Consider the following 111,276-nt stretch of genomic DNA (forward strand, 5'->3'; position numbering starts at 1 on the left):
GCGGTCCGATGACCAAACTTGCCGTCATCTACTATTCCACCTATGGCACCAACCACCAGATGGCCGAGATCGCCGTTGAGGCAGCCCGCGCTGCCGGCGCCGAGGTGCGCCTGCTGAAGGCGGCCGAAACGGCGCCCGAGGCTGTGGTGAACAGCCAGGATGCATGGAAGGCGCAGGCTGAAAAGACTGCACACATCCCCGTCGCGACGCCCGACGACATGGAATGGGCGGATGCCTATCTCTTTTCCACCCCCACGCGGTTCGGCTCGGCGTCCAGCCAGATGCGCGCCTTCATCGACACGCTGGGCGGGCTGTGGTTCCAGGGCAAGCTGGCCAAACCCGCAAGCGTGATGACCTCGGCGCAGTCCACCCATGGCGGGCAAGAGGCGACATCGCTGGGCCTGTACACCACGCTGATGCACTTTGGCGCGGTTATCGTTCCCCCGGGCTTCACCGATGAATCCATCCAGAAATCGGGCGGCAACCCATACGGCTATTCCCACACGCAGGGAGCGCCGTTCACCGACGACGTGAAGGCCGCGATCGGCCACCAGACGCGCCGCTTGCTGGACGTGACGGCGAAGCTGCTGGCATGACGCCTTGCGGGATGCGGCACCGTCCGCATCCCGCATTCAGCAAGCACTGGACCGTGGCGGCGGCGCTGCATATAACCGCGCCATGACATATTGCCCTCCTCCTCGTCGAATTACCGGCCCGGCGCGCTGACCGCCAGCGGCCCGCCGGGATGACCCTGCACGGCACCTTCCTTCCTGCCATTGACGACATGAGGCCACGCTCCATGAGCGACACGACCCCCGACTACCGCGACACCGTCTTCCTGCCCGAAACCGATTTTCCCATGCGCGGCGGCCTGCCGCAGCGGGAACCGGACTGGCTGGCCCACTGGGAAAAGATCGGCATCTATGACAGGTTGCGCGAAAAGACGGGCCGCAAGCCCTTCACGCTGCATGATGGCCCCCCCTATGCCAACGGGCACCTGCATATTGGCCACGCGCTGAACAAGACGATCAAGGACATGATCGTCCGGTCGCACCAGATGATGGGCTTTGATGCACGCTATGTTCCGGGCTGGGACTGCCACGGCCTGCCCATCGAATGGAAGATCGAGGAGCAGTACCGCGCCAAGGGCCTGAACAAGGATGACGTGGACATCGTCGCCTTCCGGCAGGAATGCCGCGCTTTCGCCAAGGGCTGGGTCGATATCCAGCGCGAGGAGTTCAAGCGCCTTGGCATCACCGGCAACTGGGCTGATCCTTACCTGACGATGGACTTCCATGCCGAGGCGGTGATCGCCGAAGAGTTCATGAAGTTCCTGATGAACGGCACCCTTTATCAGGGGTCCAAACCCGTGATGTGGTCGCCGGTCGAAAAGACCGCGCTGGCCGAGGCGGAGGTGGAGTATCACGACCACACCAGCCACACGATCTGGGTGCGCTTCCCTGTCCTGACGGCCACGAACCTGCCCGAACTGGACGGCTGCATGGACACGCAGCTTCTGCAGGCCTCGGTCGTGATCTGGACCACGACGCCGTGGACCATTCCGCAGAACCGCGCGGTCGCGTTCAACCCCGCCATCGCCTATGGCCTTTATCGCGTGCTTGATGTGGCTGAAAATGCCACGGCCCGTAGGGGGGAACTTCTGGTTCTGGCCGACGCGCTGGCTGAAGGCGTGATGAAGCAGGCAAAGGTCGAAACGTTCGAACGTGTGCGCGACGTGGCCGGCACCGAGTTCGAGGGCGTCATCCTTGCACACCCCTATCGCGGCATCGAAAACGGCGGCGGTGAATGGGACTATGACGTGCCGATGCTGGCGGGCGATCATGTCACGGACGAGGCGGGGACGGGCTTTGTGCACACCGCGCCGTCGCATGGCGATGACGACTATCAGCTGGGCCTGAAGCATGGCCTGAAAATGACCTACAACGTCGAGGCGGACGGGTCCTATCGCGTGGATCTGCCGATCTTCGGCGGCCAGCACATCATCCTGCCCGACGGCAAGGAAGGCCCCGCCAACGTGGCCAACATCAAGGCACTGGCCGGGGCGAAGGCGCTGCTGGCCAAGGGCAAGGTCAAGCACTCCTATCCGCATTCGTGGCGGTCCAAGGCGCCGCTGATCTTCCGCAACACCGCGCAATGGTTCGCGGGGATCGACCGGCCGCTGGATGACGGCATGGGCGAATATGGCGACACGATCCGCAAACGCGCGCTCGCCTCGATCGAGCGGTTGGTGAAGTTCACGCCGGTGTCGGGCCAGAACCGCCTGCGGTCGATGATGGAGGCGCGGCCCGACTGGGTCCTGTCGCGCCAGCGCGCCTGGGGCGTGCCGCTGACCTGCTTCGTGAAGAAGGGTGCCAAGCCCGAGGACGCGGACTTCCTGCTGCGCGACGCCGACGTGAATGCGAAGATCGTCGCTGCGTTCGAGGCCGAGGGCGCGGATGTCTGGTACCGCGACGGCTTCAAGGCCGAGATCCTGGGCGATCGTGCCGACGAGTATGAGCAGATCTTCGACGTTCTGGATGTATGGTTCGATTCCGGATCGACACATGCCTTCGTGCTGCGCGACCGCGCGGACGGAACGGCGGACGGAATTGCCGATGTGTATCTGGAAGGCACCGACCAGCATCGGGGATGGTTCCATTCCTCGATGCTTCAGGCCTGCGGCACCAAGGGGCGCGCCCCTTACCGCAACGTCGTGACCCACGGCTTCACGCTGGACGAAAAGGGCATGAAGATGTCCAAATCGCTTGGCAACACCGTCGTTCCCGCCGAGGTGATCGAGCAATACGGCGCGGACATCCTGCGCCTGTGGGTTGCCCAGGCCGACTAGACCGCCGACCAGCGCATCGGGAAGGAGATCCTGACAGGGACCGCCGACAGCTATCGCCGCCTGCGCAACACGCTGCGCTTCCTGCTTGGCGCGCTGAAGGGCTTCGATACGCCCGAGCGTGTGGAGCAGGCCGACATGCCGGAACTGGAACGCTGGGTTCTGCACCGTCTGGCCGAACTGGATGCCGAGGTGCGCGCAGGTTACGCCGCCTTCGACTTCCAGGGCGTGTTCCAGAAGCTGTTCACCTTCTGCACCACCGACCTGTCGGCGGTGTATTTCGACATCCGCAAGGACGTCCTTTACTGCGATCCGGAAAGCAGCCTGCGCCGCCGCGCCTCGCGAACGGTGCTGGATCTGGTCTTCCACCGCCTTGTGACATGGCTGGCACCGATCCTGCCTTTCACGACGGAAGATGTCTGGCTGTCGCGCTTCCCGGGGGCCTCATCCTCGGTTCACCTGCAGGACATGCCGGACACGCCTGCGGCATGGCTGGATGAAGCGCTGGCCACCAAGTGGCAGGCGATCCGTTCCGCCCGCCGCGTCGTCACCGCCGCGCTGGAGGTGCAGCGCACGGCCAAGGTCATCGGCGCAAGCCTGGAGGCGGCCCCCGCCGTGCATGTTGCCGATGCGGCGCTGCTGGAGGCGCTTCGTTCTGTCGATTTCGCCGAGGTTTGCATCACGTCGGACCTGACGCTGACGGGGGATGCGGCGCCGGAAGGGGCCTTCACGCTGGCCGATGTTGCCGGTGTTGCCGTGGTCTTCCACGAGGCGGAGGGCGAGAAATGCGCCCGCTGCTGGCGCATCCTGCCGGATGTGGGCACCCATGCCCATCCCGAAACCTGCGAGCGTTGCGACGCTGCGCTGGACTGACGCAAAAGAAAAGGCGCCCGGATCGGGCGCCTTTTTACTTCGTCCTGTTACCGTTTCCGTTCGGGAATAATCTGCTGTGCGATCCCTGCCAGCAGCAGATAGACGGATGTCACGATCAGCCCCCAATGCGCCCAGCTTTGCGGATCAAAGGAAACCCACGCCGCCCATCCGGCAAAGGCTGTCCACGCGATCGCGATCGGAAGCGAAACTATGCGCCAGCGGTTCGTGCGCACCGGGTGGATGAACTTCAGGTTTGTGAACATTGCCACCGTCAGCAGAAGCGAGACGATCAGGATCACGGTTTCATCGGGCCGGATGGCGAACAGCACCAGCACGACCATGTTCCAGCATCCCGGAAAGCCCGCGAAGGAATAATCCTTCGTCTTCATCCGCGTGTCGGCGAAATAGATGACCGAGCCATAGACGATCACGATGATCGTCAGCCACCCCTCCCACCCGTTCAGAAGGCCCGACTTGAACAACGCATAGGCGGGAATGAACACATAGGTCAGATAGTCGATGATAAGGTCCATCAGGACCCCGTCATAGGCCGGCCAGTGCTTTTGCACCTGATAGCGCCGGGCCAGCGGCCCGTCGATCCCATCCACCGCAAGCGCCACCACCAGCCAGAGGAACATGAGCGACCACTGTTCCTCCACCGCTGCAAGCATGGACAGCATGGAAAGAACAGCGCCAGTGGCGGTCAGCAGGTGAACGGAGAGGGCTTTGAAACGATGATCCATGGGCGCAATAGTGGTGCCTGACGCGCGCGAAGGCAAGCCGCGCTCAGGCACGGGGATGGGCGCGCGAATAGATGTCCATCAGGCGGGCGGCATCCACACCCGTATAGGTTTGGGTGGTTGACAGCGAGGCGTGGCCCAGCAGCGTCTGGATCGTGCGCAGATCGCCCCCTCTTGCCAGCAGATGCGTGGCGAAGGAATGGCGGAAAGCGTGCGGTGTGGCCGTGGCGGGAAGACCAAGCCGCATACGGGCCTTTTCGACCGCAGATGCGATCGTGCGCGGGTTCAGCCGCCCGCCCTTGACGCCGCGGAACAGCGGCCCCTGCGTCAGATCGAAGGGGCAAAGCCGGACGTAATTTGCAACCGCCTCTTTTGCGACCGGCAGGGTTGGCACCAGCCTCTGCTTGTTTCCCTTGCCGATGATGCGAAGGGTGTCGGGCAGGGGAAGGACGTCGCAATCCAGCCCGATCGCTTCGGATATCCGCAGCCCGCAGCCGTAAAGCAGCGTGACAACGGCTTGATCGCGTGCGGCCACCCATGCCTCGGGGTGGATGGCGACCTCGGTCATCATCTCGCGGGCGGCGTCCTCGGGCAAGGGGCGGGGCAGGGTGCGGCGATAACGGGGGCTGCGGGCCGACAGCACGGCCGTGGCATCGCCCCCCTCGCGTTCCGAAAGCCAGCCGGTGAAGGTTTTCACCGCCGACAGCTTCCGCGCCAGAGAGCGGGAGCCGACGCCGGCCGCACGCTCGAACGCCATCCAGCTGCGCAGATCGACCTGCTGCGCCCCGATCAGCGCCCCCAGCCCATACCCCTCGCCCTTGTGATGCGCAAAGAAATCCAGCCAGCGAACCACATCCGCGCCATAGGCGGTCACGGTGGCGGGGGAGCGCCCTTCGATGCTGGCCAGATGCGACAGCCAGCGTTCAAGGGCATCGCGGGCCGCAGGGGGGATGAGAAGGCTCATGTAAGCCAGCGGCGCATCACCCGCTCGGCCACGCCGGTGAAGAAGGTCAGAAGGTCCGTGCCCTGTGCGGGCTGGAACTGCGCCGCGTCGGTCCCGCCAAGGGCAAGCATGCCCGGCAGGTGGTCCGGACCAAGATCCAGCAGCATCAGCGCTTCGGACCCGATCCAGCGGGTGCGGTCGCCCCAGATGGTTTCGGCGCCTTGCGTGCGGCGCAGGATCACGGGTCCGCCCCGCCCGGCATAAGCGGCGATGAAGCCTGCCGGGACGGTGCAAAGAACATTTTCGAACCGTTCCAGTTCGGGATCGAGGTCATCCTCACCGGTTTCAAGCACAAGGCGCAGGCTGTCCACGCGCAGCGTCTGGCGCACTGGTCCGTCCAGCGCCTCCAGCAGGGCGGGGAAGCTGGGCGGTTCCAGCAGGGCAAGGATCGCCCGGTGGATCTGCGCCGTGCCCGCCACGTTTTCATAGGCGGCGGCAATGACGTTGCGATGCGTATCTTCCAGCGCGCCCAGCTTCGATTCCAGCCGCTCTATCGTGGCGCCGCGCAGGTCGATGACGTTGGATCCGCGCTGCGCATCCCCTGCGCGGATCAGTGCGCGCATGATGTCCTGATCCTCAAGTACCAGTTCAGGTTGCGACAGGATCCTGGCGCGCCAGTCGGTCGGCTTCTCGGTGGCTTGCATCCCGCTCTCGTCCATCTGTTTCGCGGCAGTATATCGGGGCGTGGCGGGCGGGCAACGGGGGCGGGCGCGATATGGACAAGGCGCGGCTTTCATGAAACAGGTCAGCCGTCCGAGCCGGAGAGATTTTCATGACCGTCGTCACCCGCTTCGCCCCTTCGCCCACCGGCTTCATCCACGTGGGAAACCTGCGCACCGCGCTGATGAACTGGATGATCGCACGCAAGGCGGGCGGCACCTTCATCCTGCGGCTGGACGATACCGACCAGGAACGTTCCAAGCAGGAATATGTCGACGCGCTAAAAGAAGACCTTGAATGGCTGGGCCTGACATGGGACCGCGAGGAGCGTCAGTCCGCCCGTCTGGACCGCTATGCCGAAGCCGCGCAGCAACTGCGCGAAGCCGGCAAGTTCTATGAATGCTTCGAATCGCCGACCGAACTGGATCTGAAGCGCAAGAAGCAGCTGAACATGGGAAAGCCGCCGGTCTATGACCGTGCCGCGCTGAAACTTTCGGCCGAGGAAAAGGACCGCCTGCGCGCCGAGCGTGGCGGCTACTGGCGGTTCGAGCTTGATCACGAGCGGATCGAGTGGACGGACGGCATCCTTGGCGACATCTCGATCGATGCGGCGTCGGTATCCGATCCCGTACTGATCCGTCAGGACGGGCAGGTGCTTTATACCTTCGCATCCTCGGTCGATGATATCGACATGGGGGTCAGCTTCATCGTGCGCGGGGCGGATCACGTCACCAACACTGCCACGCAGATCCAGATCATGAAGGCGATGGGCGGCACGCCCCCCAGCTTTGCCCACCATTCGCTGCTGACCGGCCCGCAGGGCGAGGCGCTGTCGAAGCGCCTTGGTGTTCTGTCGCTCCGCGATCTGCGGGCGCAGGGTGTGCAGCCGCTGGCGCTGTTGTCGCTGATGGCGCGTCTGGGCTCCTCCAAACCGGTGGAGCTTGCGCAAAGCCACGAGGAACTGATCGCAGGTTTCGACATCGGCAGCTTCGGTGCCGCGCCGACGAAGTTCGATGCCGCCGACCTGTTCCCGCTGACCAAGCAGTGGGTGCAGGGCCTTCCGTTCGCGAAGGTGGCGGACCGCATCGCCGAACTGGGTGTTCCCGCCGATCTGGCCGAAACCTTCTGGCGCGTGGCCAAGGACAACATCACCGTTCTGGCCGATCTTGCCGCGTGGTGGGAGCTGTTCCGCGATGGCGCGGAGCCGCAGATCGACCCCGAGGACGAGGCGTTCGTGCGCGAGGCGCTGGCCCTGCTGCCCGACGGCCCCTACACCGCAACCACATGGGGTGAATGGACCGCGAAGGTTAAAGAGGCGACGGGACGGAAGGGCAAGGGGCTGTTCATGCCCCTGCGCAAGGCCCTGACAGGGCAGGCGCATGGACCGGACATGGCCGATGTGATGCCGCTTCTGCAGCGGGTTCGCGCGAAGGAATAAGAAAAGGCGCCCGAGGGCGCCTTTTTCATTGCCGTGACAGCAGCGATTGCGGCCGCGCCCGCGCAAGGCTTTGGGTGATCAGCGCTGCAAGGCCGGCCTTTACCAGATCGCCGGGCAGGAAGATGGCCATGCTGGCGGCGATGGTCGGCACTGCCGTCGTTCCGGGTGCATGAAGCCACAGCCCAAAGATCCCGAAGATGTAAAGCAAGCCGACGCAGCCGGCCATGCTGGCCACCAGCGCCACCGGCCCGACCGAGGCGCGCCAGTGCTGCACGATCCAGCCCGTAACGAAGGCGGCCACGGGATAGCCCCAAAGAAAGCCGGCAGAGGGGCCGACAAACGGCGCAAGCCCGCCGCGGCCGCCGGCAAGAATCGGCAGGCCCATAGCGGCCACGGCCAGATAAAGCGCCACGGCCAGCGCCCCGCGGCGCGCACCAAGAACGGTGCCGCACAGCATGACGCCCAGCGACTGGGCCGTGATCGGCACACCAAGCGGCAGGTGGATCTGCGGCACGGTGCTTAGCACCGCGATCAGCGCAGCGAAAAGAGCGATCAGGGCGATGTTGCGTTCCATGTGGTTCCTCACGCGGGGTTCACGCGGTTATGACATGCCGCCACGTGCGCGCAAGGCCTCGGCCACGCGATCGGCATCCTCAAGCGCCCCAAGAAGCACCGGGGGCACAACCCGCCATCCGGGCTTTTTTGCAGAACGGGCGCGCCACGCCTCGCGCAGGGCCATGTGGCGGCCCGACATCACGGGAATGAAGCGGATCATCAGCGCGATTGCCATGGCCAGCGCCTTTGGCGGCAGGAGGGGCGACAGAGGGCGCGCGATGCGGGTGACCAGCGCGATCATCGCATCCAGCCTTGTTGTCATCGTGACCAGGTTCGCGGCGGCCATGGCGGCGGCGATGCGCAGCACCATCACGGCCCCCGCCTCCGGTTCGCGCAGGATCAGGTGCCAGCCGATCAGCACAAGGATCAACGGTAACAGCGGGCGCATGACGCCCAGCCCGTGCCGCACGAAGCGCACCCCGCCTGCGGCATAGGCCAGACCCACCAGCACCAGAAGCGCGGCCAGCGGCACGGGCCGGTCCAGCATCATCGCAATGGCACTGATCACCACCAGCGCGGCCAGCTTCGCCCCTGCGGGAACCGGATGCCAGATCGTGCGGATGGGCGATGTGAGCGCGATCAAGGCTCTGCCCCCAGCCGTTCCATCTCGGACATGAAGGGGGGCAGGACGGCTTCCGGCGTTCCATTCGCCACGATGCGTCCGCCATCCAGCCACAGCACACGGTCGCATCCCGCCACAGAGGCGGGATCATGGGTGATCGTGATCAGGCGCTGCGGCAATGCGTCAAGCCGTCGGCGCAGGCGCAGGCGGGTCGGCAGGTCCAGTGCGGCGAAGGGTTCATCCAGCAGGATCGTCTTGGGCTGCATCAGCAGAACGGCCAGCAGGCACAGAAACTGCTTCTGCCCTTGCGACAGGGTGGAAACCGGGCGATCCGCCCAGTCGGCCCGTCCTTCGGCGGCCAGTGCGGCGCGGGCAGCCTCCAGCGCGTCCTTGCGGCCCATCTGCCGCAGGCCGAAGGCAAGCTCCTCCTCCACGGTGGGGAAGATGATCTGGTGATCGGGGTTCTGGAACAGGATGCCGATGGCCGAAAGCATGGCACGGCGGTCTGACGGATCGGCCCCTTCGATGGTGACGCGCCCCGATGTGGCCGGTTGCAGGCCTGCCAGAAGGCGCAGCAGCGTCGTCTTTCCCGCGCCGTTGCGGCCCAGCAAAGCGATCCGCCGTTCGGTCAGATGCACGTTGATCGGATGCAGGATGACACTGCCTGACAGGGTGACGCCTGCGTCTTGAAGGTGAATGCCGCTCATGCCGCGTGATGGCCTGTTTTCTGCTGCGGATCAAGTTAAGCGCCCATTAACCCTTCTGCGGGAAGGAAGGCCATGGACAAGACAGTGGACATCCTGCGCCTGATCCGCTCGCGCCGTGTGGGGGCGGTCACGTTTCTCCGGCTGCTGGCCGAACATGGCAGCGCCCGCGCCGCGCTTGCCGCGCTGCCGGACATCGCCCGCGCCTCGGGGGTCGACCGATACGAGGTTTGCCCAGAAGGCGTGGCCATCGCCGAGTTGCGCAAGGGGCAGGCAGCGGGCGCGCGGCTGGTCTGCTGGGGCGATGCAGACTATCCGCCGGCGCTTGCGCAGATTGCGGATGCGCCGCCGGTGCTTTGGGCCAAGGGCGATACCGGGCTTCTGGCGCGGCCCATGGTGGCGCTGGTGGGGGCGCGCAACGCGTCCAGCCTTGGGTTGCGGATGGCGCGGAAGCTTGCCTTCGGGCTGGCCGAGGCAGGGCAGGTCGTGGTGTCCGGCCTTGCCCGCGGCATCGACGCCGAGGCGCATGAGGCGGCGCTGGATCGCGGCACGGTGGCCGTGATGGCGGGGGGAATCGACGTCATCTATCCGGCCGAAAATGCCGCCCTGGCCGCGCGAATGGCCGAACAGGGCTGCCTTCTGACCGAACAGCCGCCGGGAACGGAACCGCAGGCGCGGCACTTTCCGCTGCGCAACCGCATCGTGTCCGGCCTTGCCCATTCGGTTGTGGTGGTGGAGGCGGCAGCGCGATCCGGCAGCCTGATAACCGCCCGCGATGCGCTGGATCAGGGGCGCGAGGTGTTTGCCGTGCCGGGCCATCCGTTCGATGCGCGCGCGGCAGGCTGCAACCAGTTGATCCGCGAAGGCGCGACCCTTCTGACACAGGTGAGCGATCTGCTGGATGCCACCGGCCAAAGCGCGATGAACTTCGGCGCGCCCGTTCGCCGCCGTGCCCCGCCCGCGCCCAGACCCGCCCCGCCGCCTTCGGCCGAAGGGCTGGCGCAGCGCATTCTGGACCGGCTTGGCCCGTCCCCCCTGGCCGAGGATCAGCTGATCCGCGATCTGGGTCTGACGCCGGCGCAACTGGCCCCCGAACTGCTTGCGCTGGAGCTTGAGGGCGTGGTCGAACGGCAGGCCGGAGGGATGCTGGTCCGCACGCCTCATTGACAAAGATGAGGGATCGCCCACATCTAGGCCCGCTGTCGAAGGGAATATGCATGGCTGTCGTCGTCGTCGAATCACCTGCCAAGGCCAAGACGATCAACAAGTATCTGGGATCCGATTATACGGTCCTGGCCTCCTATGGCCATGTGCGGGACCTGCCGCCGAAGGATGGTTCGGTCGATACGGATCATGAATTCGCAATGAAATGGGAGGTGGCGGCCGACAGCAAGAAGCATGTCCGTGCCATCGCCGAAGCGCTGAAGACCGACGACACGCTGATCCTTGCCACCGACCCCGATCGCGAGGGGGAGGCGATTTCGTGGCACCTGCAGGAGGCGCTGGCCTCTTCGCTGAAAAAGGGCAAGACGGTTCGCCGCGTGACCTTCAACGCGATCACCAAGGCCGCCGTGCAAGAAGCGATGGCCAACCCCCGCGACATCGACGCCCCGCTGGTGGAGGCCTATCTGGCCCGCCGGGCGCTGGATTACCTTGTCGGTTTCAACCTGTCGCCCGTTTTGTGGCGCAAACTGCCGGGCGCGAAATCCGCCGGCCGCGTCCAGTCCGTCTGCCTGCGCCTGATCGTGGAGCGGGAGATGGAGATCGAGGCCTTCCGCGCCCGCGAATACTGGAGCGTGAAGGCCCAGCTTCAAACGCCGCGCGGTGCGGAGTTCGAGACGCGGCTGACCGTTCTGGGCGGCAAGAAGCTGGACCGCTATGACATCCCGACCGCCGAGGCGGCGGAGCTTGCGGTGCAGGCCGTCACCTCGCGCGATCTGACCGTGCAGTCGGTGGAGGCCAAGCCCGCTTCGCGCAACCCGTCGGCGCCGTTCATGACCTCAACCCTGCAGCAGGAAGCCAGCCGCAAGTTCGGCATGGGGGCCAAGGCCTGCATGTCGGCCGCGCAACGGCTCTATGAGGCGGGGCACATCACCTATATGCGGACCGACGGCATCGACATGGCGCCCGAGGCCGTGATGGCCGCACGCGACGAGATCAAGCGCCGCTTCGGCGAGGATTACGTGCCGCCCTCGCCCCGCATGTACAAGAACAAGGCCAAGAACGCGCAGGAGGCACACGAGTGCATCCGCCCGACCGACATGGCCGCATCCCCCGAAAAGCTTCGGCTGGAGGCGGATCAGCGCAAGCTTTACGACCTGATCTGGAAGCGGACGCTGGCCAGCCAGATGGCCGCGGCCCGGCTGGAACGCACCACGGTCGATGTGGGCAGCGACGACGGGCAGGTGGTGATGCGTGCCACGGGGCAGGTCGTGATGTTCGACGGCTTTCTTGCCATATATGAAGAAGGCCGCGACGATGACGGCGAGGATGACGGCCGTCTGCCCCAGATCATGCAGGGCGAACCCGCGAAGAAGCAGGGCGTGACGCCCGAACAGCATTTCACGCAGCCCCCGCCGCGTTACACCGAAGCCACGCTGGTCAAGCGGATGGAGGAGCTGGGGATCGGGCGTCCGTCCACCTATGCCTCCGTGCTGACGACGATCCAGGACCGCGAATATGTCCGCAAGGACAAGAACCGCCTGTTCCCCGAGGACAAGGGCCGGCTGGTGACGGCGTTCCTGACCAACTATTTCAAGCGCTATGTCGAATACGACTTCACCGCCGATCTGGAAGCCGAACTGGATGACGTGTCTGCCGGCGACCGGAACTACAAGGAGGTTCTGGCGCGGTTCTGGCGGGACTTCTCAGCGGCCATCGCGGAAACCGCCGATCTGCGCATCGGCGAGGTGCTGACGACCATCGACGATTTCCTTGCGCCGCATCTTTATCCGGCCCGCGCCGACGGGTCCGATCCGCGCGTTTGCCCGGTTTGCCATGCGGGGCGCCTGCACCTTAAAACTTCGCGCGGGGGCGGGGCGTTCATCGGCTGCGGCAACTATCCCGAATGCCGTTACACGCGCCCCATCTCGGTCGCGGGGGATGAGGAAGCGACGGGCGAACGTGTGCTGGGCGAAGATCCGGACGGTTTGCCGGTCTGGCTGAAGACGGGCCGGTTCGGGCCCTATGTTCAGCGCGGCGATGCGACGGAGGAGGTGCCGAAGCCCCCTCGCGCCAGCCTGCCGAAGGGCTGGTCGCCGGCCGGTATGGATCTGGAAAAGGCGCTGCGCCTGCTGGACCTGCCGCGCGCCATCGGCCCGCATCCCGATGACGGGGAGCTGATCGAGGCGGGGATCGGCCGCTTCGGCCCTTACGTGAAGCATGGCAGCAAGTATGCCAACCTTCCCGAAGTGGACGAGGTTTTCGAGATCGGCATGAACCGCGCGGTTGAGGTTCTAGCCCAGAAGGTGACGCGCGGGCGCGCCGCACCGGCCGAACCGCTGCGCGTGCTGGGCGATCACCCCGATGGCGGGCAGATCAGCGTGATGGCGGGTCGCTATGGCCCCTATGTGAAGTGGGAAAAGGTGAACGCCACCCTCCCGAAAGAGCTGGAGCCGGAAGCCATCAGCTTGGACGAGGCGATCACTCTGGTGAACGACAAGGCGTCCAAAGGCGGCAAGAAGAAAGCCGCCCCGAAGAAGGCGGCGGCCAAAAAGCCGGCTGCAAAGAAACCGGCCGCGAAAAAGCCTGCCGCCAAGAAGGCACCTGCAAAGAAAGCGGCTGAATAGGGGGCGAAAGCCCCCGCATCAGGCGCGCGGATCCAGCAGCTTTGCCATCACGGTATCCGCGCGGATTACCCCGACCGGCACACCCTGATCGGTCACCTGCAGATCCGGCGCGCCGCCCTTCAGCATCTCCATCACCTTGGTCACGGGCATATCGGCTTCCACTGCGGGGGCGGCCGATGTGCCTGCGGTCATCACGTCGCGCGCCTTCAGAACCGACAGCGGGTTCATGTGCGCCACAAAATCGGCCACGTAATCCGAGGCGGGATTCGCGATGATTTCGCGTGCGGTGCCGCATTGCACGATCCGCCCGCCATCCATCAGCGCGATGCGGTTGCCGATCTTGAACGCTTCGTCCAGATCATGGCTGACGAAGATGATGGTGCGCTTCAGCTTTGCCTGCAGGTCCAGCAGTTCATCCTGAAGCCTGCTGCGGATCAGCGGATCAAGGGCCGAGAAGGGTTCGTCCATCAGCAGGATCGGCGCTTCGGTCACAAGGGCGCGGGCAAGGCCGACACGCTGCTGCATCCCGCCCGAAAGCTCTGCCACCTTGCGGTCGGCCCATTGGGACAGGTTCACCAATTCAAGTTGTGCGTCCACCTTGGCGCGTCGTTCCGATGCGGAAATGCCTGCCAGTTCAAGGCCAAGGCCCACATTCTCGCGCACGGTGCGCCATGGCAGCAGGCCGAAGGCCTGGAACACCATGGCGATGCGCGACAGGCGCAGGCGGCGCATTTCGGCGGATGAGGCGTTGGTGACGGAGACCATCCGCTGCCCGTCATTCACCTTCACATCGCCGCGGATCACCGGGTTCAGCCCGTTCACGCCGCGCAGAAGGGTGGATTTGCCCGAACCGGAGAGGCCCATCAGCACGACGATCTCCCCCTCTTTCACCGTCAGCGAACAATCGTGAACGCCAAGGATCTGGCCGGTTTCCTGCTGCACCCGGTCGCGTGATTCGCCCTTGTCCATCAGCGGCAGCGCGCGGCCCGGCTTGTCGCCGAACACGATGGAAACGTTGTCAAAGATCACGGCGGTCATGTGCGGGTCACCCTCAGCATGCGGTCAAGAAGGATCGCCACGACGACGATGATGATGCCCGATTCGAAACCGAGCGCGGTGTTCACGGTATTCAGCGCCCGCACCACCGGCACGCCCAGCCCGTCCGCCCCGACAAGGGCCGCGATCACCACCATGGACAGCGACAGCATGATGGCCTGCGTCAGGCCCGCCATGATCTGTGGCAGCGCCCATGGCAGTTCGACCTTCCACAGGCGTTGATGGGACGTGGCGCCGAAGCTTTCCGCCGCCTCTGTCAATGCAGGCGGGGCAGAGCGGATGCCAAGTGCCGTCAGCCGGATCGGCGCAGGCAGCACGAAGATCACCGTCGCGATCAGGCCGGGCACCATGCCAAGGCCGAAGAACACGATGGCCGGAATAAGATAAACGAAGGTGGGCAGTGTCTGCATCAGGTCCAGCAGGGGCGTGATCGCCTGCTGAAGGCGCGGGCGGTGGGCGGCCGCGATGCCGATGGGCACGCCAATGATCATCGTCGTGGCGCAGGCAATGACGATCAGCGCCATGCTTTGCATCGTCGGGTCCCAGTAGCCCTGGTTCAGGATGAACAGGAAACAAGCCGCCACCAGAAGGCACGTCCTCCAGTTTCGCTGCAAAACCCAAGTCAGGGCAAGAAACGCTGCGATCACGATCAGCGGGTGCGCCCCCTGCAGGACGTAAAGGACGGCGTCGATCAGCGCCTCCATCACTTGGGCGATACGGTCGAAGACCGGACCGCCATGCGCGTTCAGCCAGTCGAAACCGGTTTTCGCCCATTGTCCTACGGGGATCTTGTTATCGGTAAGCCAGTCGATCATCAGGGTCCCTTGGCTGGTTGAAAGGGGCCGGCGCGAAGGCCGGCCATGATGGTCAAAGGTCCAGCGCTTCTTCCACGACGGTCAGGCCCTCGGCACCGTCCACGGCGGTCACGCCTTCCAGCCACGGTTCGATCACCGCGGGATTGCGGCCGATCCAGTCCAGAACTGCATCTTCGGGCGTCATGCCGTCCTCAAGGATGAGGCCCATCATCTCGTTCTCCATCTGCAGGGTGAAACGTTGCTGCGACAGGAAGCGGGCGACATTGGGGCAATCTTCGGCAAACCCTGCGCGGCTGATGGTGTTCACGATGCCTTCGCCGCCGAAGAATTCCTGCGCGCCTTCAAGATAGGTCAGATCGAAGCTGGCATTCATGGGATGCGGTTCCCAGCCAAGAAAGACCACAGGCTCTTCGCGCGGATAGAAGCGGCCCACTTGCGCCAGCATTCCCTGCTCGGAAGATTGCACGATTTCCCAGCCTTCAAGAATGCCACCCGGTTCCGTCAGGCTGATAAGGTATTCGTTGCCCTCGTTGCCCGGCTCGATCCCATAGATGCGGTGATCCAGCGGTTCGGCGAACTCGGGCAAATCCTCATAGGTCTTCAGGCCCTGTTCGGCCAGATAGGTGGGAACGGCGAGGTTGTACTTGGTGCCTTCAAGGTTGGTGGTAATCGTCTCGATCCGGCCGGTTTCCAGATAGGGGCGGATCGCCGATTCCTGCGACGGCATCCAGTTCCCAAGAAACACGTCCAGATCGCCCTGTTCCAGCGAAGCGAAGGTCACCGGCACGCCCAGAACATTCACCTCAACGTCATAGCCGAGTGCTTCAAGGATCTGGCGCGTTACTTCCGTGGTGGCGGTGATGTCGGTCCAGCCCACGTCGGACATGGAAACGGAGGTGCATTGCGTTTGCGCCATCGCCGGCAGGGCCACCGAAAGGGCAGCGCCTGCCAGAAGGATTGTCAGAACAGGTTTCATTTGGTTTCTCCCCGGAAGTTTTTGTTGATTGACGAGTCAATCAAGCTTGCGATAAAGATGATCGGGCAAGTGAAAGGTCTTTCCCATGCCCCGTGTCGGGATGGAGCCTCTGCGTCGCGCCGCGCTGATACAGGCCACGCTTGAGGAAATCGGCGCGCGCGGCACGCTGGATGTGACAGTGGGGCAGATCGCGAAACGCGCAGGCGTGTCGGCTGCGCTGGCGCATCACTACTTCGGCGGAAAGGAGCAGTTGTTCCTTGCAGCCATGCGCTCGGTCCTCGATGCCTACGGGGCGGAGGTGCGGCAAGCTCTTCGGGCGGCACAAGGGCCTGATCAGCGGCTTTCGGCAATCCTCGAAGCCTCCTTTTCAACGTCCAACTTCCGGCCCGAGATCGTGTCGGTCTGGCTTAACTTCTACGTCATGGCACAGACAGTGCCCGAGGCGAAGCGGCTTCTGACAATATACCAAAAACGCCTGAACGCCAATCTGGTGGCATGCCTGCGGCCGCTTGCGGGTGCGCGGGCCCCGGAAATCGCGGCCGGGGCGGGCGCATTGATCGACGGTGTTTACCTGCGTCATGCGTTGAGCGATGTCATTCCAGACCCCTCTGCAAGCGTCAACATGGTGTTCGGAATGATCCGCGCCGAGATCAAGGATGGGGCAGGGGAGGGGCTTCGGCAACCGCATGCCGCACGTAACATTTCGGTGTGCAATTCTCATGGCATGGGATAGCTTCTGCACGGGCCGGCACTAGTTGACAGTGCCACGGGAAGGAATTGGTCCTGTCCCGATCCATACCAGGAGTGAACCATGTCGATGACCGCCCGTATCACCGTCGCGCTCTGTGTCGCCGCTTTTGCCGCCGCTTGCGCCCCCAAGCGCGAAGAGGTCGTCGTGACCCAGCCCGCCCCCGTCACGACCGAGCCGACCTATACCAGCAAAATGTGATCCCGCGCGGCGGGACCCTGGTCCCGCCCGCTTTTCTTCTGGACGAACATGCAAAAACATCGCGGGTTCCCGAGCCGGCTGACGGGGACCGATTACCAGTTCACCATTCGCCGCGCCTCGAAAGAGGGGCCGACCAAGATCATCCGCCGCGAGCGGTTCCGTGACCGCAAACACATGGACCGTGCCGCCGACGAGGCGTTCATGGCCGCGCTTTGGGCAAATTTCGGCGAAGACCCGTTCGAGCGGGGAAACCTTGATGCCGGCCGCCTGTCATGGCTTTTCGGCCGCGAGGTGGTTCCGGCCGAGGATCCGTTCGACCCGCAAAGCTATGACGCGCTTTTGCGAATCGACAGGGCGAAGGCCGAAGCCGCGTTTCCGGCCGTTTTCGCGCCCGATGCGCCGCCCGTGCCCATGGAGGACGACTGGGACGACTGATTTCGTGGCGCGCTTCCGCCGAAGTGTGCCCGTACACGATATTGCGTCTTTCCCCCGCTGCACGATCGGGTAATCTTGCCGTAGAACAAGATCCCGAGGAGGCCGAGCAATGGTCAAGAACAAGATGATGATGCTGGCAGCTGTGCTGGCTACGGCAGCGGTTGCAGGTTGCACTGATCCCTATGGCAACAGCCAGTACGGCTATGGCACGTCGCCCATGAACAGCGCGACCGTTCGCACGCTGGGCGGTGCAGCAGCAGGCGCAGTCATCGCGGATGCGACCGGCGGCGGCAAGACCAAGGGTGCGCTGATCGGCGCGCTGGCAGGCGGCGGCTCCTGCGCCATTCCGGGTCAGAACTGCAACTGATCTTCGAAAGGCCGCCTTCGGGCGGCCTTTTTCATGCAGCCTCTCGGGCGCTGATTTCGGCCCATGCGCGGTTGATGTGAACCAGACGCTCTTCGGCCAGACGGACGGCTTCGGCGGGCACGCCGCGTGCCATCAGACGGTCCGGGTGGCTGTCGCGAACCGCCTGCTTCCACGCGGCCCTCACCTTGTCCAGCGGCGCATCGCATTCCACGCCCAGCACGTCATACGGATCGCAGAAGCAGCCCGGCACGAAGCGGTTGCGCAGCACGCGAAAACAGCGTTCCCCCACGCCGAAGATGGTCGCCACTTCCTGCAGGAAGGCATCCTCCGCCTCGGAATAGGTGTTGTCGGCGGTGGCGATCTGGAACAGCCCCTCCAGAACGTCGGTCAGAACGTCGCAGTCACCGGCAAACATCTGCGCGATCTTGCGGGCATAGCTGTCGAAGCCGGCAACGTCCTGACGTGCAAGGTTGAACACGCGGGCGGCATTCTCTTCCTCCCCCTCGGGGATGGTGAAGACGCGGCGGAAGGCGGCAACCTCCCCACGGGAGACATGCCCGTCGGCCTTGGCCATCTTGGCTCCAAGGCCGATCACGGCAATGGTGAAGGCGACGGACCGCTCGGGCGGTGTGCGCAAACGACCGAACACCTCGGACAAGGGTTCGCCAGTGGCCAGCGCGGCCAGCGCGGCAGAGATACGGGACCAGATAGACATTTTCCTACTATACCCCAGCCATGCGCCGCTGTCAGAGGATTTTCTGCATCAGCACCAGATCCAGCCACCTGCCCCATTTGAAGCCCGATTGCGGCACAACGGCCACCCGATCATAGCCGAGGGCGGCGTGGAAGGCCAAGCCGGCCGCATTTTCGGCACTGATGCCGGCGATCATGGAATGGGCGCCGCCTGCACGGGCATGATCCTCGATCCCTGCCATCAGGGCGCGCCCGATACCGCGTCCCTTGCCTTCGGGCAGCAGGGCGATCGTGTTCTCCATCGTGAAGCGATATCCGCTGTTGGCGCGAAACTGCCCATAGGTGGCAAATCCAAGAAGGCGGTCCTCCTCCTCGGCCACCAGAAACACGGGCTGTGCGCTGATCGCGGCTTCAACCTCTGCCAACGTCTTCTCGATCTCCGAGAAGTTGGCGGTCGAGGCGGTGATCATCGTGTTCCAGATTGCCCGGACCTGCGGCGCGTCGGTAGGCAAAGCTTGTCGGATCATGTCAGGCCTTTTCAACCTCGTAGGTGGCTTGAAGCGCATTGGACAGCGACTTAAGTCGCGATTGCGCCACCTCGCCGAACAAATCGGCACCGGTTTCTGTCAGGTGCAGGGTCAGCAGGCGCTTCTTCGGCTTCCATGTAAGATAGCCGGCGCTGACAAGGTCATCCATCGCCAACATGGCGCCGAACCGCATCGCCTTGCCCAGCACTTCGGCGTCGCGCAGCTCATCCTCGGTCAGAAGCTGCGAAAGGGCCTGCAACCGCCCGCCCGACCGGCTGTTCTTGTAGCGGTGCAGGAGCGCAAGGCCAAGGAACACGCGGCCCGGATGGTCCAGCCCGCCAAGGTTGGCGCGGGTCGCGTTGTCGAAGCAGACCTCGGCCCGGTAATCGGGATGCGCGCGCCACGTGGTATCGTGCAGAAGGCACGCCGCACGGATCAACCGTTCGCGATAGGGCGAGCATCCGTCGAAGATCGGCCAAAGGAACTGGAACAGCGTCTTGCCGAAACCGGGAATTCGGGCCGATCCGGCTTCTGCTGCGCGGGCCGCCTCGATCAGGGGGTCGCGTTCGCGCAGGCGCTTCGGCATCGCCTCGTACAGCAGGCCTTCGCGGATCCCGTACGAGGAAATGTCGATCTCGGTCGGTTTGAAGATCGAAATCAACTCGCGCAGCACTTCGGAGGCAAGCGGGACAAGATCCATCCGCTCGGCCGAGGTGCCGGTGGCGGCCCGAAGTTCCGCAGGATCGGAGGCCGCGATCCAGTCTAGCGTTTCAAGAACGTCCTTCGGCTGCATCCGGTATTCGTGCAGGACGGTCAGCGGATAGCCGCGCCGTTCCATGTCCAGCCGCGCGATGACCCGCCACGATCCGCCCACAAGGAAGATTCGCTCCTTCTCCGGCTGGATCAGCTTTTTCAGGTCCTTCAGGATCTTCTGGATATGGACCTGCCGCTCTTTCGGCCCGCCGGGCACCTGTTGCAGCCGGAAGGGCCCCAGGGGGGAGGTGCCGCGCACGCCCACCTCGCCATCGCCGATGCGCGCCAGTTCCATCGAGTTGCCGCCGATATCGCAAACGATCCCTCGCGCGTCGGGCCAGCCCAGAAGCACCCCCTGCGAGGAAAGCCGTGCTTCTTCCGCTCCGTCGATGACCCAAAGCTTCAGGCCGGTTTCAGCCTCCACCTGCCGCTGGAAATCGGGGCCGTCCTCGGCCTCGCGCACGGCGGCGGTTGCCACCACCGTCAGGTCGCTGATGCCCATGTTGCGCGCCAGAACCGCGAAACGGCGCAAGGCTGCCAGCGCCCGGTCGCGCCCCTTGGGGTTCAGGCGGTTGGTTTCGGCAAGTCCAAGGCCAAGCCCGCACATGACCTTTTCGTTGAAGAAATAGGCGGGGCTGCGGGCCGCACCGTCGAACACCACCATGCGGACCGAGTTCGACCCCACATCCACCACCCCGACGCGCCGCAGCGCGCGCGCGGCAGGGTCCTGGAACAGCGGGCGTCCGAAGGGGGGCTGGGAGCCGCCGTTCTGTTGGATGTCATCGTTCATCACGGACTCTCCAGATGTGTCGTCAGATATCATTCGCCCTTGCCTTCGAACTTGTACGTCAGGCGCGGCACGTCCTTGTCGCCCGCCGTTCCGCGACCCGAAAGGGAGGGGTTTTCCATGAAGAAGCGGTGACAAGAGAACAGCTTCGCGCCCTCTGCCGCCGTGTGACGGATATAGCGCCCATCCCCTTGCAGCACCCAGCTGTGGGCTTCGTCTGCCATGTTGGCGGCCATGATCTGGTCGGTGATCTGCGCCTTCACGGTGGGATTTAGCGCCTCCACCAGCGTTTCCACGCGGCGGTTGAGGTTGCGCCCCATCCAGTCGGCCGAGGAAAAGAACACGCGGGCCTCCTTCGACGGCAGCCCGTGACCATTGCCGAAGCAGACGATGCGGCTGTGTTCCAGAAAGCGCCCGACGATCGACTTCACGCGGATATTCTCGGACAATCCCTTCACGCCGGGCCGGATGCCGCAGATGCCGCGGATCACAAGGCTGATGTTCACCCCGGCCCGGCTTGCGGCATAAAGCGCGTCAATCACCTCCGGCTCGATCAACGAGTTCATCTTGGCCCAGATGGCGGCAGGACGGCCGTTTCGTGCGTGCTCCGCCTCGGCGGCGATCATGTTGATCAGTCGCTCTTTCAGGCAAAGCGGGGAGATGGCCAGGTTCTCCAGCCCATCGGGCTGAACATAGCCGGACAGATAGTTGAAGACTTTCGTGGCATCACGCCCAAGCGCGGGATCGCATGTAAAGAAGCTCAGGTCGGTATAGATGCGCGCGGTGATCGGATGATAGTTGCCCGTCCCGTAGTGGGTATAGGTGACAAGCTGGTTGCCTTCGCGCCGGACGACGGTGCTGATCTTGGCATGCGTCTTGTAATTCACGAAGCCATAGACGACATGCGCGCCGGCCCGTTCCAGCCGGCGGGACTGGCGGATGTTCGCAGCCTCGTCGAAGCGGGCCTTCAGTTCGACCAGCGCGGTGACGGATTTGCCCGCCTCGGCAGCCTCGCACAGGGCCGCAACGATCGGGCTGTCGGTGGACGTGCGGTACAGCGTCTGCTTGATGGCCAGCACGTCGGGATCGGTGGCGGCCTGCTGCAGGAAGCGCACGACCATGTCGAAGGTTTCATAGGGGTGGTGCAGCAGCATATCCTTATGGCGGATCGCCGCGAACATGTCGCCTTCGTGATCCTGCACGCGTTCGGGCACGCGCGGCGTGAAGGGCGGCCACAGCAGGTCGGGCCGCGAGGACAGCACCAGTTCCTTCAGATCGGACATGCCGATCAGGCCGCGCACCTCCACGATCTCATCGTCGGTGACGCCAAGTTCGTCCTTGATCAGTTCGAACAGTTCGGTCGGGGCACCGGCGCTGATGGTCAGCCGGACAACGTCGCCCCTCCGGCGGCGCTTCAGCGCGGTTTCGAATTCCCGGACCAGATCCTCGGCTTCTTCCTCCACCTCAAGGTCGCTGTCGCGCAGCACGCGGAAGCTGCAATGACCGCGCATGGCATATCCGGGGAACAGCCGGTGCAGATGCAACAGCAGCAGTTCCTCCAGCGGCAGGGCACGATGTTCACCGGCCTTGTTGGCGGGCAGCGGGATGAAGCGCTGCCCCTGCTGGGGGATCGGCAGCAGCGCCTGCAGGCGGCGGCGGTCCGACACACGCTCCAGTTCCAGGCCAAGGCAGAAGCCGGTGTTGGGAATGAAAGGAAAGGGGTGCGCCGGGTCGATCGCCAGTGGCGACAGAACGGGGAACACCGCTGTCAGGAAATGCTTTTCCAGATGCGCAAGATCCCGCTTGGACAGCTTCGAGCGGGTCATCAGCTTGATGCCCTCACCCTCCATCTGGCGGCGCAGACGGTTCCAAACCGTTTGCTGCTTGCGCATCAGCGCGCGGGCATCGGCATTCACCAGCACCAACTGTTCGACAGGGCTGCGCCCGTCTTCCGACAGGCCGGGGTTGGAGCGGCGGGCAAGCGCCCGAAGGCCGGCCACGCGCACCGTGTAGAATTCGTCAAGGTTGTTGTCCGAAATCGACAGGAACCGCAGCCGCTCCAGCAGGGGCACGTTCGGGTTCGCAGCTTCCTCCAGCACCCGCCAGTTGAAGGCAAGCCAGCTGAGTTCGCGGTTGAAGAAGCGGCGCTGGCCGGTGGTGTCAACACGGGGCAATGAAACAGGGGCAGCGAAATCGGAGCGGAGAAAATCGGCGTTTGTCATATGGATGCCTCTAACTCCACCATTTTTGTATGTCTTGTGAAGATTCTGTAACAATAGCTTCGCACAGGGTTCATAAAATTTTCACATACTGATTTCCGAAAGGATATCTGCAGCCATCTGCCGCGTCACCGGCCGCTTTCCCTCCAGCGCCCGCGCATCAAGCGCTGCCACAACAGAACGCGCGGTGCCCAGATCACGATCCATGCGCGATATCAGATAGGCTATAACCGCCGGTTGCACGGTGATCTGCCGGTCCGCGAACAGCTTCACCAGTACCGCCGACAGCAGGATGTCGTCGGGGCGTTCCAGTCGCGCGACGGGGGCGGCCAGCATCCGGCTTTTCGCGTCTGCCAGTTCCAGCCCCCAGTCGCGCGGAGAGGCGGAGGCCGTCAGCAGGAAGGGGCGACGGCGTTCGGCCAGAAGGTTGTGCAGGTGAAACAGCGCAGCCTCGGCTTCTGGGTCGCCCGCCACCTGCTCGGCATCTTCCAGCGCAACGGCATCCTCGCGTGCAAGGGCATCAAGATCGGCGCCGGGAAGCGCGCCGGAATCGACAAGGACGGCATTGGCCTCGGCGGCCCACACATGGGCCAGGTGGGTTTTGCCCGCGCCATGCGGCCCGACAAGGATCGTCTTGCCGCCCGGCCAGCTTTTCCCTGCATCAAGGCTGGCCAGCGCAAGGGCATTTGCGGGCGATACGAACAGGTCCGCGCGCCCAAGGGCGGGCCGGGCCGGAAGATCGAACGCAAGCTGCCGTATCACCCCTGGTTTTCCCTGACAGTGGTATCCTCTGCCCCATGATAAAGGCGGCTCGCCCGATACTGCGCCATGGCAAAACGGGCAAGCACCCCTATCGCGGCCGCAACCGGAACGGCCACCAGCATCCCGACGAAGCCGAACAACGAGCCGAAGGCCGACAGCGCGAAAAGCAGCCAGACGGGGTGCAGCCCGATCGAGTTTCCGACAAGCCGCGGGGTCAGGATGTTGCCTTCCACGAACTGGCCGGACTGGAAGATCGCCCAGACGATGATGATCTGCCACCAGTCGCCCCAATACTGGAACAGCGCCAGCCCGATGGCCAGCCCCCCGCCCACCAGCGCCCCGACATAGGGGATGAAGGTCAGAAAGCCCGCGATCGCCCCGACGATGGCGCCGAAGTTCAGCCCTGCCACCATCAGCGCAACAGCGTAATAGATGCCAAGGATCAGGCAGACGGTCGTCTGCCCGCGCACGAAACCGGCCAGCGCACGGTCGATCTCGCGGGCAAGCTCGCGGATGGTGGGGGCATGTTCCAGGGGCAGCAGGGTGTCGACCTTCGTCACCATCTTGTCCCAGTCCAGCAGCATGTAGAAGGCCACCACCGGCACGACGATCATGAACACCACCGCGCTGACGACGGAAAAGAACGACGTGATGATCGTGTCCGCCATCTGGCCGCCGCGCTGCTGGATCACCTGACCAAGGGAGTCGAGCGCTTGGCGGATCGTGGAGGTTTCATCGCTCAGCTGGGGCAGGCGGTCCGTCAGGAAGGTCTGAAGCTGGGTGAAAATGTCCGGGGCCACGTTGATCAGCTGCGTCAGCTGGTTCACCAGCGTCGGGATGACGGCCAGCACCAGCAGCACGAAGATCATCACCGCCAGAACCGCGATGACGGCGGTTGCCAGCGGCCTGCTCAGCCCCAGCTTTTCAAGACGGTCGGCGATGGGATCAAGAAAGTAGGCGATCGCGCCGCCCACAAGAAAGGGCAGGATCACGTTGCCCATGAACCATAGCACGATCAGGAAGACCAGCGCCGCGATACCCCACCATTTCGCCTGGTCCAGTTGTGTCAGCCGCATCGGGTCCTCATGAGCTTTGGCAAGGAATGGCGCATGGGGCGGCATCACGCAAGTGGCAGCGCGCGGCGCTTGCCCCCGCGGGGCCAAGGCCCTAAACCCTTCGCAACCGTATCTTATGAGGCATTCATGCGCCTGAGCCGCTATTTCCTTCCCGTTCTCAAGGAAAATCCCTCCGAGGCGCAGATCGTCTCGCACCGCTACATGCTGCGCGCGGGGATGATCAAGCAGCAGGCGGCGGGGATCTATTCCTGGTTGCCGCTGGGCTTCAAGGTGCTGAAGCGCATCGAGCAGATCGTGCACGAGGAACAGATCCGCGTGGGCCACGTGCCGCTGCTGATGCCCACGCTTCAGATGGCCGACCTGTGGCGCGAATCCGGCCGGTATGATGATTACGGCCAGGAAATGCTGCGCATCAAGGACCGCCAGGGCCGCGAGATGCTGTATGGCCCGACGAACGAGGAGATGGTGACCGACATCTTCCGCAGCCATGTGAACAGCTACAAGGATCTGCCGCTGACGCTGTACCAGATCCAGTGGAAGTTCCGTGACGAGGTTCGTCCCCGCTTCGGCGTGATGCGTGGGCGCGAATTCCTGATGAAGGACGGCTACAGCTTCGACATCGACCGCGATGCGGCGCTGCATGCATATAACCGCCACATGGTCAGCTATCTGCGCACCTATGAGCGGATGGGGCTGACGGCGATCCCGATGCGCGCGGCCTCTGGCCCGATCGGCGGCGACAACACCCATGAATTCCTTGTTCTTGCCGAAACCGGCGAAAGCGAAGTGTTCTATGACAGCGCCGTCACCGATCTGAAGCTTGGGGCGCGCCATGTGGACGTGGATGATCGTGCCGGCGTGCAGGCGGTTTGCGACGAATTCACCGCCCTTTACGCCCGCACCGACGAAACCCATGACGAGGCGCTGTTCGCCGAAGTTCCCGAAGACCGCCGCCGCGTCGGCCGCGGGATCGAGGTGGGGCAGATCTTCTATTTCGGCACCAAGTATTCGGAATCCATGGGCGCCACGGTGGTGACGGCCGATGGCAGCCGCGTTCCGGTGGAGATGGGCAGCCACGGCATCGGCGTGTCCCGCCTGCTGGGCGCCATCATCGAGGCGAACCACGACGACAAGGGCATCATCTGGCCCGAAGGCGTCACGCCCTTCCACGTGGGCATCGTGAACCTCAAGCAGGGCGACGCCTCCACCGACAGCGCCTGCAACGCACTTTATTCGGCGCTTGTCGGCAAGGGGCTGGAGCCGCTTTATGATGACCGCGATGAACGCGCCGGAGCGAAGTTCGCAACGATGGACCTGATCGGCCTGCCGTGGCGCATCACCGTCGGCCCGCGCGGCCTTTCCGGTGGCAAGGTGGAACTGACCTCGCGCCGCACCGGCGAAAGCGAGGAGCTTTCCATGGAAGTCGTCGTGGAACGGCTGGCCAGCATCTACGCCGGGTTCTGATGCGGCGGGGGGCTGCGGCCCCCCGAACACTCTTCGAATAACGAAAGGCCGGACATGGCGACCAGACCCTTCGCGGGATTCGAGTGGATGATCGCGTGGCGCTACTTGCGCGCGCGGCGGGCCGAAGGCGGCGTATCCGTGATGACATGGATCAGCCTGATCGGCATCACGCTGGCGGTTTTCGCCCTGATCGCCACGCTGTCCGTGCGGGCGGGCTTCCGCGCCGAATTCGTGGACACGATCCTTGGCGCGAATGCACATGTCACCGTCTATTCCGCCGGGCAGGTGACCGACCAGGGCGGCATCATCCGCGGGTTCGAGAATTACGACACGCTGTCGCAGCAGATCGCGCGTGTCGATGGCGTGACCCGTGCCGCACCGCTTGTGAAGGGGCAGGTCATGGCCTCGGCCAACGATGTTTCCGGCCTTGGTGATGTTTACGGCATCCGGCAAGAGGATCTGGAGGCGATCCCCCGTGTCGGCTCTGGCGGGGTCGGTGATGTCGCCTCGTTCGATCAGGGCATTGCTATCGGCAGCCAGATGGCGCGCGACATGGGGCTGGCGGTGGGCGACCGCATCCGCCTGACCAGTGCCAACGGCGTGCGTACCGCCTTCGGCACCAGCCCCCGCGTGAACGGCTACGAGGTTGTCTATATCTTCACGGCAGGCCGCTATGACATCGACAAGACGCGCATCTACATGCCCTTTGCCGAGGCCCAGAGCTTCTTCAACCGCGAAGGCATGGCGGACGAGATCGAGGTGATGGTGACCGATCCCGAAGGCGTGGACCGATTCCTGCCCGACATCGCGCAGGCGGCTGGGCCGGACGGGTTGCTTTGGACATGGCGCGACGGGGCCGGCAGCTTCCTCCGCGCGCTGGATGTGGAGGACAACGTGATGTTCGTCATCCTTTCGGTCCTTGTGCTGATCGCGACGATGAACATCGTTTCGGGCCTGATCATGCTGGTGAAGAACAAGGGGCGCGATATCGGCATCCTGCGCACGATGGGGCTGACCGAAGGGTCGATCCTGCGGGTGTTCTTCATCTGCGGCGCGGGTACGGGCATCGTGGGCACGGCCCTTGGCGTTGGGCTGGGTTGCCTGTTCGCGATCTATATCGACCCGATCTTCAGCTTCGTGAACTATTTCGCGGGTGGCGGGGTCTGGGATCCGGAAATCCGCGGCATCTACCACCTTCCGGCAAAGCTTCAGCTGGCCGACGTGCTTTCGGCGGTGTCGCTGTCACTTGGGCTTTCCTTCATCATCACGATCTTTCCCGCCCGCCGCGCGGCGCGCATGAACCCCGTGGAGGCGCTGCGTTATGAATGAGATGCTGGTGCTGGAAGGGCTGCGCAAAGGGTATAACCACGGCAAGCCGAATGCGATCACGGTGCTGGACGGGGCAGACCTGACGGTGGGGCAGGGCGAGGTGGTCGCCCTTGTCGCGCCCTCGGGCGCGGGGAAATCGACGCTGCTGCATATGGCTGGCCTGCTGGATACGCCGGATGCAGGGCGTGTCGTGATCGGCGGCACCGATTATGCAGGCAAGGGTGATCGCGCCCTGACCGAAGCACGGCGCCGCGAGGTTGGCTTCATCTATCAGTTCCACCACCTGCTGCCCGAATTTACCGCAGCCGAGAACATCATCCTGCCGCAGCTGGCTGCCGGAACCTCGCGCAAGGAGGCGGAGGCGCGGGCCATCACCTTGCTGGAACATGTGGGCATCGGCCATCGCGCAGGTCACCGTCCTGCCGCCATGTCGGGGGGGGAACAGCAGCGGGTCGCCTTTTGCCGGGCGCTGGCCAACCGCCCGCGGCTTCTGCTGGCGGACGAGCCGACGGGAAATCTTGATCCCGGCACCTCGGATCGCGTGTTCGATGCGCTGATGGCGCTGGTGCGGGAAACGGGGCTTTCGGCACTGATCGCCACGCACAACCTTGAACTGGCTGCGCGGATGGATCGCGTGGTGCGGATGGAGGGTGGCCGGCTGGACTAGGTTTCCAGCGGCATCCCGATCTTTTCGGGATCGGCCCAGGTTGCTATCTCGGTGGCGGTCAGGTGTTCCAGCCGGGAAAGGTTACGGTCTTGCAGCCCGTATTCCTCCAGTTTGCGGACGGTGTTGTGCAGGTATTGCGCGCCCGATCCGCCATGGCCGCAAGCATGGGCCAGCCGCCACGCCTGCACCTCCATCGGAAGGGAAACCACCATCGGCCCCTTCGGCCCTGCCCAGAAGGTCAGCGCCCGCTCGATCCCGCGTTCGGTCCGGACAGAGATCCAGCGGACATTCTCCACCAGTTCGCGTGCCACCAGCTCGCGCTTGAGCAGGGCGCGAAGGCTTGCCTCCTCATGCCCCTCGGCGATTTCCATGATCAGGCCAGTGGCAGAGCCGCCGCGTTCAAGCGCCATCATCAGGCCGGGACAATCGGGGCTGCCGCGCCACTGCAGGATCTCCAGGCAGAAGGAGCGGTGCCAGCCATGGGCAACGCCCATGCGGATCGGACCCACCTCGAACCCCGGATTCCAGATCAGAGAGCCATAGGCGAAAACCGGGATTGGCCCTTCATGGCCTTCGGTGATGCGCGCGGCAAGCGCGTCGTAATCGGCATCGGTCAGCGGCGTCCAGTCCGGGTGCGGACCCGGATCGGGAACATGGCGCAGGGTACGTTGAACGGCTTCGGCGGTCAGGGTCAGGCGGGGCATGTGCCTGACATGGCACCGCCCCGCCCCGATTGCCAGATCAGACGTCCAGTTCTTCCACGAATTTCGCGTTTTCCTGAATATACTGGAAGCGCAGCTCGGGCTTTTTGCCCATCAGGCGTTCCACCAGATCGCCTGCCTCGCTGTCCTCGTCGATAGAAACGCGGATAAGTTTGCGGGTTCCGGGGTTCATCGTCGTTTCCTTCAGGTCCTTGGCGTCCATTTCGCCCAGACCCTTGAAGCGCTGCACGTCGATCTTGCCCTTGCCGCCAAGGCCCTTCTTCAGCCACTTGTCCTTTTCCGCATCATCGGCCACGTACATGCGCCGTGCGCCCTGCGTCAGGCGGTAAAGCGGCGGGCAGGCCAGATACAGGTGCCCGCGATCGATCAGCGGGCGCATCTGCGTGAAGAAGAACGTCATCAGCAGGGCGGCGATATGTGCGCCGTCCACGTCGGCATCGGTCATGATGATGATCTTGTCATAGCGCAGGTCATCGACATTGAACTTCGCGCCCATGCCGACGCCCAGCGCCTCGCAGATGTCGCGGATCTCGGCATTGTCGTTCAGCTTGCCCGAGGCTGCGCCCAGCACGTTCAGGATCTTGCCCTTCAGCGGCAGCAGCGCCTGCGTTTCGCGGCTTCGCGCACCCTTGGCCGATCCGCCCGCACTGTCACCTTCCACGATGAACAGTTCGGTTCCCGCGCGGTTCTTGGCGGTGCAGTCGGTCAGCTTGCCCGGAAGGCGCAGCTTCTTCGTGGCCGATTTGCGCTGCGTTTCCTTTTCGGCGCGGCGGCGCATCCGTTCCTCGGCCCGCAGCACAAGGAAATCGAGGATCGCACCCGCGGATTTCTTGTCGGATGCCAGCCAGTTGTCGAAATGGTCGCGGACCGAGGATTCGACGTATTTCGCCGCCTCGTCCGTGGAAAGGCGGTCCTTGGTCTGGCCCACGAAGGACGGCTCGCGGATGAAGATGGAGATCAGGGCGCAGCCGCCCGCCATCAGGTCGTCGCGCGTGATGTCGCCGGCCTTGCGGTTCTTCACCAGCTCGCCATAGGCCTTGATCCCTTTCAGGATCGCGGCCCAGAACCCGGCTTCATGCGTGCCGCCTTCGGGCGTGGGGACCGTGTTGCAATAGGAATGGATGAACCCGTCCCGAGAGGGGGACCAGTTGACCGCCCATTCGATCCGGCCCGGCACGCCGAACTTTTCCTCGAAGCTGACCTGCCCGGCGAAGGGCTGATCGGCATAGGTGGTCGTGCCGGTCAGCGTTTCGTTCAGGAAGTCGGCAAGGCCGTTGGGATACTGGAACGTCGCCTCCAGCGGCGTTTCGCCATCGTTGACGGCGGTTTTCCATCGGATCTCCACCCCCGAGAAGAGGTAGGCTTTCGACCGGACCAGCTTGTAAAGCCGCGAAGGTTTCAGAAGCAGGTGGCCGAAGATCTCCGCATCCGGATGGAAGGTGACGGTGGTGCCGCGCCGGTTGGGGGCGGGGCCGACCTTTGCCACCGGGCCCTGCGGCACGCCACGCGAAAACTCCTGCACGTAAAGCTCCCGGTTGCGGGCAACCTCCACCCGCATCCGGTCCGACAGCGCGTTGACGACGGAAGACCCCACGCCGTTCAGACCGCCCGATGTCGAATACGCCTTGTTGGAGAACTTCCCCCCCGCATGCAGGGTGCAAAGAATTACCTCCAGCGCCGACTTGCCTGGGAACTTGGGATGCGGATCAACCGGAATGCCGCGCCCGTTATCCCGTACGGTGACGGAATGATCGGCATGAAGCTCCACCTCGATGCGGTTGGCGTGGCCCGCCACCGCCTCGTCCATGGCGTTGTCCAGAACCTCGGCCACAAGGTGGTGCAGGGCGCGTTCGTCCGTGCCGCCGATATACATGCCCGGACGCTTGCGCACAGGCTCCAGCCCCTCCAGCACCTCGATGGAGGAAGCGTCATAGGTTTCTGGCGTCTGGGACAGCAGATCGTCGGGCATCGTCATTCCTTTCGGTGGCCCGCCATTAGACCATCACCGCAGGGGGGCGGCAAGGGCACCCCTGCTATGCCGGTTCCGCCTCGCGCGCGGTCATCATGGCCTTGAAGGCGTCCCGGTCCTGGCAGCGCAGAAGCCAGCGTTGCAGCTTCGGAAACTCCGCGATCAGCGCGGGCACGCCCTGGGCATAGCGGATGCATTCGGCCATGTTCAGATCGGCCACGGTGAAACGGTCGCCGACCAGCCATTCGTGCCCGCCCAGATGCCGTTCCAGCACGGCGAAGGGGCGGCGCAGCTTTTCCGCGCAGATGGAAATCTGGGCCTGCCCCTCCGGCGTGTCGGCGCCGCCATTCGCCAGCGTTTGCAGGATCTCCAGTGCGCAGCCTTCCACGGCAGTGGCGGCCGTCAGGCTCCATTGTCCGATCAACGCCTCTTCGGCCGCGTTCTGCGGGCCCAGCATGCCGCCATACTTGCGCGCAAGGTGCTGCGTTATGGCCAGCGATTCCGTCAGAACCAGCCCGTCATCTTCCATTACCGGGATCTGGCCCAGCGGGTTCAGGACCAGAAACTCCTCCGATCGGGTGTTGAAGGGGGCATCCGCCGCACTTGCATCCGGAAGGCGATAGGCCTGAATGACGGGAAGGTGATTGAAGTTCATCCCGATCTCGTCCAGCAGCCACAAGGGCCGCGACGTGCGGGAGCGGTAGACGCCATAGATGGTCAGCATTGGATTCTCCTCGATGCAGGTGCAGCCAAGCACGATAGGGGGGCCATAGAAAGACGGAAGGCCCGGATTTTTACATGTTCACAATCCGGTTTCACCGCAGGCATAAGGCGGATGAAGAAGGAGCCACCCCATGCAGATGACCCGAGCTTCCCATATCCGCGCCACGCTGGTGCTGGGCCTGCCGCTGATCGGCAGCAACATCGCGCAGATGCTGCTGCATGTCACAGATTCGGTCATGATGGGCCGGTACGGGGTGGAAGAGCTTGCGGCCGTGGTGCTTGGCACCTCGTTGTTCTTCGTGACCTTTATCCTTGGATCAGGCTTCGGGCAGGCGGTGATGCCGATGGTTGCATCCGCGCTGGGCCGCGGGGACGAGGCGCAGGTGCGGCGCGACGCGCGCATGGGGCTGTGGCTTTCCATCGCCTATGGCGCGCTGACCTATCCGCTGTTCTGGAACTCTGGCGCGTTGCTGCTGGCGCTGGGCCAGAACCCCGAGGTGGCGAAGCTGGCGCAGGATTTCCTGCGCATCGCGGGGGCGGGGATGATCCCCGCGCTGCTGGTGATGGTGCTGAAAAGCTATCTGGCGGCGCTTGGCCGCACGCGGGTGGTGCTGTGGTCAACGCTGGCGGCGGTGGCGCTGAACATCGCCGTGGGCTGGCCGCTGATCTTCGGGCATTTCGGACTGCCCGAAATGGGTGTGCGCGGTGCAGCCATTTCCAGCCTGTTCGTGCAGGCGCTGAACGTGGGTGTGCTTGGCAGCTATGCCGCGCGCCGGCACGATCTGCGCCGGTACGAGCTTTTTGCACGCTTCTGGCGCCCTGACTGGCCGGCGCTGGTGCAGGTGGCCCGTCTTGGCGCGCCCATCGGCCTGACCGGACTGGCCGAGGCGGGGCTGTTTCAGGCCACGGCCATCATGATGGGCTGGATCGGCACGATGGAACTGGCGGCGCACGGGATCGCGCTGGAGGTGTCGGCCTTGTCCTTCATGATCCATCTGGGGGTTGCCAGCGCGGCAACGATCCGCGTGGCCCGTTTCCACGGGCAGGGCAACATTCCGGCCATGCGCACGGCGGCGCGGGTGGCCATCGGCATCTCGGTCGTGGTGGGGGCCGTGGTGGTGGCGATCTACCTGACGCTGCCGCAAACCATCATCGGACTGTTCCTTTTCGATGGCAAACCCGACACGCCCGCCATCATCGCCTATGGCACCGGCCTTCTGGCGCTGGCGGCGCTGTTCCAGTTCGCCGATGCGATGCAGGCCATCGCGCTGGGCCTGCTGCGCGGGCTGAAGGATACGCGGGTGCCGATGGTGCTGGCCGTCATCAGCTATTGGATCATCGGGTTGCCGGCTGGATATGTGCTGGGCTTTCCGATGGGGCTGGGCGGGCAGGGGCTGTGGCTGGGCCTGGTGGTGGGGCTGGCGGTGGCCGCGGTCCTGCTGATGACGCGCTTTTGGCGGCTGGCACCGGGCCGGCCGGGTGCCACGCCCGTGGCCGCGACCTCCCCCTGATTGTGCGCCGGACGGGCATTGCCTATAAGCGGGATCGACAGCTTGCCTGAAGGACCGCCATGCCCACCGATATGTCCCCCATGGAAAAGGCGAAGTTCGCCGCAGCCAAACGTTCCGTCGATTTCGTGACCGACGGGATGAAGATCGGCCTTGGCACCGGATCGACCGCCGCGTGGATGGTCCGCTGCCTTGCCGAACGTGTTCGCGAGGAGGGACTGAAGCTTACCTGCGTCGCCACTTCCACCCGCACTGCGGAACTGGCGCGCAGCCTTGGGCTGACCGTCGTGACGCTGGATGAAGCCAAGTGGCTGGACCTGACCATCGACGGGGCAGACGAATTCGACAGCAACCTGTCGCTGATCAAGGGCGGCGGCGCGGCGCTTTTGCAGGAAAAGATCGTGGCCACCGCATCCGACCGGATGATCGTGATCGCCGATGCCGCCAAGCGCGTCGCCGCGCTGGGGGCCTTTCCCCTTCCGGTGGAGGTGATCCCCTTCGGCTGGTCCGCCACCGCGCGCCTGATCGAAGAGACGCTGGCAGGGCAGGACGTCCTGGGCCACGAGGTCACGCTGCGCATGGATGGCGACAAGCCGCTGCGCACCGACGAAAACAACTATATCCTCGATCTGCACCTGAAGCGGATCGGCGATCCGGCCCGCCTGTCTCTGGCCCTCAACCGCATTGCCGGCGTGGTGGAAAACGGTTTGTTCATCGACATCTGCGACACCGTCCTTGTCGGCCATGCCGATGGCCGCGTGGAAACCACCGGGGCCAATGGCCAAAGCGGGGAAGCACGGGTCGATATCGCCGCCCCCGCCAACATCTTTTCCGACCTGGAGGGCTGAGCCATGACATTCGATTACGACCTTTTCGTCATTGGCGGCGGTTCCGGCGGCGTGCGCGCGGCACGTGTGGCATCGGGGGATCACGGTGCGAAGGTTGCACTGGCCGAAGAATACCGGATGGGCGGCACCTGCGTGATCCGCGGCTGCGTGCCCAAGAAGCTAATGGTTTTTGCCAGCGAATACGGCGAAATGGCGCAAGATGCGCAGGTCTATGGCTGGGACATGGACGTGAAGGGCTTCGACTGGTCGCGCTTTCACGACGGCCTTGTGAAGGAACTGGACCGTCTGGAAGGCGCCTATCGCAACACGTTGAAGAACGCGGGCGTGGAAACCTTCAACCAGCGCGCCACGGTGGTGGATGCCCATACGGTCGCGCTGGCCGATGGTAGCACCTTCACCGCCAAGCATATCCTGATCGCCGTGGGCGGGCGCCCCTTCGTGCCGGAATTCGAAGGCTCGGACCTTGCCATCACCTCGAACGAGGTCTTCCACATGGAGGACCTGCCGAAAAAGGCGCTGATCGTCGGGGGCGGTTATATCGCCTCGGAATTCGCCTGCATCCTGAACGGCCTTGGCGTGGAAACGCACCAGTATTACCGGGGCAGCCAGATCCTGCGCGGCTTCGATGACGAATGCCGCAACCACATCGCTTCGCACATGCAGGCGCATGGCGTGCAGATCCGCTGCGGCACCGACATCGTGAAGCTGAACAAGCAGGGCGGCCGCATCCTGGCAACCGCCACCGACGGCACGACCGAAGAATTCGACGTCGTGATGTATGCCACGGGCCGCGTGCCCAACACCGATGCGCTTGGGCTGGCCGGTGCCGGCGTGAAGCTGGGCCTGAAGGGGGAGGTTATCGTGGATGATTACAGCCAGACCTCCGTCCCCTCGATCTTCGCCGTGGGCGACGTGACAGACCGGATCGCGCTGACGCCCGTCGCCATCCGCGAAGGTCATGCCTTTGCCGATACGGTGTTTGGCGGCATGAAGCGGACGGCAGATTGGGACCTTGTTCCTTCGGCCGTGTTCACGCAGCCCGAATTCGGCACCGTGGGCCTGTCCGAAGAGGATGCCGCCGCGCAGTGCCCGATCGAGGTTTACACCACCGCCTTCCGGCCGATGCAGACGCTGTTTGCCGGGCGGCAGGACCGTGTGTTCATGAAACTGGTGGTTTCGGCGCAAACGCGCGTTGTTCTGGGCTGTCATATCGTCGCACCCCATGCGGGCGAGATGATCCAGCTGGCGGGCATCGCGGTCAAGATGGGCGCAACAAAAGAGGATTTCGACCGCACCGTGGCCGTTCATCCCTCCATCTCGGAAGAGCTGGTAACGCTGCGCAAGCCTGTCCGGACAGCTTGATTTTCGGGTCAGGATGACCAATTTGGCGGAAACGTGAAGAAGGGAAAGCGGGTTCATGTCGAACGGAGGGCCGTGGGGCGGCGGCGGAGGGGGCGGACAAGATCCGCGCGACGATCGCAATAACGAAAACAAGGGTGGGCGCCGGCCGGAAGGCAACAGCCCCGATGTGGACCAGTTGTTCCGCAAGGGACAGGACCAGCTGCGTGTCATTCTTGGCGGACGCGGCGGGCGCACCGGCGGATCGCCCACGGGCGGGGCAGGCGGCGTGCCGCCGCGCCTGATCGTGCTGGGTATTGCCGTGGTGCTGGCGGTGATGTGGGCCTTTGCCTCCATCTATACCGTTCGTCCCGAACAGCGTTCGGTCCAGCTTTTCCTTGGACAGTTTTCCAAGATTGGCCAGCCGGGCCTGAACTTCGCGCCGTGGCCGCTGATCACAAAAGAGGTTGTGGAGGTAACGGGGGAACGCAGCACCGAGATCGGCGTCGGACAGCTGGGTGACTTCGACACCGGCCTGATGCTGACGCAGGACCAGAACATCGTGGACATCGCGTTCCAGGTGGTCTGGAACGTGTCCGATCCGGCTGCTTTCCTCTTCAACCTTGAAAACCCAGGCGAGACGATCCGCGCCGTGGCCGAAAGCGCCATGCGCGACATCATCGCGCGGTCGAACCTCGCGCCCATCCTCAACCGTGATCGCGGTGCGATTGCGAATGAACTTCTGGGTGCGGTTCAGGGCACGCTCGACAGCTATAACGCCGGCATCAACGTGATCCGGATCAACTTCGACCGCGCTGACCCGCCAAGCGAGGTGATCGACAGCTTCCGCGAAGTGCAGGCCGCGCAGCAGGAACGTGCGCGTCTGGAAAACGAAGCCGAAGCCTATCGCAACCGCGTGACGGCCGGTGCACGGGGTGAAGCCGCCCGCGTGACCGAGGGTGCCGAAGCGTATCGTGCGCAGGCCGTGAACTCCGCGCAGGGTGAGGCGAGCCGCTTCAACTCGGTGTACGATCAGTACATCACCGCGCCGGATGTCACCCGTGAACGGATGTATCTGGAAACCATCGAAGAAGTGCTGGCCGGCGCCCGCAAGACGATCCTTGACGGCGTCACGGGTGAAGGGGGCGTTGTGCCTTACCTGCCGCTTGACCAGTTCGGACGCGGGCAGGCGCAACCGCAAAACCAGCAACAGCAGCAGGGAGGGGCCAACTGATGGCACGTGCGATCTATATCCTTCCGGCGCTTATCCTGTTGGCCGTGGCGGCGCTGTCCTCCATCTATATCGTGGATGAACGTGAAAAGGCGCTGGTTCTGCAGTTCGGCCAGGTGAAGGCCGTCCGCGAGGAGCCGGGCCTCGGCTTCAAGATCCCGGTGATCCAAGAGGTCGTGCGCTATGACGCCCGCATCCTTGGCCTTCAAACGCAACCGTTGGAAGTAACGCCCGCCGATGAACGGCGCGTGATCGTGGATGCCTTCGCCCGCTGGCGCATCATCGATCTGGTGGAATTCCGTGAAAGCGTCGGCAATGGCGGCATCAACACCGCCCAGATCCGGCTGGAGCGGATCATGACGGCCGCCATCCGCGAGGTTCTGGGTAGCGTCAATTCCGACCGCGTTCTGTCGGAAGACCGTATCCCGCTGATGGTGCAGATCCGCGACATCGCACGCCGCCAGTCGGCCAGTCTCGGGATCGAGGTGATCGACGTTCGCCTGACGCGCACGGACCTGCCGCAGCAGAACCTTGCCGCCACCTATGCCCGCATGCGCGCCGAACGTCAGCGCGAAGCGGCGGACGAGATCGCCCGCGGGAACGAGGCGGCGCAGCGCATCCGTGCGGCTGCCGACCGCGAAGTGGTCGAGGTGACCTCGGCCGCCAATGCGCAGGCGGAGGTGATCCGCGGTCAGGCCGAGGCCGAGCGGAACCGCATCCTTGCCGAAGCCTACACGCGGGATGCGGAATTCTTCGCCTTCTCCCGCTCGCTCCAGGCGTATCGCAATGCCCTCACGACCGAGGATACATCGATCGTGCTGACGCCGGATTCGCAGTTCTTCCGGTATCTAGACGGATCGCGTCCCACCGCACCCTGATCGCAGCAAGGCCGCCTTCGGGTGGCCTTCTTCTTGTTACAATCTCTCACACCCTGTTTACGCGGCGCGACGGGTGTTTGCATTGCGCCACAGGCCACCTACCTGCCATGTCAGACAAACCGAAGGGGCATGATGTCCGTTCGCTTGAAGACCAGAAAGGAACACGGGGTGCCGTTCAACGTCATGTCCTCCAATCGCAAGCGCAAGATCCTCCGTTCGGCACTGGCGCTTAGCGTGGCCAGTTCTCTTGCATTCGGTTCGCTTCCGCTGACCGCGGTGCCGGTCGCTGCACAGGACGCGCCGGCAAGCTTCGCCGACCTGGCGCAGGAAATCAGCCCGGCCGTTGTCAACATCACCACCACGACGACCATCGCGGCCAACAGCGGACGCGGCCCGATGTTCCCCCAAGGATCGCCGTTCGAGGAGCTTTTCCGCGACTTCATCGACCCGCGCGGCCAGCAACCGCAACAGCCCCGACGCTCCGAAGCGCTCGGCTCTGGCTTCATCATCTCGGAAGACGGGTATATCGTCACGAACAACCACGTGATCGAGAATGCCGATGACATCCAGATCGAGATGTTCTCGGGCAAGACGCTGAAGGCCGAACTGGTCGGCACCGACCAAAGCACCGACATTGCGCTTCTGAAGGTGCAAAGCGACGAGCCGCTGCCCTTCGTTCCCTTTGGCGACAGCGACCACATGCGTGTGGGCGACTGGGTGCTGGCGATGGGCAACCCGCTGGGGCAGGGGTTCTCGGCCTCGTCCGGGATCGTATCGGCGCGCAACCGGGCCCTTTCGGGCACCTATGATGATTACATCCAGACCGATGCGGCGATCAACCGCGGCAACTCTGGCGGGCCGCTGTTCAACATGGACGGGGAGGTCATCGGTGTGAACACCGCGATCCTGTCGCCCAATGGCGGCTCCATCGGGATCGGCTTCTCCATGGCGTCGAACGTGGTGCAGAAGGTCGTGGACCAGCTGCGCGAATTTGGTGAAACGCGGCGCGGCTGGCTGGGCGTGCAAATCCAGGACGTGACCCCCGACGTGGCCGAGGCGATCGGCCTTGAACAGGCCGAAGGCGCGCTGATCACCGATGTGCCCGAAGGTCCGGCCCGCGAAGCGGGCATGCAGGCGGGCGATATCGTCACGTCCTTCGCCGGGCAAGAGGTGCGCGACACCCGTGATCTGGTGAACCGTGTTGCCGATGCGCCGATCGGCGAATCCGTTCCCGTGACCGTGCTGCGCGATGGCCGCACGCAAACGCTGAACGTGACGCTGGGCCGCCGCGAAGACGCCGAGGCTCGCGCTGGCGGCGGCGGAAGCGCAACGCCCGAACAGCATCGCGAAGGCGAGATGCTGGGCCTGAACGTTGCTCCCCTGAACCCGCAGATGGCGCAGGAACTGGGCCTCAACCCCGGCGCCGAGGGCCTTGCCATCACCGGCGTGGACGAAATGTCCGAAGCGTTCACCAAGGGCGTGCGCGCCGGCGACGTGATCACCGAAGCGAACCAGCAGCCAATCAGGAGCGTTGGCGATCTGGAGACGCAGATCACCGCCGCACGCGACGCAGGTCGCCGGTCGGTCCTGCTGCTGATCCGGCGCGACGGGCAGCCGCGCTTCGTGGCACTGCCGATAGACACGCAGAACTGATGCCGCGGCCGCCCTTCGGGGCGGCCGTTTCCGTTCATCTCCACCGGAACAAGCCCAAGGGCCTGCGCGGCGGGCCAGGTCAGTCGCTCGTCATCACGCCCGAAGATGGCTTGGTATTTGCGGACGGCCTCGCGGGTTGCGGGGCCGTTGCGTCCATCCGCCGCGCCGTCGTAAAGATCGCGGGCGGCAAGGGCACGCTGCAGTTCCGTCACCCGCTCGGTCGTCAGGTCATCCTTGCACAGGATACGGATGCGGGCGGTGTCCGGGCCGTCCCAGCACTGGCCTTCCGGCTCTTCTCCCTTCGGGGTGCCGGTCAGGACGGGGTTCTGCGGGTCGGGCACGTCGGGATAGCTGGCGCAACCGGCAAGTAACAGAAGAAGAAGAACGCGGCGGATCATCTGGGGCCTCCTTTGTGCCTTGTTGTGCCGCAAAGCGGGGGCTGCGGGAAGCCCGCTCTCTGGCATCCGGCGGCTGTATCCCCTATGTCAGGGCGCAGGCATTCACGCACGAGGATCCCATGGCGAAGATCACCTATATCGAACATAACGGCACCGAGCATGTGGTGGATGTGAAGCCCGGCCTGACCGTGATGGAAGGCGCCCGCGACAATGGCGTGCCCGGGATCGAGGCCGATTGCGGCGGCGCGTGCGCCTGTTCGACTTGCCACGTCTACGTCGATGCAGGCTGGGTGGAACGCCTGCCCGCCAAAGACCCGATGGAAGAGGACATGCTGGATTTCGCATGGCAGCCCGACCCCGCAACCTCGCGCTTGACCTGCCAGCTGAAGGTGACGGATGCGATGGACGGGCTGGTCGTGCGGATGCCCGAACGTCAGATCTGACGGCGCTGGCGGTCGATGAAGTCCAGCACGATGGGCCGGATGTTCAGCCGCCAGTGCTTTCCGGCGAAAATGCCGTAATGACCGGCATCAGGTTCCAGGTGCCGTTCCTTAAGCGCGGGGGGCAGGCCCGTCAGCAGATCATGGGCGGCGGCGCATTGTCCGGGCGCGGTGATCCGGTCGCGCTGCCCCTCGATTGTCAGAAGGGGAACGCCGGTGATGCAGGCCATATCCACGGGCGTTCCGGCCAGTGTGAAGGCATTGCGCGCGATCTCGCGGTTCTTGAAGATCCGCTCCACCGTGGAAAGATAGAATTCCGCCGGCAGGTCCATGACGGCAAGGTATTCGTCATAGAAGCGGTTATGGGCGTCGTAATCGGATGCTTCCCCTGCGGCCACGCGGCGGATCTGGTCGGTGAAGGATTCCGCGTGCCGGTCGGGGTTGATGGCCATGAAGCCAGCAAGCTGCATCAGGCCGGGGTAAACCGCGCGGCCCGCGCCCCGATACTTGTGGCTGACCTGCTGGATGGCCCGATCTTCCAGCAGCCCCATGTTCACGCGGTGGCCGAAATCCGTCACCTCGGTCGGACCGGCATCGGGATCGATGGGCCCGCCGATCAGGATCAGTCCGGCAGGCTGGGCATCGGGATCGTCGGCAGCAAGACAGGCGGTGGCGGCAAGCGTCAGCGGAGCCGGCTGGCAGATGGCGATGACATGCGTTTCCGGGCCCAGCAGGCGGATGAAGTCGGTCAGGTAAAGGGTATAAGCCTCGATGTCGAAGCGCCCTTCGGCCAGCGGCACGTCGCGCGCGTTCTTCCAGTCGGCCACGAATACCTCGGCATCGGGCAGCAGGCTGGCCACCGTGGACCGGCACAGCGTGGCGTGATGGCCCGACATGGGCGGAACCAGCAGGACGCGCCGTTTCATGGGCGCGCGGCGGCGGACGTTGAAGTGGATCAGGTTGCAAAAGGCCCGCTCTTTCAGTGTTTCGATATCGACAAGGTGATCCGTGCCGTCATCCATCGCGATGGAGCGGATGCCCCAGTCCGGCTTCACCGCCATCCGGCTGAAGCTGCGTTCGGCAACGGTGCCCCATGCCTGCGCCCATGCCGCCATCGGGTTTTGCGCGGTTCCCGGCATGGGATAGGACGCCATGGCCGACACCGTGGCCCCCATCCAGCGCTGCGTGATGCGCAGGCTTTCCATCAGGTCATACCCTGTCGTATGTTCCATGCCATACCCTCCGGTCCGGCCAATGCCGCGCCGCAGAATAAGCCTGGCGAGGCTGCATGACAACGGATCCCGTTCCCGATCAGCTTACAGGCAATCTTGCCCGCCTGAACCAGCTTTGCGGGCGCATTGCAATGCTGCTTGCCGCCCGCCCGATGCCCGAGCCGTCGCTGATCGCACCGGTGGAGTTGTTTGCCAAGGCCGCTGCTGCATGGACGGGGCAGGGGGCGGTGCAGGATCCCCCTGCCGACCAGTTGCGCGCCATCGCCCTTGCCGCCACGGGGCTGGAGGATGCCGAACGCCAGCGGTTGCTTTGGCTTGCCGATCAGGTGGCCGAGATGCTTTCCCCCGCCAACAGCCTGATGACCAACACCGAAGCGCAGGCCGAGGCGGTGCGCAGCCAGGGGGCCAGCCTTGTGCGCGGGATGGAAAACCTGCTGGCCGATCTTGAAGCTGCGCGCCATCCGCAGATCCCGCTTTCGGCAGGCTACCTACCCGGACGGGATCTGGCGCTGACGCCGGGGCAGGTCGTGCTGCGGACCGAGGTGATGGAGCTGATCCGTTACGCCCCGCAGACGACGCAAGTGCATGCGCGCCCGCTGCTGATCGTGCCACCATGGATCAACCGCTTTTACGTTCTGGATCTGCAACCGCGCAACAGCATGGTCCGGTGGCTGGTGGCGCAGGGGTTCACCGTGTTCATGATCAGCTGGCGCAACCCGCAGGCAGCCCAACGCGATCTGGGGATCGAGGCGCATGTGCAGGCCATCCTTGATGCGGTCGCTGCGGCGCGGCGGGAGACGGGGGCCGATCAGGTGCAGGCGGCGGGGTACTGCATCGGCGGCACTGCGCTGGCGCTGGCGCTTGGCGTGCTCGGCCGCCGGGGAGAGGCGCCCGTCGCCTCGGCCACGTTGATGGCAACGCTGATCGATTTTTCCAACCCCGGCCCCATCGGGATGTACCTGGCCGAGGAAATGGTCGCTGCCGTTCAGCGGCAGGCTGCGGCCGAAGGGGTGTTGGACCGCGCCTTCCTGAACCGCGCCTTTGCCTTCCTCCGCCCGAACGAACTGGTGTGGAGGCCGGCGGTGCGACGCTACCTGATGGGCCGGAACCTGCCGCGCCATGATCTGCTTTACTGGAACGGAGATGGCACCAACCTGTCGCAACGCATGGTGCATGACCTGCTGCGGCGGCTTTATGGGGAAAATGCCTTCGTGAACGGGATAAATGTGCTGGATGAAACGGTGCGCCCGTCCGACCTGCGCCTGCCGGTCTTCGCCGTGGCCTGCGACAAGGATCACATCACCGGCTGGCAGGCCTGCCAGCGGGGGGTGGAAATGACGGCCAGCACCGACCGCACCTTCGTGCTGGCAGAGGCGGGGCATGTGGCCGGCATCGTCAACCCGCCCGCCAGCGGCCGTTACGGCTTCGATCTTGGGGGTGAACGACATGCGGGATCGTGGTGGCCGCTTTGGTCCGGATGGCTGGACGCAAGGGCAGGGGGAATGACGGACGCAGCCGCCTTTGAAGGCGGGCTTGGGCCTGCGCCCGGCCCTTACGTGTGCGACACTTGGCCTTCGGCCGGCGAAGTGATAGATGATGCGGCAAAAGCGCACAGGTCAGCCTGAAGGAGCCAGCCGATGAGCCTCTCATCCGATCCCTCCGGTCCCGAAGAACAGGGGGGCGCAGCTTTCTTTTCGGCATCTGCTCCCCTACTCTCCCCCGAATCGAGGGGGAGAAGGACGCGTATGGCCGATACCGACACGCCGCTGCTGATCAAGCGCTACGCCAGTCGCCGTCTTTATAACACCGAAACGAGCGATTACGTCACGCTGGAGGATCTGGCCCGGTTCATTCAGGCCGGACGCGAGGTGAAGGTTGTCGATCTGAAGTCGGGCGATGACCTGACGCGCCAATACCTGCTGCAAATCATCGCCGAGCATGAGACGAAGGGCGAAAACGTCCTGCCCATCAACGTGCTGACGGACCTGATCCGCAGCTATACCGGCAAGACGGACTCGGTGGTGCCGCAGTTTCTGGCCGCGTCTTTCGCCATGCTGCAAAACAATCAGGCTGCCATGATGGAACATCTGGGCCAGTCAGGCTTCAACCAGGTGCCGGGGTTCGATGCGATGCGCAAGCAGCAGGACGCCTTCATGCGATCCATGCTGCGCGGCTGGTCGCACGCCGAACCCGAAAAGGCGGAGGGTGATCTGGACGACATCCGCCGCCAGCTGGCCGAGCTTCAGGAAAAGCTTTCCCGTCTTTAACGGATGGACTGCAACGCTGCAGCCGCCAGCAGCGCGGCAAGGGACAGGGCGCCAAGCATGCCACTGGCTGTTGCAAGCGCGATCGTCGCACCTGCGGCGGCGATGACGAAGCCAAGCAGCGCGGCGAAGGTGGGCAGGGGCATGACGATCCTCCGGTGCTGTCATACGTGAACGGCTGTTGGTGGGACAGGTTCCGCCACTGGAAAATGTTCTGTTAATGTTCTATGATCGGGCATGGACCCGAAGGATGAAACGCTTCTGCCCGGCCAACGTGTGCGGGCCCGTGGTGCAGGCAGTAACGCTGCCGGCCGCTACGAGGCAACCTCGCGACTGGCCTTCGATGACGGCTGGGACATCCCCGAAGATGACCGGCTGCTGAAAACCGAGCTGCGGCTGGAACGTCCGCGATCGGCCATCACCTACAACCGCTCTCCCGATTTGCCGTTCGACAGGTCGATCAATCCCTATCGCGGGTGCGAACATGGATGCATCTACTGCTTTGCCCGCCCCACGCATGCGTGGCTGAACCTGTCGCCGGGGCTGGATTTCGAAACCAGGCTGATCGCGCGCCCCGGTATCGCCGCCGTGCTGGAGCGGGAGCTTCGCGCCGCACGCTATGATCCGCGCCCCATCGCGCTTGGCACCAATACCGATCCGTATCAGCCGGTGGAGGCCGAACATCGCATCATGCGCGAGGTGCTGGAGGTTCTGGCCGCTTTCAACCATCCTGTGGCCATCGTGACCAAAGGCGCCATGATCGAACGGGATCTGGATATTCTTGCCCCGATGGCGGCAAAGGGGCTGGCACGGGTCGGCATTTCGGTCACGACGCTGGATGCGGGGCTTGCGCGGCGGCTGGAACCGCGGGCCGCATCGCCTGCGCGGCGACTGGGGGTGATCGGGCGGCTTGCGGCGGCCGGGGTGCCGGTGCGGGCAATGGTCTCGCCCGTGATCCCGGGGCTGACCGATCCGGAACTGGAGGCGATACTTGAAGCTGCCCGCGACACGGGGGCCACGGCGGCAAGCTGGATCATGCTGCGGCTGCCGCTGGAAGTGTCGCCCCTGTTCCGCGCATGGCTGGAGGAGCATGTACCGGACCGTGCCGCCAAGATCATGGCGCGGGTGCGAGAGGTGCATGGCGGCAAGGATTATGACCCCGAATGGGGCCGCAGGATGCGCGGGCAGGGGATCTGGTCCGACCTGATCGGCCAGAGGTTCGACAAGGCGGTCCGGCGGCTGGGGCTGACCGTGCCGCAACCGCCCCTGCGCACCGATCTGTTCGCGCCGCCGCCGCGGGCGGGCGATCAGCTTTCGCTGTTCTGATCGGCCAGCTGGGCCTTCGCCTCGATCTCGTACTCGGCCAGCTTTGCGCGGATCTCCGGCTCGCTTGCGTGGCCGCGCAGATCCTCGACCAGCTTGCGGACAACATCCTCGTGCCCGGCCTCCTGAAAGTCGGCACGCACGACCGAAGCGGCGTATTCCTCGGCCTCGGCCCCTGTCATGCCCTGCACATCGGCAGCCCATGCACCAAGCAGGCGGTTGCGCCGCGCTTCGGCGCGGAACTGCTTGTCGGCATCGCGGGCATATTGCGTTTCAAAGGCGCGGGCGCGGTCGTTCAGGTTTGTCATGATCATCCTCCTTTGCCAGTCAAGATGGGCTTGGCAGGGGGGCGAACAAGTGCGTGCCCTTGCGACGCAACGCCGCTTAACGTATATCGCTGGGGATGGAGAGGGGCGGCCTTGCGCCGCCCCCTCCGCGTTTATGAATTTGGGGAAATGATGGCACGGCGCAAGAAGGTCTATGAAGGCAAGGCCAAGATCCTCTTCGAAGGCCCCGAGCCGGGAACCCTGATCCAGTATTTCAAGGACGAAGGTGTCGATGATGGCGAACGCCCCGAAGGGCGCGGCGTTCTGAACAACCGTCTGTCGGAATTCTTCATGTCGGGGCTGAACAGCGTCGGCGTTCCCACGCATTTCATCCGCCGCATCAACATGCGCGAACAGCTTGTCCGCATGGCCGAGATGCTGCCGCTGGAGATCATGGTCCGCAACCACGCCTCCACCGGGCTTTCGGATCGGCTGGGCATTCCCGAAGGCACGCCGCTGCCGCGTCCGATCGTGGAATACTATCTGAACGATGAAAAGCTGGGCAAACCGCTGGTGGCCGAAGAACATGTGGTCGCCTTTGGCTGGGCGAACCAGCAGGATCTGGACGACATCGTGGCGCTGATCCTGCGCGTGAACGATTTCCTTTCGGGCGTCATGCTTGGCGTCGGGGTTCGGCTTGCCGATTTCCGCGTCGAGGTGGGCCGTATCTGGGAAGGCGATTTCATGCGCCTGATCATTGCCGACGAAATCACGCCCGACAACTGCACGCTGTGGGACCTGCGCGGTCAGGATGCCGAGGGCAACCTGCGCGACCCCGGGCCGCTGCCCGACATGCCCACCGAACTTGCACGGCGCTTGGGGGTTCTGCCTTCCAACGTCACGCATACCCTTAAACCGACGCTCATCAACTGAAGGTGCCGCCGATGAAAGCCCGCGTTCACATCATGCTCAAGGACGGTGTTCTGGACCCGCAGGGCGAGGCCGTTCGCCATGCCCTTGGAACGCTTGGTTTTGCCGGCGTCGAAGGCGTGCGTCAGGGCAAGGTGATCGAGCTTGACCTGGCAGCGACCGACAAGGCCGCCGCCGAGGCCGAAGTGCGCCAGATGTGCGAAAAGCTTCTGGCGAACACCGTGATCGAAAAATACACGGTCGAGATCGCCTGATCAGGACACGAAGGGCGGCGGGCGAAATCCCGCCGCTTTTTCGATTCCGCCTTCGGTTGTTGGCCGATCTTTGATACCTCTGGACACCTGTACAGGGGAACTCAGGCCATGAAGACGCATTCGATGCCGGAGGTTCCGGCGCAATCCGATGACATGCAGGGCACGTTCGTGAACTTCGCCCCCGCGCCCGACCTTCAGCGAATATCGCCGCTGGATGCCGAAACCGCGAAGATGCTGGACACGCATCTTCGCGCCATCGACACCGTCCGTATCCGCGTTCTGGGTGATGACCGCAGCGTATGCGAGGCGGTTGAGGCGCATATCCTGTCGCGCGGCATGGGGGTGGAGGTGTCGCTGTCCGAACAGATGATCCCGCCGCCGCGCAATCGGTACGTGTTCCGGTATGACGGCCGAATGGCCATCCTGACCATCGCACCCGACTTGCCCTGATCAGGCCCTGCGTGACAGCGGCGACGGCATCGATCGCCAGTTCAAGCGCGAATGCCGAGTGCAGGATGAAGTTCCACACCTACCAGCCATGGCGGGCGGGCACTTCAACAAGGCCGAAGCTGCGGATTATGAGCGGCCTCAGCCAGCCACTTCAGCGATACTGTCCAAAGCCATGTGAAGCATCAACGGGACGAAAGCCACGGCGATGAAGGGCGTGATCCGCCAACCTGCCAATCGCGCGGCCAGCCACACCGCGGCGCACAGGGCGGCCCAGAACCGGGGCCGGTGGAAGGCGAAGTCAGGGATCTACCGGTCGTTGACAGGATGGGACCCCACCAGGCCAAGGTCCGGCAGGGCCGATGTTACAAGGCCGGTGACCATCAACGCGCGGCGATGCACCTTCCGGCGGGTTGCCGTGTCAGCAGGTATCCCGCGGGAAGGTGGACGATGAACATCGCACCTCAACTTTCAAGGAAGATGCGCACAGTTTCCTCGAATTCCCGCGGGGAGTCTGCGTGAAGCCAGTGGCTGGCCTCCGGCAGTTTCACCATGCGAAAACGGGGGAACAGGTTCCGGATGACGGGGCGATGTTCGGCCTGGACATAGTCCGACCGCCCGCCCGCCACGAACAGCGTCGGGCCATCGAAGGGGCCTGTCGCGCCGGGCCAGCCCAGAACCTTCGGCATCTCGCTTTCCAGCACGTCGAGGTTGAGCTTCCAGCGCGGCGGCTCCGCCTTCAGGTCCAGCGATTGCAGGAAAAAGGCGCGCAGGCCGGCGTCATCCTCCAGCGCGGCCATGCGGCGATCGGCCTCGCCCCGCGTTTTAAGATCCGTCAGATCCAGTGCGCACATGGTGCGGATGTGCTGGCGCTGGTCATGGTCATAGGGGACGGGCGCGATATCGGCCACCACCAGGCGCCGGACCAGATCGGGCTGCGTCAGCGCCAGATGCATCACCGTCTTGCCGCCCATCGAATGGCCCAGCAGGTCGGCCTTGCCGCCATTCGCGCCGATCACCTCGGCGATATCCTCGGCCATCTCGGGGTAACCGTGGACATCCGCGCGGAAGCTGTCGCCGTGGTTGCGCTGATCCACCGCGATCACGTTCCGCCGCTCCGCAAGGTTGCGCGCGATGGAGTTGAAGTTGCGCCCAAGCCCGAACAGGCCATGCACGATAACAAGGGGCAGGGCGTCCGAAGGCACTCGGGCCGGATGAAAGATGGTGTTCAGCATCATGAAAAAGGGGGCCGAAGCCCCCAATCCCTTACAGGTTCGGATAAAGCGGGAAGCGGGCGCACAGGGCCTGCACCTCGGCGGCGACCTTCGTCTCCACCTCGGCATTGGCTTCGCTGCCATTCGCGGCAAGGCCGTCCACGACTTCCACGATCCAGTCGGCGATCTGGCGGAACTCCGCCTCGCCGAAGCCGCGGGTGGTGCCTGCGGGCGCACCCAGACGAATGCCCGAGGTCACGAACGGCTTTTCCGGATCGAACGGCACGCCGTTCTTGTTGCAGGTGATGTGGGCACGGCCAAGGGCTTCCTCGGCGGCTTTGCCCGTCACCTTCTTGGGACGCAGGTCGGCAAGGCACAGGTGGTTGTCGGTGCCGCCCGAAACGATGTCGATGCCGCCCTTCATCAGCTGGTCGGCCATGGCGGCGGCATTTGCCTTCACCTGCGCCGCATATTGCTTGAACTCGGGGCGCAGCGCTTCACCGAAGGCGACAGCCTTGGCGGCGATGACATGCATCAGCGGGCCGCCCTGAAGGCCGGGGAACACGGCAGAGTTGATCTTCTTGGCGATTGCCTCGTCGTTCGACAGGATCATGCCGCCGCGCGGGCCGCGCAGGGATTTATGCGTGGTGGTGGTGACAACATGCGCATGCGGCACGGGCGAAGGGTGCACGCCACCCGCCACAAGCCCGGCGATATGGGCCATGTCCACCATCAGATAGGCGCCGACCTCGTCCGCGATCTTGCGGAATTCGGCCCAGTCCCACACGCGGCTGTAGGCGGTGCCACCGGCAACGATCAGCTTCGGCTTGTGCTCGCGGGCCTTGGCGCGGATGTCGTCCATGTCCAGCAGCTGGTCCTGCTGGCGCACGCCATAGCTGACCACGTTGAACCACTTGCCCGACATGTTCACGGGCGATCCGTGCGTCAGGTGACCGCCCGAGTTCAGGTCGAGGCCCATGAACGTGTCGCCCGGCTGCAGCAGCGCAAGGAACACGGCCTGGTTCATCTGGCTGCCGGAGTTCGGCTGCACGTTGGCGAAGTTCGCGCCGAACAGTTGCTTCGCACGCTCGATCGCAAGCGTTTCGGTCACGTCAACGTGCTGGCAACCGCCGTAATAGCGTTTGCCGGGATAGCCTTCGGCGTACTTGTTCGTCAGCACCGAACCCTGCGCTTCCAGCACGGCCAGCGAAACGATGTTTTCCGAAGCGATCAGTTCAATCTCGTCGCGCTGGCGGCCAAGTTCGTTCGTGATCGTGCCGAAAAGATCGGGATCGCTGTCGGCAAGCGATTTGGTGAAATAGCCGGCGTCGATATGCGGGGCGGTCATGGGTGCTCTCCTGCGCTTCCGTTGGCGGGTGTTTATCGCAGGTGGGCCGGCGCCGGAAGGCCCATCGCCATTCCGGTGCTTGAGTTTTCTGAATGCAGGACGCAAGACTGGTTTATGATCCCGCAGCCCCGAATGTATTTCACCGCCAGCACAAGCCCTGCCGCCACCGGGGCCCTGGATGAACTGACGCGCCGCTACGGCCAAACGCCGCTGGAGGAGGCCGACGTCATCGTCGCCCTTGGCGGCGATGGTTTCATGCTGGAAACGCTGCACAAGCTGAAGGGGCGGAACCTGCCGGTTTATGGCATGAATCGCGGCACGGTCGGCTTTCTGATGAACGTCTTTTCCCCCGAGGATCTGCCCCGGCGGCTGGCCGAGGCCGAGGAGGAGATCATCAACCCCTTGTCGATGCGGGCCCGAACCGTCAGCGGCGACATCCGCGAAGAGCTTGCCATCAACGAGGTCAGCTTCCTGCGGCAGGGTGCGCAGGCGGCGCGGTTGCGGATTTTCGTTGATGGAAAACTGCGGCTGGAAGAACTCGTTTGCGACGGCGCGATCATCGCAACGCCGGCGGGGTCGACGGCCTACAACTATTCCGCGCACGGGCCGATCCTGCCGATCGGGTCGGACGTGCTGGCGCTGACGGCTGTTGCGCCGTTCCGCCCGCGCCGGTGGCGGGGGGCCTTGCTGCCCAAGACCGCCGTCGTGCGGTTCGATGTGCTGGATCCGGCCAAGCGACCCGTGATGGCCGATGCCGATGGCCGGTCCGTGCGCGATGTGGTGTCGGTGGAGGTGCTCTCCCAGCCCGCGATCTGTCACCGGATCCTGTTCGATCCGGGCCACGGGCTGGAAGAGCGGCTGATCCGCGAACAGTTCGTCTGATCAGCCGTATTGCGACACGGCGGTGCCAGCGATGGCCGCCATGTTCAGAAGGCCGCGTGCCGTCACGGCGGGGGTGACGATATGGGCGCGGTTGCCCATGCCCATCAGTAAGGGCCCCACCTCCAGCGCGTTCGCCTTCATCTTCAGAATATTGCGCACGCCGGATGCGGTGTCGGAATTGGCAAAGACCAGAACGTTCGCGGCACCTTCGAACCGGCTGGCGGGGAACAGCCTTGCGCGCGATGCCTGATCCAGCGCCGTGTCGATATGCATCTCGCCCTCGTAGGCGAAATCGACCCCTTTCGCGTCCAGGATCGCCAGTGCATCGCGCATGCGGCGGCCCGAGACGTTGTCGAGGTTGCCGAACTGCGAGGATGAACACAGCGCCACCTTCGGTTCGATCCCGAAGCGGCGCACATGGCGCGCCGCGCCCATCACCGTTTCGGTAATCTGTTCGGCCGTCGGCTCGGAATGGATGTGGGTGTCGCCGATGAACAGCGGCCCGTCTTCCAGGATCATCAGGCTCAGCGCGCCGACGGGGTGAAGGCCGTCATGGGCAAGGATCTGCTCGATGATGGAAAGGTGCGTCAGGTATTGGCCGAATGTGCCGCAGATCAGGCTGTCCGCCTCGCCGCGGTGCACCATGGTTGCGGCAATGGCAGTGGTGTTGGTGCGCATGACCGAACGGGCAACATCCGGCGTCACGCCGCGCCGCGCCATCAGGTTGGCATAGGTTTCCCAATACAGGCGATACCGCGCATCGCTTTCGGGGTTCACGATCTCGAAGTCCACCTCGGGACGGATGTTCAGGCCCGCGCGTTCGGCACGCATCGCCACGACTTCGGGACGGCCGATCAGGATCGGCTTGTCGGTCGTTTCCTCCAGCATGGCATTGGCTGCGCGGAGCACGCGTTCATCTTCACCCTCGGCGAAGACGATGCGGCGCGAATGCTGGGCCGAGGCTTCGAAGACCGGACGCATGATCATCGACGACCGGATCATCGAACTGTCGAGCCCGCGCTTGTAGGCGTCCAGATCCTCGATCGGGCGCGTCGCGACGCCGCTTTCCATTGCGGCACGGGCCACGGCGGTTGCCACCACGCCCATCAGGCGCGGATCGAACGGTTTCGGGATCAGGTAGTTCGCCCCGAAGGTCAGCTGCTCACCCGCATAGGCGGCGGCTGCCTCGGCGCTGGTGGTGGCGCGGGCAAGGGCGGCGATACCCTCGATGCAGGCGATCTTCATCTCGTCGTTGATCGTGGTTGCGCCCACGTCCAGCGCACCGCGGAAGATGAAGGGGAAGCACAGGACGTTGTTCACCTGGTTCGGGAAATCCGACCGCCCCGTCGCGATCAGCGCCCCGGGGGACGCTTCGCGCGCAACTTCGGGCAAAATCTCGGGCGTGGGGTTGGCCAGCGCGAAGATGATGGGCCGTTCGGCCATCTTCGCGACCATCTCGGCCGTCAGCACGCCGGGGCCGGACAGGCCAAGGAACAGGTCTGCACCGTCGATCACGTCATCCAGAGTGCGCTTGTCGGTCTTTTGGGCGTATTCGGCCTTTTGCGGCGTCATCTCCTCGGTCCGGCCTTCATGGACCAGGCCGGCAATGTCGCAAAGCCAGACGTTTTCGCGCTTCACACCCAGCTTCAGCAGCATGTTCAGGCAGGCGATGCCCGCCGCCCCGCCGCCGGTGGAAACAACCTTGATATCCTCGAACCGCTTGCCGGACACGTGCAGCGCATTGGTGGCTGCCGCACCCACCACGATGGCAGTGCCGTGCTGGTCGTCATGGAAGACGGGGATGTTCATCCGCTCGCGGCACAGCTTTTCCACGATGAAGCAATCGGGCGCCTTGATGTCTTCAAGGTTGATCGCGCCGAACGTCGGCTCCATCGCGCAAACGATATCGGCCAGCTTGTGCGGATCCGGTTCGTTCAGCTCGATATCGAAGCAGTCGATATTGGCGAATTTCTTGAACAGGACGGCCTTGCCTTCCATTACCGGTTTCGACGCCAGCGCTCCGATATTGCCAAGGCCCAGCACCGCAGTGCCGTTGGACACCACCGCCACAAGGTTCCCGCGCGAGGTGTAGCGGCTTGCATCCTGGGGATTCGCCTTGATCTCCATGCAGGCTTCGGCGACGCCGGGGGAATAGGCCAGCGACAGGTCGCGGCCATTGGCCAGCGGCTTGGTGGCCCGCACCTCAAGCTTTCCCGGTCGCGGGAATTCGTGATAGTTCAGCGCTGGGTGGCGGGTCTTGTCCTGCCGCTGGTCTTCCATGGCATCCTCCGAAAACTGGTTTAATGTTAAACCATTTCTGCGCTTTCACAAGCCGCGCTTGCATCCCGGCGGCCCTGCGCCCAAACTTGTGCAAAGCTACGGAGCATGCAATGATCAATCCCGACCCGGCCCTTCTGCAGGCCGCCAGCGAGGTGCGGCTGAAGGCCTATGCACCTTATTCGAAGTTTCCGGTGGGCGCGGCGATCCGCACCTTGTCGGGCAAGATCTTCGTTGGCTGCAACGTCGAGAATGTTGCCTATCCCGAAGGTACCTGCGCCGAGGCGGGCGCCATCGCGGCCATGATCGCCGGGGGCGAGGTGCAGATCGCCGAAATCCTCGTGATTGCCGACAGCCCCGAACCCATCCCGCCCTGCGGCGGTTGCCGCCAGAAGATCGCGGAATTTGCCGGGCAGGGCGTACCTGTCACCCTGTGCACCACGGACGGCAAGGCGCGTGACCTGACGGTGGCCGACCTGCTTCCCGGTGCGTTCGACAGCCATCATATGGATCGCGCGAAGTGAGCAGGGGGCGCGTTTTCCTGACGGTGCTGGACCGTGCCGGCTGCGGCGGTGCCCCCGACGCAGCCGCATTCGGGGATGAAGGCGCGAACACGCTGGCCCATATTGCGCAGCGCCGTCCGCTTCACATGCCGGTGCTTGACGGCCTTGGGCTTGGTGCCGCCATCAGGCTGGCCAGCGGTGATGACGCGCCGGGCCTTGGGGCGAAGCCCACCGGCCTTTGGGGCGCCGCGACAGAGGTTTCCCGCGGCAAGGACACCCCCTCCGGCCATTGGGAGCTTTCGGGCGTGCCGGTGCCGTGGGACTGGGGCTATTTCCGTCCTTTTACCCCCTTCGATGAAGATGTGGTTGCCGAAGTCTCACGCCTTGCCGGCACGGATGGAATTCTTGACGGCGGCCATTCCGGCGGCATCGCCATCATCGGCAAGCTGGGGGAAGAGCATCTGCGCACGGGCCGTCCCATCTGCTATACCTCTGTCGACAGCGTTTTCCAGATCGCCGCGCATGAAGAGGTGTTCGGCCTTGGCCGCCTTCTGGACCTGTGCGAGGCGCTGGCCCCCATGCTGCACGCCCGGCGCGTGGGCCGGGTGATCGCGCGTCCCTTCACGGGCATGCCGGGCGCATTCAGACGCACGGGCAACCGGCGTGATTATGCCATTGCCCCGCCGGGTGCGACGATTCTGGATCGCGCGCAGGCGACCGGTCATGTCACCCATGCGGTGGGCAAGATCGGCGATATCTTCTCTCATCGCGGGATCGACCATCTGCACGAGGGAACGGATGCCGAACTGGCCGAACATCTGGTGCGGCTGGGGGACGAGGCCGAGGATGGTGCACTGGTTTTTTCCAACTTCGTGGAGTTCGACAGCCTGTATGGCCACCCTCGCGATGTGGATGGGTATGCCCGCCATCTGGAATGGTTCGACACGGTCGCGGGCCGCCTGATCGACCGCCTGCGCCCCGATGATATCGCCATCTTCACCGCCGATCATGGCAACGATCCCACATGGCGCGGCAGTGACCACACGCGCGAACGTGTGCCGGTGCTGGTGGCTGGGCGGCAGGGGCAGCTTGGCCTGATCCCCTTCACCGGCGTTGCCGATCTGGTGGCCGGCCATCTGGGGCTGGCATGAGGGTCGATCTGACGCTGGACCTGATTGGCGCAGCCCCGCCGCGCCTTATCGCCGATATGGCGCGGGAAAAGGACATGGACCTGTCGGGCCTGTTCCGCGATGGCGGCTATGACCTGAAGCACGGGTTTCTGGCGGCCTATGATGCGGTTTCGGGCGTGGTGGTGACGCCGCGCGATCTGGCACGTCTGGCGGATGCGGTGCTGCAGGACGGATATTCCGAACTGCGCCTGACGCCGCGCGCGGGCTGGGCCGACATGGTCGCAGGCGTGGCCGAAGGCGCGGCGGGGCGGCCCCATACCGTTATCGCCCGCCTGCCGCGCCATCTGGGGGCCGAGGCGCTGCGCCCAATGGCCGAATGGGCCGCCGAACAGGGCAGCCCGCTGGCGCTGACCGGCACCTTCGGCACGGAAAAGGATTTTGCGTGGTGCCTTGATTGCGCGGTGGAAGCGGGGTTGCCGCTGATCCTTGACGGCACCGACATCTCGCGCGGTCCTCTCCGCATCCGCTGTGCCACCTTGGGCGATGCCGAGGCGGAACGTTTCGCCGAAGCGGGAACCGGGGTGGAGCTGACAGATTGGAAGCAGGCGGGGCGGCTGTACGATCGCGGCGTTCCGCTGGTGCTGGGGCGGGGCTTTGCCGCCTTTGCGCCGCTTGATCTTTCCGAACGGCTTCATGAAGCCTTCGACTGGGATGAAGGTGTTTTCCGCGATCTGGAGCGTAAGGCCCTTGCCGTCGCCGCCTGCGATGATACGACCCGCGCCCGACTGATGGAGATGATCGATGCCTGAACACCTGACCGTCGTGACGCACCCGCTGGTGCAGCACAAGCTGACGCTGATGCGCAAGAAGGACACCTCGACGGCCAGCTTCCGGCGCCTGCTGCGCGAGGTGAGCCTGCTGCTGGGATACGAGGTGACACGCAACCTCGACATGACGACCACGCGGATCGAAACCCCCGTGATGGCGATGGACGCCCCGATCCTGGACGGCAAGAAACTGGCGCTGGTGTCGATCCTGCGGGCGGGCAACGGGCTGCTGGACGGGCTGCTGGAACTGGTGCCGGCGGCGCGCGTGGGCTTTATCGGCCTTTACCGCGATCCCGAAACGCTGAAGCCTGTGCAATATTACGCCAAGGTGCCCGAAATGCTGGAGGACCGGCTGACCATCGCCGTCGATCCGATGCTGGCCACGGGCAACTCCTCGGTCGCGGCGATCGATCTGCTGAAGGAAAAGGGCGCGAAGAACCTGCGCTTCCTGTGCCTGCTCGCCTCGCCCGAGGGGGTGGAGGTGATGCGGAAGGCCCATCCCGACGTGCCGATCATCACGGCATCGCTGGATGAACGGCTGGACGATCACGGCTATATCGTGCCGGGCCTTGGCGATGCAGGCGACCGCATGTTCGGCACGAAGTAGCCTTCAGCGGCAGATGCCGGACAGGCTGACCCATTCGTTATCGTCCATGATCGGACGGGGGGCACCTTCGGGATAGGGATCGTCGGCCATCAGGGCGGCGGTCCTTTCCGTTTGGGGCAGCGTGCGCAGCCATGGCGTCAGCGGCACCTGGGCCTTGGTGAAGCGGGTCAGCAGTTCCTCGGCCGGAACCTCGGGCGGGCGATCTTCCGCCAGCGCCTTGCCATAGCCGTTCATCGCGCCATCGGGCAGGCGGCCCGTGGTCAGCAGCCGCAGCGTTGCCCAAAGGCCGGCATGCTGCAGCAGCGGGCGCAGCGGATCGTCCAGCTGGCTGCGCATTCCTTCGGCCAGTGCAGCACCGGCCACGGCGTCGGGGCTGTCGTGGTTTTCCACCAGCGAGGCCGGGATCAGGATCTGCCGGTTGGGCAGGTGGACGGGATGATCCAACCCTTCGCGCACGACGATGATCTTCCACGATGCGGCCCCGAAAACGCGAGTGGCCAGCGTTTCGGTGGCAGCGCGGCCAAGCGGTGCGGCGCAGGGCGCCCCTGTCACGCGGACCATGTCGGCCAGTGCCATTTCGCCCAGCCGTGCCCGCGTGGCGGCGGGCGCCACGTCGATGGTATGCGAGATGATGGCCCCCGGCACGAAGAAGGCCCCCAGAACGACCAGCCCCAGCACGCCCCCCAGCATCCAGTTGCGCAGGCGCCCCGGATGGGGGCGGGCAGCCTCGATCGCGCCGCGAACGGTGGAAAGGGCCGCGATCATGTCCGCCTCTTCGATCTCCACAACCTCGCCGTCCTGATCATCGCCGGGGGCATAGATGGCCGGCACCTGATCGTTCAGCCGCTGCACCGCGGGCAGGGACCAATGGGCAAGGGGTTGTTCGCTGCGCGGATCAGCGATGATCAGCGATGCTTCGCGAAAAAAGACGATGACCTCGCGGCGGGGGGCTTCCGCCGTTTCGCGCCAAAGGCCGGGGCATTCCAGACGGGCATACTGGCGCAGGGCGGTCATGCGTCGTGAATTCATGGGCGGACCCTAGTGGTCATGCGTCTCTCCCACAGCCTCGCGCCAGTGCCGGCGACAAAGCGAGACATAGGTTTCGTTCCCGCCGATCTGCACCTGCGCACCTTCGCGCAGGGCCAGCCCGTCGGGGCCGCGGCGGACGACCATCGTCGCCTTGCGGCCGCAATGGCAAATGGTGCGGATTTCGCGCAAGTCATCGGCAAGGGCCAGCAAATTGGCCGATCCGGGGAAAAGCTGCCCCCGGAAATCGACCCGCAGGCCATAGCACATCACGGGAATGCCCAGATCGTCGGCGACCCGCGCAAGCTGCCAGACCTGTTCGCGGGTCAGGAACTGCGCCTCGTCCAGAAAGATGCAGGCGGGCGGGGCCACGGCCTGACAAGCCTGCACGCGGGCAAAAAGATCGCAATCGGGGGTAAAGGTTTCGGCATCCGCGCCGATGCCGATGCGGCTGGCGATGCGGCCCATGCCTGCGCGGTCATCCAGCGCGGCCGTCAGGGTCATGACCTGCATCCCACGTTCGCGGTAGTTGTGCGCCGCCTGCAAAAGCAGCGTCGATTTTCCCGCGTTCATCGTGGAGTAATGGAAGTAAAGCTTCGCCATGCGCCATTCCATAGCGCAGGGCGAAGCCTTGGGAAAGTGGCCCTTAGCGGGCGGCGCGGCGCGGCGCCGTTGTTCCGCCCGGTTTGCCCTGCGGGCGCGGCGAACGGGCCTTGACGGCGGGCTTGCCGGGGGCTGCACCGCGCGGCTTGCCCTGTGGGCGACCGCGGCCCTGGCTCGGCTTGGGCGCAGCGGCAACGGCATCGGCGGCCCACGGGGCACCACCGACCACCGGGATGGCCTTTTTCAGCAGCTTCTCGATGTCGCGGAATTCGCCCATCTCGGCGGGGGCGCAGAAGGCGATCGCACGGCCTTCGGTGCCGGCGCGCGCCGTCCGCCCGATGCGGTGGACATAGTTTTCGGCAACGTTCGGCAGGTCATAGTTATAGACATGCTTCACGCCCGGAATGTCGATCCCGCGTGCGGCCACATCCGTGGCGACCAGGATTTCCACCGTGCCTTCGCGGAATTCCTGAAGCGTGCGCTCGCGTTGGTTCTGGCTTTTGTTGCCGTGGATTGAACCGGCTTGGAAGCCCCAGCTGACCAGCAGCTTCATCAGCTTTTCCGAACCGTGCTTGGTGCGGCCGAACACGATGCACCGCTCGCCCGGATGTTCCTTGAGATAGCTTTCCAGCAGCTTGGCCTTGTCACCCTGCGGGGTGAAGTGGACGGCCTGCGTCACCTTGTCGGCCGGCTTGCCGGGGGGCGAAACCTGCACCTTCACGGGGTTGCGAAGATACGTGCCCGCCAGTTCCTCGATATCCTTGGGCATGGTGGCCGAGAACAGCATCGTCTGGCGCTTCAGCGGGATATACTTGGCAATCTTCCGCAGGCTGTGGATGAAGCCCATGTCCAGCATGTGGTCGGCTTCGTCCAGCACCAGATAGCCGCATTTTTCAAGGCTGACAGCGCCGCGTTCCAGCAGGTCGATCAGGCGGCCGGGCGTTGCGACCAGCACATCGGTGCCGCGCGCCAAACGTTCCGATTGCTTGTGGATCGATGCGCCGCCCACGACAGTGGTCACCTTGGTGGGCGTGCCCTTCGTGAAGGTCAGCAGGTTCTCGGAAATCTGGCTGACCAACTCGCGGGTGGGCGCAAGGATCAGTGCGCGGACGTGGCGCGGCCCTGCGGGATGGTGAATTTCCAGCAGGCGGTGCAGCAGCGGCAGGCCGAAGGCCGCCGTTTTGCCGGTGCCGGTCTGGGCAAGGCCCATCAGGTCCGCACCTTTCATGATGTGCGGGATGGCCTGTTCCTGGATCGGGGTCGGCGTGGTCAGGTTGGTATTGGAAAGGGCATTCAGCAGCTTTTCGCTGAGGCCGAGATCGGCAAAAGTCGTCATGGGACAGTCCCTGATGTTGCGGTGGTATGCGGCAGGATTGCCGCGGGACCCCTGCGTGATCGTGGGAACCGGATGACCGTGCCTTTGTCGGCTGCTCACGCGGCAGCGGCGGTCGGTTGATGTGCAGATGGACGTGGGCGGGCGCGAAGTCAACCCTCTGGCCACGCGCGGCGCTTTGCGATATGTGGCCCGCATCCCTGTTTCTCGGAGCCTGCGCCATGAAAGCTGCCGTCATCACCTATCCGGGGTCCAACTGTGACCGCGATCTGGCCGTCGCCTTCCGCGATGCGGGGGCCGAGGTCGTGACGGTCTGGCACAAGGAAACCGAACTGCCTGCCGGCGTGGACGTTGTCGGCGTTCCGGGCGGCTTTTCCTTCGGCGATTACCTGCGCTGCGGCGCAATCGCGGCCCGCTCGCCCATTACCGGCGCGCTGGCGCGCCATGTGGAGCGTGGCGGCTATGCCATCGGCATCTGCAACGGCTTTCAAGTCCTGACCGAAACGGGCCTGCTGCCCGGTGCGCTGATGCGCAATGCGGGTCTGAAATACATCTGCAAGCAGGTGCATCTGAAGGTGGAAACCGCCGACAGCGCGTTCACGCAAGGGTATGCCAAGGGCAGCGCCATCACGGTGCCGATCGCGCATCACGACGGCAACTATACCGCCGATCCCGAAACGCTGAAAGCGCTGGCGGCCGAAGACCGGATCGCCTTCACCTATCTGGACAACCCTAACGGCGCGATGAACGACATCGCGGGCATCCTTTCGGCGAACCGCCGGGTGCTGGGCATGATGCCGCACCCCGAACGCGCAATGGACCCGCTGCTGGGTAGCGGCGACGGCCGGGCGATGTTCGACGCGCTTGTGGGCAGAATGGCGCTTGCCTGAAACGCGCCCGCTTGAGGGTGGGGGCAGGCAGGAATATCCTGCCACCATGGCTCGGCGTGATCACAGGGATGAGGATGGCGATGCCCGCACGGGAATCTCGTGGCGGGTTCGTCTTGTCATCACGATCCTTACATTGATCGCGATCGGTGCGGTTCTGGTCACCAACCGCTGGATGACGGAACGTGCGACCGAAACCACGCGCAACCGCGCCGAAGTGCGGATGGCGCTTTATTCGGGCAATCTGCTGAACGAATTGCAGCGCACCTCGGTCGTGCCGCTGCTGCTGGCGCGGGATTCGGCGCTGATCAACGCGCTGTCCTCTACCGAGTTCACGGCCACGTCGCAGCGTCTGATCTCGTTCCAGACGGAAATCGGGGCGGCGTCCATTTCGCTTCTTGACCGGACGGGGCGGGTCGTGGGGGCCACGAACCGCAACCTGCTGGGCGCATCCTTCCGCAACGAGGCCTATTTCGTCGATGCGATGCGGACGAAGGACACCGTTTTTTCCGCTACGCGGCGCACGGAAGGGGCGTTCGATTTCACCTATTCGCGGGCCGTGGTGCAGGACAACCAGGTGATCGGCGTGGTCGCCGTGGCGGTCGACCTGATGAAATACGAAAGGGCCTGGGCCGGATTGCAGGATGCGGTTCTGGTGACAGACAGCGAAGGTGTCGTGATCCTCGCGACAGAGCCGCGCTGGCGCGGGTTGAAGCTGACAGACGCGCTGGCGGTGCAGGACGCGCCTTCGGCGATCCGGCGCGCCTTCCAGTTGACGGCAGACTGGGCGCAGGAACCGCCCGACGCCTACTTGAAGGGCGAGGCGGTGCTGCGTGCCGATGCGCGGGTGCCGTTCCGTGGCTGGCGGCTGATCACCTTCACGGCCTATGACGCGGTGCGCGAAAGGGTGAATGCCATTCTTGCGCTGGAGATCATGGGCTTTGCCATCCTCCTTGCCGCGACGTTCTACATGCTGTCGCGCCGGGCATGGTCGCAAAGCATGTCGTTCCAGCGCGAATCTGCCGAGCTGCGCCTGTTGAACCAGCGCCTTCAGCGCGAGATCGCGGAGCGGGAAAAGGCCCAGAAGGATCTTGCCGTGGCCGAGGCGACGCTGGCGCAATCGTCCAAGCTGGCGGCGCTGGGCGAGATGTCGGCTGCGGTCAGCCACGAGCTGAACCAGCCGCTGGCAGCGATGAAAACCTATCTGGCAGGTGCGCGCCTTCTTTTGCAGCGCAAGCGGGCCGAGGAAGCGATGTCCTCGTTCCAGCGGATCGATGATCTGATCGAGCGGATGGGCGCAATCACCCGCCAGCTGAAATCCTATGCCCGCAAGGGCGGAGAGGCGTTCGAGCCTGTGGACGTGCGCCATTGCGTGTCCGGCGCGCTGTCGATGATGGAACCGCAACTGAAGGTGCGTGTGGTGCGGATCAACCGGCAGGTTCCGCGCGCGCCCGTCATGGTCATGGCCGACCGGCTGCGGTTGGAGCAGGTGATCATCAACCTGTTGCGCAATGCGCTGGATGCGACAAAGGATGTGGGCCAGCCGCAGATCGACATCACCTTGCAAGTGGGTGCCACCGTCAGCCTGACGGTGCGCGACAACGGCCCCGGTATCGCAGATCCGGCCAATCTGTTCGAACCGTTCTATACCACCAAGAAGCCGGGCGAGGGCGTCGGCCTCGGGCTCGCGATCTCCTCGGGGATCGTGCGCGATCTGGGGGGGCGGCTGACGGCGAAGAATGCCGAAGGGGGCGGGGCTGTTTTCGAGGTCCAGCTGCCCTTAATTGAAAAGAAGACAGAAGCAGCAGAGTGAGGTTAGAATGGCCCGCACGATGAAGGTCGCTATCGTCGATGACGAAGCGGACATGCGGCAGTCGGTCAGCCAGTGGCTGGCGCTGTCGGGGTTCGATACGGAAGCCTATGCCTCCGCGGAAGAAGCGCTGAAGGCCATCGGGCCGGATTATCCCGGCGTGGTCGTCAGCGATATTCGCATGCCCGGCATGGACGGGATGGCGATGCTGAAGCGGTTCATGAGCCTTGATTCCGCCCTGCCGGTCATCATGATCACCGGCCATGGCGATGTGCCCATGGCGGTGGAGGCGATGCGGCTGGGGGCCTATGACTTTCTTGAAAAGCCGTTCAACCCGGACCGGATGACCGAATTGGCCAAGAAGGCCACGCAGGCGCGGCGCATGACGCTGGACAACCGTGCCCTGCGACGCGAGCTTTCGGACGGCAGCGTGATCATGAAGAAGCTGATCGGCGCCTCCCCCGCGATGGAACGTTTGCGCGAGGATATTCTGGATCTGGGGCAGGCTGACAGCCACGTGCTGATCGATGGTGAAACCGGCACCGGCAAGACGCTGGTGGCCCATGCGCTTCATGCCGTGGGGCCGCGCGCGGGCAAGAAGTTCGTGACCATTTCCTGCGCCGCATGGACCGAGGACCAGCTTCAGGCCCGCCTGTTCGGCCCCGTGGAGGAAGGCGGCCTGCCGCTGGTGGACGAGGCCCGCGGCGGCACGCTTTGCCTTGAGGACGTGGAGGCGCTGAGCCATCCGCTGCAGTCGCGCCTGCTGACGCTGATCAACGAACAGGATATCCCGCCGGAAACGCGCATCATCGCGATCTGCAACCAGCATTCGCCTGACAAGACGCTGGAGGATGTGCTGCGGCCGGACCTGTTCTATCGACTTGGAGCGATGACTATCGTGTTGCCGCCGCTGCGCACGCGCGGCGAAGACATCCTGACGCTGTTCACGCGCATGTCCGAACAGTTCGCCGAGGAGTATGGCTGCGATGCCCCGCAGGTGACCGCGCAGGAAGCGGCGCAGCTTTTGCAGGCCCCCTGGCCGGGCAATGTGCGCCAGCTGGTGAATATTGCAGAACGGGCGGTGCTTCAGAACCGTCGTGGGTCCGGGTCCATCGCGTCGCTGCTGATGGCGGATAACGAAGCCTCTGGCCCGGCGCTGACCACGGAAGGAAAGCCGCTGAAGGATTACGTCGAGGCGTTCGAACGGATGCTGATCGACAACACGATGCGCCGGCACAGGGGGTCCATCGTCGCGGTGATGGAAGAGCTTTGCCTGCCCCGCCGCACCCTGAACGAGAAGATGGCGAAGTACAGCTTGCAGCGCGCCGATTATGTCTGAAACCACGGCGCGTGATCCCGCGCCGTGAAAGGCCGCTCGATGCTGCGTATCGTGTTGCTTTGCCGTGTCGCTGCCGTCTGCGCGTATCAGCCGCAGCAAAAGGGGCGCCATGCCACCGGCGCCCTGACTGGCAGCCCCGCGGAGGAGGTTCCGAGCGGCGGCATCCGTGATGGTGCGTAAGTCGGTGGGGTGCAGTGAAATCCGCCTGTGGAAAAGACCCATTGTCTTTTGCGCCGCGCTGACCTTATTGTCGCATGACGTGGGTCTGTCCGCCATGCGGCAGCCACGTGACCGAGTTTTGCCACCTGCCATGGACCAAAGGGGAAGCCCTTCAGGCCGTGACGGACGGCGCAAGCGGCCTTCACCGGGCCGGACCATTCACCCACCGAAGCTTCGGCGGGTCGATCAACAGGGCGCGCGATGCGTCCGGGACAGAACCGCGATGGACGCAGGAGTGACGACAAAGGATGAGAGGTGCCCCCGCGGCGCCCCGTCCGTTTGTCCTCCGCGCATTCTCGCCCCTACAAGCCGCCACTTGCAGATCCGCCCCCATTCCCGCTTGCGCGGGCAGGGCCTCTGTCTGGGCGCTATGGATAACAATGGCCAAGAAAATGCTTATCGATGCCACCCACCCGGAGGAGACCCGGGTCGTGGTGGTGGACGGAAACAAGGTCGAGGATTTCGACTTTGAAACCGTCAACAGACGCCAGATCTCTGGCAACATCTATCTTGCAAAGGTAACGCGGGTCGAACCGTCGCTTCAGGCGGCCTTTGTCGATTACGGCGGGAACCGCCACGGCTTCCTCGCCTTTGCCGAGATTCACCCCGATTATTACCAGATCCCCGTCGCCGACCGCGAGGCGCTGCTGGCCGAGGAGCGGGCCTTTGCCCGTGACGACGAGGAAGAAAAGAAGCAGGCCGAGGCCGAGGAAACCGCTTCCGACGACGAGGATTCGGACGAGATCGAATCCGTCGCCGAAGAGGATGTGAGCGACGAAATCCGTGCGCCCCGCAAGCCGCGTGCGCGCCGCTACAAAATCCAGGAAGTGATCAAGGTCCGGCAGATCATGCTGGTGCAGGTTGTCAAGGAAGAACGTGGCAACAAGGGTGCCGCGCTGACGACCTATCTGTCGCTGGCGGGCCGGTACTGCGTGCTGATGCCGAACACGGCGCGGGGCGGCGGGATTTCCCGCAAGATCACGCAGGCCGCCGACCGCAAGAAGCTGAAGGAAATCGCGGCAGAGCTGGAGGTGCCGGAGGGCGCCGGCCTGATCATCCGCACGGCGGGTGCTAAGCGCACGAAGCCGGAAATCCGTCGCGACTATGAATACCTGATGCGCCTTTGGGAACAGATCCGCGAGCTGACGCTGAAATCCGTCGCGCCGGCCCAGATCTATGAAGAAGGCGATCTGATCAAACGCACGATCCGCGACCTGTTCAACCGCGAGATCGAGGAAGTTCTGGTGGAGGGCGAGGGTGGCTATCGCACCGCCAAGGACTTCATGCGGATGATCATGCCCGATCACGCACGGCAGGTGAAACGCTATTCCGATCCGATGCCGCTGTTCGCGCGCTATCAGGTGGAAAGCTATCTGGGCGGCATGTTCAACCCGGTCGTTCAGCTGAAGTCGGGCGGCTATATCGTCATCGGCGTGACCGAGGCGCTGGTTGCGATCGACGTCAACTCCGGCCGGGCCACCAAGGAAGGCTCGATCGAGGAAACGGCGCTCAAGACCAACCTCGAAGCCGCCGAAGAGGTGGCGCGCCAGCTTCGCCTGCGCGATCTGGCCGGCCTGATCGTGATCGACTTCATCGACATGGACGAGCGGAAGAACAACATCGCCGTCGAAAAGCGGATGAAGGAAAAGCTGAAGACCGACCGTGCGCGCATCCAGATGGGCCGCATTTCGGGCTTTGGCCTGATGGAGATGAGCCGCCAGCGCCTGCATCCGGGCATGCTGGAATCCACCACGCAGCCTTGTGCGCATTGCCACGGCACGGGCCTGATCCGGTCCGATGACAGCCTTGCCCTGCAGGTTCTGCGCCAGCTGGAGGAAGAGGGCACGCGCAAGCGGTCCAAGGAAGTGTTGCTGAAGGCGCCGGTCGCCGTCATCAACTTCCTGCTGAACAACAAGCGTGAGCATATTGCGCTGATCGAAACGCGTTACGGCATGGCCGTGCGGATCGAGGCGGACCCGCATCTGGTTTCGCCCGACTATTCGATCGAGAAGTTCAACACCGCAACGCGCATCGTGCCTGCAAGCCAGGTCGTGACGGGCGATGCCTCGCTGATGGGCGATCTGGTGGAGGAAGAGGAAGACCTCGACCTGCCGGTGCCGGTCGAGGAGGAAGAAGCGCAGGTGGAGGCGCAGCCGGAAGCGGTTGAAGAAGAGGGTGAAGGTCCTTCGCGCAAGAAGCGCCGCCGCCGTCGCCGCCGGAAGGGCAACGGCGCCGAAACCGCGATGAGCGATGTGGCCTCGGACGAGGATACGGCTGGCGGTGAAAGCATCGCCGAAGAGGTTGCGGCAGCGCCGGTCGAACCGGAGCCTGCACCCGCGCCGGCACCTGTTGCGGAAGAGCCCGCAGCCGAAGCCGCGCCGGTAGAGGCTGCTGCCGAGGAAGCACCCGCTGCCGAAGCGCCCCGCCGCCGGACGCGCACGCGCAAGAAGGCAGAGCAGGAGGCGGTTGCGGAAGCCGTGGCCGAAGAAGCTGCCCCCGCGCCCAAACGCACGCGGAGCCGCAAAAAGGCCGAAGAGCCTGCGGTTGCGGCAGAGGAAGCGCCCAAGCCGCGCACCCGTTCCCGCAAGAAGGCGGAGCCGGTTGCCGAGGAGGCCGCCGAGGCCCCTACGCCCAAGCGCACGCGGAGCCGCAAGAAAGCCGAGGCTGTGCCAGCCGAAGCGCCCGCACCCGTGGCTGCGCCCGCGCCCGCCCCGGAATCCGCCGAAGAGGCGCCCAAGCGGCGCCGCGGCTGGTGGGCCGTCAACACCTGATACTGAAAGGGCGCCTTCGGGCGCCCTTTTCGCACGATGAAGTGACGGGCGGCGTCTCGTGAAGAAGGGCCTGTCATGGTACGGACAGGAAAAGGAGGCGCCATGTTCGGGTTTGATGTTATGGATGCCGGGCTGGTCTCGGCGATGATGATCGCACTGGTTGCGGGCGTCCTGAGCTTTCTGAGCCCCTGCGTTCTGCCGATCGTTCCACCCTATCTGGCCTATATGGGCGGCATCAGCATGTCCGACATCAACGGACAGCGCCGCCGCCGCATCCTGCTGCCGGCGCTGTTCTTCGTGCTGGGTCTTTCCACCGTGTTCGTGTTTCTTGGAATGGCGGCTTCGGCGCTTGGATCGCTGCTGCTGCAATACCAGGGGCTGATGACAAAGGCCGCCGGCTTGGTCGTGATCGTCTTCGGCCTGCACTTTCTTGGCCTGTTCCGCATTCCCATCCTTGACCGCGAGGCGCGGGTGGATGCAGGGGATCGCGGCGGTTCGGCGCTTGGTGCCTATGTGCTGGGGCTGGCCTTCGCCTTTGGCTGGACGCCCTGCATCGGCCCGCAGCTGGGCGCGATCCTGTCACTGGCCGCAAGCGAGGCGAACGTGACGCGCGGCACCGCGCTTCTGGGCGTTTATGCGCTGGGTCTCGGGCTGCCCTTCCTGCTGGCGGCCCTGTTCATCAACCGCGCCGTCGGCGTGATGAACCGCCTGAAGCCGTGGATGGGCGTGATCGAAAAGGCGATGGGCGTGCTGCTGATCATTGTGGGCGTTGCGCTTGTGACGGGCATGTTCACGGCGTTTTCGTTCTTCCTGCTGGAAAACGTGCCGGTCCTTGGGCGCTTGGGTTAACGCGCCTGATACCAGCGCAGCACGTAAACGCGGATGGCCGAGGCGAGGTTCGACTCCCCCCGCGTTTCGTCGATCTCGGCGGCAAGCTGGTTGAAGGCCTTGCCTTCATTTTGCGCGATGCTGCGGAAAGCCTGCCAGAACTCCCGCTCCAGCGTGACGGATGTGCGGTGGCCGTGCAGGGTCAGCGAATGCTTCTCAGGTCCGTTCATTCAGCATCGTCGCGTTCATGTCCGTCAAGGGTGCGGCGGGCCTTTTCGGCCTCTGCCTGCTGACGGTGACGTTCGGCCTTGGTCAGGCCGAACTTCGCTGCATTGGCGTCGCCCTGTGCGCGCTTTGCATCACGCTCGCGCGTTTTGCGAACGGCGCGCAGGTTGACGATCTGTGCCATCAGCCTTTCGGGCCGATCATGTCTTCGGGCCGCACGACGCGGTCGAACGTTTCACCATCGACAAGGCCGAGGTTGATCGCCTCCTCGCGCAGGGTGGTGCCGTTCTTGTGCGCAGTCTTGGCCACCTTGGTCGCGTTGTCATAGCCGATGGACGGCGCCAGCGCCGTGACCAGCATCAGCGATTCCTTCATCAGCTTGTCGATCCGCGCGGTGTTGGCCTGCGTGCCCACGACCATGTTGTCGGTGAACGATCCCGCCGCATCGCCCAGCAGCTGCATGGATTGCAGCACGTTGTAGGACATCATGGGGTTGTAGACGTTCAGCTCGAAGTGGCCCTGCGACCCAGCAAAGCCCACGGCCGCGTCGTTGCCCATGACATGGGCGCAAACCATGGTCAGGGCCTCGGCCTGCGTCGGGTTCACCTTGCCCGGCATGATCGACGATCCCGGCTCGTTCTCCGGCAGGATCAACTCACCCAGGCCCGAACGGGGGCCGGAGCCCAGAAGCCGCAGGTCGTTTGCGATCTTGAACAGCGAGGCAGCCACCGTCTTCAGCGCGCCCGAGAACATGACCATCGCATCATGCGCGGCCAATGCCTCGAACTTGTTGGGCGCGGTGACAAAGGGCAGCCCGGTGATGGACGCAATTTCCGCAGCAACGCGGGTGTCCCAGCCCACGCGGGTGTTCAGGCCGGTGCCGACGGCGGTGCCGCCCTGCGCCAGTTCATAGATGTCGGGCAGGCAGGCCTTCACCCGCTCGATCCCCTTTTCGACCTGCTTGGCATAGCCGCCGAATTCCTGGCCCAGCGTCAGGGGCGTGGCATCCTGCGTGTGGGTGCGGCCGATCTTGATGATGTCCTTGAATTCCGCGGACTTCTGGACCAGCGCCTTGTGCAGCTTTTCAAGGCCGGGGATCAGCGTGTCGCGTGCCATCATGCCGATGGCGACGTGCATCGCGGTGGGGAAGGTATCGTTGGAAGACTGGCCCATGTTGCAGTGATCGTTCGGGTGGACGGGCTTCTTGGAGCCTTTCTCGCCGCCCAGCATCTCGATCGCGCGGTTGGAGATGACCTCGTTCGCGTTCATGTTGGACTGGGTGCCCGAACCGGTCTGCCAGACGACCAGCGGGAAGTTGTCGTCGAACTTGCCCTCGATCACCTCGGTCGCGGCGGCGGCGATGGCGTCCGCCAGCTGGGCATCCATGTCGCCCTGCGCCTTGTTCACCAGCGCACAGGCCTTCTTGATGACGCCAAGCGCGCGAATGATCGCGACGGGCTGTTTTTCCCAGCCGATCGGGAAGTTCTGGATGGAGCGCTGCGTTTGCGCGCCCCAGTACTTGTCGGCGGGAACTTCAAGCGGGCCGAAGCTGTCGGTCTCGGTGCGGGTCGCGGTCATGGCCATCCTCCTGATCTTGCGCCCCCGTGATAGGACGAGCGGGCGGTCAGATCAATCGGCATGCCTTTGCATACGGCGATATTGCCAGATGCGGGCTGGCGGCAGGTTGGCCCAGATCTTGGGGCCGCGTTCGCAGCGCAAAAGAAGTTCCGCCGCGACGCCTTCGGCGATGGGCGCCCGCGAAGAATAGGTGAACTGCGTGAAGGATGCGCCCGGTGCCAGCATCCGAAAGGCACTGCCGATGATGTTCATCTGCACCGTTTCCGTCATCGAAAGCAGGGGCAGGCCCGAAATGACGGCCCCGATGCCTGCTTCGACCGTGCCCGAGGCGGTTGCCGCGCTGGCGCAGTGAACGGTGATGCCGGGGAAGCGTCGGCGCAGCAGGTCGCAGAAATCCGGGTTCGTTTCGAACACCGTAAGATCCTGCGGGCGGATGCCGCGATCAAGGATTGCGCGGGTCAGCTTGCCCGTGCCCGCCCCGAATTCCACCACCCGCCCCGACAGCGGCGAAAGATGCGCCACCATCGCCCGCGCCAGATCGTCCGAGGAGGGGGCAAGGGCCACCACCTCGTGCGGGCGAAGGATCAGCTGTTTCATGAAAAGACCGATATCCGACATCGCGCGCGCTCCGCTTTTGCGAAGCAGGCTATGCCGGATGCGTAACGGATCTGCGACTATTTGCGGAACTGGTCCAGGCTGACGATCTCGGCATCGCCGCGGGGCGGTTCGGGCTGCGTTTCCTCTTCCTCGTCATCCTCCTCGTCGTCGTCGTCCTGGTCCTGCGTTTCAAAGCGCAGGCCGAATTCGACCGAGGGATCGACAAAGGTGCGGATGGCGTCAAAGGGAATGGCCAGCGGCTCGGGCTGGTTGCCGAAGTTCAGGGTGATCGTGAAACCTTCATCCGTCACGACCAGGTTGTCGAACCAGTGCTGGATCACCACCGTCATCTCTTCGGGGTAACGGGCGCGAAGCCAGTCCGCCATCTCCACCTCGGGGTGGTTGGTGTCGAAGGTGATGAAGAAATGATGCGCGCCCGGCAATCCGTCACGCGCGACATCCTCCAGCACGTTCTGGATAAGTGTGCGCATCGCGCGATGCATCAGGGTGCCGTAGTCGATCGTGGTGGCCATGCGCTCCTCCGGGGTGTTGGAAGCAGCATAAACGGTTGGCCAGCGAAGGGAAGGGGAGGTGCAGGATTCTGTTGCCAGGCTCCTGCGGGCCCCGCCTTACGCGGCTAAGCGCAAGGACTTAGGTTTCGATAACCTTTACTGCTTACGCAGCAACGGCCATCGGAGCACGGTTGTCGTTGGCAACTGTACAATTCGGACCGATAACGGTGGTACCTCACCGAGCGAAAGCTGGCCCCTTTAGACGTTCGTCGATCCTGTTTCGGCCCCCTCCGCCCCCAACGAGGGAGTCTATGGTGGAGCCGCCGGGTACCGCCCCCGGGTCCGATCCGCTTATTACGGGTGCGTTTATCGCCATAGTCCGGGCAAGCCCGAACAGCCCCTATATAGGCCCCTGTGTGCCGCGCGGCAAGGGGCGGAACCTGCCCCGTTCCAACGGCTTGCTCCGCCAAGGGAGTGGCCGATGGCCAAGTCACGAGCCATGGCAAGAACGGCAGCGGCTGGTGAACATGGCCCGCCCGAACTGGGCGACTGGCGGGAAACCGGTAACGGCAAAGGCGGCGGCGACACGCGCGGAGAGGGTGAAAGCACCGGCCACCAGTCTGGCCGCCACATCATCGCAATCAAGGGCAAGAAGAAAACGGGGATGACCGATGACAACTGGGCGCACATGGCCCGGGTGGGCGGCCATATCAAACGCCACGGGGGCGCAGGGCGGGCCCCAGAAGGACAAGGAACAGAGCGACGGGCGCTTTTCCCTGATGAACTGGGGCCACGATCCGGTGACTTGATCAGAAGCCTGCCTTGATCTCCTCGAAAGTCTGGACCATGCGGTCGCGCATCTGGCTGTCCAGCGGGGTTTGCGCCAGCATGGGGGCATCCACCGGATCCAGATAGGCGGCCTTCAGATCCTCTTCCGACACCTCGGCCATGCCGGCATCGTTGGTGTGGGCATAGCCGATATTGTCCACCAGAACCTGCGCGGATTCCGGTGCCAGCCACGCGTTCATGAAGTCATAGGCCTTGTCTTCGTTGCCCGGCCCGTCCTTGAAGTTGACATAGCCGCAGAAGAACGAGGATGCGCCTTCCTCCGCCTGACGGTTGAAGGCGATGGGGAAGCCGTCTTCCTGCATCAGCGCCACGCCATCGTTCCACGACCACGCAACCTGCACCTGACCGCCTGCCATCAGCTGCGTCAGCTCGGCAGGGTCGGCCCAATAGGCGACGACGTTCGGATGCACGTCGCGCAGCCATTGCGCGGCGGCTTCGAACTGTTCGTCGGTCGCCTGCGTCCAATCGGTGACGCCCGTTGCGATATAGGCCAGCGCCCAGATGTCATCGGTGTTGTCGGGCAAAGAGATGCGGCCCGCATATTTCGGATTGGCAAAGACCTGCACGCTTTGCACGTCTTCTTCCGGCACCGTGTCGGGATTGTAGGCAATGGCGGTATAGGCGTAATCGGTCGGGATGAACCACACACCCGCGTCATCAGCGAAGATGGAGGAGTCCTTGAACCGCTGGTCGATCTGGTCATAGGCCGGGATGCGGCTGACATCCCACGGCTCGATCAGGCCGGCATCGCGATACCGCGAGACCATCTGCGAACAAGGATGGCCGATATCGGCTCGAAAGCCGGAGGCGACCTTCTGGAAGGCTTCGTCATCATCGCCGAACAGCGAATAGGTCGGCGCATCGCCATGCTGGTCAAGGTAACCCTGCACCAGTTCGGGGATATCGAAACCCGCCCAGTCCAGCGCGATCAGGTCGCGATCGGCGGCAAGGGCGGGCAGGGCAAGCGCAGTGGCCGAGGCGGCGCCAAGAAGCGTCTTGAGCGGGGTCATGCGGGATCCTCCGGAAAGGGCGTGGGTATGGGCGGATGTTACAGGTCGGTGCCTTGCGGCGGCAAGGCCGGATTGGGCGACGGCAAGGCATTTGCACAAACCTTCCGCAGCCTTGGCACGCCCGCGGCTTCCACTATCTGTTCGGCAACATTGGATGGGGGCAGGATGACATCGTTTCGCGCATTGGTGATGGAAAGGGACGGCCCGACCGCCCTTCGCGAACTTGACGAGGCGCTGCTGCCCAAAGGCGATGTGACCGTCGATCTGGAATGGTCCGACCTGAACTACAAGGACGGGCTGATCCTGAACCGGCAGGGCGGGATGGTGCGGGATTTCCCGCATGTGCCGGGGATCGACTTTTCCGGCACCGTTGCCGCGTCGGACGATCCGCGTTTCGCACCGGGGGACCGGGTGGTCCTGACCGGCTGGCGCGTCGGGGAACTGCATTGGGGCGGCTATGCCACCCGCGCCCGCGTGAAGGGCGACTGGCTGGTGCCGCTGCCGGATCATCTGTCCACCCGCGATGCGATGGCGCTTGGCACGGCGGGCTTTACCGCGATGATGGCCGTGATGGCGCTGGAGGATCACGGAATCGCCGAGGGGGAGGTTCTGGTGACCGGTGCCTCGGGCGGTGTGGGATCCGTGGCGGTGGCGCTGCTGGCGGCGCTGGGCCGTCCGGTGGTGGCGGTCAGCGGACGCGAGGGCGCGGCCGCCTACCTGACGGATCTGGGCGCTGCACGCATCCTGCCCCGCGCCGAATTCGCCGAACCCGCCGCCAAACCGCTGGAGCCCGAGGCATGGGCCGGCTGCATCGACAATGTGGGCGGAACAACGCTTGCGCGGGTGCTGGGGCAGATGCGGTATCGCGCCTCGGTCGCGGCCGTGGGGCTGGCGGGCGGGACGGAGCTTTCCGTCAGCGTGGTGCCCTTCCTTCTGCGGGGGGTGAACCTGCTGGGCATCGATTCCGTGATGTGCCCCGCAGACCTGCGCCGGCGGGTGTGGAACCGGATCGCGGCCGACATGCCGATGGACAAGGTTCGCGGCACTGTCACCGAGGTGACGCTTGCCGATCTTCCCCGTCTTGGGGCGGAAATCTTGAAAGGCGGTGTGCGCGGGCGGACCGTGGTGAATCTGCGCGCATGACCGACGCGCTTATTCTCCGGTTCCGCGGCGATCTTCGCCTTGCGGACAATCCCATACCGGCGGCGGCCCATGAAGCGTGCTGCCCGCTGACTCCCATGTTCATCCTTGATCCCGAAACCGAGGCGACCGGCGCAGCCCCCCTCGCCGCTTTCTGAACGGGCCGGACGGGCATGTGACGGCGAGCGATGACATGCGCCTGCGCGAGACCTCAGGCCTCACGCCTCGCGCTATTTCCGGATCTTCAATCCTGCCACGCAGACGAAAAGTTCGACCGTGCAGGCCGCTATCGCACAAGGTGGCTGGCCAACGGGCCGGATGCGGACGCCCCGCGCCCCGCACCGCTGAACGGCCTGAACGACGGGTGGGAGCGGACGCTGGCTGCGCTTCAAGCCTGTCGTAAGGATCAAATCCTACGGTTAAGCCTTGCGATCATGGGAAAAACACGCTCACATCATCCGCAAGGATGGGAGAGACGCATGACGGTTCTGACATCGACAAGCGGGCAGAAGGATCTGCCCAACTATTTTGCGCCGGTATTCGAGGTGGCGCGAAAGCTGGATCACGGGCGGCTTGACGTCGTCCTTCCCGACGGGCGGGTTTTCCGGGCCGAGGGTGCAAAGCCCGGTCCCGCCGCGCGGATAGAGATCCACGACCCAGGGGTGTTCGCACGCCTGATCCGCGAAGGCGATCTGGGCTTTTGCGATGCATATCTGGAAGGGCAATGGTCCACCCCCGACATCCAGGCCTTCCTTGACGTGCTGCATACCGAGAACGAGCATATCTATGACGGGTTTCCCGGTCAGGCGCTGATCCGCACCTTCGAGAAGATACGTCACTGGCTGCGGTCCAACACCCGGATGCAGGCCCGCAAGAACATCGAATACCACTATGATCTGGGCAACGACTTTTATCGTCTGTGGCTGGACGACACGATGACCTATTCCTCGGCCCTGTTCATCACGGGGCAGGAGAGCACCGAACAGGCGCAGCGCCAGAAATATGCCGCGCTGGTGGACAGGATGAACGTGCAGCCCGGAGAGCGCGTGCTTGAAATAGGCTGCGGCTGGGGCGGGTTCGCCGAATACGCCGCAAAGGAGCGGGGGCTGCATGTGACGGGGCTGACCATCTCCCCCTCGCAATACGAATTCGCGGCACGGCGCATCGCGGATGCGGGCCTGTCGGACCGCGTAACGCTGAAGCTTCAGGATTACCGCGACGAGGTCGGGCGCTATGACGGCATCGCTTCGATCGAGATGTTCGAGGCGGTGGGCGAGAAGTACTGGCCGATATATTTCGGCAAGGTGCACGACGCGCTGAAGCCGGGCCGCAGCGCCGCGCTTCAGATCATCACCGTGGCCGACAAGCGGTTCGAAGCCTATCGCAACGGCGTGGACTTCATCCAGAAATATATCTTTCCCGGCGGCATGCTGCCTTCGCCTTCGGCCCTGCGCGCCGAGGTTGACCGCGCGGGGCTGCGTTTCGATGCATCGCACGAATTCGGCCAAAGCTATTCGTTAACGCTGCGCCGCTGGTACGAAACCTTCAACCAGAAATGGGACCAGATACAGACCATGGGCTTTGACGAACGCTTCCGCCGCATGTGGACCTTCTATCTTGCCGCCTGCGCCAGTTCGTTCCAGTGCGGCAACTGCGATGTCACGCAAGTTACCGTGACGCGCCCGGCATGAGCGGCCTTCCCGAAAGCCTGAGTGCGATCATCGGCAACGACCCCGAGCGGATTGCCTTCTTTCAGGAAGCCACGGGCGGAAAGGTGGCCGATGATGCCGCGGGGCGCATCCTGACGCGCGATGTGATGGCCCTGATGGGCCAGCGCCCCGCCGCAGCGATCCGCGCCCGCCTGACCCAGATGCAGATGTCGGCCGGAAGCCGCGCCCGCGCCCAGGGCTCTGCCGCGCCCACGAACCTGCGTCACCATGCCGAGCCGGGCGATGTGGAGGAGGTGCGCCGCGTCCAGCCCTATGCCAATTATTTCGCGGTGGAGGAGTACGATATCCGCTATCGCCGGTTCGACGGCACGATGAGCGATGTCGTCAATCGCGGCGTCTTCATCTCGGGCGATGCGGTGACGGTGCTGCCTTATGATCCGGTGCGTGACCGCGTGCTGCTGGTGGAACAATGGCGCGCCGGCCCGTGGGGACGCGACGATCCGCAGCCGTGGCTGCTGGAGCCGATCGCAGGCCGCATCGATCCGGACGAGCCGCCGGAAACCACCGCCCGACGCGAGGCGGTGGAGGAGGCGGGGCTGGGGATCGGGGTGCTGCATCTGGCAAACGCCTTCTATCCCTCGCCCGGCGGCAAGGCGGAATTCGTCTTCGCCTATGTCGGGATCTGCGATCTGCCCGACGATGCGGCGGGCGTCTTCGGAGAGGAAGGCGAGGCCGAGGATATCCGCGGACACCTCATCCCGTTTTCCCGCCTGATGGAGATGGTGGCGGCGGGGGAGATTCAAAGCGCCCCGCTGCTGATCACCGCCTATTGGTTGGCGCGGGAACGGGATCGGCTGCTCGCCTGAAGAAAAGGGGCCGCCAGATTGGCGGCCCCTTTCGGTTCAGGAGGGGATGCGGGCTTCGGTGCCCAGCACGTCCACGATATCGGCGAAGTCCTGGCTTTCGGTTCGCGTTTCGCCAAGGCGGCGGACGGAAACGGTGCGCCGCTCCACCTCTTGCATGCCCACGGCAAGGATCACCGGCACCTTGCCGACCGAATGTTCGCGAACCTTGTAGTTGATCTTTTCGTTCCGCAGGTCGGTTTCGGCGCGCACGCCTGCAGCCTTCAGCGCCTCGGCCACCTCGCGCGCATAGTCATCGGCATCCGACACGATGGAGGCGACGACCACCTGCCGCGGGGCCAGCCAGAAGGGCAGCTTGCCGGAATAGTTTTCCAGCAGTATGCCAAGGAACCGCTCGAACGATCCGAGCACGGCGCGGTGCAGCATGACCGGCATGTGCTTGGCCCCATCCTCGCCGATATATTCGGCACCAAGGCGGTCGGGCAGGTTAAAGTCGCATTGCAGCGTGCCGCACTGCCATTCGCGCCCGATGGCGTCCGTCAGCTTGAAGTCCAGCTTCGGGCCATAGAAGGCACCGTCGCCGGGATTCACCTCATAGCTGTAACCGGCCTTTTCGATGGCGCTGGCAAGGGCGGCCTCGGACTTGTCCCAGATCGCGTCGGAGCCGACACGCACATCGGGACGGGTGGACAGCTTGATGTCGAACTTCTGGAAGCCCAGATCGCGATACACCGTCGACAGCAGTTCAAGGAACGCTGCCGTTTCGGATTCGATCTGGTCCTCGGTGCAGAAGATATGCGCGTCGTCCTGCACGAAGCCGCGCACCCGCATCAGCCCGTGCATGGAGCCGCTGCTTTCATAGCGGTGGCACGACCCGAACTCTGCCAAGCGCAGCGGCAGGTCGCGATAGGACTTCATGCCGTGGTTATAGACCTGGACGTGGCAGGGGCAGTTCATCGGCTTCAGCGCGTTGATGCGCTTTTCCTTGGCGCCTTCCTCGTCCACCTCCACGATGAACATGTTCTCGCGGTAGGCTTCCCAATGGCCGGACTTTTCCCACAGCACGCGGTCCACGACCTGCGGGGTCTTGATCTCTTGATACCCCGCCTTGCGCAGACGCCCGCGCATGTAATCTTCCAGCGTGCGATAAACCTGCCAGCCGTTCGGATGCCAGAACACCATGCCCGGCGCTTCTTCCTGGATGTGGAACAGGTCCATCTCGCGGCCCAGCTTGCGGTGGTCGCGCTTGGCGGCTTCTTCCAGCATGGTCAGGTGGGCCTTCAGATCCTCGCGGTTCTTGAAGGCCACGCCATAGATGCGCTGCAGCATGGGGCGCGTCGCATCGCCCAGCCAATACGCGCCCGCAACGGTGGTCAACTTGAAGGCATCCGCCGGAAGCTGCCCGGTGTTTTGCAGGTGCGGGCCGCGGCACAGGTCCATCCAGTCGCCGTGCCAGTACATGCGGATCGGCTCGTCGCCCGGAATGCGGTCCAGCAGTTCGACCTTGAACGGCTCGCCTGCCGCTTCGTAATGGGCGCGCACGCGTTCGCGGTCCCAAACCTCGGTGCGGACGGGTTCGCGGGCGTTGATGATGTGCTTCATCTTGGCTTCGATCGCGCCCAGATCCTCGGGGGTGAACGGTTCGGTCCGGTCGAAGTCATAGAACCAGCCCTGATCGCGCACAGGGCCGATGGTCACCTTCACGTCCGGCCACAGTTCCTGCACGGCGCGGGCCATGACATGGGCGAAATCGTGGCGGATCAGCTCCAGCGCCTGGGCGTTGTCCTGCATCGTGTGGATGGCAATGGTCGCATCCGCATCGATCGGCCATTGCAGGTCGTGATGGGCGCCGTTCACGGTGGCCGAGATCGCCTTCTTGCCAAGGCTGGTGGAAATGGCCGTCGCCACTTCGCCCGGCGTCACGCCGGGCGCGAATTCGCGCTTGTTGCCATCAGGGAAGGTGAGGGTGACTTGGGCCATGTCGGCTCTCCTCGTCGGTCTGGCGCCCACGGAACGCCCGGTTGCGGGTTGATGGGCAGGTTGTCGCGGGCAGGGGCTGGAAAGTCAACTGCGCCCCGCGATACCTTGCGCCAAAACCGGAGGCACCATGACCCAGTATCTGACCACGCCCCAAGGGCGCCGCATCGCGTATGACTTGACATCTGGGGAGGGCCCCGCGGTTGTGTTCCTGGGCGGCTTCCGGTCGGACATGGAGGGGACGAAGGCCGTTGACCTGAAGGCCTGGGCGCAGGCGCAGGGCCGGACCTTCCTGCGCTTCGACTATTCGGGCCACGGCGTGTCGGAGGGGCGATTCGAGGATGGGGCCATCGGCGACTGGTTCGAGGATGCCCGTGCCGCCCTGTCGCTGGTGTCGGGCCGCGTCGTGCTGGTGGGATCGTCCATGGGCGGCTGGATCGCGCTGCAACTGGCCCGTGCCCTGCCTGAACGCGTGGCGGGTCTGGTCGGCATCGCCGCCGCGCCCGATTTCACCGAGGATCTGATGTGGGCGGCCTTCACGGACGATCAGCGCGCGCAGGTTATGGCAGGGGCGTTTCCCTTGCCGTCGCAATATGGCGAGCCGACGCCGATCACCCGCCGCCTGATCGAGGATGGGCGCAACCGGCTTGTCCTGCGCGATCCGCTGCCCTTGCCGTTCCCCGTCCGGCTGTTGCAAGGCACGGCGGATGCCGAGGTGCCGGTTTCGGTCGCGATGCGGCTGCTGGATCATGCGGATGCGTCCGACATTCGCTTGACGCTGGTGAAGGGGGCGGATCATCGCTTTTCGTCGCCGGAATGCCTTGCGCTGATCCGTCAGATGGTGGCCGATGTGGCCGGATGAACCTGCCGGAAAAGGGGCCGGAAACGGGAAGGAGATCGTTCGGTTTGCCGACCGGACCGATCTGGCGCTGGTTTACCTGCACGGCTTTTCCGCGACCAAGTGGGAAATCGATCCCGTCCACCGCCGCGTCGCGCAGGCGATGGGCGCGAACCTGTTCCTGACGCGGCTTGCGGGCCACGGGCTGGATGGCGAGGCGCTGGCGAATGCCACCGCCGACGCGTGGCTGGCCGATCTGGACGAGGCGCTGGCCGTGGGCCGCAGCCTTGGCCGGCGGGTGGTGCTGGTCGGCACCTCCACCGGCGGGTTGCTGGCGGCGATGGCGGCGGCGCGGGGCGAGGATCTGGCAGGGGTTGTCCTGATGTCCCCCAACTTCGCACTGAACCGGCGGGTGGCTTGGGTGATGCGCCTGCCGGGCATCCGTGGTTGGGGGCCGCGCGTTCTGGGCCGGATGCGCCAGATCGAACCTGTGGGTGCGGCGCATGCCGATCACTGGACGCTGACCTATCCGACGCGGGCGCTGTGGCCGCTGGTGGACCTGATGCGCCAGCCGGTGGATGTGCGGCGGGCGCGATGCCCCGCGCTGTTCCTGTGGTCGGATTCGGACCGCGTGGTGGACCCCGCAGCGATCCGCCGCGCGGCGGCGGGTTGGGGCGGGCCGGTCACGCGGCACCGGATGGTTCTGACGGGGCGGGACGATCCGATGCGGCACATCCTGGCTGGTGACGTTCTTTCGCCGATGCAGACCGATGGGGCGGTGAAGGCGATCACGGACTGGCTGCGGACGCTTTGATCAGCCATGCATCGCCAGCAACTCTTTCAGGCTGTCGAGGGTGTCGATTTCCTCCGCCGGTTTGTCGCGGCGCCAGCGGACCATGCGGGGAAAGCGCAGCGCGATGCCGGATTTGTGGCGGGTGGAGGCCTGTATCCCCTCGAACGCGATCTCGAAAACCAGTTCGGGCGGGACGCGCCGGACAGGGCCGAACTTTTCCAGCGTGTGGCGGCGGACCCAGCGGGTGATCTCGTTAAATTCGGCATCCGTCAGGCCGGAATAGGCCTTGGTAAAGGGAACAAGGGCGTCGCCGTCGCGCACCGCAAAGGTGAAGTCGGTGAACAGGTTCGCCCGCCGCCCGCTGCCCGACTGCGCATAAAGCATCACGCACTCCACGGTGAAGGGGTCCAGCTTCCACTTCCACCAATCCCCCCGCTTGCGCCCGATGTGATAGGAGGAGGACAGGCGCTTCAGCATCAGCCCCTCGGCCTGTTCCTCGCGCGCCTTGGCGCGGATCGCGGCCAGACCCGCCCAGTCGGAAAAGGCGATGGTGGGGGAAGTCCCGATCGGCGCGGCGGCGGGCAGGGCGGCCAGCATCGCCTCCAGCCGTGCGCGGCGATCGGACAGGGGGAGGGCGCGCAGATCCTGCCCGTCCTGTTCCAGCAGGTCATAGGCCAGAAGATGCGCGGGGGCATCCTTCAGCAGTGCCTTCGTGACGTTCAGCCGCCCGATCCGCTTTTGCAGGCTGGCAAAGGGCAGGGGGCGGGCATCGCCCCAGGCCAGCACCTCGCCGTCGATCACGGTGCCTTCGGGCAGGAAATCGGCCAGGGTCGCAAATTCGGGAAAGCGGTCGGTGATCAGCTCCTCTCCGCGCGACCAAAGGGCGAAGGCACCGGCGCGGCGGATGATCTGGCCGCGGATGCCGTCCCATTTCCATTCGGCCTGCCAGTCGGCCACGCTGCCCAGCGCTTCCGGATCATCCAGCGGAGAGGCAAGCGCAAAGGGATAGGGCCGCGCCCCCGCCGCAGCCGGATCGTTGGACCGGATCAGGCTGTCCCATGATGTGTTGCGCGGCTGCCAGTCGCCCATCAGGCGATGGGCCAGCTCCGTCTCCTCCACCCCCGTCGCCTGTGACAGGGCGCGCACCATCAGGCCCTGCGACACACCCATGCGAAAGCCGCCGGTGATCAGCTTGTTGTAAAGAAACCGCTCGCCGGTATCGAGCCTGTCCCACGCATCAAGGATCGCGGCGCGCCGGATGTCGGCGGGCTGGCCGGTCAGCGCGATCAGGTCTGTGATCCATGCAGCCAGCGGGCGATCCTCGCGCCGCGCGGCGGGCGGCAGGACAAGAGAGATCGTTTCGGCCAGATCACCCACGACGGGATAGGCTTCCTCGAACAGCCACAGCGGTATGCCCGCGACTTCGGCCGCCCATGTCCGCAACTCGGTGGAATTCACCGCCCGTTTCGGGCGGCGGCCGGACAAAAGGGCGATGGTCCAGACGCGATCCTCCTCCGCAGCGTCGCGGAAGTAATCGGCAAGGGCGGCAACCTTGGCAGTCGTTCTGGTCGTGCGGTCCAGCGCGTCGAACAGGGCAAAGAAGCGGATCATTCCAGAAGCTCCACATCCGGTTCGTCCGCCTCGTCGCCCTCGTACTGCGTTTCAACTATGCCGGCGTCATAGCCCTGTTCGGCCAGCCAGCGGCGGAACACCTGGGTATAGCCGTGGGTGACGAAGACCTTCTCCGCCCCCGTGGCGCGAATGGCGTCGTTCAGGCCCTGCCAGTCGGCATGATCGGACATGACAAACCCCTGCGCCAGCCCGCGCCGCCGCCGCACGCCCCGCAGCGCCATCCAGCCCGAAGCAAAGGCCTGCGATGCCCCCTTGAACCGCGCGGCCCAAGCCGAGTTCAGCGCCGAAGGGGGCGCGATGACCAGCGCCCCGGGATGGGTGGACGCGCCGACATCCGGCCCCGCCCAGTGGGTCTCGGGCAGGCGGATGCCCTGGCCGCGCAGCACGCGGTTCGTCGCCTCCACCGCGCCATGTGTCAGGATCGGGCCGATGGAGGCGTCTACATTCGCCAGAAGGCGCTGGGCCTTCCCCAGCGAATAGGCGCCGAGGATCGACGTTCTCCCCTCGGCCGCATTTGCGGCCCACCACGCGTTCACATCGGCCATTACCTCGGCCTGCGGGCGCCAGTTGAACACGGGCAGGCCGAAGGTGCATTCGCTGATGAAGGCGTGGCAGCGCACAGGTTCGAACGGCTCGCACAGCCCGTCGGCCTCCGTCTTGTAATCGCCGGACACGACCCAGACCTCGCCCCCCACCTCCACCCGGATCTGGGCCGATCCCGGAAGATGACCTGCAGGGTGGAAGGACACGGTGGCATCGTTGATGCGACGCGCTTCGCCGAACCGGATGGTGTCGCCGCGGATCGCGCCAAGGCGGTGGCGCATCACGGGCATCGCCACATCGGTGGCCAGATACTGCCCGTGCCCACCGCGGGCGTGATCGGAATGGCCATGGGTGATCAGCGCCCGATCCACCGGACGCCACGGATCGATGAAGAAGTTTCCCGCGGGGCAGAAGATGCCGCGATCGGTGAAGGTCAGGACCGGCTCCATCCACAGGAAATAGACGCTGGGGCCAACGGGTCCAGTGCGTGAAATCTTCCGCGCGGCCCGTTCGACTTCGGCCCGCCCTGCGCCAGATCATAAAGGATACGGAAAAAGGGGCCGACCCGCGTGACCACGTGTTTCAACGAGATGTTCGACGACGGTGCCGTCCGCGCCCCCTATGCGCGGCTGGAGGACTGGACACGGAGCCTGCCCGCTGGCCTGCGCCACATGAAGCAGGCCGAGGCAGAGGCGCTGTTCCGCCGCATCGGCATCACGTTCGCCGTGTATGGTGAGGGCGGCGATCCCGACCGGCTGATCCCGTTCGACATGTTTCCCCGCGTGTTCACGGCAAATGAATGGGCGCGGCTGGACCGTGGCATCCGCCAGCGGGCGCGGGCCCTGAACGCGTTTCTGGTGGATGTCTATGGGCGGGGAGAGATCATCCGCGCCGGCAAGATCCCGGCCCATCTGGTCTATCGCAACGCAGCCTTTGAAAAGGCGGTGGTGGGCATCGTGCCGCCGAAGGGGGTTTATTCGCATATCGTGGGGATCGACATTGTCCGCACCGGCCGGGACGAGTTCTTCGTGCTGGAGGATAACTGCCGAACCCCTTCGGGCGTCAGCTACATGCTGGAAAACCGCGAGATCATGATGCGGATGTTCCCCGACCTGTTCCGCGAGAACCGGATCGAGCCTGTGGACAGCTATCCCGCGCTGCTGCGCCGCACGCTTGCCTCGGTCGCGCCGCTGAAATGCGAGGGGGAGCCGACGGTCGTGCTGCTGACACCGGGGCACTTCAACTCTGCCTATTACGAACACAGTTTTCTGGCCGACATGATGGGCGTGGAACTGGTGGAAGGGCAGGACCTGTTCGTGGAGGGGGAGTTCGTCTGGATGCGGACAACGGAAGGCCCCCGCCGCGTGGACGTGATCTATCGCCGGATCGACGATGCCTTCATCGACCCGCTGTGTTTCCGGCCCGACAGCATGCTGGGCATCGCCGGCCTGATGGATGTGTACCGTTCGGGCGGGGTGAACATCTGTTCCTGTCCCGGTGCGGGCGTGGCCGATGACAAGGCCGTTTATACCTTTGTGCCCGAGATGATCCGCTTCTATCTGGGCGAGGAGCCGATCCTGAACAACGTGCCCACATGGCAATGCGCCCTGCAAGATGACCTGAAATACGTTCTGGCCCATCTCGGCGATCTGGTGGTGAAGGAAGTCCACGGTTCGGGCGGATACGGGATGCTGGTGGGGCCGAAATCCACCGCCGACCAGATCGAGCGGTTCCGGGCGCGGATCGAGGAGAATCCTGCCAAGTATATCGCGCAGCCGACGCTGGCGCTTTCGGCCACCCCCACCTTCGTGGAAGATGGCATCGCACCACGCCATGTGGATCTGCGCCCCTATTGCCTTGTGGGCGACCGGATCGAACTGGTGCCGGGCGGGCTGACACGGGTCGCCCTGACGGAAGGTTCGCTTGTCGTAAACTCCTCGCAGGGGGGCGGGGTCAAGGACACATGGGTATTGGCGGAGTGATGCGATGCTGAGCCGGACCGCCGACACGCTGTTCTGGACCGCCCGCTATCTTGAGCGGGCCGAGAACATGGCCCGCCTTCTGGAAGTGGGGGCGCGGATTTCGCTGCTGCCCTCCGTTCACGGCTATCGCAGCGAATGGGACAGCCTGCTTCAGGCCTCGGGCACCGCTGAAGGTTTTGCCCGCAAATACGGGGAGCCGGTGGCGCGGAACATCGAAAGCTTCCTGTTCTTTGATCGCGACAACCCCTCTTCGGTCGTGTCCTGCCTGACGCAGGCGAGGGAGAATGCGCGCATTGTCCGCGCCGCCCTGACGACGCAGGTCTGGGACGTGCTGAACACCGCCTTTCAGGAAATGAAGCAGCTGGAACGAACCCCGCGGTCGGAACTGGAGCTGACGCAGCTGACCGAATGGGTGACGCGAACGGCGGCCTTGGTGCGCGGGTCCATCGGGGCGACGCTGCTGCGCAATGACGGGTATGATTTCCTGAACCTCGGATATGCGATGGAACGGGCCGATGCGACGGCGCGGCTGATCGACGTGAAGTATTACGTGCTGCTGCCACGGGTGGAATTCGTCGGCTCGGGCCTTGATAACTACCAGTGGATGACGCTGCTGCGGGCGCTGTCGCTGCACCGCGCGTTCCACTGGAGTTATGCCGGGGACATCACGGCGCGCAAGATCGTCGATTTCCTGATCCTGAACCCCGAAAATCCGCGCGCCTTGCGGGCCAGCGTGGAGGCGATCAACACCGCGCTGGGCAGGCTGGCCAGCCGGTATGGCCGCCAGATGGATGCGCAGGTCCGTGCGGAGGCGATGCTGGCGCCGCTGTCGGAAACATCGGTCGAGGGGATCTTCGAGGAAGGCATGCACGAGTTCCTGACCGGCTTCATCACCGAGATCGCGGCGCTGTCCCACCAGGTCTGGGAAGATTACCTGACGGGGGATGTGCGATGATCCTGACGGTCGAACACGTGACCCGCTATGCCTATGACGCGCCAGTGCGGGGGCTGGTGCAAAGCCATCGGCTGACACCTTCGGACAGCGAGGGGCAGCGGGTGCTGGACTGGGATGTAAGCGTTTCGGACGGAATTCGCGGTGGCCGTTTCCGTGACGGGGCGGGGGATGTGGTGGAAAGCTGGTCGGTGACCGGCCCCGTTCTTGCGGTGGAGGTGCGCGTGACGGGGCGGGTGGAAACCAGCGATTGTGCGGGCGTTCTGCGCGGCCACCGGGAAACAATCCCCACGGCCTGCTATCTGCGCGACACGCCGCTGACATGGGCGGACAGCGCCTTGCGCAATCTTGCCGCCCAGGCGCAGGGGATGGAGCCGCTTCAGGCTGCGCATCATCTTTCCGGCGTGGTGTCGAAAGCAATCGCGTGGACGCCGGGTGCCACGCAAAGCCAGACCACCGCGGCAGAGGCGCTGGAGCGTCGGCAGGGCGTTTGCCAGGATCATGCCCACGCACTGATCGCTGCCGCACGCGATGCGGGCATTCCTGCGCGATATGTTTCGGGCTATCTGCTGGCCGGGGGGGTGCAGGATGCGGCCCATGCATGGGCGGAACTGCATGTTCCGGGGCTGGGCTGGATCGGGTTCGATGCCGCGAACGGGTGCTGCCCGGATGCGCGGTATATCCGCCTTGCCTCCGGCCTTGATGCGCAGGATGCCGCACCCATCCGCGGATCGGCGCGCGGCGGCGGTGGGGAGGTTCTGGACGTCACGGTTGCGGTAAGCCAGTCGCAGCAGTAGGGTCCGGGCCCGAAAGGGATCCGAAACCATGACCTATTGCGTTGGCCTGCTGTTGAACGAAGGCATCGTCCTTCTGTCGGATACTCGCACGAATGCGGGGCTGGATAACATCGCGACCTATCGCAAGATGTTCGTGTTCGAGGAACCGGGCGAACGTGTCATCACCATCATGACCGCCGGATCGCTTTCGGTCACGCAGACCACCATCGCGCGCCTGCGCGAACGAATGGCGGGGCCGGACGCAGACAGCGAAAACTGCATCATGAAGGCGCCGACCATGCTGAAGGTGGCCGAAATTATCGGCAACATGCTTGCTACGGTCCGCGCGGATATCGACGACAAGCTGGCATCGATGCGCCAGTCTGCCTCGGCCAGCATGATCGTGGCGGGGCAGCGGCGCGGCGGCGGGCTGCGGATGTTCCTGATCTATCCCGAAGGCAACTTCATCGAGGCAACCGAGGATACGCCATTCCTGCAGATAGGCGAGCACAAGTACGGCAAGCCGATCCTTGACCGCGTGGTGCATTCGGGCACCTCGCTTGCGGATGCCAAGAAGGCGGTGCTGCTGTCGATGGATTCCACGCTGCGGTCCAACCTTTCGGTGGGGATGCCGCTGGACATGGCGGTGATCGAAAAGAATACCTGCCGCATCACCGAGGAGCAGCGCATCGAAGCCGGCGATCCCGCCTTCCGCCGGATGTCCGAGGCATGGTCGAACGCGCTGCGTGAGGCGTTCGTCAAGATCGACGTCTGAACAGCGCCACCGCCGCGTCAAGAAAGGCCTCTCGGATTTCGGCCTTTTCCATCAGGATCTCATGCTCTGCCCCGTCGAACACGGTCAGGGCGGCGCCGGGCCACCGGGCCATGCGCTGCCGGATCGGGGCGGGATCGATGACGCGTTCATGCGATCCCACGGCGGCAAAGGCGGGAAGGGCCGGCGCGGGCAGGCGGGCCAGCAACCGCATCTCCATCAGGGCGGCGTTCAGCCAGCCAAGGCTTGGCCCGCCCAGCATACGGTCGGGCAGGGCCAGTGCTTCGGCCTTCATGCGGGCAAAGCTTGCCGGATCAGAGGTGAGGGTGTTCCCCTCGAACGCGGCCTCCAGCACATAGGGGGTGGCGCTGATGCCGGGCACAAGGTGATGCGCACGGTTCAAAAGGCCCGACCCACCGGCCACCAGCTGCGCCACGGGCCGCATGAGGCCGCCCATCGGCAGCCCCCACATCGGCGCGCTGAAGGCGGCGGCCTGAACCGGTGCGCCGTTCATCAGCCAGCGTAGCCCGATGCAGGCCCCCATCGAATGGGCGATCAGGAACACGCGCCCGCTTAACAAGGGCTGTACCGCCGCAAGATCCAGCTGGTATTCCCCGAAGCCCCCGACATGCCCGATCATGGGATCGGGAAGTTGCCGTTCCGAACCGCCCTGTCCGCGCCAGTCGAAAGTGACGGTGGCAAAGCCGCGCGCGGCCAGCGCATCAAGAACGCCCTCGTACTTCTCGATGTATTCCGTCCGCCCCTGAAGCAGCAGCACGGTGTCGGGCCCGCCCTCGCGGCGCAGGGCGCGGATGCGCTTGCCGTCGGGGGCAGTCATCACCCTCACGCCAGTGCCGCCCCCAGCTTCATTGCGGCCGGCATGGACCCGTCGACCTTCAGTCGCCCGCTCATGAAGGCGCTGGCGGGTTTCAGGCGGCCTTCCAGCAGGGCGCGGAAATCCTCCACGCTGGCGGTCAGGGTCACATCGGCGGGGCCGTCGCCTTCCCGCACACCATTGGAATCGGCAATGATCGTGCCCTCGCCGGTCATGACGAACTTCGCCGTTCCTTCATAACCTTTCAGCCGGGCGCCCAGACGGTCCACCGCCTTGTCGATCACTTCTCCCATGGGTCGCTCCTTTCGTGGCGGCGGGTTCTGGTAATTCCCGCATCTGACGTTACCTTGGCAATATGAAAACGACTGCTTCGATTTTCCACATCCTTGCTGCGGCGGTGCTGCTGACGGTGCCCGCGGCGGCGGCGGATCTGGATGCGCTTTACGACCGGCTGCAGGATGCACCGGCCGAAGACGCGCCGCAGATCGAGGCGGAGATATTCGGCGAATGGCAACGCTCTGGCTCCTCGGCGATGGACCTGCTGCTGCAGCGGGGGCACAAGGCGCTGGCAGCGGGCGATACGGATGCCGCGATCAGCCATTTCAGCGCGCTGATCGACCATGCGCCCGATTTTGCCGAAGGATACAATTCGCGCGCGGCCGCGTTCTTTCAGAAGGGCATGTTCGGCCCGGCAATCGATGATCTGGCCCATGTGCTGACCCTTGATCCGCGCCACTTCACCGCAATCGCCGGCCTTGCCACGATGCTGGAGGAGATGGACCGCCCGAAGGACGCGATCCGTGCATACGAAGCGGCGCTGGCCATCCATCCGCACCTTGCCGGGGTGCCGGAGGAGGTTCGGCGGCTGCGGACCGAGCTGACAGGGCAGGAGATCTGAACCCAATGCGCCAGGGCGGGCGGGTTACGGCGGTTCTGGGACCGACAAATACCGGCAAGACACATTACGCGATCCAGCGCATGCTGGCCCACCGGACAGGCGTTATCGGCCTGCCGCTGCGCCTGCTTGCGCGCGAGGTTTATGACCGCATCGTGGCACAGCGCGGCCCTTCGGTGGTGGCGCTTGTCACCGGCGAGGAGCGTATCGTTCCCGACCGGACCCAGTATTGGGTCTGCACCGTGGAGGCGATGCCGCTGGAAATCGGTGCCGACTTCATCGCCATCGACGAGATCCAGCTGTGCGGCGATCCCACGCGCGGGCATGTCTTCACCGACAGGCTGCTGCGGGCGCGGGGCTTGCAGGAAACGCTGTTCCTTGGCTCGGAGGTCATGCGCGGGGCCATTGCCGCGCTGGTGCCCGGGGTGGAATTCATGCGGAGGGAGCGTTTCTCCACGCTCACCTATACCGGATCGAAGAAGATCAGCCGGATGCCGCCGCGCAGCGCGATTGTCGGATTCTCGGTCGAGAATGTCTATGCGATTGCAGAGCTGATCCGCCGCACCAAGGGCGGCTGCGCGGTGGTGATGGGGGCGCTGTCGCCGCGCACACGCAACGCGCAGGTCGATCTTTATCAGAACGGCGACGTGGATTACCTGGTGGCGACGGATGCCATCGGGATGGGCCTGAATCTTGATGTGCGGCACGTCGCCTTTTCTTCGACCGAAAAGTTCGACGGCCGCCGGATGCGCCCGCTGTTTCCGCACGAACTGGCGCAGATCGCGGGGCGGGCGGGCCGCCATACCGAACCCGGCACCTTTGGTGTGACGGGCGAAGCCTCTCCGCTTGTGCCCGAGGTGGTGGCGGCCATCGAGGAAAGCCGCTTTGCCCCCATTCGCAAGCTGCAATGGCGAAACGAGGCGATGGAATTCGGCACGCTGGACCGGCTGATTGCCAGCCTCGAGGCACCGACGCAGAATGACTGGCTGAGCCGCACGCGCGAATCCAGCGACCTGCACGCCCTGAAGGCACTGGCCGCATTGCCCGAGGTGCGCGACCGCGTCCGTTCGCCGCAGGCCGTGCGCCTTTTGTGGGACGTGTGCTGCATCCCGGATTTCCGCGGGCGGTCGGGGGGCGAACATACCAGCCTTCTGACGCGCATTTTCGAATTTTTGCAGGCCGGCAGGGTTCCTACGGACTGGCTGGCCGGCGTTATCCAACGGATTGACCGGACGAATGGCGATATTGATACGATTTCGCGCAGATTGGCCTATATTCGGACATGGACATTCATTGCGCAACGCAAGGGATGGGTGGAAGATGAAAGCCATTGGCGGGAGGAAACTCGCGCTGTAGAAGATCGGCTGTCGGATGCGCTTCACGCGCAGTTGACCCAACGATTTGTCGACCGGCGCACATCTGTGCTGATGCGGCGGTTGAAACAGAAGGAGACCCTCGTGGCCGAGGTGAACGACAAGGGTGAAGTGACGGTTGAGGGCGAGTTCGTCGGCCGTCTGGAGGGCTTCCGCTTCCGGCAGGACGACGCAAGCTCCCCCGATGAAGCGAAGACGTTGCGGCAGGCGGCTTTTCAGGCGCTGCGGCCCGAGTTCCATTTGCGTGCGGACCGCTTCTATAACGCGCCCGACACCGAGATGGACTTCACCGAGCAGGGTGGCCTCATGTGGGGCGATCAGGCGGTGGGCAAGCTGGTTGCCGGCGGGGATCCGCTGAAGCCGCAGGTGGAAGCATTCGTCGATGACGAGGCTGGCCATGACGTCGCCGAAAAGGTGAAGCGCCGCTTGCAGCATTTCATCGATCGCAAGGTTGCCGCCCAGTTCGAGCCGCTGCTGAACATGAGCCGTGACGAGACGATGACCGGCCTTGCGCGCGGTTTCGCCTATCGGCTCGTGGAAGGCATGGGCGTTCTGCCGCGCGACGGCATCGCCGAAGAGGTGAAGGCGCTGGATCAGGACGCGCGTTCCGTGCTGCGCAAGCATGGCGTGCGCTTTGGCCAGTTCACCGTGTTCCTGCCGCTGCTGCTGAAGCCCGCGCCCACGCGCCTGCGTCTGGTTCTGTGGTCGCTGGCGAACGGGCTGGAGGAGTTTCCGGAAAGCCCGCCCCCGGGGCTGGTCACGATTCCCAATGTCGAGGGCGTGCCGCGCGAACATTACCTGCTGGCAGGCTATCGCCCCGCAGGCACCCGCGCGATCCGCATCGACATGCTGGAGCGTTTGGCCGATCTGCTGCGCGCGCAGGATAGCCGCGCCGGTTTCGAGGCGACGCCCGACATGCTGTCGATCACCGGCATGACGCTGGAACAGTTCGCGGATCTGATGGGCGGCCTTGGTTACAAGGCCGAAAAGGCCGAGCGTGCCAAGCAACGCCCTGCGCCGGAAGCCGAAGCCACGCAGAACCCGATCCCGGAAGGCGAGGCGCCCGCCGAAGCTGTTCCCGAGATGGAGGCTTTCTATACCTTCACCTGGGCACCGCGCCGCCGCGAGCAGCCGCGCCGCGAGGGCAACCGTCCGCCGCGCAAGGAAGGAGAACGTCCGCCCCGCAAAGAAGGCGGCGAGCGCAAGGGCAAGCCGCGCCAGAATGGTGACAAGGGTGACCGCAAGGACAAGCCCCGCCAGTTCGAGGCGCGTCCCGAACGTCCGGCCAAGGTGGATCCGGACAATCCCTTCGCGGTTCTGGCCGCTTTGAAAAAAAGCTGACGTGGCTGCGCGTCCGACCATGCGCCTGGACAAGTGGCTTGTCCAGGCGCGCTTCTTCAAGGCCCGCTCTGTCGCGCTTGCCGAGGTGGAGGCGGGTCATGTTCGCGTGAACGGTGAAAAGACACGCAAACCCTCCGCCTCGGTGGGGGAGGGGGACACGCTGACCTTTCCGCAAGGCGGGCGTATCCGGGTGATCCGTGTGCTGGACCTGCCCATTCGGCGCGGCCCTGCAACCGAGGCGCAAATGCTTTATGACGATCTTGCGAATGACGTCCCGGGCCCTGCTGCTTCAGGGGAATGATGTTCCGTCTGCTTGGCTGGCATGAAAGCGGTGATCTTTCCTGATCGCGGCCCGCTTGCTCTTTGCCTTTGTGGGGAATAGGTAACGGTCACGACCGCAACGCCCGGATCATTGCCATGACCTATGTCGTTACCGACAACTGCATCGCCTGCAAATACACCGATTGCGTGGAAGTCTGTCCGGTGGACTGCTTCTATGAAGGGGTGAACACGCTGGTGATCCATCCGGATGAATGCATCGACTGCGGTGTATGCGAACCCGAATGCCCCGCCGACGCGATCCGTCCGGACACCGAGCCGGACATGGAGCAGTGGGTGGAGTTCAACCGCAAATATTCCGAGCAGTGGCCCGTCATCACCCAGAAGCGCGATCCCCTGCCCGAAGCGGCTGAACGCGATGGAGAAACCGGCAAGCTGGAAAAATACTTCGTCGCGGAACCCGGCGAAGGTAACTGACGTTTCCACCGCTCACGCAGCTGCGTGTTGGAATCGGGCCGATTCTGTGCTATATACTTATCGTATAGAGTGCGGGATCGTCCTAGGCGTGGCAATCCCGCAAATGGCGCGGAAACCTGTTCCCAACGACAGATCCAAGCACATCCCCCGGAATCCGTTCCGGGTGGGTATTCTGTCGTCTATGGGATGAATCACGAGGACTCGAATGACGAAGACCAAGAAGCCCGAATTCCGTCCTGACGATTTCGTCGTCTATCCCGCCCATGGCGTGGGCAAGATCATGTCGATCGAGGAGCAGGAGATCGCGGGCCTCAAGCTCGAACTCTTCGTGATTTCGTTCGAGAAAGACAAGATGACCCTGCGCGTTCCGACGCACAAGGCCACGGAAATCGGCATGCGGTCGCTGTCCGCCCCTGACGTGGTGGAACGGGCACTGGACACGCTGAAGGGCAAGGCGCGGGTGAAGCGGGCCATGTGGTCGCGCCGTGCGCAGGAATACGAACAGAAGATCAACTCCGGCGATCTGATGTCCATCGCGGAAGTGGTGCGTGACCTGCATCGTTCGGACGATCAGCGCGAGCAGTCTTATTCGGAGCGTCAGCTTTACGAATCGGCGCTGGAGCGTTTGACGCGCGAAGTGGCTGCCGTGTCGGGAACCGACGAGGCGGGCGCGCAAAAGAAAGTGGATGACGTTCTGCTTTCCCGCGCTGCCTGAGGCCAAGCGCATGAAGCTTGAAGCCGCGGCCTCTGCCGCGGTTTTTTCATGTCAGCTGGGCATTTCGATCGCGTAAAGCGTGTTGCCCTTGCGATAGTGGATGGCGTTGCGCGTGATGGCGGCGATCACGCCGCCTTCGATCCGGTCCCCCACCTTCAGCCTGCTGACGCGGCCGTTCTTCTGGCGAACAAGCGCCGATCGGTTGGATTCGCTTCCGCTGATGCTGATGACATTGGTTCGACCAAGGGGCAGCTTGCCGTTCTGGGTTGCCTGCTGCGCAACCGAGGCGCTGGTGGGGATGCGGGGGGCGGTGGCAATTGGCTCCGGTTCGTCATCGGCTTCCGGTGCAGCCACGCGGGGCGCAGGCTGGGGCACCGGTTGCGGCGCGGGTTGGACTGCGGCAACAGGGGGCGCGATCGGCGGCGCTGGTGGCGGCTCCAGCGCGGCAACGATGGCCGCGTTCACCGATTGCTGCGAAACGCCCGAAGGTCTGTCCTCGGGCCGCTGAGAGATGTCCACGGCAAGTCCCGTGCCGGTGCCCATGGCGATGGCTGCGTTGGCGGCACTTTCTGCCCGCCGCTGCGGGCGGGGGCTGACACGAAGCCCCCCCTCGGCACTTGCCACCTGGGCAGGTGCCGCAGCCACAATTGTCGTGCCTGGGCGGGTGCGGGGCCGACTCCCCGTCAGCGCCACGATAGATGCAGAGGTGGCCTCGGGCACCGCGGCAGCCGATCGGGGGCGCAGGCGGGGCGGAAGCGAGGATGTCAGATCTGCCTGCGCCAGCATCTGCGGTGCGGCAGGGCGCGTGTCCTGTTGGATGATTGGCCGCTCGATCAGCGTTGTGGGCAGATCAAAGGCCGCTGCGGGGGCAGGTGCCGCGATCACCACCTGTTCGGGGCGGGTCGCGGCCTGGGCCATCGGGAAGATGCTGATCGACGGCCTGCCCGCCGAGGCGCTGTCGTTATTTCCGCCCGTGAAAAGCGAGGAAGCGATTGCCACAAGTGCAAGCGCCCCCAGCAGAAGCAGCGTCAGAAGCAGCCCGAGCATCCGTGGACGCGGGCGTGACATTGCCGCCCCTCGTCCTGCCGTCGATCTTGCGCGGTTCTGCGTCACGCGTAGCGGCGGTGGAACCATGTCGGGCTTCGTCCCGCTGCGCTGCGCGAAATCCACGAAGGGTGCTTCGGCTGTCGGGGCGCCAAGCGGCGGCGTTCGTCCGGCCGGTACCGGACCCGCCCGCAGGAAGTTCGGCGGCGCGCGATCGGCCCGAAGGGAGGTGTCGCGGCGGGTAAAGGAAGGATGATCGAAAACCGGCGGCTCTGGCACCCGGGGGATCGGGCGCGGCTGGGTGGCGGCAGGTTGCACCACGAAAGCTGCGGCGGATTCTGCCCCCGGCAGGCGGGACGGATCTTCTTCCGGCTCATCCTCCACCAGCTCCTCCTCGCCGGCGGGCGGGAATTCCGCGAACTCGGCGTCATCCTCGGGCAGGGCAGTATCGTCCTCATCGTCGGCAGCCGGAATGATCGGTGCGATCATTTCCGGTTCAACGGTGTCTGCCTCGGCAAGGGGCTCGTCTTCCAGAGGCAGGGGGTCCGGCTCGTCTTCCGGCGGTGCGGCGGGAAGTTCCTGAGCGGGCTCTTCCTCGGGCTCATGGGCGGCGATGTCATCGTCGGGAAGGAAGGCATAGACCTCCTCCTCCTCGGCGATGTCCATATCGACCGGCACTTCCGCAAGGTCTTCCGCCTGCGGTTCAGCCTCGAAAACAGGTTCTGGCTGCGGTTCGGCCTCGAACGCAGGTTCGGGGTCTTCCGGTTCGGGCAGGGCCTCAATATCGGCAGGGTCCGGAACGGCCGCCAGTGTGGGAGGGCGCAGCAGCATGTCGTCCCGCTCCACCTCTTGGCCACCAAGGAACCGTGCGGCAACCATCGTCAGGCCGAAGAACGGCTCTTCGGGCAGGCGACCCTCGGGGGCGATGGCCGTGAAGGCAACGGGATTGAACCCGAAATCGGTGGCGAAGCCTTCTGCTTCATGCAGCGTTTCGCGGGCAACGACGGCAAGATGGGCCCGCCCTGCCTCGACAGTCCAGTCGAAGCGAAGCTCGCTCACCTCATAGGGGGTAAGGCCGTCAAGTGCGGCATGAACCTGCGCTGTGGCGTCCTGATCGGTCAGCAGCGGGATGCTGGTGTAAAGGATCTGCGAGGCAGGAATCGCCAGCTTGGTGGCAATGCCTTCGGGAGCCAGCGCCTCGGCCTGTTCGCGCAGGTCTGCCATCTGCTCTGCCAGATCGGATGCATCCGGCGCCACTTCTCCAAGCGGTGCCCAGCCCTCCTCGGTTCGGTGCAGCAGGGTGACGGTTTCGTCGCTGAAGGCGAGGGTAAATCCGGGGAGCATCTGTCGCGATCTGACACTGTCGAAAGAGGGGGCGGGAGGCAACCTCCCATCCTGCGCGATGTTAAAGCAGCTTTCCGCCAAGGGAAAGGAAAACGCATGGGAACGGCAATTTCACGCTATATGCTGGCCGCACAAGACTGTCTTGAGGAGTGGACGGAATGAACGTGCTTAAGGCGCTGGTCGCGAGCGGAATGATGGCGTTGCCCTTGGCGGCCCATGCGGCCCCCCATATCATCGTGACCGGGCAGGCGCAGGCGGTTGCGGCGCCCGACATGGCGACGGTGACGCTGGGCGTGACAACCGAAGGCGAAACGGCGCAGGCCGCGATGCAGGCGAATGCCACCGAATTGCAGCGCGTGATGGAACGGCTGAAAGCTGCCGGCATGGCCGAGGCCGATATCCAGACAACCGGCCTGCAGCTTAATCCGCAATGGGTTCAGGGGGAGGGCGAAGCGCGCCGCATCGACGGCTATGTCGCCGAGAACATGATCACGCTGCGGGTGCGCCAGCTTGACGGGCTGGGGGAGATTCTTGATGCCGCCGTGGCCGACGGGGCCAACACGCTGAACGGAATCTCGTTCGATCTGGCCGATCCTGCGCCGCTGCTGGAAGAAGCCCGCCGCCGCGCGGTTGAGGATGCGATGCAGCGTGCCCGCCAGCTGACCGAGGCTGCCGATGTCCGTCTGGGCCGGATTGAGCGGATCAGCGAAGGTGGCGACATGTCCCAGCCCTTGCCGCCCATGTTCCGGATGGAAGCAGCCGCCTCCACGCCGATCGCTGGCGGCGAGGTGACACGCGATGCGCAGGTCACGATCGAGTTCGAGATCGACGAACGCGACTAGCGCGTCCAAAGTCCCTCGCGCTTGATGCGGTTGCGGATGGCCTGTTCCTTGCGGGGCAGGTCATTCCGGTCGAACATCGCCCTTATCTGATCGCCCGCCCCTTCATACAGCATCTTGCGCGCGGGGCCGTATTTCTGAAGCACGTCGCGCACCGCCGACTGGCTGGCAACCTTCTTCATCATTTCCACCGCCAGATCTCTTTCGCGCGCGAACATCAGCGGCATCACGCGCCAGTGGCAGGTGACGTCACCGTCAAGGCCCGCAAGTTCCGGCCCCGGACGCCCGCCCCCGAAAGAGGCGATGACAAGCGGAAGCACCGCCTGATCCAGCCACGGCTCCATCGTCTGGCATTCGATAACTTCCGGCGGTTTGCGCCAGATCCGGGTTGCCCAGTCCAGATACCGCTGGCCAAAGGCGCGCGGGCTGGCATGGAAGAACCAGCCCGCGTTGAAATAAAGGTATTTCTGCCAGTAATTGTCCGGCTCGTCCGGATCCAGCGTCGGTTCGAAGGGCACATCGAACAGGCGGTAAAGCTCTTGCCACGTCTGGCCGACGGTTGGACCGTAGAGCTCTTCCTGCGGCCAGGTGTTCTCGCGCTTCATCGAGGCAGAGGGGCGGTCGAAATCAAACGTCACCTCGGCAAAGCTGCCGGTGATGATCGTGTCGGTGTCCAGAAACAGGAACGGCTCTTCGGGCAGGGTGCAAAGCGCCTCGATCTTGTTGCCGTTGGGATAGCTGGCGCCGAAGACTTCCGAATCGAATGAAACGATCTCGGCATCCAGATCGCGCAGCAATTCGCGGGTCTTGTTGCTTATGCGTGGATTGGCCTCGCCCCAAAGCCGGCCGGGGCGGGGTTCGGCAATGAACAGGGTGCCGGGGAAATCGGGATCGGCCAGCCGCAGCGACGCCGCGAGGATGATCGCTTCGTATTCCAGCCGCCCTGACTGTGCGATGGCGAGGATGTTGAATTTCTGCCGTGCCATGACTGTCCCGCGTTATCTTCATCAACCCTTATAGAGGGTTGAGTGATTCGGGAAAGTCAGGAAGGATGGTGGGCGACCCTGGAATCGAACCAGGCATGAGTCGCCTCGGCGGAGTTACAGTCCGCTGCCGCACCTTGCAGCACGTCGCCCACTGAGGGGCGGAATTAAAGAAGACTGCGGGGGGCGTCAACCGGAAAGTTCCGCTTGCACCACGACAAAGTGCAGGCGATTGTCGCCGCCTTCAAGAAAGGATGCCTGATGAGCAAGAAACCGGTCTGGGTGATCGAGAAAGAGCGTGCCAAACGCGCCTCGGCGGCGGAGACCGTTTGGCTGTTCGGTATTCACGCCGTTCGCGACGCACTTCTGAACCCGCAGCGCCAGAAACTGCGCCTTGTGCTGACAAAGAACGCCGCCGACCGTTTGGCCGACGCCATTCCCGCAGGCGGGCTGGAGCCGGAGATCGTCGAGCCGCGCAAGTTCGACGTGCCGATCGATCCCGAATCGGTGCACCAGGGTGCCGCGCTGGAGGTGAAGCCGCTGGTCTGGGGCAGCCTTGACGATGTTTGTGCCGGCGGGGAGGGCGCGCCGCTGGTCGTTCTGCTGGATCGTGTGACCGATCCGCACAACGTGGGCGCTGTTCTTCGTTCGGCCGAGGTGTTCGGCGCACGGGCCGTGATCGCGCCGCACCGTCATTCGGCCCCCGAAACGGGTGCCTTGGCTAAAACCGCTTCAGGCGCGCTGGAACGTCAGCCGTATCTGCGCGTTCCGAACCTTGCCGATGCGATGGAATCGCTGCGGGGCATGGGCTTCACCCTGATCGGGCTGGAGGGCGAGGCCGAGGAAACGCTGGGCGAAGCACTGGCGGCTGTCGGTTCGCGGCCCGTGGCGCTGGTTCTGGGTGCCGAAGGGCCGGGCTTGCGCGAAAAAACGCGTGAGACTTGCGATCGACTTGCCCGCATTCCCTTCGCGGCCGGTTTCGGGTCGCTGAACGTGTCGAACGCGGCTGCAGTGTCGCTTTATGCGGCAGTGACGCGAGGGTGATTTGGCATTATGTGGCCGAAGTGCAACATATTTCGTGCAACGGGTGATGCTTGGTTGACACTGTCAAAAAAATTTACCGGATACCTTCACAGAATCGCGACGAGCCTTTCAATCCTGGGTGGAAGGCATATGTTTGTTCAAGGACGGGGCCGGAACCCCCGTTTCCTGACTTCACTGTCCCTCGTTCCGTAACTGCGCCCGGTCTCCGTGATCGGGCGTTTTTTTTCGCCCGTCGCATGCCATATGGGGCATAAGGAGGTGGCCATGACCCAACCCGATGATACCACGATCCGCACCATTCTGGAAACCGTCCGCACCGTTGCAGTGGTTGGCTGGTCGCCCAATCCGGCGCGGCCCAGCCACAACGTCGCGGCGTTCCTGAAGCAGCGCGGCTACCGCGTCATTCCAGTCAACCCGGGCCATGCCGGAACCGAGGCCCTGGGCGAGGTGGTCGTGCCCGATCTGGCATCGCTGCCGGTGCAGGTGGACATGGTCGATATCTTCCGCAAATCGGAAGATGTGCCGCCGGTGGTCGAACAGGCGGTAAAGCTGGACGGCCTGAAGGTCATCTGGATGCAGCTTGGCATCGCCAATGCGCAGGCGCGGGCGCTGGCGGAAGATCACGGCCTTCAGGTGGTCGAGAATCGCTGCCCCGCCATCGAGATCCCGCGCCTTATCGGCTAGCCTTTTCGGCGATGCCCGAGGTGCCCTCGCGCCGTTCGAGTTCGGCAAGAACATCGTCAAGCGTCACATCGCGTGCCGCCAGCATCACCAGCAGGTGATACAGCACATCGGCTGCTTCCGCCGTCAGGCGGTCGCGGTCGCCCTTCACCGCCTCAATAATGGCTTCGACGGATTCCTCGCCGAACTTCTCGGCGCATTTTTCAGGCCCCTTTGCCAACAGCTTGGCCGTCCACGAGGTGTCGGGATCTGCACCCTTGCGGGCGGCAATGGTGTCGGCCAGACGGTGAAGCGCGGTCATTGCAGCCTCATGGGGATACCGGCAGCGGCCATGTGGGCTTTCGCTTCGCCGATGGTGTGGGTGCCGAAGTGGAAGATGGAGGCGGCAAGGACCGCCGACGCGCCCCCCTCCGTCACGCCTTCAACCAGATGGTCCAGCGTTCCCACGCCGCCCGAAGCGATGACGGGGATCGAAACCGCGTCCGAGATCGCGCGGGTCAGCGGGATGTTGAACCCCGAACGTGTTCCGTCGCGATCCATCGAGGTCAGCAGGATCTCTCCCGCGCCCTTTGCCGCGACGGTGCGGGCGAATTCGACGGCGTCGATGCCCGTCGGCTTGCGCCCGCCATGGGTGAAAATCTCCCAGCGGCCCGGCTCCACCGTCTTTGCGTCGATGGCGACAACGATGCACTGGCTGCCGAACCGGTCGGCTGCGCGGGCGACGACATCGGGATCGGCCACGGCGGCAGAGTTGAAACTGACCTTGTCGGCCCCGGCCAGCAGAAGGTGGCGGACATCGTCCGGCGTCCGCACGCCGCCGCCCACCGTCAGCGGCATGAAACAATGTTCGGCAGTGCGGGTCACAAGATCGAACATCGTGCCGCGGTTTTCATGCGTGGCGTGGATGTCCAGGAAGCACAGCTCGTCCGCGCCGGCGGCGTCATAGGCACGGGCGGCTTCCACCGGATCGCCGGCATCGATCAGATCAACGAAGTTCACGCCCTTGACCACGCGGCCATCGGCAACATCAAGGCAGGGGATGATGCGGGTTTTCAGCATGGTCGGGCCTTATCGCGAGGAAAGGGCGCGAAGCGCATCGGCCAGATCGATCGCGCCATCGTAAAGCGCACGGCCCGAAATGGCCCCCGCGATGACGCCGGTATCGCGCAGGGCGATCAGATCGGACATGCGCGACACCCCGCCCGAGGCGATGACGGGGATGGACACGGCGCGGGCCAGCGCCTCGGTCGCTTCGATGTTGGGGCCGCCCATCGCGCCGTCGCGGTCGATGTCGGTATAGATGATGGCGGCAACGCCCGCATCCTCGAACGACTTCGCAAGATCGGTGACCATGACATCCGTTTCCTCGGCCCAGCCTTTCGTGGCGACCCGGCCCTTACGGGCATCGATGCCCACGGCAACCTTGCCGGGGAATGCGCGCGCGGCTTCGCGCACCAGATCGGGGTTCTCCACCGCCACTGTTCCAAGGATCACGCGCGAAAGGCCTTTTTGCAGCCACATCTCGATCGTGGCCATGTCGCGGATGCCGCCGCCCATCTGGCAGGGAACGTTCACGCGCGACAGGATCGCCTCCACCGCCGCGCCGTTGACGGGCTGGCCTGCAAATGCGCCGTTCAAATCGACCAGGTGCAGCCATTCGCAGCCCGCCTGAACGAAGCTTGCCGCCTGCGCTGCGGGATCGTCACCGAAGACCGTCGCGGCCTCCATCTCTCCACGCAGCAGGCGGACGCATTGGCCGTCTTTCAAGTCGATGGCGGGGTAAAGGATCATGGCGCGGCTCCGGCACGGGTTTCATCCGGTCCTAGCGCGAGATGCCGCAGGGCGCAAACCTTGCCGCGCATCTTGCCCGCCTTAACTGCCGCTGATGCGACTTCTTGCCCTGATCCTGATGACCGGCCCCGCCTTCGCCGCTGACCCGATCGAAGGGGTCTGGCGCACGCAGGCCAATGATGCCGGCGGTGCCGCGCTGGTGGAAATGGCCCCCTGCCGGGCCGGCTTCTGCGGCACCGTCATTGGTGATGTGGATGCCGCGGGCCAGCGGGTGCCTTCGGGGATGCAGGGCAGCACCATCATCCGCGAGGTGACGGGCCGCGACGGCCTTTACACCGGCGGGCGGGTGCTGAACCCCGAAACGGGGCGCAGCTATGCCGCGCGCCTGGTTCTTGATGGCGACACGCTGGATGTCGGCGGTTGCCTTGTGGGCATCTGCCGATCCGGCGGTATTTGGCGGCGGGTGGATTAGGGCCGCCAGCCAAGGAAGTTGCGGATCAGGCGCATGCCGGTGGCCTGCGACTTTTCCGGATGGAACTGGGTGCCGACCATGTTGTCGCGCCCGATGATGGCAGTGATTTCTGCGCCATAGTTCACATAGGCCAGCCGCTGCGCCGGATCGGCCACCCTGAAATGGAACGAGTGTACGAAATAGGCGTGATCCCCTGTCGCAATGCCATCCAGCACGGGGTGCGGGTGATCCACCACCAGATCATTCCAGCCCATATGCGGCACCTTCAGCGCCGGATCCGACGGTTCGATCTTCACGACTTCGCCCCCGATCCAGTCGAAGCCGCGCATGTCTTCATATTCGCGGCCCCATGTCGTCATCATCTGCATGCCCACGCAGATGCCAAGGAAGGGGCGGCCCTTGTTGGTGACCGCATCCTCGATCGCTTCGAACAGGCCACCATAGGCGCCAAGGGCGCGGCGGCATGCAGGAAACGCGCCATCGCCCGGCAGTACGATCCGGTCGGCGCGGGCCACATCCTCGGGCTTGTCGGTCACCAGAACAGTGCCGCCAACTTCGGCAGCCATCTTCTGGAAGGCTTTTTCGGCGGAATGCAGGTTGCCGCTGTCGTAATCGACCAGAACCGTCAGCATCACAGCGATCCTTTCGTGGAGGGAATCGCATCGGCGCGGCGCTGATCAGGTTCCACCGCTTCGCGCAGGGCGCGGGCAACGGCCTTGAAGGCGGCTTCGGCGATGTGGTGGCTGTTCAGCCCGTGAATCAGGTCCACATGCAGGGTGATTCCCGCATGGGTAGACAGCGCCTGAAAAAACTCCCTCACCAGTTCAGTGTCGAAGCGGCCGATGGCAGAGGTGGGAAAGGGAACGTTCCACACCAGATAGGGGCGGCCCGAAAGATCCAGGGCGCAGCGGACCAGCGCGTCATCCATCGCAAGGTGGAAACTGCCATAGCGGCGGATGCCCCGCTTGTCGCCAAGCGCTTTCGTCAGCGCCTGCCCGATGGCGATGCCGCAATCCTCGACGGTGTGGTGGTCGTCAATGTGGGTGTCGCCGTTCGCGCGCAGCGTCAGGTCGATCAGGGAATGGCGCGAAAGCTGGTCCAGCATGTGGTCGAAAAAGCCCACGCCGGTCTGCACATCATAAACGCCGGTTCCGTCCAAGTTGACGGTCAGCGTGATGTCGGTTTCGGCGGTTTTGCGGGTGATCTCGGCTTGGCGCATCGCGGTGTCCCTTGTTGTCCTGCGCCTTATAGGTGGCGCTGCAAGGTCCTGCAATGTCTGGTGATCTGGAGCGGGCGAGGCGATTCGAACGCCCGACCCTAACCTTGGCAAGGTTATGCTCTACCCCTGAGCTACGCCCGCGCTTCAGATCATCGGTCCAATTGGAGCGGGCGAGGCGATTCGAACGCCCGACCCTAACCTTGGCAAGGTTATGCTCTACCCCTGAGCTACGCCCGCACCGTTTGGACTGGCGGGGATTTAGGCCACGGCGCGAACGGACGCAAGCGGAAAATTCGCGATGCGCAGAAAAAAAAGGCGGCGCCGAAGCACCGCCTTTCGAACTGCTGGCTGGCTGCGCGGGTGCGCGGCTGGCTGGCGTTCTTATTCAGCCGCGATCTGCGAGGCGAAGTGACCGCACCAGTCATTCGCGGTCACGACCGGCCAGAAGCCGCGTGCTTCGGCCGAGGGTTGCGTGACGGGCGGGTTGAAGCGGCACAGGCCGGCATCGCGGGCAAGCGTGGTGCCGTTGGCGGCGTGATCTTCGTAAAATGCGCAGGCGGCGCAGTTGCTGTGAGTGGTCATATCCAGATCTCCTTCAAAACATTTCGTCGGAAGCATTTCCGGCCTTCCTTGGAATAGTTCTAGATCTCGACCCCCCTGTCGTCAAGAAAATAACCGTGAAAAAACATAAGGTTGAGTGATTGTGTCGGGTAATAAGCATCAAGAAAAACAGTCGGATTTCCGCCTGCCGTCATAACCAAAACGGTTGGTTTTCATGATCAGGTCGCAACCTGTCGCGATCCTTCGGAAACTTCCGGAACATTGGGGGAACTCTTTTCATCGGCGGGGAAGGGGGGTATGATCCGCTCATGACCGGACCCGATGATTTTGACGCTTTCGAAGCTGCCGTTCCGCTGAGCCGCCGGGCTATGGCGGCCCGTCCTGCCCCTTATCTGGATGATTTGAACCCCGCGCAGCGCGAGGCGGTGGAATCACTCGACGGGCCGGTCCTGATGCTGGCCGGTGCCGGCACGGGCAAGACGAAAGCGCTCACCTCGCGGATTGTGCACCTGCTGAACACGCAGCGCGCCCGCCCGAACGAGATTCTGGCCGTGACCTTCACCAACAAGGCCGCGCGTGAGATGAAAGAGCGGGTCAGCCGCATGCTTGGCGGGATGGAGGGGATGCCATGGATGGGCACCTTCCATTCGATCAGTGTGAAGATCCTGCGGCGCCATTCGGAACTGGTGGGGCTGAAATCCAACTTCACCATTCTGGACACGGACGACCAGATCCGCCTGCTGAAGCAGTTGATCGTTGCCGCCAACATCGATGAAAAACGCTGGCCCGCGCGGATGATGGCGGGAATCATCGATGGCTGGAAGAACCGCGCATGGACGCCGCGCCGCGTGCCCGCCGCCGAGGCTGGGGCCTTCAACCATCGCGGGACCGAAATTTACGAACAATACCAGGACCGCCTGAAATCCCTGAACGCAGTGGATTTCGGTGACCTGCTGCTGCACGTCCTGACGATATTCCAGGATTATCCCGATGTGCTGGCGCAGTATCAGCGCTGGCTGCCTTATATCATGGTGGACGAATATCAGGACACCAACAGCGCCCAGTATCTGTGGCTGCGGCTTCTGGCGCAGGCGCACCGGAACATCTGCTGCGTGGGCGATGATGACCAGTCCATCTATGGCTGGCGCGGGGCCGAGGTGGGCAACATCCTGCGATTCGAAAAGGACTTCCCCGGCGCGAAGGTGATCCGGCTGGAGCAGAACTACCGCTCCACGGAACATATCCTTGCGGCAGCTTCGGGCGTGATCGCCGCCAATGCCGGGCGGCTGGGAAAGACGCTTTGGACCAACGCCTCGGGCGGGGAAAAGGTGCGCCTGATCGGCCACTGGGATGGCGAGGAGGAGGCCCGCTGGATCGGCGAGGAGGTTGAGGCCCTGCAACGGGGCACGCGTGGCCGCGACCGGCTTGGTCTTGACTCCATGGCGATTCTTGTCCGCGCCTCGCACCAGATGCGCGCGTTCGAAGATCGCTTCCTGACAATCGGCCTGCCTTACCGCGTCATCGGCGGCCCCCGCTTCTATGAACGGTTGGAGATTCGCGACGCCATGGCCTATTTCCGGCTGGTCGTGTCGCCCGATGATGATCTTGCGTTCGAGAGGGTGGTGAACACGCCCAAGCGGGGCCTTGGCGACAAGGCGCAACAGTCGATCCAGCGCGCGGCCCGGGAGGCGGGCGTTTCCCTGCTGGAGGGTGCACGCGCATTGCTGGCGCAGGGCGGCATCGGCGGCAAGGGCGCAGGCCAGTTGCGCCTGTTCGTGGAGGGCGTGGATCGCTGGCACGCCACCATCCAGCGCGACCACAACCATATCGAGCTGGCCGAGACGATTCTGGACGAATCCGGCTATACCGCGATGTGGCAGAACGACAAGGCGCCCGAGGCACCCGGCCGTCTGGAAAACCTGAAGGAATTGATCAAGGCGCTGGAGCAGTTCGAGAATCTTCAGGGCTTCCTTGAACATGTTGCACTGATCATGGACAACGAGCAGGCAGAGTCCGAGCAGAAGGTATCGATCATGACCCTTCACGCGGCAAAGGGTCTCGAATTCCCCGCTGTTTTCCTGCCGGGTTGGGAAGATGGCCTGTTCCCCTCGCAGCGCGCAATGGACGAATCGGGGCTGAAGGGCCTCGAGGAAGAACGTCGGCTGGCCTATGTCGGCATCACGCGGGCCGAAGAAATCTGCACCATTTCGTTCGCGGCGAACCGGCGCGTTTACGGCCAGTGGCAATCGGCGCTGCCGTCCCGGTTCATCGACGAACTTCCGCCCGAACATGTGGAGGTTCTGACCCCGCCCGGCCTTTATGGCGGCGGGTTCGGTGCGGCAGCCACCCCGATGGACCAGCGGGTGGCAAGTGCCGACGTTTATAACTCTCCCGGGTGGAAGCGGATGCAGGACCGTGCGGCAAGCCGTCCCGTCGGCCAACCGCGTGAGGCAAAGGGAATCGTCATCGATGCGCAGGCGGTTGCCCGCTTCACGCAGGGCGATCGCGTGTTCAGCCAGAAGTTCGGCTATGGCACGGTTCAGGGCGTGGAGGGTGACAAGCTGGATGTTGCCTTCGACAAGGCTGGCGCAAAAAAGATCGTCGCCAGCTTCGTGGTGGCAGCAAATCAGGCCGACGACGTTCCGTTCTGACGGAAGCGTTCGTCGCGCCGCGCGGCCGGCTTCAAACAGCTTTGAAAAAACAAAAACGGCGGCGCCCAGGGAGGAGGAGGGGCACCGCCGTTTCTGTTACGCGCACCCAGGGAGGAGGAGGGGTGCGGTTCCGATAGAACGCCACCTTGGGAGGAGGAGTGGCAGCGTTCCGACCTGCGGCCACCGGGGAGGAGATGGCGACCGTAGAAGGTAGGCGGCACCCAGGGAGGAGGAGGGGTGCCGCCGGATCCACAGTGGCCAGGGAGGAGGAGGGCCACCGTAGGAAACTTGTGCGGCGACCTCAGGGAGGAGGAGGAGGTCGCCGCGGACACGACCGGCCCAGGGAGGAGGAGGGGCCGAACGTACTCTGTGTGGAGCATGAGGCTCCGTAAAAGGCGCGGGACATCGGGAGGAGGTGATGTCGCCGCTGTCACCGGGCCCAGGGAGGAGGGAGAGCCCGGTAAGAAAACTCAGTTGCCGTAGGCGGCCTTGTAAGCCACGGCGCGGATCGACGAGCGGTCCAGACCCAGATCGCCAAGGTCGCGGCTGGACAGTGCGTTCAGCTCTGCCACCGTTTGGCGATAGATCGCACGGCGCTGCATGCTGGCCTTCAGGGCCGAGAACACGTTGCCGAAGCGAAAGCCTTCGTTCGTGATATGCGTAACTGCTTGTGCCATCGGGACACCTCGATCAGGTTTGCGTTGCGCGTTCGGCGTTGCCGCGTCCTGCGCTGTTGAGTGCAATTTGCGTGTTTTGCTGCAAGTGCACAATCCCGACTCGTGGCAATGCCGCCATGCAGCATCCGCATGGCTTGCCCGGTCATCTGCCCGTGTCGTGCCATGGCTGCACAAACCTTGTGCCGTTTGCGAACGGGCCTTGTGCTTGGCGATGTTCTGCCCAACTTGACCCCGACATCAATAAGGAGCGCGCCATGGCCATCACCCGCGAAACCATCCTTGCCGCACTGGACCGGGTTGCGGTTCCCGGCGGCACCCTTGTTTCGCGCGACCTGATCCGGGCGCTGACGGTGGAAGGCGGCAATGTCCGGTTCGTGATCGAGGCGCCCTCGGCCGAGCAGGCCCGCATGATGGAGCCGCTGCGCGCCCACACGCAGGCGTTGCTCGAGGCGCTGCCGGGTGTGACCGGCGTGTCGGTGGTGTTGACGGCGCATGAAGGAAAGGCGCCGTCGCTGAAGCTGGGCCGCCACCCCACGCCCGACCAGGGGCCGCAGGCGGTTCCGGGCGTGGCGCGCATCATCGCGATCGGGTCGGGCAAGGGCGGGGTGGGTAAATCCACTGTCTCGTCCAATCTTGCCGTGGCGCTTGCACGGAAGGGGCGGCGGGTCGGGCTGCTGGATGCCGACATCTATGGCCCGTCGCAGCCGCGGATGATGGGCGTTTCGAAGCGTCCTGCGTCGCCTGATGGAAAGACGATCATCCCCCTTCAGGCGCATGGCGTGACCATGATGTCGATGGGCCTGATGGTGAAGGAGGAGGAAGCCATCGTCTGGCGCGGCCCCATGCTTATGGGTGCCCTGCAGCAGATGCTGGGTCAGGTTGCGTGGGGGGAGCTTGACGTTTTGCTGGTGGACCTGCCCCCGGGCACGGGTGACGTGGCGATGACGTTGTGCCAGCGCACGCAACTGGCGGGCGCGATCGTGGTGTCCACTCCGCAGGACGTGGCGCTGCTGGATGCACGCAAGGCGCTGGACATGTTCAAGCGCCTTGGCACGCCCGTCCTTGGCCTGATCGAGAATATGAGCGTCTTTATCTGCCCCAACTGCAACCATCCCTCGCACATCTTCGGCCGTGGTGGTGTTGCGGCCGAGGCTTCGAGGCTGAGTGTGCCATTCCTGGGGGAACTGCCGTTGGATCTTTCGGTCCGGCTGGCCGGCGATGCGGGCACGCCTGCCGCGGCGGGCGAAGGCGCGGTCGCTGATGCCTATGCGCGGCTGGCTGCCCAGCTCGTGGCAGATGGCGTGGCCTGACCGCAGATAGCCGGGATCATCTGGGAAAGATCGCCCCCCGCACAGGAATCGCCAGCCCGCTTGCCCCTGCGGCAAGCGGGCTTTGCCATACCTGAACGGATGTTCCCGGCCCTGCAGGCGCTGCGGCGAGATTTTGCTGGGATGCTGTGGGATCGCTGCATCACACCAGATATAGAAGAGGGAACGGTGACGTTAACTATATACGCTAAACGTTAGCCGTAAGTCGTTCCGCTAAGCCGGAAACTGGCCGTTTCCAGTTGAAAAGTTCCTGTGTGGAAGCCGATTTTTCCCTTTACGTCCCACCTAATCCCATGCCATCCCTATGGCACCAAGACGAGGGTGGAAGTTCAACAGGGGCGGCAAAAAGACCCCGACGGCACAAACCTTTCAGGTTTCATACAGGCACCGCTTTCGTCTCCATAAAAGATCCGGCGCGCGGCCGAGCAGTCATCCCCCAGGTGGGCGCGCGCAGCTGGACACCCAGCGATGGGACAGACCGGCGGATCGGGCAGTGGCAGCCGCTCGATCCGCCGTTTTCCGTTCCGGGGATCCCCCTCGGAAACAGAGGCAGGATACGGGCGTGGCTGAGGCGTTCAGAGGCGAGTTCAACCAAAAGGTTGACGCGAAGGCGCGGGTCCTGATCCCTGTTGCCTTTCGTCGTGTGCTTCATGACGGCGATCCGCTGGCCCGCGAAACAAACCGCCCGCGCATCGTGATGGTTTATGGCGATCCGCGTCGCGAATTTGTCGAATGCTATTCGATCGAGGAGATGGCGGACCTTGAAGGCAAGATCCTGCAGCTTCCCGCAGGTTCGCCCCAGCGCCGGATCCTCGAACGCAACTACATCACCCTGTCGGTCACGGTGGAGGTGGACGAGGACGGTCGCATCGTCCTGCCGCCCAAGGTCCGCGACAAGCTGGGCCTGACCGCCGACAACATCAAAGCCACGGTCGAAGCCATCTTCGCCGGTACGCTCAACACCTTCCAGATCTGGACACGCGACGCCTTCGATGCCGAGCTTGCCCGTCGCGAGGAGGAGGAGCTGGCACTTCTGGAGGGCGGCGCGGACATGCTGACCCTTTTGCAGGGATAAGTCATGGACGCTCCGCATATTCCCGTTCTGCTGACGCCGCTTCTGGCGGCTGTTGCACCGGTTTCCGGCCTTTGGCTGGATGGCACCTTCGGCGCGGGCGGCTATACCCGCGGCCTGCTGGATGCGGGGGCAGATCATGTCGTCGGCATCGACCGCGACCCGCTGGCGCTGGAAATGGCGGCAAAGGCCGATTGGGGTGGCAAGGTCACGCTGGTGGCCGGCACCTTTTCGGATCTGGACGCGCATGGCCCGCTGGACGGGGTGGTGCTGGATCTGGGCGTTTCGTCCATGCAGCTTGATCTGGCCGAACGCGGCTTTTCCTTCATGAAGGACGGCCCGCTTGACATGCGGATGAGCCAGGACGGCCCCTCCGCCGCCGATCTGGTCAACACCGCCCCCGAGGCGACGCTGGCCGACATCATCTATCATTACGGCGAGGAGCGGGCTTCGCGCCGCATCGCCTCGGCCATCGTGCGGGCGCGGACGGCAGGACCGATCACCACCACGCTGCAACTGGCCGAGATCGTGGCAAAGTGTCTGCCGCGCCCCAAGCCCGGCCAAAGCCATCCCGCGACCCGCAGCTTTCAGGCCCTGCGCATCGCGGTAAACACCGAATTCGAACAGCTTGTCGCGGGGTTGGAAGCGGCGGAGCGTGCGCTGAAGCCCGGTGGCAAGCTGGCGGTAGTCACCTTCCATTCGCTTGAGGATCGCGTGGTGAAGCGCTTTTTCCAGAACCGCGCGGGGCAGGGGGGGCAGGGCAACCGTTATGCCCCGGCCGCGCATGTCGAGGCGCCCCGCTTCAAGCTGCTGACGCGCCGCGCCGTCGGCCCCGACGATGCCGAGCTTGCGGTGAACCCGCGGTCCCGTTCCGCCAAGCTGCGCGCGGGAGAGCGGACGGACGCCCTCGCCGGGCGCACCGATCCGGCGGATCTGGGCGTGCCGATGCTGCCGAAGAAGGGGGGGCGCTGATGCGTCCGGTGCTTTACGTTGCCAGTTTCCTGGGCGTGATGCTTCTGGCCTTCTGGGCCTACCGCGAGAATTATACGACGCAGACGATGCTGAAGGATGTATCGGCCCTGAACCGGGAAATCGCGCAGATGCGGTCCACCCTTGCCATGCAGCGCGCCGAATGGGCCTATCTGAACCGGCCCGAACGCCTGCAGCAGCTGGTGAACGCCAACTTCGACCGGTTGCAGCTTCTTCCCATGACCGCCGACCAGTTCGGCAGTCCCGAACAGGTCACCTATCCGCCCGAGCCGCTTTTCGGGCTGACCATTGATCCCAACGCTGCGCAGGATGAGCTGATCCCATGATCCGTGTACCCCTCCGCCCTCTGGCCCGTATCCTGACCGCCCGGCAGGCTGGCGATAATCCCGACATGATCGAGCGGGAGAACCGCCGCCTGCGCCACGAGGAGATGCGCGATCGCGGCCGAATGCGGGCGGAAGGGCGGCTGCTGTTCATGGGCATCGCCTTCTTCAGGCTCTTCACGATCATCGGCGTGCGGCTGGGGATTCTCGCCTCTACCGAGCCGGCGGAGCCGCGCCTTGCCCTGCCGGGGTCCGAGATTTCGGCCAATCGTGCCGACATCACCGATCGCGAGGGGCGGGTGTTGGCGACGAACCTGCAGACCTATGCGCTTTATGCCCATCCGCAGGACATGATCGATCCGCACCACGTTGCGACCGAACTGGCCGAGCTGTTCCCCGAGTTGGACGCCGCGGCGCTGGAACGCCGGTTCACCGACGGGCGCAAGTTCATGTGGATCCGCAAGAAGCTCTCGCCCGAACAGATGCAGGCGGTGCACGATATCGGCGATCCGGGGCTGCTGTTCGGTCCCCGCCAGATGCGGCTTTACCCGAACGGGCACCTTGCCTCGCATATCCTTGGAGGTGCGACATTCGGGGCCGAGGGCGTCGCTTCGGCCGAGGTGATCGGCATGGCCGGGATCGAGAAGTTCGAGGATGACCGCCTGCGCGATCCCGCTCGTCCCGAGCCGCTGGCCCTGTCCATCGACATGACGCTGCAACAGGCCGTGACGGATGTTCTGGGCGCCGGCATGAAGATGATGAATGCCAAGGGCGCGGCGGCCGTCCTGATGGATGTGCACACGGGCGAGGTTCTCAGCCTCGTTTCGCTTCCCGATTTCGATCCCAACAACCGCCCCGCGCCGATCCTGACCGGCGATCCGGGCGACAGCCCGCTGTTCAACCGCGCGGTTCAGGGGGTTTACGAGCTTGGATCGACGTTCAAGATCTTCACGGCGGCCAATGCCATCCAGCTGGGCCTCGTGACGCCCGACACCATCATCGACGGCACCGCGCCGCTGATCTGGGGCAAGTACCGGATCAACGAGTTCCAGGGCCACAATTACGGCATCCAGACCGTGTCCGAGGTGATCGAGCGTTCCTCCAACGTCGGTACGGCCCGCATCGCGCTTGAGATCGGGGGGGAGCGTCAGAAGGCCTTCATGCGCTCGCTCGGCCTGTTCGACCCTTCACCGGTGGAATTGGTGGAAGCGCCGGGCGCCCGCCCGATCGTGCCGCCGCGCTGGCCCGATATCGTGACGATCACGACCTCCTATGGTCACGGCATCGCCGCAAGCCCGATGAACCTTGCCGCGGCCTATGCGGCCATCGCGAACGGCGGAACGCGCGTGTCGCCCACGCTGCTGCGCCGCGAGGGGCCGGTGCAGGGCGAACGGGTGATGTCCGAAGGAACGGCGCGCGATGCGGTGAACATGCTGCGCAGGGTGGTGACCAACGGGTCGGCCAGCTTTGCGCGCATCCCCGGATATCCCGTGGGCGGCAAGACGGGCACCGCCGACAAGCCGAACCCGCAGGGCGGCTATTACAAGGATCGGGTCGTGACCAGCTTCGCGTCGCTCTTCCCGACGAACGATCCGAAATACGTGCTGGTGGTGACGCTGGACGAGCCATCGGACAATACGCTGTCCAAGCCCCGCCGCGCCGCCGGCTGGACCGCCGTTCCCGTTGCGGCGGAAGTTATCCGCCGGGTGGTCCCGCTGATGGGGCTGCGCCCGGTTGAAGCGGAAGACGTTTCGGGCGATCAGCTTGCCGCAGACATCGAATGACGGGGGTGGAATGTCACGCCGCACCAAATCGCTGGCCGATCTCGGCCTGACGGCCCGCGCGGGGCGCGAGGCACGGATCACCGGCCTTGCCGTTGACAGTCGCGACGTCCGGGACGGGTTCCTGTTCGCAGCCATGCCCGGCACCCGCAGCCACGGCGCGGATTTCGCCCCCAGGGCGCTGGAACAGGGGGCGGCAGCCATTCTGACCGATGCCGAGGGTGCGGCACGCCTGCCTGCCACGGATGCCGCGGTGATCGTCGCCGAAGATCCGCGCCAGTCCCTTGCCGGTGCCGCCGCGCTGTGGTTCGGCAGCCAGCCTTCGACGATGGTCGCGGTGACGGGAACGAACGGCAAGACCTCGGTCACGAACTTTGCCCGGCAGATCTGGATGCTGCTCGGCCGCGCCGCGATCAACATCGGCACCACCGGGGTGGAGGGCGCGTGGACCGCGCCGTCGCCCCACACCACGCCCGAACCCATCACCCTGCACCGCCTGCTGGCAGAGGCGGCCTCTGCCGGCGTGACCCATGCCGCGATGGAGGCATCGTCCCACGGGCTTGATCAGCGACGGCTGGACGGGGTGCATCTGAAGGCGGCGGGCTTCACGAACTTCACGCAGGACCATCTGGATTATCACCAGACCTTTGATGCCTATTTCGCGGCAAAGGCTGGGCTCTTTACCCGCCTGCTGCCGCCCGAGGGTGTTGCCGTCGTGAACATTGACGATCCTCGCGGCAAGGATATGGCCCGTCTGGCAGCCGAACGCGGCATCGCGACGATGTGCGTCGGTGCATCCGACCGTGCGGACCTGCGCATTCTTGCCCAGCGCTTCGACGCCACCGGTCAGGACCTGCGGCTTGATTGGAAAGGCGCGGCGCATCAGGTGCGGCTGAACCTGATCGGCGGCTTTCAGGCGCAGAACGTGACACTTGCGGCAGGTCTCGTCATCGCCGCCGGTGCCCCCGCGCGTGAGGTGTTCGAGATTCTGCCGGATCTGGCCGGCGTACGCGGGCGGATGCAACTTGCGGCCACCCGCCGCAACGGTGCCGCCGTTTACGTCGACTATGCCCATACGCCCGACGCCATCGCCACGGCGCTGAAGGCGCTGCGCCCGCACGTGATGGGCCGCATCGTGGTGGTGTTCGGCGCGGGCGGGGACCGTGACCGTGGCAAGCGCCCGCTGATGGGCGCCGCCGCTGCCGAACATGCCGACATCCTGTTCATCACGGACGACAACCCGCGCAGCGAGGATCCCGCCTCCATCCGCGCGCAAATCCTTGCCGCCTGTCCCGACGCGACCGAGGTCGGCGACCGCGCCGAGGCGATCCTTCGGGGCGTGGATGCGCTGGGGGCGGGCGATGCGCTGCTGATCGCCGGCAAGGGGCATGAATCCGGCCAGGTCGTCGGAACCGACATCTTCCCCTTTGACGATGCCGAACAGGCCTCGGTTGCGGTTGCCGCGCTGGACGGGCTGATATGATTCCGAATTTTCCCACAAGGGGGCGGGGCGTAATGTCCCCGCTGCAAAAGCTATGACCGATACACCGCTCTGGACCTCGGACGAGGCCGCTGCCGCTACGGGCGGACGCACCGGAACATGGACCGCGACAGGCGTGTCCATCGACACCCGCACACTGAAGCCGGGCGATCTTTTTGTTGCGCTGACGGATGTGCGCGACGGTCATGATTTCGTGGCCGAGGCGCTTCGCAAGGGCGCG

General features: G+C 64.5%; 111 protein-coding genes, 3 tRNA genes, 1 other RNA gene and 1 pseudogene (1 of these 116 cut by a window edge). 64 read left to right on the plus strand and 52 right to left on the minus strand.

What is annotated here, in order from left to right; genetic code table 11:
- Window positions 1–8: 8 nt before the first annotated feature.
- The 3 genes from wrbA (at window position 9) to JX25_RS15315 (ending at window position 3,718) form a co-directional block, all read left to right on the plus strand.
- On the plus strand, window positions 9–596 hold the full coding sequence (gene wrbA / locus JX25_RS02095; RefSeq protein ID WP_128253466.1) for an NAD(P)H:quinone oxidoreductase: 588 nt from the start codon (window positions 9–11) through the stop codon (window positions 594–596).
- Between the two features lie 203 nt (window positions 597–799).
- Window positions 800–2,848, plus strand: a complete 2,049-nt coding sequence (gene ileS / locus JX25_RS02100; protein ID WP_421779970.1) for an isoleucine--tRNA ligase — start codon at window positions 800–802, stop codon at window positions 2,846–2,848.
- Window positions 2,849–2,983: 135 nt separating this feature from the next.
- On the plus strand, window positions 2,984–3,718 hold the full coding sequence (locus JX25_RS15315) for a class I tRNA ligase family protein (protein WP_421779972.1): 735 nt from the start codon (window positions 2,984–2,986) through the stop codon (window positions 3,716–3,718).
- Between the two features lie 47 nt (window positions 3,719–3,765).
- On the opposite strand, the gene JX25_RS02105 is transcribed toward JX25_RS15315, so the two are convergent.
- The 3 genes from JX25_RS02105 to JX25_RS02115 are packed head-to-tail and all read right to left on the minus strand — an operon-like array spanning window position 3,766 to window position 6,105.
- Window positions 3,766–4,461: a CDP-alcohol phosphatidyltransferase family protein gene (locus tag JX25_RS02105; protein ID WP_128253467.1), complete on the minus strand. Its 696-nt coding sequence runs from the start codon at window positions 4,459–4,461 to the stop codon at window positions 3,766–3,768.
- Between the two features lie 43 nt (window positions 4,462–4,504).
- Window positions 4,505–5,422: a tyrosine recombinase XerC gene (locus JX25_RS02110; RefSeq protein WP_128253468.1), complete on the minus strand. Its 918-nt coding sequence runs from the start codon at window positions 5,420–5,422 to the stop codon at window positions 4,505–4,507.
- Window positions 5,419–6,105 carry a DUF484 family protein gene (locus tag JX25_RS02115; protein ID WP_128253469.1) on the minus strand — a complete coding sequence of 229 codons (687 nt, stop codon included), beginning with the start codon at window positions 6,103–6,105 and terminating at the stop codon, window positions 5,419–5,421. The genes JX25_RS02110 and JX25_RS02115 overlap by 4 nt, the downstream gene beginning before the upstream one ends.
- 128 nt (window positions 6,106–6,233) lie before the next feature.
- Here JX25_RS02115 and gltX point away from each other — a divergent pair, with 128 nt between their 5' ends.
- Window positions 6,234–7,559, plus strand: a complete 1,326-nt coding sequence (gene gltX / locus JX25_RS02120) for a glutamate--tRNA ligase (RefSeq protein WP_128253470.1) — start codon at window positions 6,234–6,236, stop codon at window positions 7,557–7,559.
- 25 nt (window positions 7,560–7,584) lie between these two features.
- Here gltX and JX25_RS02125 read toward each other — a convergent pair whose 3' ends face one another.
- Genes JX25_RS02125 through JX25_RS02135 form a run of 3 tightly spaced genes read right to left on the minus strand, consistent with a single transcriptional unit; the run spans window position 7,585 to window position 9,443 of the window.
- The gene (locus tag JX25_RS02125; RefSeq protein WP_128253471.1) at window positions 7,585–8,133 is read right to left on the minus strand and encodes a biotin transporter BioY; all 549 of its coding nucleotides are present in this window, start codon (window positions 8,131–8,133) and stop codon (window positions 7,585–7,587) included.
- 27 nt (window positions 8,134–8,160) lie between these two features.
- Window positions 8,161–8,757 (minus strand): CbiQ family ECF transporter T component, encoded by a 597-nt coding sequence (locus JX25_RS02130; protein WP_128253472.1) that lies wholly within the window; start codon window positions 8,755–8,757, stop codon window positions 8,161–8,163.
- Window positions 8,754–9,443 (minus strand): energy-coupling factor ABC transporter ATP-binding protein, encoded by a 690-nt coding sequence (locus JX25_RS02135; RefSeq protein WP_128253473.1) that lies wholly within the window; start codon window positions 9,441–9,443, stop codon window positions 8,754–8,756. The genes JX25_RS02130 and JX25_RS02135 overlap by 4 nt, the downstream gene beginning before the upstream one ends.
- Window positions 9,444–9,515: 72 nt before the next feature.
- Here JX25_RS02135 and dprA point away from each other — a divergent pair, with 72 nt between their 5' ends.
- Window positions 9,516–10,607 (plus strand): DNA-processing protein DprA, encoded by a 1,092-nt coding sequence (gene dprA / locus JX25_RS02140; protein ID WP_128253474.1) that lies wholly within the window; start codon window positions 9,516–9,518, stop codon window positions 10,605–10,607.
- Window positions 10,608–10,657: 50 nt separating this feature from the next.
- Complete coding sequence (topA, locus tag JX25_RS02145; RefSeq protein ID WP_128253475.1) at window positions 10,658–13,228, plus strand: type I DNA topoisomerase; 2,571 nt, start codon at window positions 10,658–10,660, stop codon at window positions 13,226–13,228.
- A gap of 18 nt (window positions 13,229–13,246) precedes the next feature.
- On the opposite strand, the gene choV is transcribed toward topA, so the two are convergent.
- From choV to choX, 3 genes are read right to left on the minus strand one after another with little or no spacing between them, the layout of a single operon-like run.
- Window positions 13,247–14,266: a choline ABC transporter ATP-binding protein gene (gene choV, locus JX25_RS02150; protein WP_128253476.1), complete on the minus strand. Its 1,020-nt coding sequence runs from the start codon at window positions 14,264–14,266 to the stop codon at window positions 13,247–13,249.
- Window positions 14,263–15,099: a choline ABC transporter permease subunit gene (gene choW, locus JX25_RS02155; RefSeq protein ID WP_128253477.1), complete on the minus strand. Its 837-nt coding sequence runs from the start codon at window positions 15,097–15,099 to the stop codon at window positions 14,263–14,265. The genes choV and choW overlap by 4 nt, the downstream gene beginning before the upstream one ends.
- Window positions 15,100–15,151: 52 nt before the next feature.
- A complete protein-coding gene (gene choX, locus JX25_RS02160) occupies window positions 15,152–16,075 on the minus strand; it encodes a choline ABC transporter substrate-binding protein (RefSeq protein WP_128253478.1) in 924 nt (307 codons plus the stop codon).
- 85 nt (window positions 16,076–16,160) lie between these two features.
- Here choX and betI point away from each other — a divergent pair, with 85 nt between their 5' ends.
- The 4 genes from betI (at window position 16,161) to JX25_RS02175 (ending at window position 17,826) form a co-directional block, all read left to right on the plus strand.
- On the plus strand, window positions 16,161–16,808 hold the full coding sequence (gene betI, locus JX25_RS02165) for a transcriptional regulator BetI (RefSeq protein WP_128253479.1): 648 nt from the start codon (window positions 16,161–16,163) through the stop codon (window positions 16,806–16,808).
- A 78-nt stretch (window positions 16,809–16,886) separates the two neighbouring features.
- The gene (locus JX25_RS14720) at window positions 16,887–17,024 is read left to right on the plus strand and encodes a hypothetical protein (RefSeq protein WP_164876033.1); all 138 of its coding nucleotides are present in this window, start codon (window positions 16,887–16,889) and stop codon (window positions 17,022–17,024) included.
- Window positions 17,025–17,072: 48 nt separating this feature from the next.
- On the plus strand, window positions 17,073–17,459 hold the full coding sequence (locus JX25_RS02170; RefSeq protein ID WP_128253480.1) for a hypothetical protein: 387 nt from the start codon (window positions 17,073–17,075) through the stop codon (window positions 17,457–17,459).
- 109 nt (window positions 17,460–17,568) lie between these two features.
- Window positions 17,569–17,826, plus strand: a complete 258-nt coding sequence (locus tag JX25_RS02175) for a hypothetical protein (protein WP_128253481.1) — start codon at window positions 17,569–17,571, stop codon at window positions 17,824–17,826.
- Between the two features lie 31 nt (window positions 17,827–17,857).
- Here JX25_RS02175 and JX25_RS02180 read toward each other — a convergent pair whose 3' ends face one another.
- From JX25_RS02180 to JX25_RS02205, 6 genes are all read right to left on the minus strand, one after another.
- The gene (locus tag JX25_RS02180; protein ID WP_128253482.1) at window positions 17,858–18,541 is read right to left on the minus strand and encodes a TerB family tellurite resistance protein; all 684 of its coding nucleotides are present in this window, start codon (window positions 18,539–18,541) and stop codon (window positions 17,858–17,860) included.
- Window positions 18,542–18,572: 31 nt separating this feature from the next.
- On the minus strand, window positions 18,573–19,046 hold the full coding sequence (locus JX25_RS02185; protein WP_128253483.1) for a GNAT family N-acetyltransferase: 474 nt from the start codon (window positions 19,044–19,046) through the stop codon (window positions 18,573–18,575).
- 1 nt (window position 19,047) lies between these two features.
- Entirely contained in the window at window positions 19,048–20,589 is a 1,542-nt protein-coding gene (locus JX25_RS02190) for a Ppx/GppA family phosphatase (protein WP_128253484.1), read from the minus strand.
- 29 nt (window positions 20,590–20,618) lie between these two features.
- Window positions 20,619–22,808 (minus strand): RNA degradosome polyphosphate kinase, encoded by a 2,190-nt coding sequence (locus JX25_RS02195; protein WP_128253485.1) that lies wholly within the window; start codon window positions 22,806–22,808, stop codon window positions 20,619–20,621.
- A gap of 81 nt (window positions 22,809–22,889) precedes the next feature.
- Window positions 22,890–23,567 (minus strand): P-loop NTPase family protein, encoded by a 678-nt coding sequence (locus JX25_RS02200; RefSeq protein ID WP_128253486.1) that lies wholly within the window; start codon window positions 23,565–23,567, stop codon window positions 22,890–22,892.
- Entirely contained in the window at window positions 23,564–24,643 is a 1,080-nt protein-coding gene (locus tag JX25_RS02205; RefSeq protein WP_128253487.1) for an AI-2E family transporter, read from the minus strand. The genes JX25_RS02200 and JX25_RS02205 overlap by 4 nt, the downstream gene beginning before the upstream one ends.
- A 126-nt stretch (window positions 24,644–24,769) precedes the next feature.
- Here JX25_RS02205 and proS point away from each other — a divergent pair, with 126 nt between their 5' ends.
- The 3 genes from proS to JX25_RS02220 are packed head-to-tail and all read left to right on the plus strand — an operon-like array spanning window position 24,770 to window position 28,103.
- Window positions 24,770–26,107, plus strand: a complete 1,338-nt coding sequence (gene proS / locus JX25_RS02210; RefSeq protein WP_128253488.1) for a proline--tRNA ligase — start codon at window positions 24,770–24,772, stop codon at window positions 26,105–26,107.
- A 54-nt stretch (window positions 26,108–26,161) separates the two neighbouring features.
- A complete protein-coding gene (locus JX25_RS02215) occupies window positions 26,162–27,436 on the plus strand; it encodes an ABC transporter permease (protein ID WP_128253489.1) in 1,275 nt (424 codons plus the stop codon).
- Entirely contained in the window at window positions 27,429–28,103 is a 675-nt protein-coding gene (locus JX25_RS02220; RefSeq protein WP_128253490.1) for an ABC transporter ATP-binding protein, read from the plus strand. The genes JX25_RS02215 and JX25_RS02220 overlap by 8 nt, the downstream gene beginning before the upstream one ends.
- Here the strand turns inward: JX25_RS02220 and JX25_RS02225 are convergent.
- The 3 genes from JX25_RS02225 to JX25_RS02235 form a co-directional block, all read right to left on the minus strand.
- Window positions 28,100–28,807 carry a gamma-glutamylcyclotransferase gene (locus JX25_RS02225; RefSeq protein WP_128253491.1) on the minus strand — a complete coding sequence of 236 codons (708 nt, stop codon included), beginning with the start codon at window positions 28,805–28,807 and terminating at the stop codon, window positions 28,100–28,102. The genes JX25_RS02220 and JX25_RS02225 overlap by 4 nt on opposite strands.
- Before the next feature lie 37 nt (window positions 28,808–28,844).
- Window positions 28,845–30,794, minus strand: coding sequence for a DNA topoisomerase IV subunit B (gene parE / locus JX25_RS02230; protein WP_128253492.1), 1,950 nt, complete (start codon window positions 30,792–30,794; stop codon window positions 28,845–28,847).
- A 64-nt stretch (window positions 30,795–30,858) separates the two neighbouring features.
- Window positions 30,859–31,518, minus strand: coding sequence for a glutathione S-transferase family protein (locus JX25_RS02235; RefSeq protein ID WP_128253493.1), 660 nt, complete (start codon window positions 31,516–31,518; stop codon window positions 30,859–30,861).
- Window positions 31,519–31,654: 136 nt separating this feature from the next.
- Here JX25_RS02235 and JX25_RS02240 point away from each other — a divergent pair, with 136 nt between their 5' ends.
- From JX25_RS02240 to JX25_RS02265, 6 genes are all read left to right on the plus strand, one after another.
- Window positions 31,655–33,028, plus strand: coding sequence for an MATE family efflux transporter (locus JX25_RS02240; RefSeq protein WP_128255145.1), 1,374 nt, complete (start codon window positions 31,655–31,657; stop codon window positions 33,026–33,028).
- 59 nt (window positions 33,029–33,087) lie between these two features.
- Window positions 33,088–33,873: a ribose-5-phosphate isomerase RpiA gene (gene rpiA, locus JX25_RS02245; protein WP_128253494.1), complete on the plus strand. Its 786-nt coding sequence runs from the start codon at window positions 33,088–33,090 to the stop codon at window positions 33,871–33,873.
- A 3-nt stretch (window positions 33,874–33,876) separates the two neighbouring features.
- Entirely contained in the window at window positions 33,877–35,235 is a 1,359-nt protein-coding gene (gene gorA, locus JX25_RS02250; protein WP_128253495.1) for a glutathione-disulfide reductase, read from the plus strand.
- A 55-nt stretch (window positions 35,236–35,290) separates the two neighbouring features.
- Entirely contained in the window at window positions 35,291–36,445 is a 1,155-nt protein-coding gene (gene hflK / locus JX25_RS02255) for an FtsH protease activity modulator HflK (RefSeq protein WP_128253496.1), read from the plus strand.
- Window positions 36,445–37,320 carry a protease modulator HflC gene (gene hflC / locus JX25_RS02260; protein ID WP_128253497.1) on the plus strand — a complete coding sequence of 292 codons (876 nt, stop codon included), beginning with the start codon at window positions 36,445–36,447 and terminating at the stop codon, window positions 37,318–37,320. The genes hflK and hflC overlap by 1 nt, the downstream gene beginning before the upstream one ends.
- Before the next feature lie 183 nt (window positions 37,321–37,503).
- A complete protein-coding gene (locus tag JX25_RS02265; RefSeq protein WP_128255146.1) occupies window positions 37,504–38,973 on the plus strand; it encodes a DegQ family serine endoprotease in 1,470 nt (489 codons plus the stop codon).
- Between the two features lie 155 nt (window positions 38,974–39,128).
- Here JX25_RS02265 and JX25_RS15320 read toward each other — a convergent pair.
- Window positions 39,129–39,437 (minus strand): annotated as a pseudogene (locus tag JX25_RS15320) (hypothetical protein); the annotation flags it as partial.
- Window positions 39,438–39,490: 53 nt separating this feature from the next.
- On the opposite strand from JX25_RS15320, the gene JX25_RS02275 reads away from it, so the two are divergent.
- Complete coding sequence (locus JX25_RS02275; protein ID WP_128253498.1) at window positions 39,491–39,814, plus strand: 2Fe-2S iron-sulfur cluster-binding protein; 324 nt, start codon at window positions 39,491–39,493, stop codon at window positions 39,812–39,814.
- Here JX25_RS02275 and phaZ read toward each other — a convergent pair.
- A complete protein-coding gene (phaZ, locus tag JX25_RS02280; RefSeq protein WP_128253499.1) occupies window positions 39,805–41,043 on the minus strand; it encodes a polyhydroxyalkanoate depolymerase in 1,239 nt (412 codons plus the stop codon). The genes JX25_RS02275 and phaZ overlap by 10 nt on opposite strands.
- Before the next feature lie 56 nt (window positions 41,044–41,099).
- Between phaZ and JX25_RS02285 the strand changes: the two genes are divergently transcribed.
- Window positions 41,100–42,668 carry a PHA/PHB synthase family protein gene (locus JX25_RS02285; RefSeq protein ID WP_128253500.1) on the plus strand — a complete coding sequence of 523 codons (1,569 nt, stop codon included), beginning with the start codon at window positions 41,100–41,102 and terminating at the stop codon, window positions 42,666–42,668.
- Window positions 42,669–42,788: 120 nt separating this feature from the next.
- Window positions 42,789–43,310 carry a polyhydroxyalkanoate synthesis repressor PhaR gene (gene phaR, locus JX25_RS02290; RefSeq protein WP_128253501.1) on the plus strand — a complete coding sequence of 174 codons (522 nt, stop codon included), beginning with the start codon at window positions 42,789–42,791 and terminating at the stop codon, window positions 43,308–43,310.
- Here phaR and JX25_RS14725 read toward each other — a convergent pair.
- On the minus strand, window positions 43,307–43,453 hold the full coding sequence (locus tag JX25_RS14725) for a hypothetical protein (RefSeq protein WP_164876035.1): 147 nt from the start codon (window positions 43,451–43,453) through the stop codon (window positions 43,307–43,309). The two genes, phaR and JX25_RS14725, sit on opposite strands and share 4 nt — an antisense overlap.
- A 91-nt stretch (window positions 43,454–43,544) precedes the next feature.
- Here JX25_RS14725 and JX25_RS02295 point away from each other — a divergent pair, with 91 nt between their 5' ends.
- Window positions 43,545–44,633 carry a PA0069 family radical SAM protein gene (locus JX25_RS02295; RefSeq protein WP_128253502.1) on the plus strand — a complete coding sequence of 363 codons (1,089 nt, stop codon included), beginning with the start codon at window positions 43,545–43,547 and terminating at the stop codon, window positions 44,631–44,633.
- On the opposite strand, the gene JX25_RS02300 is transcribed toward JX25_RS02295, so the two are convergent.
- The gene (locus JX25_RS02300) at window positions 44,615–44,938 is read right to left on the minus strand and encodes a DUF1476 domain-containing protein (RefSeq protein WP_128253503.1); all 324 of its coding nucleotides are present in this window, start codon (window positions 44,936–44,938) and stop codon (window positions 44,615–44,617) included. The two genes, JX25_RS02295 and JX25_RS02300, sit on opposite strands and share 19 nt — an antisense overlap.
- A 150-nt stretch (window positions 44,939–45,088) precedes the next feature.
- Here JX25_RS02300 and JX25_RS02305 point away from each other — a divergent pair, with 150 nt between their 5' ends.
- The 3 genes from JX25_RS02305 (at window position 45,089) to JX25_RS02315 (ending at window position 46,530) form a co-directional block, all read left to right on the plus strand.
- A complete protein-coding gene (locus JX25_RS02305; protein WP_128255147.1) occupies window positions 45,089–45,829 on the plus strand; it encodes a phosphoribosylaminoimidazolesuccinocarboxamide synthase in 741 nt (246 codons plus the stop codon).
- A gap of 11 nt (window positions 45,830–45,840) precedes the next feature.
- Window positions 45,841–46,080 (plus strand): phosphoribosylformylglycinamidine synthase subunit PurS, encoded by a 240-nt coding sequence (gene purS, locus JX25_RS02310; RefSeq protein ID WP_128253504.1) that lies wholly within the window; start codon window positions 45,841–45,843, stop codon window positions 46,078–46,080.
- A 108-nt stretch (window positions 46,081–46,188) separates the two neighbouring features.
- A complete protein-coding gene (locus JX25_RS02315; RefSeq protein WP_128253505.1) occupies window positions 46,189–46,530 on the plus strand; it encodes a hypothetical protein in 342 nt (113 codons plus the stop codon).
- 461 nt (window positions 46,531–46,991) lie between these two features.
- Here JX25_RS02315 and JX25_RS02320 read toward each other — a convergent pair whose 3' ends face one another.
- A complete protein-coding gene (locus JX25_RS02320; RefSeq protein ID WP_128255148.1) occupies window positions 46,992–47,762 on the minus strand; it encodes an alpha/beta fold hydrolase in 771 nt (256 codons plus the stop codon).
- A gap of 31 nt (window positions 47,763–47,793) precedes the next feature.
- Window positions 47,794–49,089: a serine hydroxymethyltransferase gene (gene glyA / locus JX25_RS02325; RefSeq protein WP_128253506.1), complete on the minus strand. Its 1,296-nt coding sequence runs from the start codon at window positions 49,087–49,089 to the stop codon at window positions 47,794–47,796.
- Window positions 49,090–49,203: 114 nt separating this feature from the next.
- Between glyA and JX25_RS02330 the strand changes: the two genes are divergently transcribed.
- The gene (locus JX25_RS02330) at window positions 49,204–49,971 is read left to right on the plus strand and encodes an NAD kinase (RefSeq protein ID WP_128253507.1); all 768 of its coding nucleotides are present in this window, start codon (window positions 49,204–49,206) and stop codon (window positions 49,969–49,971) included.
- Here JX25_RS02330 and JX25_RS02335 read toward each other — a convergent pair whose 3' ends face one another.
- Window positions 49,972–52,251: an NADP-dependent malic enzyme gene (locus JX25_RS02335; protein ID WP_128253508.1), complete on the minus strand. Its 2,280-nt coding sequence runs from the start codon at window positions 52,249–52,251 to the stop codon at window positions 49,972–49,974. It lies immediately after the preceding gene.
- A gap of 110 nt (window positions 52,252–52,361) precedes the next feature.
- On the opposite strand from JX25_RS02335, the gene JX25_RS02340 reads away from it, so the two are divergent.
- From JX25_RS02340 to upp, 4 genes are read left to right on the plus strand one after another with little or no spacing between them, the layout of a single operon-like run.
- On the plus strand, window positions 52,362–52,772 hold the full coding sequence (locus JX25_RS02340; protein ID WP_128253509.1) for a cytidine deaminase: 411 nt from the start codon (window positions 52,362–52,364) through the stop codon (window positions 52,770–52,772).
- Window positions 52,769–53,902, plus strand: coding sequence for a phosphopentomutase (locus JX25_RS02345; protein WP_128253510.1), 1,134 nt, complete (start codon window positions 52,769–52,771; stop codon window positions 53,900–53,902). Before JX25_RS02340 ends, JX25_RS02345 begins: the two co-directional genes overlap by 4 nt.
- On the plus strand, window positions 53,899–54,690 hold the full coding sequence (locus JX25_RS02350) for an amidohydrolase family protein (protein WP_128253511.1): 792 nt from the start codon (window positions 53,899–53,901) through the stop codon (window positions 54,688–54,690). The genes JX25_RS02345 and JX25_RS02350 overlap by 4 nt, the downstream gene beginning before the upstream one ends.
- On the plus strand, window positions 54,683–55,315 hold the full coding sequence (upp, locus tag JX25_RS02355; protein ID WP_128253512.1) for a uracil phosphoribosyltransferase: 633 nt from the start codon (window positions 54,683–54,685) through the stop codon (window positions 55,313–55,315). The genes JX25_RS02350 and upp overlap by 8 nt, the downstream gene beginning before the upstream one ends.
- 3 nt (window positions 55,316–55,318) lie before the next feature.
- Here the strand turns inward: upp and JX25_RS02360 are convergent, their stop codons facing one another.
- From JX25_RS02360 to JX25_RS02370, 3 genes are read right to left on the minus strand one after another with little or no spacing between them, the layout of a single operon-like run.
- Window positions 55,319–56,344, minus strand: coding sequence for a hypothetical protein (locus tag JX25_RS02360; protein ID WP_241557831.1), 1,026 nt, complete (start codon window positions 56,342–56,344; stop codon window positions 55,319–55,321).
- A 9-nt stretch (window positions 56,345–56,353) separates the two neighbouring features.
- On the minus strand, window positions 56,354–56,944 hold the full coding sequence (locus JX25_RS02365) for a thymidine kinase (RefSeq protein WP_128253513.1): 591 nt from the start codon (window positions 56,942–56,944) through the stop codon (window positions 56,354–56,356).
- 43 nt (window positions 56,945–56,987) lie between these two features.
- Window positions 56,988–58,280, minus strand: coding sequence for a DEAD/DEAH box helicase (locus JX25_RS02370; RefSeq protein WP_128253514.1), 1,293 nt, complete (start codon window positions 58,278–58,280; stop codon window positions 56,988–56,990).
- Window positions 58,281–58,498: 218 nt separating this feature from the next.
- Between JX25_RS02370 and purQ the strand changes: the two genes are divergently transcribed.
- From purQ to JX25_RS02395, 5 genes are all read left to right on the plus strand, one after another.
- Window positions 58,499–59,167 (plus strand): phosphoribosylformylglycinamidine synthase subunit PurQ, encoded by a 669-nt coding sequence (gene purQ, locus JX25_RS02375; RefSeq protein ID WP_128253515.1) that lies wholly within the window; start codon window positions 58,499–58,501, stop codon window positions 59,165–59,167.
- 46 nt (window positions 59,168–59,213) lie between these two features.
- Window positions 59,214–60,977 carry a sensor histidine kinase gene (locus JX25_RS02380; protein WP_128253516.1) on the plus strand — a complete coding sequence of 588 codons (1,764 nt, stop codon included), beginning with the start codon at window positions 59,214–59,216 and terminating at the stop codon, window positions 60,975–60,977.
- A 7-nt stretch (window positions 60,978–60,984) separates the two neighbouring features.
- Complete coding sequence (locus tag JX25_RS02385; RefSeq protein ID WP_128253517.1) at window positions 60,985–62,313, plus strand: sigma-54-dependent transcriptional regulator; 1,329 nt, start codon at window positions 60,985–60,987, stop codon at window positions 62,311–62,313.
- A 599-nt stretch (window positions 62,314–62,912) separates the two neighbouring features.
- Window positions 62,913–65,303 (plus strand): Rne/Rng family ribonuclease, encoded by a 2,391-nt coding sequence (locus JX25_RS02390; protein WP_128253518.1) that lies wholly within the window; start codon window positions 62,913–62,915, stop codon window positions 65,301–65,303.
- A gap of 102 nt (window positions 65,304–65,405) precedes the next feature.
- Window positions 65,406–66,152, plus strand: coding sequence for a cytochrome c biogenesis CcdA family protein (locus tag JX25_RS02395; RefSeq protein WP_128253519.1), 747 nt, complete (start codon window positions 65,406–65,408; stop codon window positions 66,150–66,152).
- Here JX25_RS02395 and JX25_RS02400 read toward each other — a convergent pair.
- The 6 genes from JX25_RS02400 to ssrA all read right to left on the minus strand — a co-directional run bounded on the left by JX25_RS02400 (window position 66,149) and on the right by ssrA (window position 69,477).
- Window positions 66,149–66,361 (minus strand): ribbon-helix-helix domain-containing protein, encoded by a 213-nt coding sequence (locus JX25_RS02400; protein WP_128253520.1) that lies wholly within the window; start codon window positions 66,359–66,361, stop codon window positions 66,149–66,151. The two genes, JX25_RS02395 and JX25_RS02400, sit on opposite strands and share 4 nt — an antisense overlap.
- Window positions 66,358–66,540: a DUF4169 family protein gene (locus JX25_RS02405; protein WP_128253521.1), complete on the minus strand. Its 183-nt coding sequence runs from the start codon at window positions 66,538–66,540 to the stop codon at window positions 66,358–66,360. Before JX25_RS02405 ends, JX25_RS02400 begins: the two co-directional genes overlap by 4 nt.
- Window positions 66,540–67,934: a class II fumarate hydratase gene (gene fumC / locus JX25_RS02410; protein WP_128253522.1), complete on the minus strand. Its 1,395-nt coding sequence runs from the start codon at window positions 67,932–67,934 to the stop codon at window positions 66,540–66,542. The genes JX25_RS02405 and fumC overlap by 1 nt, the downstream gene beginning before the upstream one ends.
- Window positions 67,935–67,985: 51 nt before the next feature.
- Complete coding sequence (locus JX25_RS02415; protein ID WP_128253523.1) at window positions 67,986–68,531, minus strand: class I SAM-dependent methyltransferase; 546 nt, start codon at window positions 68,529–68,531, stop codon at window positions 67,986–67,988.
- A gap of 77 nt (window positions 68,532–68,608) precedes the next feature.
- Window positions 68,609–69,064: an SspB family protein gene (locus JX25_RS02420; protein WP_128253524.1), complete on the minus strand. Its 456-nt coding sequence runs from the start codon at window positions 69,062–69,064 to the stop codon at window positions 68,609–68,611.
- A 57-nt stretch (window positions 69,065–69,121) separates the two neighbouring features.
- Window positions 69,122–69,477, minus strand: a transfer-messenger RNA (tmRNA) gene (ssrA, locus tag JX25_RS02425).
- A 47-nt stretch (window positions 69,478–69,524) separates the two neighbouring features.
- Here ssrA and JX25_RS02430 point away from each other — a divergent pair.
- Window positions 69,525–69,869: a DUF3140 domain-containing protein gene (locus JX25_RS02430; protein WP_338323017.1), complete on the plus strand. Its 345-nt coding sequence runs from the start codon at window positions 69,525–69,527 to the stop codon at window positions 69,867–69,869.
- On the opposite strand, the gene JX25_RS02435 is transcribed toward JX25_RS02430, so the two are convergent.
- Window positions 69,853–70,902: an ABC transporter substrate-binding protein gene (locus JX25_RS02435; protein ID WP_128253525.1), complete on the minus strand. Its 1,050-nt coding sequence runs from the start codon at window positions 70,900–70,902 to the stop codon at window positions 69,853–69,855. The two genes, JX25_RS02430 and JX25_RS02435, sit on opposite strands and share 17 nt — an antisense overlap.
- 165 nt (window positions 70,903–71,067) lie before the next feature.
- Between JX25_RS02435 and JX25_RS02440 the strand changes: the two genes are divergently transcribed.
- The 4 genes from JX25_RS02440 (at window position 71,068) to JX25_RS02455 (ending at window position 74,578) form a co-directional block, all read left to right on the plus strand.
- Entirely contained in the window at window positions 71,068–72,045 is a 978-nt protein-coding gene (locus JX25_RS02440; RefSeq protein ID WP_128253526.1) for an MDR family oxidoreductase, read from the plus strand.
- A complete protein-coding gene (locus tag JX25_RS02445; protein WP_277750065.1) occupies window positions 72,042–72,200 on the plus strand; it encodes a deoxyribodipyrimidine photo-lyase in 159 nt (52 codons plus the stop codon). The genes JX25_RS02440 and JX25_RS02445 overlap by 4 nt, the downstream gene beginning before the upstream one ends.
- Window positions 72,201–72,521: 321 nt before the next feature.
- Window positions 72,522–73,733, plus strand: coding sequence for an SAM-dependent methyltransferase (locus tag JX25_RS02450; RefSeq protein ID WP_128253527.1), 1,212 nt, complete (start codon window positions 72,522–72,524; stop codon window positions 73,731–73,733).
- On the plus strand, window positions 73,730–74,578 hold the full coding sequence (locus tag JX25_RS02455; protein ID WP_128253528.1) for an NUDIX domain-containing protein: 849 nt from the start codon (window positions 73,730–73,732) through the stop codon (window positions 74,576–74,578). The genes JX25_RS02450 and JX25_RS02455 overlap by 4 nt, the downstream gene beginning before the upstream one ends.
- 36 nt (window positions 74,579–74,614) lie before the next feature.
- On the opposite strand, the gene thrS is transcribed toward JX25_RS02455, so the two are convergent.
- A complete protein-coding gene (gene thrS / locus JX25_RS02460; protein ID WP_128253529.1) occupies window positions 74,615–76,555 on the minus strand; it encodes a threonine--tRNA ligase in 1,941 nt (646 codons plus the stop codon).
- Between the two features lie 127 nt (window positions 76,556–76,682).
- Between thrS and JX25_RS02465 the strand changes: the two genes are divergently transcribed.
- Together JX25_RS02465 and JX25_RS02470 are read left to right on the plus strand one after the other, a co-directional pair.
- A complete protein-coding gene (locus tag JX25_RS02465) occupies window positions 76,683–77,414 on the plus strand; it encodes an alpha/beta hydrolase (protein WP_128253530.1) in 732 nt (243 codons plus the stop codon).
- A complete protein-coding gene (locus JX25_RS02470) occupies window positions 77,401–78,204 on the plus strand; it encodes an alpha/beta hydrolase (RefSeq protein WP_128253531.1) in 804 nt (267 codons plus the stop codon). Before JX25_RS02465 ends, JX25_RS02470 begins: the two co-directional genes overlap by 14 nt.
- On the opposite strand, the gene JX25_RS02475 is transcribed toward JX25_RS02470, so the two are convergent.
- Window positions 78,205–79,794, minus strand: coding sequence for an ATP-dependent DNA ligase (locus tag JX25_RS02475; RefSeq protein ID WP_128253532.1), 1,590 nt, complete (start codon window positions 79,792–79,794; stop codon window positions 78,205–78,207).
- Window positions 79,791–80,807, minus strand: a complete 1,017-nt coding sequence (locus JX25_RS02480) for a ligase-associated DNA damage response exonuclease (RefSeq protein ID WP_421780000.1) — start codon at window positions 80,805–80,807, stop codon at window positions 79,791–79,793. The genes JX25_RS02475 and JX25_RS02480 overlap by 4 nt, the downstream gene beginning before the upstream one ends.
- 141 nt (window positions 80,808–80,948) lie before the next feature.
- Between JX25_RS02480 and JX25_RS02485 the strand changes: the two genes are divergently transcribed.
- Genes JX25_RS02485 through JX25_RS02500 form a run of 4 tightly spaced genes read left to right on the plus strand, consistent with a single transcriptional unit; the run spans window position 80,949 to window position 84,843 of the window.
- Window positions 80,949–82,340, plus strand: coding sequence for a circularly permuted type 2 ATP-grasp protein (locus tag JX25_RS02485; RefSeq protein ID WP_164876126.1), 1,392 nt, complete (start codon window positions 80,949–80,951; stop codon window positions 82,338–82,340).
- Window positions 82,341–82,344: 4 nt separating this feature from the next.
- Window positions 82,345–83,295, plus strand: coding sequence for an alpha-E domain-containing protein (locus tag JX25_RS02490; protein WP_128253535.1), 951 nt, complete (start codon window positions 82,345–82,347; stop codon window positions 83,293–83,295).
- Window positions 83,292–84,089: a transglutaminase family protein gene (locus tag JX25_RS02495; protein WP_128253536.1), complete on the plus strand. Its 798-nt coding sequence runs from the start codon at window positions 83,292–83,294 to the stop codon at window positions 84,087–84,089. Before JX25_RS02490 ends, JX25_RS02495 begins: the two co-directional genes overlap by 4 nt.
- A gap of 28 nt (window positions 84,090–84,117) precedes the next feature.
- Entirely contained in the window at window positions 84,118–84,843 is a 726-nt protein-coding gene (locus JX25_RS02500; protein ID WP_128253537.1) for a proteasome-type protease, read from the plus strand.
- Here the strand turns inward: JX25_RS02500 and JX25_RS02505 are convergent.
- Both JX25_RS02505 and JX25_RS02510 read right to left on the minus strand, forming a co-directional pair.
- Window positions 84,827–85,678, minus strand: a complete 852-nt coding sequence (locus JX25_RS02505; protein ID WP_128253538.1) for an alpha/beta fold hydrolase — start codon at window positions 85,676–85,678, stop codon at window positions 84,827–84,829. The two genes, JX25_RS02500 and JX25_RS02505, sit on opposite strands and share 17 nt — an antisense overlap.
- A gap of 5 nt (window positions 85,679–85,683) precedes the next feature.
- Window positions 85,684–85,968 carry an SCP2 sterol-binding domain-containing protein gene (locus JX25_RS02510; RefSeq protein WP_128253539.1) on the minus strand — a complete coding sequence of 95 codons (285 nt, stop codon included), beginning with the start codon at window positions 85,966–85,968 and terminating at the stop codon, window positions 85,684–85,686.
- A gap of 62 nt (window positions 85,969–86,030) precedes the next feature.
- Here JX25_RS02510 and JX25_RS02515 point away from each other — a divergent pair, with 62 nt between their 5' ends.
- From JX25_RS02515 to JX25_RS02535, 5 genes are all read left to right on the plus strand, one after another.
- Window positions 86,031–86,573 carry a tetratricopeptide repeat protein gene (locus JX25_RS02515; protein WP_241557832.1) on the plus strand — a complete coding sequence of 181 codons (543 nt, stop codon included), beginning with the start codon at window positions 86,031–86,033 and terminating at the stop codon, window positions 86,571–86,573.
- A gap of 5 nt (window positions 86,574–86,578) precedes the next feature.
- Window positions 86,579–89,284, plus strand: coding sequence for a helicase-related protein (locus tag JX25_RS02520; protein ID WP_128253540.1), 2,706 nt, complete (start codon window positions 86,579–86,581; stop codon window positions 89,282–89,284).
- Between the two features lies 1 nt (window position 89,285).
- On the plus strand, window positions 89,286–89,585 hold the full coding sequence (locus JX25_RS02525) for an RNA-binding S4 domain-containing protein (RefSeq protein WP_241557833.1): 300 nt from the start codon (window positions 89,286–89,288) through the stop codon (window positions 89,583–89,585).
- 116 nt (window positions 89,586–89,701) lie between these two features.
- Window positions 89,702–90,040, plus strand: coding sequence for a ferredoxin FdxA (fdxA, locus tag JX25_RS02530; RefSeq protein ID WP_128253541.1), 339 nt, complete (start codon window positions 89,702–89,704; stop codon window positions 90,038–90,040).
- Window positions 90,041–90,245: 205 nt separating this feature from the next.
- Window positions 90,246–90,755: a CarD family transcriptional regulator gene (locus tag JX25_RS02535; protein WP_128253542.1), complete on the plus strand. Its 510-nt coding sequence runs from the start codon at window positions 90,246–90,248 to the stop codon at window positions 90,753–90,755.
- Window positions 90,756–90,806: 51 nt separating this feature from the next.
- On the opposite strand, the gene JX25_RS02540 is transcribed toward JX25_RS02535, so the two are convergent.
- Window positions 90,807–93,143, minus strand: coding sequence for a hypothetical protein (locus JX25_RS02540; protein WP_128253543.1), 2,337 nt, complete (start codon window positions 93,141–93,143; stop codon window positions 90,807–90,809).
- A 158-nt stretch (window positions 93,144–93,301) separates the two neighbouring features.
- Here JX25_RS02540 and JX25_RS02545 point away from each other — a divergent pair, with 158 nt between their 5' ends.
- Window positions 93,302–93,985: an SIMPL domain-containing protein gene (locus tag JX25_RS02545; RefSeq protein ID WP_128253544.1), complete on the plus strand. Its 684-nt coding sequence runs from the start codon at window positions 93,302–93,304 to the stop codon at window positions 93,983–93,985.
- Here the strand turns inward: JX25_RS02545 and JX25_RS02550 are convergent.
- Together JX25_RS02550 and JX25_RS02555 are read right to left on the minus strand one after the other, a co-directional pair.
- A complete protein-coding gene (locus JX25_RS02550; protein ID WP_128253545.1) occupies window positions 93,982–94,968 on the minus strand; it encodes a hypothetical protein in 987 nt (328 codons plus the stop codon). The two genes, JX25_RS02545 and JX25_RS02550, sit on opposite strands and share 4 nt — an antisense overlap.
- Before the next feature lie 66 nt (window positions 94,969–95,034).
- Window positions 95,035–95,118, minus strand: a tRNA-Tyr gene (locus JX25_RS02555).
- Window positions 95,119–95,226: 108 nt separating this feature from the next.
- Between JX25_RS02555 and rlmB the strand changes: the two genes are divergently transcribed.
- Both rlmB and JX25_RS02565 read left to right on the plus strand, forming a co-directional pair.
- Window positions 95,227–96,009, plus strand: a complete 783-nt coding sequence (rlmB, locus tag JX25_RS02560) for a 23S rRNA (guanosine(2251)-2'-O)-methyltransferase RlmB (protein WP_128253546.1) — start codon at window positions 95,227–95,229, stop codon at window positions 96,007–96,009.
- Between the two features lie 264 nt (window positions 96,010–96,273).
- Entirely contained in the window at window positions 96,274–96,693 is a 420-nt protein-coding gene (locus JX25_RS02565) for a CoA-binding protein (RefSeq protein ID WP_128253547.1), read from the plus strand.
- Here the strand turns inward: JX25_RS02565 and JX25_RS02570 are convergent.
- Genes JX25_RS02570 through hisA form a run of 3 tightly spaced genes read right to left on the minus strand, consistent with a single transcriptional unit; the run spans window position 96,683 to window position 98,481 of the window.
- Window positions 96,683–96,991 carry a phosphoribosyl-ATP diphosphatase gene (locus tag JX25_RS02570; protein WP_128253548.1) on the minus strand — a complete coding sequence of 103 codons (309 nt, stop codon included), beginning with the start codon at window positions 96,989–96,991 and terminating at the stop codon, window positions 96,683–96,685. The genes JX25_RS02565 and JX25_RS02570 overlap by 11 nt on opposite strands.
- Complete coding sequence (gene hisF, locus JX25_RS02575; RefSeq protein ID WP_128253549.1) at window positions 96,988–97,749, minus strand: imidazole glycerol phosphate synthase subunit HisF; 762 nt, start codon at window positions 97,747–97,749, stop codon at window positions 96,988–96,990. The genes JX25_RS02570 and hisF overlap by 4 nt, the downstream gene beginning before the upstream one ends.
- Window positions 97,750–97,758: 9 nt before the next feature.
- Window positions 97,759–98,481, minus strand: a complete 723-nt coding sequence (hisA, locus tag JX25_RS02580) for a 1-(5-phosphoribosyl)-5-[(5-phosphoribosylamino)methylideneamino]imidazole-4-carboxamide isomerase (RefSeq protein ID WP_128253550.1) — start codon at window positions 98,479–98,481, stop codon at window positions 97,759–97,761.
- Between the two features lie 94 nt (window positions 98,482–98,575).
- On the opposite strand from hisA, the gene JX25_RS02585 reads away from it, so the two are divergent.
- Window positions 98,576–98,953, plus strand: coding sequence for a DUF2147 domain-containing protein (locus tag JX25_RS02585; protein WP_128253551.1), 378 nt, complete (start codon window positions 98,576–98,578; stop codon window positions 98,951–98,953).
- Here JX25_RS02585 and hisH read toward each other — a convergent pair.
- From hisH to JX25_RS02610, 5 genes are all read right to left on the minus strand, one after another.
- A complete protein-coding gene (gene hisH, locus JX25_RS02590; protein ID WP_128253552.1) occupies window positions 98,950–99,585 on the minus strand; it encodes an imidazole glycerol phosphate synthase subunit HisH in 636 nt (211 codons plus the stop codon). The genes JX25_RS02585 and hisH overlap by 4 nt on opposite strands.
- The gene (gene hisB, locus JX25_RS02595) at window positions 99,585–100,172 is read right to left on the minus strand and encodes an imidazoleglycerol-phosphate dehydratase HisB (RefSeq protein ID WP_128253553.1); all 588 of its coding nucleotides are present in this window, start codon (window positions 100,170–100,172) and stop codon (window positions 99,585–99,587) included. Before hisB ends, hisH begins: the two co-directional genes overlap by 1 nt.
- Before the next feature lie 66 nt (window positions 100,173–100,238).
- Window positions 100,239–100,313, minus strand: a tRNA-Gly gene (locus JX25_RS02600).
- 21 nt (window positions 100,314–100,334) lie between these two features.
- Window positions 100,335–100,409: transfer RNA gene (locus tag JX25_RS02605), tRNA-Gly, on the minus strand.
- Between the two features lie 144 nt (window positions 100,410–100,553).
- On the minus strand, window positions 100,554–100,754 hold the full coding sequence (locus JX25_RS02610) for a hypothetical protein (RefSeq protein WP_128253554.1): 201 nt from the start codon (window positions 100,752–100,754) through the stop codon (window positions 100,554–100,556).
- 287 nt (window positions 100,755–101,041) lie between these two features.
- Between JX25_RS02610 and JX25_RS02615 the strand changes: the two genes are divergently transcribed.
- A complete protein-coding gene (locus JX25_RS02615; RefSeq protein WP_128253555.1) occupies window positions 101,042–103,384 on the plus strand; it encodes an ATP-dependent helicase in 2,343 nt (780 codons plus the stop codon).
- A gap of 470 nt (window positions 103,385–103,854) precedes the next feature.
- Here the strand turns inward: JX25_RS02615 and JX25_RS02620 are convergent, their stop codons facing one another.
- Window positions 103,855–104,061: a DUF1127 domain-containing protein gene (locus JX25_RS02620; protein ID WP_128253556.1), complete on the minus strand. Its 207-nt coding sequence runs from the start codon at window positions 104,059–104,061 to the stop codon at window positions 103,855–103,857.
- Window positions 104,062–104,315: 254 nt separating this feature from the next.
- On the opposite strand from JX25_RS02620, the gene JX25_RS02625 reads away from it, so the two are divergent.
- The 7 genes from JX25_RS02625 to JX25_RS02655 all read left to right on the plus strand — a co-directional run.
- Window positions 104,316–105,371: an Mrp/NBP35 family ATP-binding protein gene (locus JX25_RS02625; protein ID WP_128253557.1), complete on the plus strand. Its 1,056-nt coding sequence runs from the start codon at window positions 104,316–104,318 to the stop codon at window positions 105,369–105,371.
- Between the two features lie 580 nt (window positions 105,372–105,951).
- Entirely contained in the window at window positions 105,952–106,464 is a 513-nt protein-coding gene (mraZ, locus tag JX25_RS02630; RefSeq protein ID WP_128253558.1) for a division/cell wall cluster transcriptional repressor MraZ, read from the plus strand.
- Window positions 106,465–106,467: 3 nt separating this feature from the next.
- The gene (gene rsmH / locus JX25_RS02635) at window positions 106,468–107,433 is read left to right on the plus strand and encodes a 16S rRNA (cytosine(1402)-N(4))-methyltransferase RsmH (RefSeq protein WP_128253559.1); all 966 of its coding nucleotides are present in this window, start codon (window positions 106,468–106,470) and stop codon (window positions 107,431–107,433) included.
- Window positions 107,433–107,777: a cell division protein FtsL gene (gene ftsL / locus JX25_RS02640; protein WP_128253560.1), complete on the plus strand. Its 345-nt coding sequence runs from the start codon at window positions 107,433–107,435 to the stop codon at window positions 107,775–107,777. Before rsmH ends, ftsL begins: the two co-directional genes overlap by 1 nt.
- On the plus strand, window positions 107,774–109,558 hold the full coding sequence (locus JX25_RS02645) for a peptidoglycan D,D-transpeptidase FtsI family protein (protein WP_128253561.1): 1,785 nt from the start codon (window positions 107,774–107,776) through the stop codon (window positions 109,556–109,558). The genes ftsL and JX25_RS02645 overlap by 4 nt, the downstream gene beginning before the upstream one ends.
- Window positions 109,559–109,568: 10 nt before the next feature.
- Window positions 109,569–111,038 (plus strand): UDP-N-acetylmuramoyl-L-alanyl-D-glutamate--2,6-diaminopimelate ligase, encoded by a 1,470-nt coding sequence (locus JX25_RS02650; RefSeq protein ID WP_128253562.1) that lies wholly within the window; start codon window positions 109,569–109,571, stop codon window positions 111,036–111,038.
- 52 nt (window positions 111,039–111,090) lie between these two features.
- Window positions 111,091–111,276, plus strand: the start of a protein-coding gene (locus JX25_RS02655) for a UDP-N-acetylmuramoyl-tripeptide--D-alanyl-D-alanine ligase (protein ID WP_128253563.1). Its footprint extends 1,248 nt past the window's final position; 186 of the gene's 1,434 nt are visible here — the first part of the coding sequence; it begins with the start codon at window positions 111,091–111,093; its stop codon lies off the right edge, out of view.

The organism is Falsirhodobacter deserti (assembly GCF_004015795.1).
Lineage (GTDB): Bacteria > Pseudomonadota > Alphaproteobacteria > Rhodobacterales > Rhodobacteraceae > Falsirhodobacter > Falsirhodobacter deserti.

Coding starts and splice junctions, on each gene's coding strand:
- topA (WP_128253475.1), top strand. CDS start 10,658: ATGGCTGTCGTCGTCGTCGAATCACCTGCCAAGGCCAAGACGATCAAC.
- JX25_RS02650 (WP_128253562.1), top strand. CDS start 109,569: ATGTCACGCCGCACCAAATCGCTGGCCGATCTCGGCCTGACGGCCCGC.
- JX25_RS02380 (WP_128253516.1), top strand. CDS start 59,214: ATGGCTCGGCGTGATCACAGGGATGAGGATGGCGATGCCCGCACGGGA.
- JX25_RS02185 (WP_128253483.1), bottom strand. CDS start 19,046: ATGATCCGACAAGCTTTGCCTACCGACGCGCCGCAGGTCCGGGCAATC.
- JX25_RS02490 (WP_128253535.1), top strand. CDS start 82,345: ATGCTGAGCCGGACCGCCGACACGCTGTTCTGGACCGCCCGCTATCTT.
- JX25_RS02505 (WP_128253538.1), bottom strand. CDS start 85,678: ATGACTGCCCCCGACGGCAAGCGCATCCGCGCCCTGCGCCGCGAGGGC.
- JX25_RS02430 (WP_338323017.1), top strand. CDS start 69,525: ATGGCCAAGTCACGAGCCATGGCAAGAACGGCAGCGGCTGGTGAACAT.
- hisA (WP_128253550.1), bottom strand. CDS start 98,481: ATGATCCTTTACCCCGCCATCGACTTGAAAGACGGCCAATGCGTCCGC.
- gorA (WP_128253495.1), top strand. CDS start 33,877: ATGACATTCGATTACGACCTTTTCGTCATTGGCGGCGGTTCCGGCGGC.
- JX25_RS02370 (WP_128253514.1), bottom strand. CDS start 58,280: ATGACGACTTTTGCCGATCTCGGCCTCAGCGAAAAGCTGCTGAATGCC.
- JX25_RS02510 (WP_128253539.1), bottom strand. CDS start 85,968: ATGGGAGAAGTGATCGACAAGGCGGTGGACCGTCTGGGCGCCCGGCTG.
- JX25_RS02515 (WP_241557832.1), top strand. CDS start 86,031: ATGAAAACGACTGCTTCGATTTTCCACATCCTTGCTGCGGCGGTGCTG.
- JX25_RS02105 (WP_128253467.1), bottom strand. CDS start 4,461: ATGGATCATCGTTTCAAAGCCCTCTCCGTTCACCTGCTGACCGCCACT.
- ftsL (WP_128253560.1), top strand. CDS start 107,433: ATGCGTCCGGTGCTTTACGTTGCCAGTTTCCTGGGCGTGATGCTTCTG.
- JX25_RS02275 (WP_128253498.1), top strand. CDS start 39,491: ATGGCGAAGATCACCTATATCGAACATAACGGCACCGAGCATGTGGTG.
- hflK (WP_128253496.1), top strand. CDS start 35,291: ATGTCGAACGGAGGGCCGTGGGGCGGCGGCGGAGGGGGCGGACAAGAT.
- ileS (WP_421779970.1), top strand. CDS start 800: ATGAGCGACACGACCCCCGACTACCGCGACACCGTCTTCCTGCCCGAA.
- JX25_RS02500 (WP_128253537.1), top strand. CDS start 84,118: ATGACCTATTGCGTTGGCCTGCTGTTGAACGAAGGCATCGTCCTTCTG.
- fumC (WP_128253522.1), bottom strand. CDS start 67,934: ATGACCGCGACCCGCACCGAGACCGACAGCTTCGGCCCGCTTGAAGTT.
- JX25_RS02180 (WP_128253482.1), bottom strand. CDS start 18,541: ATGTCTATCTGGTCCCGTATCTCTGCCGCGCTGGCCGCGCTGGCCACT.
- wrbA (WP_128253466.1), top strand. CDS start 9: ATGACCAAACTTGCCGTCATCTACTATTCCACCTATGGCACCAACCAC.
- JX25_RS02305 (WP_128255147.1), top strand. CDS start 45,089: ATGGCACGGCGCAAGAAGGTCTATGAAGGCAAGGCCAAGATCCTCTTC.
- fdxA (WP_128253541.1), top strand. CDS start 89,702: ATGACCTATGTCGTTACCGACAACTGCATCGCCTGCAAATACACCGAT.
- JX25_RS02550 (WP_128253545.1), bottom strand. CDS start 94,968: ATGGCACGGCAGAAATTCAACATCCTCGCCATCGCACAGTCAGGGCGG.
- JX25_RS02265 (WP_128255146.1), top strand. CDS start 37,504: ATGTCCTCCAATCGCAAGCGCAAGATCCTCCGTTCGGCACTGGCGCTT.
- JX25_RS02445 (WP_277750065.1), top strand. CDS start 72,042: ATGACCGACGCGCTTATTCTCCGGTTCCGCGGCGATCTTCGCCTTGCG.
- purQ (WP_128253515.1), top strand. CDS start 58,499: ATGAAAGCTGCCGTCATCACCTATCCGGGGTCCAACTGTGACCGCGAT.
- JX25_RS02215 (WP_128253489.1), top strand. CDS start 26,162: ATGGCGACCAGACCCTTCGCGGGATTCGAGTGGATGATCGCGTGGCGC.
- JX25_RS02400 (WP_128253520.1), bottom strand. CDS start 66,361: ATGAACGGACCTGAGAAGCATTCGCTGACCCTGCACGGCCACCGCACA.
- JX25_RS02220 (WP_128253490.1), top strand. CDS start 27,429: ATGAATGAGATGCTGGTGCTGGAAGGGCTGCGCAAAGGGTATAACCAC.
- JX25_RS02225 (WP_128253491.1), bottom strand. CDS start 28,807: ATGCCCCGCCTGACCCTGACCGCCGAAGCCGTTCAACGTACCCTGCGC.
- JX25_RS02610 (WP_128253554.1), bottom strand. CDS start 100,754: ATGACCACTCACAGCAACTGCGCCGCCTGCGCATTTTACGAAGATCAC.
- parE (WP_128253492.1), bottom strand. CDS start 30,794: ATGCCCGACGATCTGCTGTCCCAGACGCCAGAAACCTATGACGCTTCC.
- JX25_RS02615 (WP_128253555.1), top strand. CDS start 101,042: ATGACCGGACCCGATGATTTTGACGCTTTCGAAGCTGCCGTTCCGCTG.
- JX25_RS02350 (WP_128253511.1), top strand. CDS start 53,899: ATGAGGGTCGATCTGACGCTGGACCTGATTGGCGCAGCCCCGCCGCGC.
- JX25_RS02190 (WP_128253484.1), bottom strand. CDS start 20,589: ATGAACGATGACATCCAACAGAACGGCGGCTCCCAGCCCCCCTTCGGA.
- JX25_RS15315 (WP_421779972.1), top strand. CDS start 2,984: ATGCCGGAACTGGAACGCTGGGTTCTGCACCGTCTGGCCGAACTGGAT.
- JX25_RS02390 (WP_128253518.1), top strand. CDS start 62,913: ATGGCCAAGAAAATGCTTATCGATGCCACCCACCCGGAGGAGACCCGG.
- JX25_RS02435 (WP_128253525.1), bottom strand. CDS start 70,902: ATGACCCCGCTCAAGACGCTTCTTGGCGCCGCCTCGGCCACTGCGCTT.
- JX25_RS02535 (WP_128253542.1), top strand. CDS start 90,246: ATGACGAAGACCAAGAAGCCCGAATTCCGTCCTGACGATTTCGTCGTC.
- JX25_RS02195 (WP_128253485.1), bottom strand. CDS start 22,808: ATGACAAACGCCGATTTTCTCCGCTCCGATTTCGCTGCCCCTGTTTCA.
- JX25_RS02485 (WP_164876126.1), top strand. CDS start 80,949: ATGTTCGACGACGGTGCCGTCCGCGCCCCCTATGCGCGGCTGGAGGAC.
- JX25_RS02475 (WP_128253532.1), bottom strand. CDS start 79,794: ATGATCCGCTTCTTTGCCCTGTTCGACGCGCTGGACCGCACGACCAGA.
- purS (WP_128253504.1), top strand. CDS start 45,841: ATGAAAGCCCGCGTTCACATCATGCTCAAGGACGGTGTTCTGGACCCG.
- JX25_RS02135 (WP_128253473.1), bottom strand. CDS start 9,443: ATGAGCGGCATTCACCTTCAAGACGCAGGCGTCACCCTGTCAGGCAGT.
- JX25_RS02330 (WP_128253507.1), top strand. CDS start 49,204: ATGATCCCGCAGCCCCGAATGTATTTCACCGCCAGCACAAGCCCTGCC.
- hflC (WP_128253497.1), top strand. CDS start 36,445: ATGGCACGTGCGATCTATATCCTTCCGGCGCTTATCCTGTTGGCCGTG.
- JX25_RS02405 (WP_128253521.1), bottom strand. CDS start 66,540: ATGGCACAGATCGTCAACCTGCGCGCCGTTCGCAAAACGCGCGAGCGT.
- JX25_RS02170 (WP_128253480.1), top strand. CDS start 17,073: ATGCAAAAACATCGCGGGTTCCCGAGCCGGCTGACGGGGACCGATTAC.
- JX25_RS02465 (WP_128253530.1), top strand. CDS start 76,683: ATGACCCAGTATCTGACCACGCCCCAAGGGCGCCGCATCGCGTATGAC.
- JX25_RS02300 (WP_128253503.1), bottom strand. CDS start 44,938: ATGACAAACCTGAACGACCGCGCCCGCGCCTTTGAAACGCAATATGCC.
- JX25_RS02480 (WP_421780000.1), bottom strand. CDS start 80,807: ATGGAGCCGGTCCTGACCTTCACCGATCGCGGCATCTTCTGCCCCGCG.
- rlmB (WP_128253546.1), top strand. CDS start 95,227: ATGAGCAAGAAACCGGTCTGGGTGATCGAGAAAGAGCGTGCCAAACGC.
- JX25_RS02235 (WP_128253493.1), bottom strand. CDS start 31,518: ATGCTGACCATCTATGGCGTCTACCGCTCCCGCACGTCGCGGCCCTTG.
- JX25_RS02335 (WP_128253508.1), bottom strand. CDS start 52,251: ATGGAAGACCAGCGGCAGGACAAGACCCGCCACCCAGCGCTGAACTAT.
- JX25_RS02455 (WP_128253528.1), top strand. CDS start 73,730: ATGAGCGGCCTTCCCGAAAGCCTGAGTGCGATCATCGGCAACGACCCC.
- JX25_RS02365 (WP_128253513.1), bottom strand. CDS start 56,944: ATGGCGAAGCTTTACTTCCATTACTCCACGATGAACGCGGGAAAATCG.
- hisF (WP_128253549.1), bottom strand. CDS start 97,749: ATGCTGAAAACCCGCATCATCCCCTGCCTTGATGTTGCCGATGGCCGC.
- JX25_RS02415 (WP_128253523.1), bottom strand. CDS start 68,531: ATGAAACAGCTGATCCTTCGCCCGCACGAGGTGGTGGCCCTTGCCCCC.
- dprA (WP_128253474.1), top strand. CDS start 9,516: ATGGACAAGACAGTGGACATCCTGCGCCTGATCCGCTCGCGCCGTGTG.
- rpiA (WP_128253494.1), top strand. CDS start 33,088: ATGCCCACCGATATGTCCCCCATGGAAAAGGCGAAGTTCGCCGCAGCC.
- JX25_RS02625 (WP_128253557.1), top strand. CDS start 104,316: ATGGCCATCACCCGCGAAACCATCCTTGCCGCACTGGACCGGGTTGCG.
- JX25_RS02495 (WP_128253536.1), top strand. CDS start 83,292: ATGATCCTGACGGTCGAACACGTGACCCGCTATGCCTATGACGCGCCA.
- JX25_RS02240 (WP_128255145.1), top strand. CDS start 31,655: ATGACCCGAGCTTCCCATATCCGCGCCACGCTGGTGCTGGGCCTGCCG.
- JX25_RS02570 (WP_128253548.1), bottom strand. CDS start 96,991: ATGACCGCGCTTCACCGTCTGGCCGACACCATTGCCGCCCGCAAGGGT.
- JX25_RS02115 (WP_128253469.1), bottom strand. CDS start 6,105: ATGCAAGCCACCGAGAAGCCGACCGACTGGCGCGCCAGGATCCTGTCG.
- thrS (WP_128253529.1), bottom strand. CDS start 76,555: ATGGCCCAAGTCACCCTCACCTTCCCTGATGGCAACAAGCGCGAATTC.
- phaZ (WP_128253499.1), bottom strand. CDS start 41,043: ATGGAACATACGACAGGGTATGACCTGATGGAAAGCCTGCGCATCACG.
- JX25_RS02295 (WP_128253502.1), top strand. CDS start 43,545: ATGGACCCGAAGGATGAAACGCTTCTGCCCGGCCAACGTGTGCGGGCC.
- gltX (WP_128253470.1), top strand. CDS start 6,234: ATGACCGTCGTCACCCGCTTCGCCCCTTCGCCCACCGGCTTCATCCAC.
- JX25_RS02645 (WP_128253561.1), top strand. CDS start 107,774: ATGATCCGTGTACCCCTCCGCCCTCTGGCCCGTATCCTGACCGCCCGG.
- betI (WP_128253479.1), top strand. CDS start 16,161: ATGCCCCGTGTCGGGATGGAGCCTCTGCGTCGCGCCGCGCTGATACAG.
- choV (WP_128253476.1), bottom strand. CDS start 14,266: ATGACCGCCGTGATCTTTGACAACGTTTCCATCGTGTTCGGCGACAAG.
- JX25_RS02440 (WP_128253526.1), top strand. CDS start 71,068: ATGACATCGTTTCGCGCATTGGTGATGGAAAGGGACGGCCCGACCGCC.
- JX25_RS02545 (WP_128253544.1), top strand. CDS start 93,302: ATGAACGTGCTTAAGGCGCTGGTCGCGAGCGGAATGATGGCGTTGCCC.
- JX25_RS02565 (WP_128253547.1), top strand. CDS start 96,274: ATGACCCAACCCGATGATACCACGATCCGCACCATTCTGGAAACCGTC.
- glyA (WP_128253506.1), bottom strand. CDS start 49,089: ATGACCGCCCCGCATATCGACGCCGGCTATTTCACCAAATCGCTTGCC.
- JX25_RS02385 (WP_128253517.1), top strand. CDS start 60,985: ATGGCCCGCACGATGAAGGTCGCTATCGTCGATGACGAAGCGGACATG.
- upp (WP_128253512.1), top strand. CDS start 54,683: ATGCCTGAACACCTGACCGTCGTGACGCACCCGCTGGTGCAGCACAAG.
- JX25_RS02520 (WP_128253540.1), top strand. CDS start 86,579: ATGCGCCAGGGCGGGCGGGTTACGGCGGTTCTGGGACCGACAAATACC.
- JX25_RS02205 (WP_128253487.1), bottom strand. CDS start 24,643: ATGCGGCTGACACAACTGGACCAGGCGAAATGGTGGGGTATCGCGGCG.
- JX25_RS02340 (WP_128253509.1), top strand. CDS start 52,362: ATGATCAATCCCGACCCGGCCCTTCTGCAGGCCGCCAGCGAGGTGCGG.
- JX25_RS02540 (WP_128253543.1), bottom strand. CDS start 93,143: ATGCTCCCCGGATTTACCCTCGCCTTCAGCGACGAAACCGTCACCCTG.
- JX25_RS02110 (WP_128253468.1), bottom strand. CDS start 5,422: ATGAGCCTTCTCATCCCCCCTGCGGCCCGCGATGCCCTTGAACGCTGG.
- proS (WP_128253488.1), top strand. CDS start 24,770: ATGCGCCTGAGCCGCTATTTCCTTCCCGTTCTCAAGGAAAATCCCTCC.
- JX25_RS02620 (WP_128253556.1), bottom strand. CDS start 104,061: ATGGCACAAGCAGTTACGCATATCACGAACGAAGGCTTTCGCTTCGGC.
- rsmH (WP_128253559.1), top strand. CDS start 106,468: ATGGACGCTCCGCATATTCCCGTTCTGCTGACGCCGCTTCTGGCGGCT.
- choW (WP_128253477.1), bottom strand. CDS start 15,099: ATGATCGACTGGCTTACCGATAACAAGATCCCCGTAGGACAATGGGCG.
- JX25_RS02315 (WP_128253505.1), top strand. CDS start 46,189: ATGAAGACGCATTCGATGCCGGAGGTTCCGGCGCAATCCGATGACATG.
- JX25_RS02450 (WP_128253527.1), top strand. CDS start 72,522: ATGACGGTTCTGACATCGACAAGCGGGCAGAAGGATCTGCCCAACTAT.
- hisH (WP_128253552.1), bottom strand. CDS start 99,585: ATGCTGACGGTTCTGGTCGATTACGACAGCGGCAACCTGCATTCCGCC.
- JX25_RS02125 (WP_128253471.1), bottom strand. CDS start 8,133: ATGGAACGCAACATCGCCCTGATCGCTCTTTTCGCTGCGCTGATCGCG.
- JX25_RS02420 (WP_128253524.1), bottom strand. CDS start 69,064: ATGGCCACCACGATCGACTACGGCACCCTGATGCATCGCGCGATGCGC.
- hisB (WP_128253553.1), bottom strand. CDS start 100,172: ATGCGCCAAGCCGAGATCACCCGCAAAACCGCCGAAACCGACATCACG.
- phaR (WP_128253501.1), top strand. CDS start 42,789: ATGGCCGATACCGACACGCCGCTGCTGATCAAGCGCTACGCCAGTCGC.
- JX25_RS14725 (WP_164876035.1), bottom strand. CDS start 43,453: ATGCCCCTGCCCACCTTCGCCGCGCTGCTTGGCTTCGTCATCGCCGCC.
- JX25_RS14720 (WP_164876033.1), top strand. CDS start 16,887: ATGTCGATGACCGCCCGTATCACCGTCGCGCTCTGTGTCGCCGCTTTT.
- JX25_RS02360 (WP_241557831.1), bottom strand. CDS start 56,344: ATGAATTCACGACGCATGACCGCCCTGCGCCAGTATGCCCGTCTGGAA.
- JX25_RS02320 (WP_128255148.1), bottom strand. CDS start 47,762: ATGCTGAACACCATCTTTCATCCGGCCCGAGTGCCTTCGGACGCCCTG.
- JX25_RS02175 (WP_128253481.1), top strand. CDS start 17,569: ATGGTCAAGAACAAGATGATGATGCTGGCAGCTGTGCTGGCTACGGCA.
- JX25_RS02395 (WP_128253519.1), top strand. CDS start 65,406: ATGTTCGGGTTTGATGTTATGGATGCCGGGCTGGTCTCGGCGATGATG.
- choX (WP_128253478.1), bottom strand. CDS start 16,075: ATGAAACCTGTTCTGACAATCCTTCTGGCAGGCGCTGCCCTTTCGGTG.
- JX25_RS02470 (WP_128253531.1), top strand. CDS start 77,401: ATGTGGCCGGATGAACCTGCCGGAAAAGGGGCCGGAAACGGGAAGGAG.
- JX25_RS02585 (WP_128253551.1), top strand. CDS start 98,576: ATGCGACTTCTTGCCCTGATCCTGATGACCGGCCCCGCCTTCGCCGCT.
- JX25_RS02285 (WP_128253500.1), top strand. CDS start 41,100: ATGACAACGGATCCCGTTCCCGATCAGCTTACAGGCAATCTTGCCCGC.